The 99,418-nt window shown below is 67.3% G+C and carries 85 protein-coding genes (1 of these 85 cut by a window edge); 46 read left to right on the plus strand and 39 right to left on the minus strand.

Annotated features, from left to right (window positions below):
- The 3 genes from pssA to DB354_RS04690 all read left to right on the plus strand — a co-directional run.
- Positions 1–332, plus strand: partial view of a CDP-diacylglycerol--serine O-phosphatidyltransferase gene (pssA, locus tag DB354_RS04680; RefSeq protein ID WP_107834274.1) — the end only. Its footprint begins 607 nt before the window's first position; 332 of the gene's 939 nt are visible here — the last part of the coding sequence; its start codon lies off the left edge, out of view; its stop codon occupies positions 330–332.
- Between the two features lie 228 nt (positions 333–560).
- Entirely contained in the window at positions 561–1,685 is a 1,125-nt protein-coding gene (dnaN, locus tag DB354_RS04685) for a DNA polymerase III subunit beta (protein WP_107834275.1), read from the plus strand.
- A 210-nt stretch (positions 1,686–1,895) separates the two neighbouring features.
- A complete protein-coding gene (locus tag DB354_RS04690; RefSeq protein ID WP_107834276.1) occupies positions 1,896–2,774 on the plus strand; it encodes a hypothetical protein in 879 nt (292 codons plus the stop codon).
- Positions 2,775–2,982: 208 nt separating this feature from the next.
- Here the strand turns inward: DB354_RS04690 and moaA are convergent, their stop codons facing one another.
- Positions 2,983–3,999 (minus strand): GTP 3',8-cyclase MoaA, encoded by a 1,017-nt coding sequence (gene moaA, locus DB354_RS04695; protein WP_107834277.1) that lies wholly within the window; start codon positions 3,997–3,999, stop codon positions 2,983–2,985.
- A 160-nt stretch (positions 4,000–4,159) separates the two neighbouring features.
- On the opposite strand from moaA, the gene DB354_RS04700 reads away from it, so the two are divergent.
- On the plus strand, positions 4,160–6,181 hold the full coding sequence (locus tag DB354_RS04700; protein ID WP_158277372.1) for a tetratricopeptide repeat protein: 2,022 nt from the start codon (positions 4,160–4,162) through the stop codon (positions 6,179–6,181).
- A 24-nt stretch (positions 6,182–6,205) separates the two neighbouring features.
- On the opposite strand, the gene DB354_RS04705 is transcribed toward DB354_RS04700, so the two are convergent.
- Positions 6,206–6,865 carry a response regulator transcription factor gene (locus DB354_RS04705; RefSeq protein WP_107834279.1) on the minus strand — a complete coding sequence of 220 codons (660 nt, stop codon included), beginning with the start codon at positions 6,863–6,865 and terminating at the stop codon, positions 6,206–6,208.
- A gap of 215 nt (positions 6,866–7,080) precedes the next feature.
- Here DB354_RS04705 and DB354_RS04710 point away from each other — a divergent pair, with 215 nt between their 5' ends.
- From DB354_RS04710 to gndA, 8 genes are all read left to right on the plus strand, one after another.
- Positions 7,081–10,257, plus strand: a complete 3,177-nt coding sequence (locus DB354_RS04710; protein ID WP_107834280.1) for a TonB-dependent receptor — start codon at positions 7,081–7,083, stop codon at positions 10,255–10,257.
- A gap of 69 nt (positions 10,258–10,326) precedes the next feature.
- Entirely contained in the window at positions 10,327–12,210 is a 1,884-nt protein-coding gene (locus DB354_RS04715) for an alpha/beta fold hydrolase (RefSeq protein WP_107834281.1), read from the plus strand.
- A 104-nt stretch (positions 12,211–12,314) separates the two neighbouring features.
- Positions 12,315–13,523, plus strand: a complete 1,209-nt coding sequence (locus DB354_RS04720; protein ID WP_107834282.1) for a molybdopterin molybdotransferase MoeA — start codon at positions 12,315–12,317, stop codon at positions 13,521–13,523.
- Between the two features lie 44 nt (positions 13,524–13,567).
- Positions 13,568–14,041 (plus strand): cyclic pyranopterin monophosphate synthase MoaC, encoded by a 474-nt coding sequence (moaC, locus tag DB354_RS04725; protein WP_107834283.1) that lies wholly within the window; start codon positions 13,568–13,570, stop codon positions 14,039–14,041.
- Positions 14,042–14,052: 11 nt separating this feature from the next.
- Complete coding sequence (locus DB354_RS04730; RefSeq protein ID WP_107834284.1) at positions 14,053–14,295, plus strand: MoaD/ThiS family protein; 243 nt, start codon at positions 14,053–14,055, stop codon at positions 14,293–14,295.
- 82 nt (positions 14,296–14,377) lie between these two features.
- Positions 14,378–14,848 (plus strand): molybdenum cofactor biosynthesis protein MoaE, encoded by a 471-nt coding sequence (locus DB354_RS04735; protein ID WP_107834285.1) that lies wholly within the window; start codon positions 14,378–14,380, stop codon positions 14,846–14,848.
- A gap of 62 nt (positions 14,849–14,910) precedes the next feature.
- Positions 14,911–15,189, plus strand: a complete 279-nt coding sequence (locus tag DB354_RS04740; RefSeq protein WP_107834286.1) for a hypothetical protein — start codon at positions 14,911–14,913, stop codon at positions 15,187–15,189.
- 128 nt (positions 15,190–15,317) lie between these two features.
- Positions 15,318–16,820, plus strand: a complete 1,503-nt coding sequence (gene gndA, locus DB354_RS04745) for an NADP-dependent phosphogluconate dehydrogenase (protein WP_107834287.1) — start codon at positions 15,318–15,320, stop codon at positions 16,818–16,820.
- 177 nt (positions 16,821–16,997) lie between these two features.
- Here gndA and DB354_RS04750 read toward each other — a convergent pair whose 3' ends face one another.
- Positions 16,998–17,747 (minus strand): four helix bundle suffix domain-containing protein, encoded by a 750-nt coding sequence (locus DB354_RS04750; protein ID WP_107834288.1) that lies wholly within the window; start codon positions 17,745–17,747, stop codon positions 16,998–17,000.
- A 303-nt stretch (positions 17,748–18,050) separates the two neighbouring features.
- Between DB354_RS04750 and DB354_RS04755 the strand changes: the two genes are divergently transcribed.
- A complete protein-coding gene (locus DB354_RS04755; protein WP_107834289.1) occupies positions 18,051–21,014 on the plus strand; it encodes a sugar-binding domain-containing protein in 2,964 nt (987 codons plus the stop codon).
- 6 nt (positions 21,015–21,020) lie between these two features.
- On the opposite strand, the gene DB354_RS22600 is transcribed toward DB354_RS04755, so the two are convergent.
- Positions 21,021–22,604, minus strand: a complete 1,584-nt coding sequence (locus tag DB354_RS22600; RefSeq protein WP_146180110.1) for a methyl-accepting chemotaxis protein — start codon at positions 22,602–22,604, stop codon at positions 21,021–21,023.
- 371 nt (positions 22,605–22,975) lie between these two features.
- Between DB354_RS22600 and DB354_RS04765 the strand changes: the two genes are divergently transcribed.
- Both DB354_RS04765 and DB354_RS04770 read left to right on the plus strand, forming a co-directional pair.
- A complete protein-coding gene (locus DB354_RS04765; RefSeq protein ID WP_107834291.1) occupies positions 22,976–24,361 on the plus strand; it encodes a pitrilysin family protein in 1,386 nt (461 codons plus the stop codon).
- Positions 24,358–25,896 (plus strand): pitrilysin family protein, encoded by a 1,539-nt coding sequence (locus DB354_RS04770; protein WP_107834292.1) that lies wholly within the window; start codon positions 24,358–24,360, stop codon positions 25,894–25,896. The genes DB354_RS04765 and DB354_RS04770 overlap by 4 nt, the downstream gene beginning before the upstream one ends.
- 113 nt (positions 25,897–26,009) lie before the next feature.
- On the opposite strand, the gene gap is transcribed toward DB354_RS04770, so the two are convergent.
- Complete coding sequence (gene gap, locus DB354_RS04775; RefSeq protein WP_107834365.1) at positions 26,010–26,996, minus strand: type I glyceraldehyde-3-phosphate dehydrogenase; 987 nt, start codon at positions 26,994–26,996, stop codon at positions 26,010–26,012.
- A 96-nt stretch (positions 26,997–27,092) separates the two neighbouring features.
- Here gap and DB354_RS04780 point away from each other — a divergent pair, with 96 nt between their 5' ends.
- Positions 27,093–28,070 (plus strand): helix-turn-helix domain-containing protein, encoded by a 978-nt coding sequence (locus tag DB354_RS04780; protein ID WP_107834293.1) that lies wholly within the window; start codon positions 27,093–27,095, stop codon positions 28,068–28,070.
- A 158-nt stretch (positions 28,071–28,228) separates the two neighbouring features.
- Here DB354_RS04780 and DB354_RS04785 read toward each other — a convergent pair whose 3' ends face one another.
- Positions 28,229–28,441: a hypothetical protein gene (locus tag DB354_RS04785; protein WP_107834294.1), complete on the minus strand. Its 213-nt coding sequence runs from the start codon at positions 28,439–28,441 to the stop codon at positions 28,229–28,231.
- A 240-nt stretch (positions 28,442–28,681) separates the two neighbouring features.
- Here DB354_RS04785 and DB354_RS04790 point away from each other — a divergent pair, with 240 nt between their 5' ends.
- Entirely contained in the window at positions 28,682–30,214 is a 1,533-nt protein-coding gene (locus DB354_RS04790) for a glycoside hydrolase family 28 protein (protein ID WP_158277373.1), read from the plus strand.
- 95 nt (positions 30,215–30,309) lie between these two features.
- Here the strand turns inward: DB354_RS04790 and DB354_RS04795 are convergent, their stop codons facing one another.
- Positions 30,310–32,730, minus strand: a complete 2,421-nt coding sequence (locus DB354_RS04795; protein ID WP_107834296.1) for a transporter substrate-binding domain-containing protein — start codon at positions 32,728–32,730, stop codon at positions 30,310–30,312.
- A gap of 118 nt (positions 32,731–32,848) precedes the next feature.
- Here DB354_RS04795 and DB354_RS04800 point away from each other — a divergent pair, with 118 nt between their 5' ends.
- From DB354_RS04800 to DB354_RS04820, 5 genes are all read left to right on the plus strand, one after another.
- Positions 32,849–33,448, plus strand: coding sequence for a mechanosensitive ion channel family protein (locus DB354_RS04800; protein ID WP_107834297.1), 600 nt, complete (start codon positions 32,849–32,851; stop codon positions 33,446–33,448).
- A 162-nt stretch (positions 33,449–33,610) separates the two neighbouring features.
- On the plus strand, positions 33,611–34,495 hold the full coding sequence (locus tag DB354_RS04805; RefSeq protein ID WP_158277374.1) for a PfkB family carbohydrate kinase: 885 nt from the start codon (positions 33,611–33,613) through the stop codon (positions 34,493–34,495).
- Positions 34,496–34,543: 48 nt separating this feature from the next.
- Positions 34,544–34,879, plus strand: coding sequence for a DUF883 family protein (locus DB354_RS04810; protein ID WP_107834299.1), 336 nt, complete (start codon positions 34,544–34,546; stop codon positions 34,877–34,879).
- Complete coding sequence (locus DB354_RS04815; RefSeq protein ID WP_107834300.1) at positions 34,876–35,277, plus strand: phage holin family protein; 402 nt, start codon at positions 34,876–34,878, stop codon at positions 35,275–35,277. The genes DB354_RS04810 and DB354_RS04815 overlap by 4 nt, the downstream gene beginning before the upstream one ends.
- On the plus strand, positions 35,256–35,528 hold the full coding sequence (locus DB354_RS04820; protein ID WP_107834301.1) for a hypothetical protein: 273 nt from the start codon (positions 35,256–35,258) through the stop codon (positions 35,526–35,528). Before DB354_RS04815 ends, DB354_RS04820 begins: the two co-directional genes overlap by 22 nt.
- A 111-nt stretch (positions 35,529–35,639) precedes the next feature.
- On the opposite strand, the gene DB354_RS04825 is transcribed toward DB354_RS04820, so the two are convergent.
- On the minus strand, positions 35,640–37,163 hold the full coding sequence (locus DB354_RS04825; protein WP_107834302.1) for a glycosyltransferase family 39 protein: 1,524 nt from the start codon (positions 37,161–37,163) through the stop codon (positions 35,640–35,642).
- Positions 37,164–37,293: 130 nt separating this feature from the next.
- Positions 37,294–38,313, minus strand: coding sequence for an NAD(P)-dependent alcohol dehydrogenase (locus tag DB354_RS04830; protein ID WP_107834303.1), 1,020 nt, complete (start codon positions 38,311–38,313; stop codon positions 37,294–37,296).
- 300 nt (positions 38,314–38,613) lie between these two features.
- Here DB354_RS04830 and nadA point away from each other — a divergent pair, with 300 nt between their 5' ends.
- Positions 38,614–39,657: a quinolinate synthase NadA gene (nadA, locus tag DB354_RS04835; RefSeq protein ID WP_107834304.1), complete on the plus strand. Its 1,044-nt coding sequence runs from the start codon at positions 38,614–38,616 to the stop codon at positions 39,655–39,657.
- Between the two features lie 189 nt (positions 39,658–39,846).
- On the opposite strand, the gene DB354_RS04840 is transcribed toward nadA, so the two are convergent.
- Positions 39,847–40,854: a lytic transglycosylase domain-containing protein gene (locus DB354_RS04840; RefSeq protein WP_107834305.1), complete on the minus strand. Its 1,008-nt coding sequence runs from the start codon at positions 40,852–40,854 to the stop codon at positions 39,847–39,849.
- A gap of 207 nt (positions 40,855–41,061) precedes the next feature.
- Here DB354_RS04840 and DB354_RS04845 point away from each other — a divergent pair, with 207 nt between their 5' ends.
- The 5 genes from DB354_RS04845 (at position 41,062) to DB354_RS04865 (ending at position 45,151) form a co-directional block, all read left to right on the plus strand.
- Positions 41,062–41,847: a hypothetical protein gene (locus DB354_RS04845; protein WP_146180112.1), complete on the plus strand. Its 786-nt coding sequence runs from the start codon at positions 41,062–41,064 to the stop codon at positions 41,845–41,847.
- 177 nt (positions 41,848–42,024) lie between these two features.
- On the plus strand, positions 42,025–43,398 hold the full coding sequence (gene miaB / locus DB354_RS04850) for a tRNA (N6-isopentenyl adenosine(37)-C2)-methylthiotransferase MiaB (protein ID WP_107834307.1): 1,374 nt from the start codon (positions 42,025–42,027) through the stop codon (positions 43,396–43,398).
- Between the two features lie 41 nt (positions 43,399–43,439).
- Entirely contained in the window at positions 43,440–43,883 is a 444-nt protein-coding gene (locus DB354_RS04855) for a four helix bundle protein (RefSeq protein WP_107834308.1), read from the plus strand.
- A 44-nt stretch (positions 43,884–43,927) separates the two neighbouring features.
- On the plus strand, positions 43,928–44,467 hold the full coding sequence (locus tag DB354_RS04860; protein ID WP_107834309.1) for a hypothetical protein: 540 nt from the start codon (positions 43,928–43,930) through the stop codon (positions 44,465–44,467).
- Between the two features lie 96 nt (positions 44,468–44,563).
- Positions 44,564–45,151 (plus strand): AAA family ATPase, encoded by a 588-nt coding sequence (locus DB354_RS04865; RefSeq protein ID WP_233256556.1) that lies wholly within the window; start codon positions 44,564–44,566, stop codon positions 45,149–45,151.
- 26 nt (positions 45,152–45,177) lie between these two features.
- On the opposite strand, the gene nadB is transcribed toward DB354_RS04865, so the two are convergent.
- Together nadB and nadC are read right to left on the minus strand one after the other, a co-directional pair.
- Positions 45,178–46,734, minus strand: a complete 1,557-nt coding sequence (gene nadB, locus DB354_RS04870) for an L-aspartate oxidase (RefSeq protein ID WP_107834311.1) — start codon at positions 46,732–46,734, stop codon at positions 45,178–45,180.
- Positions 46,731–47,624 carry a carboxylating nicotinate-nucleotide diphosphorylase gene (gene nadC, locus DB354_RS04875; protein WP_107834312.1) on the minus strand — a complete coding sequence of 298 codons (894 nt, stop codon included), beginning with the start codon at positions 47,622–47,624 and terminating at the stop codon, positions 46,731–46,733. Before nadC ends, nadB begins: the two co-directional genes overlap by 4 nt.
- 173 nt (positions 47,625–47,797) lie before the next feature.
- Here nadC and rhlP point away from each other — a divergent pair, with 173 nt between their 5' ends.
- The 5 genes from rhlP (at position 47,798) to DB354_RS04900 (ending at position 52,535) form a co-directional block, all read left to right on the plus strand.
- On the plus strand, positions 47,798–48,664 hold the full coding sequence (rhlP, locus tag DB354_RS04880; protein ID WP_107834313.1) for a rhombotarget lipoprotein: 867 nt from the start codon (positions 47,798–47,800) through the stop codon (positions 48,662–48,664).
- A gap of 26 nt (positions 48,665–48,690) precedes the next feature.
- Positions 48,691–49,257: a rhombosortase gene (gene rrtA / locus DB354_RS04885; protein WP_233256557.1), complete on the plus strand. Its 567-nt coding sequence runs from the start codon at positions 48,691–48,693 to the stop codon at positions 49,255–49,257.
- 78 nt (positions 49,258–49,335) lie between these two features.
- On the plus strand, positions 49,336–50,745 hold the full coding sequence (locus tag DB354_RS04890) for a hypothetical protein (protein WP_107834315.1): 1,410 nt from the start codon (positions 49,336–49,338) through the stop codon (positions 50,743–50,745).
- Entirely contained in the window at positions 50,745–51,803 is a 1,059-nt protein-coding gene (locus tag DB354_RS04895; RefSeq protein WP_107834366.1) for a 3-deoxy-7-phosphoheptulonate synthase, read from the plus strand. Before DB354_RS04890 ends, DB354_RS04895 begins: the two co-directional genes overlap by 1 nt.
- Before the next feature lie 33 nt (positions 51,804–51,836).
- Complete coding sequence (locus DB354_RS04900) at positions 51,837–52,535, plus strand: DNA alkylation repair protein (RefSeq protein ID WP_107834316.1); 699 nt, start codon at positions 51,837–51,839, stop codon at positions 52,533–52,535.
- Positions 52,536–52,753: 218 nt separating this feature from the next.
- Here DB354_RS04900 and rlmN read toward each other — a convergent pair whose 3' ends face one another.
- Together rlmN and DB354_RS04910 are read right to left on the minus strand one after the other, a co-directional pair.
- Entirely contained in the window at positions 52,754–53,851 is a 1,098-nt protein-coding gene (rlmN, locus tag DB354_RS04905; RefSeq protein WP_107834367.1) for a 23S rRNA (adenine(2503)-C(2))-methyltransferase RlmN, read from the minus strand.
- 78 nt (positions 53,852–53,929) lie between these two features.
- The gene (locus DB354_RS04910) at positions 53,930–54,199 is read right to left on the minus strand and encodes a hypothetical protein (protein WP_107834317.1); all 270 of its coding nucleotides are present in this window, start codon (positions 54,197–54,199) and stop codon (positions 53,930–53,932) included.
- Between the two features lie 211 nt (positions 54,200–54,410).
- On the opposite strand from DB354_RS04910, the gene DB354_RS04915 reads away from it, so the two are divergent.
- The gene (locus DB354_RS04915) at positions 54,411–54,989 is read left to right on the plus strand and encodes a MarC family protein (RefSeq protein ID WP_158277376.1); all 579 of its coding nucleotides are present in this window, start codon (positions 54,411–54,413) and stop codon (positions 54,987–54,989) included.
- A gap of 92 nt (positions 54,990–55,081) precedes the next feature.
- On the opposite strand, the gene DB354_RS04920 is transcribed toward DB354_RS04915, so the two are convergent.
- Positions 55,082–56,320: an ArgE/DapE family deacylase gene (locus DB354_RS04920; protein ID WP_107834319.1), complete on the minus strand. Its 1,239-nt coding sequence runs from the start codon at positions 56,318–56,320 to the stop codon at positions 55,082–55,084.
- 225 nt (positions 56,321–56,545) lie between these two features.
- Between DB354_RS04920 and pdxH (DB354_RS04925) the strand changes: the two genes are divergently transcribed.
- The 4 genes from pdxH (DB354_RS04925) (at position 56,546) to DB354_RS04940 (ending at position 60,351) form a co-directional block, all read left to right on the plus strand.
- On the plus strand, positions 56,546–57,181 hold the full coding sequence (gene pdxH / locus DB354_RS04925) for a pyridoxamine 5'-phosphate oxidase (RefSeq protein ID WP_107834320.1): 636 nt from the start codon (positions 56,546–56,548) through the stop codon (positions 57,179–57,181).
- Between the two features lie 85 nt (positions 57,182–57,266).
- Entirely contained in the window at positions 57,267–58,841 is a 1,575-nt protein-coding gene (locus DB354_RS04930) for an ATP-binding protein (protein WP_107834321.1), read from the plus strand.
- Positions 58,842–59,110: 269 nt separating this feature from the next.
- Entirely contained in the window at positions 59,111–59,587 is a 477-nt protein-coding gene (locus DB354_RS04935; RefSeq protein WP_107834322.1) for a histidine phosphatase family protein, read from the plus strand.
- A 56-nt stretch (positions 59,588–59,643) separates the two neighbouring features.
- The gene (locus DB354_RS04940; RefSeq protein WP_107834323.1) at positions 59,644–60,351 is read left to right on the plus strand and encodes a lipoate--protein ligase family protein; all 708 of its coding nucleotides are present in this window, start codon (positions 59,644–59,646) and stop codon (positions 60,349–60,351) included.
- Here DB354_RS04940 and DB354_RS04945 read toward each other — a convergent pair.
- The 14 genes from DB354_RS04945 to mnmE form a co-directional block, all read right to left on the minus strand.
- The gene (locus tag DB354_RS04945) at positions 60,308–62,524 is read right to left on the minus strand and encodes a hypothetical protein (RefSeq protein WP_199226795.1); all 2,217 of its coding nucleotides are present in this window, start codon (positions 62,522–62,524) and stop codon (positions 60,308–60,310) included. The genes DB354_RS04940 and DB354_RS04945 overlap by 44 nt on opposite strands.
- 328 nt (positions 62,525–62,852) lie before the next feature.
- The gene (gene atpC, locus DB354_RS04950) at positions 62,853–63,260 is read right to left on the minus strand and encodes an ATP synthase F1 subunit epsilon (protein ID WP_107834324.1); all 408 of its coding nucleotides are present in this window, start codon (positions 63,258–63,260) and stop codon (positions 62,853–62,855) included.
- Positions 63,261–63,264: 4 nt separating this feature from the next.
- A complete protein-coding gene (gene atpD, locus DB354_RS04955; protein ID WP_107834325.1) occupies positions 63,265–64,683 on the minus strand; it encodes a F0F1 ATP synthase subunit beta in 1,419 nt (472 codons plus the stop codon).
- Between the two features lie 57 nt (positions 64,684–64,740).
- The gene (locus DB354_RS04960; RefSeq protein WP_107834326.1) at positions 64,741–65,091 is read right to left on the minus strand and encodes a four helix bundle protein; all 351 of its coding nucleotides are present in this window, start codon (positions 65,089–65,091) and stop codon (positions 64,741–64,743) included.
- Between the two features lie 40 nt (positions 65,092–65,131).
- Positions 65,132–66,022 (minus strand): ATP synthase F1 subunit gamma, encoded by an 891-nt coding sequence (gene atpG, locus DB354_RS04965; protein WP_107834327.1) that lies wholly within the window; start codon positions 66,020–66,022, stop codon positions 65,132–65,134.
- A 49-nt stretch (positions 66,023–66,071) separates the two neighbouring features.
- The gene (locus DB354_RS04970; RefSeq protein ID WP_107834328.1) at positions 66,072–66,428 is read right to left on the minus strand and encodes a four helix bundle protein; all 357 of its coding nucleotides are present in this window, start codon (positions 66,426–66,428) and stop codon (positions 66,072–66,074) included.
- Between the two features lie 34 nt (positions 66,429–66,462).
- Positions 66,463–67,989 (minus strand): F0F1 ATP synthase subunit alpha, encoded by a 1,527-nt coding sequence (gene atpA / locus DB354_RS04975; RefSeq protein WP_107834329.1) that lies wholly within the window; start codon positions 67,987–67,989, stop codon positions 66,463–66,465.
- Between the two features lie 61 nt (positions 67,990–68,050).
- Positions 68,051–68,443, minus strand: coding sequence for a F0F1 ATP synthase subunit delta (locus DB354_RS04980; protein WP_107834330.1), 393 nt, complete (start codon positions 68,441–68,443; stop codon positions 68,051–68,053).
- 44 nt (positions 68,444–68,487) lie between these two features.
- Positions 68,488–69,039: a F0F1 ATP synthase subunit B gene (gene atpF, locus DB354_RS04985; protein WP_107834331.1), complete on the minus strand. Its 552-nt coding sequence runs from the start codon at positions 69,037–69,039 to the stop codon at positions 68,488–68,490.
- A gap of 49 nt (positions 69,040–69,088) precedes the next feature.
- On the minus strand, positions 69,089–69,301 hold the full coding sequence (locus tag DB354_RS04990) for an ATP synthase F0 subunit C (protein WP_107834332.1): 213 nt from the start codon (positions 69,299–69,301) through the stop codon (positions 69,089–69,091).
- Between the two features lie 65 nt (positions 69,302–69,366).
- Positions 69,367–70,245, minus strand: a complete 879-nt coding sequence (locus DB354_RS04995; RefSeq protein ID WP_199226796.1) for a F0F1 ATP synthase subunit A — start codon at positions 70,243–70,245, stop codon at positions 69,367–69,369.
- A 101-nt stretch (positions 70,246–70,346) separates the two neighbouring features.
- The gene (gene trmB / locus DB354_RS05000) at positions 70,347–70,979 is read right to left on the minus strand and encodes a tRNA (guanosine(46)-N7)-methyltransferase TrmB (protein ID WP_158277377.1); all 633 of its coding nucleotides are present in this window, start codon (positions 70,977–70,979) and stop codon (positions 70,347–70,349) included.
- Between the two features lie 266 nt (positions 70,980–71,245).
- Positions 71,246–73,126 (minus strand): tRNA uridine-5-carboxymethylaminomethyl(34) synthesis enzyme MnmG, encoded by a 1,881-nt coding sequence (mnmG, locus tag DB354_RS05005; protein WP_107834334.1) that lies wholly within the window; start codon positions 73,124–73,126, stop codon positions 71,246–71,248.
- Positions 73,127–73,169: 43 nt separating this feature from the next.
- Positions 73,170–74,528 (minus strand): tRNA uridine-5-carboxymethylaminomethyl(34) synthesis GTPase MnmE, encoded by a 1,359-nt coding sequence (gene mnmE, locus DB354_RS05010; protein WP_107834335.1) that lies wholly within the window; start codon positions 74,526–74,528, stop codon positions 73,170–73,172.
- Positions 74,529–74,649: 121 nt separating this feature from the next.
- On the opposite strand from mnmE, the gene pdxH (DB354_RS05015) reads away from it, so the two are divergent.
- A complete protein-coding gene (pdxH, locus tag DB354_RS05015; RefSeq protein ID WP_107834369.1) occupies positions 74,650–75,231 on the plus strand; it encodes a pyridoxamine 5'-phosphate oxidase in 582 nt (193 codons plus the stop codon).
- Positions 75,232–75,477: 246 nt separating this feature from the next.
- Here pdxH (DB354_RS05015) and DB354_RS05020 read toward each other — a convergent pair whose 3' ends face one another.
- From DB354_RS05020 to holA, 3 genes are all read right to left on the minus strand, one after another.
- Positions 75,478–76,734: a 6-phosphofructokinase gene (locus DB354_RS05020; protein ID WP_107834336.1), complete on the minus strand. Its 1,257-nt coding sequence runs from the start codon at positions 76,732–76,734 to the stop codon at positions 75,478–75,480.
- Between the two features lie 169 nt (positions 76,735–76,903).
- Positions 76,904–78,343 (minus strand): adenylosuccinate lyase, encoded by a 1,440-nt coding sequence (gene purB, locus DB354_RS05025; protein WP_107834337.1) that lies wholly within the window; start codon positions 78,341–78,343, stop codon positions 76,904–76,906.
- 135 nt (positions 78,344–78,478) lie between these two features.
- Positions 78,479–79,576 carry a DNA polymerase III subunit delta gene (gene holA / locus DB354_RS05030; protein ID WP_107834338.1) on the minus strand — a complete coding sequence of 366 codons (1,098 nt, stop codon included), beginning with the start codon at positions 79,574–79,576 and terminating at the stop codon, positions 78,479–78,481.
- Positions 79,577–80,119: 543 nt separating this feature from the next.
- Here holA and DB354_RS05035 point away from each other — a divergent pair.
- The 3 genes from DB354_RS05035 to DB354_RS05045 are packed head-to-tail and all read left to right on the plus strand — an operon-like array spanning position 80,120 to position 84,043.
- Positions 80,120–81,853: a glycosyltransferase family 39 protein gene (locus DB354_RS05035; protein ID WP_107834339.1), complete on the plus strand. Its 1,734-nt coding sequence runs from the start codon at positions 80,120–80,122 to the stop codon at positions 81,851–81,853.
- Positions 81,853–83,046 (plus strand): DegT/DnrJ/EryC1/StrS aminotransferase family protein, encoded by a 1,194-nt coding sequence (locus DB354_RS05040; protein ID WP_107834340.1) that lies wholly within the window; start codon positions 81,853–81,855, stop codon positions 83,044–83,046. Before DB354_RS05035 ends, DB354_RS05040 begins: the two co-directional genes overlap by 1 nt.
- A 31-nt stretch (positions 83,047–83,077) precedes the next feature.
- Positions 83,078–84,043 (plus strand): glycosyltransferase, encoded by a 966-nt coding sequence (locus DB354_RS05045; RefSeq protein ID WP_107834341.1) that lies wholly within the window; start codon positions 83,078–83,080, stop codon positions 84,041–84,043.
- Between the two features lie 61 nt (positions 84,044–84,104).
- On the opposite strand, the gene DB354_RS05050 is transcribed toward DB354_RS05045, so the two are convergent.
- On the minus strand, positions 84,105–85,088 hold the full coding sequence (locus DB354_RS05050) for a hypothetical protein (RefSeq protein ID WP_107834342.1): 984 nt from the start codon (positions 85,086–85,088) through the stop codon (positions 84,105–84,107).
- A gap of 144 nt (positions 85,089–85,232) precedes the next feature.
- Here DB354_RS05050 and DB354_RS05055 point away from each other — a divergent pair, with 144 nt between their 5' ends.
- Entirely contained in the window at positions 85,233–85,985 is a 753-nt protein-coding gene (locus DB354_RS05055; RefSeq protein WP_107834343.1) for a hypothetical protein, read from the plus strand.
- A 213-nt stretch (positions 85,986–86,198) separates the two neighbouring features.
- On the opposite strand, the gene DB354_RS05060 is transcribed toward DB354_RS05055, so the two are convergent.
- Positions 86,199–89,159 carry a metallophosphoesterase gene (locus DB354_RS05060; RefSeq protein ID WP_107834344.1) on the minus strand — a complete coding sequence of 987 codons (2,961 nt, stop codon included), beginning with the start codon at positions 89,157–89,159 and terminating at the stop codon, positions 86,199–86,201.
- Between the two features lie 87 nt (positions 89,160–89,246).
- On the opposite strand from DB354_RS05060, the gene DB354_RS05065 reads away from it, so the two are divergent.
- On the plus strand, positions 89,247–89,831 hold the full coding sequence (locus tag DB354_RS05065) for a CAP domain-containing protein (RefSeq protein ID WP_107834345.1): 585 nt from the start codon (positions 89,247–89,249) through the stop codon (positions 89,829–89,831).
- 522 nt (positions 89,832–90,353) lie between these two features.
- On the opposite strand, the gene DB354_RS05075 is transcribed toward DB354_RS05065, so the two are convergent.
- Together DB354_RS05075 and DB354_RS05080 are read right to left on the minus strand one after the other, a co-directional pair.
- Positions 90,354–91,754 carry an arylsulfatase gene (locus DB354_RS05075; RefSeq protein WP_107834347.1) on the minus strand — a complete coding sequence of 467 codons (1,401 nt, stop codon included), beginning with the start codon at positions 91,752–91,754 and terminating at the stop codon, positions 90,354–90,356.
- A 385-nt stretch (positions 91,755–92,139) separates the two neighbouring features.
- The gene (locus tag DB354_RS05080) at positions 92,140–93,702 is read right to left on the minus strand and encodes an FAD-dependent oxidoreductase (RefSeq protein WP_107834348.1); all 1,563 of its coding nucleotides are present in this window, start codon (positions 93,700–93,702) and stop codon (positions 92,140–92,142) included.
- Positions 93,703–94,007: 305 nt separating this feature from the next.
- Between DB354_RS05080 and DB354_RS05085 the strand changes: the two genes are divergently transcribed.
- Both DB354_RS05085 and DB354_RS05090 read left to right on the plus strand, forming a co-directional pair.
- Positions 94,008–95,267, plus strand: coding sequence for a carbohydrate porin (locus DB354_RS05085; RefSeq protein ID WP_107834349.1), 1,260 nt, complete (start codon positions 94,008–94,010; stop codon positions 95,265–95,267).
- A gap of 593 nt (positions 95,268–95,860) precedes the next feature.
- Positions 95,861–96,178, plus strand: a complete 318-nt coding sequence (locus tag DB354_RS05090) for a hypothetical protein (protein ID WP_107834350.1) — start codon at positions 95,861–95,863, stop codon at positions 96,176–96,178.
- Between the two features lie 392 nt (positions 96,179–96,570).
- Here the strand turns inward: DB354_RS05090 and DB354_RS05095 are convergent, their stop codons facing one another.
- The 3 genes from DB354_RS05095 to DB354_RS05105 all read right to left on the minus strand — a co-directional run bounded on the left by DB354_RS05095 (position 96,571) and on the right by DB354_RS05105 (position 99,255).
- Positions 96,571–96,879, minus strand: coding sequence for an iron-sulfur cluster assembly protein (locus DB354_RS05095; protein WP_107834351.1), 309 nt, complete (start codon positions 96,877–96,879; stop codon positions 96,571–96,573).
- Positions 96,880–97,174: 295 nt separating this feature from the next.
- Positions 97,175–98,509, minus strand: coding sequence for a DUF2339 domain-containing protein (locus DB354_RS05100; protein ID WP_146180113.1), 1,335 nt, complete (start codon positions 98,507–98,509; stop codon positions 97,175–97,177).
- 203 nt (positions 98,510–98,712) lie between these two features.
- Entirely contained in the window at positions 98,713–99,255 is a 543-nt protein-coding gene (locus tag DB354_RS05105; RefSeq protein WP_107834370.1) for a DUF2249 domain-containing protein, read from the minus strand.
- Positions 99,256–99,418: the final 163 nt, after the last annotated feature.

A 99,418-nucleotide genomic window follows, 5' to 3' on the forward strand; every position in this document is an offset into this window, starting at 1 on the left:
TCCTCGATCTCGCGCAGAAGGATCGCTCGCTGCAGAGCTGGGCCTACGCCCTGCCCTTCCTGATGTTGCTGGTGGCGGTGCTGATGGTGAGCACGGTGCGGTATCCAAGCGGCAAGAACGTCGATCTGCAGACGCGCACCCGGCCGCAGACCTTCATCATCATGTTGGTGGTGCTCGGGCTGCTGGTTCTTTTCAAGGAAGTGGCGGTATTCGCAGCCTGTCTGGGCTACATCTTCTTCGGCCTGATCCGGCATGTGCGGCGCAGTCGGGTGGCGGCAACGCCTACCAGCCCGGCGAACCCCGGTTCCGACACCCCGTCGAAAACCATGTGAAGAACCTGCGCATGGCTTCTCGGCAATTAGGAGGCGGGGAATAACCGCCCCTTTTCGCGACGCGTTATCGGACGTTTTTCACCGCTTCGCACCGGACGTTTTCCGAGGAGAAATCCCAAGTTGCTGCAGTTGTTCGCAGCCCATAAGAATACTGCTGTAATTCTCTATTGAACCCCTCTTCTTTTAGCCTTTGTTAAGTTCCTCAAAGAACCCAGCGCGCAGCCCCGCATGAAATTCAAAATCAACCGCGATCATTTTGCGAACGGCCTTGCCCAAGTGCTGAACGTGGTCGGCTCCAAAGCCACAATGCCGATCCTGAGCAACGTGCTGATCGAAGCGGAGAAGGACCAGATTTCGCTCACCACCACCAACCTCGACCTCGGGATCCGTTGCCGGATCAAGGCGGAGGTGAAGGAAACGGGCTCGGTGACGCTTCCCGTGAAGCGCCTGGCCGGCATCGTACGCGAGCTGCCCAATGTCGACGTCGGCTTCGACGCGGCGCCCAATCACCAGGTGAAGCTCGCCTCGGGTGGTTCGACGTTCCGCATCATGGGCATCGGCAAGGAAGAGTTTCCGGCGCTGCCCGAATTCGGGGAGGAAAAGGCTTACGCGCTCGAGCAGCAGGAGCTGTCGATGATGCTGAAGAGCGTCTCGTACGCCCAGTCGACCGACGAGACCCGCTACATCCTCAACGGCGTCTATTTCAATTTCCGCGACGACAAGCTTTCGCTTGTGGCCACTGACGGCCGTCGTCTCGCCCTCATTTCCAAGGAGATGGAAGTTCCGGCCGCGAGCGCGGGCGCCATCATTCTGCCGGCCAAGACTGTCGGCGAACTCACGCGGCTCCTCGAGCGCGGCGAGAAGGTGAAGATCAACTTTAGTGAGCGTCGCGCCGCCTTCCAGATCGCGACCGACAAGGACACCAGCGGCCTGATCGACAACATCTACCTGTACTCGAAGGTCGTTGAGGGTAACTATCCTAATTACCAACAGGTTATTCCGAAAGAGACGCATCAGCGCATCAAACTGGAGCGCGAGCTGTTCCAGCAGTGCGTGCACCGCGCCGCCCTCGTCTGCTCCGAGAAGGCGAATTCGGTTAAGATCAAGCTGACCAGCAACTTGCTCGAAATCACGGCCTCCAGTCCCGATTTCGGCGAAGCGCATGAGTCGATGGCGATCAGCTACAGTGGACCCGATCTCCAAGTTGCTTTCAATCCGGCATTTCTGATGGATCCGCTCAAGGCACTGGCGAAGGACGAGGTGTTCTTCGAGGTGAAGGACGAGGTGAGCCCCGGCGTGTTCAAGACGCTGGAGAACTTCGTCTGCGTGATCATGCCGGTGCGGTTGAGCTGACCTGGCGCGCCAACGCGCCGCTGCTTGATCACGCCTGTTCTGCACTCCCCTCGCCTGAGGGTTTGCTGGTTTGTCGCCCGCCGGAGTCACGTCGAGGCGACGCGTCGATCCCGGGCGGTCGCCGAGAATTTTGCGGGGCGCGGCAGTGGTTTGCGCAACAATGTGATAAACTTCCGGCGTCCGTCTTCAGCCGTTCACCCCCTGGCCTGAATGCAGCCGACGTACCTGATTCTCGTCGCGATCCTGTTTTCGCTGGTGCTGATGCAGATCAACCAGCGCATGGCGTCGCCCGTGCTCGCGATCGTCGACCGGTGGCTGCGATGGTTCGTCTTCGCATTCGGCGCGGCGCAGCTTTGTCGGGACTTCGAACTGGTTGACCGGCCCTTCTGGGTGCTGGCGGTCATCTTCTTCATTCTCTGGTTCCTCGGCGAAACGCTCTACAACTGGCTGGCCATCTCGGCGCTGAGCGTGAGCCCGCTGCCGCTGTTTCCCCGCTACGTGGTGAACAGCAGCGGCGAGGAATGGCCCGTCCAGCCGCGACTGCTCAAGATCCGCGACTGGCTGCGGGCGCACGGCTTCAAGCAGGCGCAGGCGCTCAAGGCGGAGATCGGCGGTGGCATCTACCTGCGGGTTTCGATTTACCAGAACGCGGACGCGACCGTGCGGGTGCAGGTGACCTTCATCCCCCAGACCAGCGGGGCGATTTCGGTGTGCTACGCGATCTCGTCGGTGACCATCGATGGCTCCCGGTACCTGACTGACAACCTCTACATCCCGTTTGCCGGGTTCTATCCGGAGAATTGGTTCGTGGAGCGGGCCCCGTGGCGGCGTTCACTGGCGGGGCTCATTGCCCGGCACCGGGCGCGCATGAAGGCTGAGGGCGCGGAGCCCGTTCCCTTCATCAACGATCCCGTCGTCGAGCTGAACGACGCGCAGTACGAACTCGACCGGCTCAACACCGAGCTGGGCTTCCTGCACCCGCAGGCGCAGCGCGAGGACTTTGGCAAGATCACCCACGAAGGTCGGTACCGCGTCTGGAAGGAGATCTGGACGCTCAACTACCTCGGCCGCTCGGCGCGGTATCAGTAGCTCGGCGCGGCGGGGCGCGCCGAAGTGAAAGTGAGAGTGAAAGTGGCCGGAACGAGGAGATGTGAGGGAGCAGCAGCGCCGGGGATGATCGTGGCGAGCGGGGCCGCGTGCTGGACCGGCTAGTAGCGCATTCGATGCATCGTTTCCTTCTCTCTCCGTCCCACTCTCACTTTCACCCTCACTCCGGCGCGGCGCCCCGCTGCGCTGGTCATCCACCGATGTAGCTCATCTCGATCTTGGCGCGGGAGGCGCCGGCGGCGAGGAGCTCGGCGCGTTCGTCACTGTAGCGGTCGAGCCGGCCCTGCCAGATCCGTTGGAGAAAGGCTTCCAGCGCCGCACCGGCGACGCCCGCCCGCACCGCGCCGAGCACGTCCCAACCAAGGGAGGCAAACAGGCAGGTGAAAAGCTGGCCGTCGGCGGAGAGCCGGGCGCGGTGGCAGTCGCGACAGAAAGGTTCGGTGACCGATCCGATCAGCCCGATCTCGCCCCCGCCGTCGCGGTACCGATAGCGCGTGGCCACTTCGCCGCGGTACGCCGGGCCGATGGGCTCGAGCGGCCACTGCGCCCCAATCCGGGCGATGAGTTCGCGCGCGGGAACCACCCGTTCCTGCGTCCAGTGATTCGTATTCCCGACGTCCATGAACTCGATGAACCGCAGCGGGTGACCGTGTTCACGGAAGTACGCGCAAAGGTCGAGCAGGCCGGCGTCGTTTACGCCGCGCTGGACGACGCAGTTGATCTTCACGCGCAGGCCGAGTGCCGCGGCGGCGTCGATGCCGCGGAGAACGCGGCCGACTTTGAACCCGAGTCCGTTCATGCGACCGGCGATGGCATCGTCGATTGCGTCGACGGACACGTTGAGCCGGTCGAGGCCGGCGGCGCGGAGGGCGGGAGCAAGTTTTTCGAGGAGCCAGCCGTTAGTGGTGACGGCGACGTCGGCGATGCGGAGGTCCTGCTTGAGGATCCGGATGAGCTCGGGCAGGTCGGGCCGGAGGAGCGGTTCGCCGCCGGTGAGGCGGACCTTCTCGACGCCGAGGCTGCGGAACGCCGCAACGATCGTGGCGAACTCGCCGGCCTTCATGAGTTGCGGCTCGTGGAGGAAGGGGTGGCCGGGCCCGAAGACATCGGCCGGCATGCAGTAGGGACAGCGAAAGTTGCAGCGGTCGGTGACGGACACGCGCAGGTCGCGCAAGGGGCGGTTGAACTGGTCGGTGGGTTGTCCCATGCGTGGCCGTCGGCGGGAGAAGTCCGCCACTCTGCGCGGGCCGCCGACTCGTGCAAGCACCCCCCCACGTTTGGCGTCCGCCCGGCGCGAGGGTGATTGGGGTAAAAATACGCCATTGCGCCTCCTTGCAGGGCCGGCCGCGCCCGGGTTCAACTGCGGCATGCCCCGCCTGCCCTGGTTGCTCTTCTGTGTGGCGGTGCCGTGTCCCGCGGTCGGAGCCGCTGAGTTGCCGGCGAAGGCTCCGGCTGCGGCGGTGACGACGACGGAGTCCTTGGGCCTGTCCACAGCGGAGGCGGTCGAGCACGAAAATGAGGTCGAGCCGCCCAGCGGAGATGAGGTGTACGCAGCGGCGCAGCAGGCGCTTGCGCAGGCGAAAGGCGCGCGGGAGCGCCTCCGCGCGCTGCATACGGTGGCAAACCTGCAGCGCCGCCGCGGCGATTTCGCGGAAGGTCTCAGCTCAGCGCAGGAGGGTCTCGCGGAGGCGCGCCGCCTGGGCAACCTGCGGCTCGAGGTCGACTTCCTCTACCTGGTTGGCCGGATGCACTGGAACCTGTCGGATTTTCCACGGGCGCTGCAGAGCCATCTCGAGGAGCTGCGCAAAGCCGAGGAACTCGGCGACCTCGCCCGGCTGGCGCGCACCCACGCCGGCCTCGGGCTCACGTATCACCGGTTTGGGCGCAGCGACGACGCGCGGCACCATTTCGAACTCGGGCTGCAACTGGCAGAGAAAGCGGGCGACGATCGGGTGCGTTCCAGCATCCTCTTCAGTCTGGGCAACTACTACCTCGGCGAGGCCAACCTCTCCCAGGCCGTCAATTTGCACGAGCAGGCGCTGGCGCTGCGCCGGAGCCACGGCAACCGCCGTGCAATCGCGGCATCGCTCACGAGCCTTGGCACGATTGCCGAGGAACAGGGCCTGTTGGAACGGGCACGGGAGTATTTCGCGCAGGCGCTGGAGAACTTCGAGGCGCTGAACTACCGGCGCTACATCGCCAACACGCAACGGCGCATGGCCGAGGTGTTGCGCAAGCTGGGCCGGACCGACGAAGGACTGCGGCACCTGCGCGCAGCGCTCGAGGTGGCGGCGACGCTGAACAGCGCCGAGGTGTCGGCGGATCTTTACCGCGAGGCGGCGCTCACCCACGAGGCCCGGGGTGAGTTCGCGCTCGCGCTTGGGTTTGAGCGGCGGCTGGCCGAAGCGCGCGAGCAGATGCGCAACGAGCTCGACCGCCGCACGGTGGCCGAGCTGCACGCCCGTTACCGGGCGGAGCAGCGTGAACTCGAGATCACGCTCCTGAAGCGGGACCAGGAGCTGCAGCAGGCCGAGCTCCGGCGCCGCCGTTTCCAGAATGTCGCGCTCGGCCTCGGCCTCATTGGCGGCGTGAGCCTGCTCGGCGCGGTGGTTTTCGTCCAGCTGCAGCGACTGCGGGCGGAGCGCCGCCTTCGCGCCGCCCACGAACACGCGCGCGCCCAGGCGGAATCGGCGGACCGCCTGAAGACGCGGCTGCTGCAGATGGCGGCGCACGACCTGAAGGTGCCGCTCACTGCGCTGCACGCGGCGGCCGCGCACATCGGCGATGCCCCCGGCGCGGACGCCGAGGTGCGCCAGCTCGCGGCGGGCATCCAATCGGACACTGCCCGCATGCGCGGGCTGGTGCGCGATTTCCTCGACGCGGCGGCGCAGGAGGAGGGCAACCTGCAGCTCCACGTGGCGGAACTCGACCTGCCTGCGCTCGTGCGGAGTGCGGTCGAGCGGCTGCGCCCGGTGGCGGCTGAGAAACGGCAGCAACTGCATTGTCCACCTGCGTCGGCGCTGCCCCTCGTGAGAGCCGACGCGGACCGGTTGCACCAGGTCTTCGACAACCTCATCGGGAACGCCCTGAAGTTCACGCCCATCGACGGCGAGATCTTCATCACCTTCGGCGTGGCCGGCGCCTGGGCGTTTGCCGAGGTGCGGGACACCGGGCCGGGGTTCGGCCCGGAGGACTTCGCACGGATCTTTTCCCCAGGTGAGCCGCTCGCCACGAAACCAACCGGCGAGGAAGACTCTACGGGCATGGGCCTGTTTATCGCCCGCGAGCTGCTCACGCTGCAGGGCGGGCGCCTGGAAGTGCAGTCGAAGCTCGGCGAGGGCGCGGTGTTCCGCGTGCTCCTACCGACGGTACCCGGCGGCCAGGCCTGAAACGGAGCGAGGGCGGGCGACGACTTACCCGAGCCCGTTGCGCAGGCACCATCGCACCAGCGTGGGCACGTCATGCAATCCGAGCTTGGTCATGATCCGGCCGCGGTACTTTTCCACGGTGCGGGTGCTGAGACCGAGGGTATCGGCCACCTGCTTCGAGAGGAGGCCGCGGGCCACGAGACGCACGACGTCACGCTCCCGCTCGGTCAACGCGTCCGACCCCAGGCGCGGCAGCGCGGGCTCGCCGGCGAGCGACGGAACCGGCGGCGGCACGGTCGCGGAAAAGAACAGGCCGCCGTCGAGCACGCATTGCACGGCGCGTTCGATCTGCTCGAGCGGCGAGTTCTTGTCCACGAACCCCGCGACGCCGAGCGCCAGCAGCTCGGCGGGAAGTCCGGCCTCCGGGAAGGCGGTGAGAATCACCACGTGCGTGCGCAGCCCCTGGCACCGGAGCTGGCGCACGATGTCGCGGCCGTCCGAGTTTCCCAGATACAGGTCCGCGATCAGCAGGTCGGGCGGCTGGGCCAGGCATGCGGCCAGCGCTGGACCGCCCGCGGCAAAGTCCGCGACTTCGGCGGCCGGATACAGCTCGCGGAGCTTCTCCTTCACCAACGCGCGGAACGTCGCCGTGTCGTCCACGAGGACGATGCGCGAGATGCGGGGCGTAACGACATTGGCGAGCATGGGCAAAACGGGGCCGAAGCGACGTCGGCATTGAGCACGCCCGCCGCGGAGGTGTCACGCCGCGGCTGTGGGAGTAGAACTACACCCGGGCGTGAACGCGGGCGGCGGACCCGGCGCGGGCGGGCGGGCGCCTTCAATAGTGTAGATCTACGCCATCCGGCTCGCTTGCTGGGGGATCGGGGTGAACCGAAGACTCGTTGCGAACCCCGCCGCTGATGAATCATCCCCTGTCCCTGCTCTCGCGTCTTGCTTTCGGAGCCGCCCTGACCGCCTCCGCCGCTGCGCTCGTCGCGCAATCCGCGCCTCCGCTGCCCTCGGGTCGCGAGGAGGAGGTCGTGAGGCTGGATGCGTTCACTGTCACGGGCTCCAACGTCCGGCGCGTTGAAAGCGAAAAGGCGCTGCCGGTGACGGTGATGCGGTCCGAGGACATGGAGCTGCGCGACGCCTCGCAGCCGGCCGACCTGCTGGCCGCGCTGCCGCAGGTGACCGGGTTGCCCGGCAATGAAGCGGCGACGTTCGGTGCCACGGCGCGCGGCGACAACGCCAACATCTCGCTGCGCGGGCTGCCCTCCAGCAACACGCTCGTCCTGCTCGACGGGCGCCGGCTGGTGCCTCACCCGATCAGCCAGACGGAGGCCGGGGTGCCCACGCTGTCGACGAACGTGAACCAGCTGCCGAATCGCGGCGTGGAGCGGGTCGAGGTGTTGCGTGACGGCGCGTCGTCCATCTACGGCACCGACGCGGTCACCGGCGTGGTCAACTACATCACCCGACGCGACTACGTGGGCACCGAGCTCGTGACCCGCTACGGCCAGACTGAGATCGGCGACGGGCGCGAGTGGCGCGGCACGCTCACGCACGGCCGGGCGTTCGCCAGCGGCAAGGGGCACGTGCAGGTGGTGCTCGATGTCTATGACCGCCAGGCGATCTTCGCGCGCGACCGCGACTTCATGGCGGAGGCCGACATGAGCAGCCGCGCCCCGGCGCCGTGGAACGTATCCACCGAGACAACCTTCAACGCGCGCTCCGCCTCGAGCGCGTACGGCTTCTTCCAGACGGGCAGCGTGGCGGCCGACGGTACCTTTACCGGCAAGCGGCCCAGCGGGGTCTCGAGCACGCTGACCAGCAGCTCCGGCAACTTTTACCTGGTACCGACCACGACTGGCGTCGGTTTCCAGACCTCGTCCCCCAGCCGCACCGGGATCACGAGCACGTACTACTGGAACAACAACACGTACCGGGTGCTGCAGCCGCGGACGACCCGCTACAACGGCTTCGTGAACGCCACCTACGACCTCACGCCGCAGGTGACGCTCTTCGCCGATCTCAACGCGTACCACGCGCGCTCCGTCACCTACCGCGAGCCGGACGCGCTGTCCTCGTCCAGTGACGGCACCTTCGTGGTGCCCGCGACCAATCCCTGGAACCCGTTTGGCACCCGGTACTGGCACGTGACGGGCGCGCCGAATGCCGACGGGACGGCGCGGCTGACGGGCACGCCAAGCGCGGTGCTGATTCGCAACAAGCGGTTCACCGACCTCGACGACCGCATCGCCACGGTGACGAACGACGCGTTCCGCGGCGTCTTCGGCGCGCGGGGCCGGCTCCTCGACACCTGGACCTGGGAAACGGCGGCGCTGCACTCGATCGGGCGCACGCGGGACGATGAGGCGGGCGCCACGCGGAAGAGCCTCCTGCAGGCGGCGCTGAACCAGACGGACCCGACGCTGGCGTTCAATCCGTTCGGCCGGACGTTCGCGGTGCAGGGCGGTACGATCGCGGTCACAGGAGACTACGCCAACCCCGAGAGCGTGCAGCAGACCTTTCGCTCGGCGTTCGTGCGCGAGGGCGAAACCGGGCTCAGCAGCCTCGATGTCCGCGCCTCGGGCGAGGCCCTGCGGCTGTGGGGCGGCAACGCCCTCGGCATGGCGTTCGGCGCCGAGTACCGGTACGAACGCTACAGCGATTACCGCCCGCCCTATGCCGGGTTGAACCCGGCGGACTCGGGCCTCGATCCAACGGACAACGACTTCCTGAGCTTCTCGGCCAACGCCAACACGGACGGCAAGCGGCACGTGGCCGCGGTTTACGTCGAGACGGTGGTGCCGGTGGTGGGCCGCGACTTCCGCCTGCCGCTGGTCGAGGCGCTCGAGTTCAGCGTGTCGGCGCGCCACGAGCGGTACACGGATTTTGGCTCGACCACGAAACCCAAGCTGGGGGTGACGTGGCGGCCGCACCGCCGGCTGCTGGTGCGGGCGTCGTACAACGAGGGCTTTCACGCGCCGAACCTGGCCCAGCTCTTCACCGGCACGTTGAACCGCATCGCGGTGAGCACGACCGACACCTATCGCAGCGCGGTGACCGGTCTCACGACCGATGGCGCATCAAACCGGCGCACGGTCGCGTCGGGCAATCGCGAGCTCCAGCCGGAGGAATCGATCGGCAAGTCCGTCGGCGTGGTGTGGGAGGTGCCCCGGGTGAAGGGCCTGTCCCTTGGCGCCGACTATTGGGAGATCCGGCAGACCGATGTGATCGCCTCCTCGGGCACGGCGGCGGAGAACATCAGCGCGGACAGCGTGTCGCTGCGAGCGGCGACTGCCGCCGCGCTCGCCCAAGGCGCGGGCATCGGATCCATCGACCTCGGCTCGGGGTCGGCCGCCTATCTCGGCGACGCTTCGGTGGTGCGACTCGCGGTGACCGACGCGGACCGCGCGGCGTTTGCCGCCTACAACGCCACGCGATCGCCGGGGAACCAGCGCGCGGCGGTCGGGGCCATCGACTACGTCCGGATCACCTATTTCAACCGGGCGCAGCAGTTCGTGAACGGCTTTGATGTTGATGCGACCTACCGGCTCGGGCGCACGCCGCTGGGCAGCTTCACCCTGGCGACGACGTGGACGTTCCTGAACGATTTTCACGCTTACAACGCGGCCGGCGCGGCCCGCACGGAGCTGCGGGAGACGAACAACTCGGCAGTCGGCGGCGCCTCGCCCAAGTGGCGCGGCACGGCCGCGCTCTCCTGGAAGCGCGGCGCCTGGGGTGCCGGCGTCTCGGCATACTATATCGGCCACTATATCGACAGCGGGGCGGACACGACGGCCGCGACGTACGAGGCGCTCGGGCGTCCCTCGTACATCGTGCCGTTCCTGACGAACGGCGTGACCGAATACCGCTACCAGGTGGACGACTCGATCAGCACGAACGCGTTCGTGACCTACCGGATCACGGCGCGGCAGGCGTGGCTGCGCGACACGACGGTGCGTGTGGGCGTGATCAACGCGTTCAACGCCATCCCGCCGCTTTCAAGCGACTCCCGGGGCTACGACCCGGCGTTGTACAACCAACTGGCGCGGGGCCGCACCTGGTCGGTCCAGCTCACCCGAAAATTCTAGTTTTCCCGGCGGGGGCGGCCGCTCGCCCCGCCCTTTCCTGTCGCCCTCACGCGCCAAACCTCGCTCCGCATGCCTGCTGCCGAAGCCGCCTCCGCGTCTCCCCTTCCGCCCTCGCGCCCCGCCGATCAGCGCCGGCGCACGCGCCGGCAGCTTGCCACCTGCCTCGCCCTGATCGTGGGGTGCGCCTGGCTGGCCTCCTGGATCCAGAGCGATGGCGGACGCGTGCAGGTGATGGATCTCAAGTTGCCGACGCAGAACGGGCAATGGGTGAAGGCGGACCTGTTTCGCCCGCGGAGCGCGACCAAGGAGAACCCGGCGCCCGCGGTGATCGTGGTGCCGGGCTTCCAGCGCTCGAAGGAGGCGTTGTCGAATATCTCGATCGAGCTGGCCCGGCGCGGCGTGGTGGTGATCGCGATCGACCCGTACGCCCAGGGCGGCTCCAGTGCGTCGCGCAGCCCGCGCTCGGCCACCACGGAGGGCTACGGGCTGTATGCGGTCGTCGATTACGTGGCGGACACCAACAACCTGAACTACGTCGACAAGCAGCGCGTGGCCGCGACAGGCCACTCCGCGGGTGGCAACGCCGCCATCCTCGCCGCGAGCTACTTTGGGCGGTTGGCGGAGCAGACCGGCCGGCCGAGCAAGCTGCACGCGGTGTATGTTTCGGGTTATCTGCTCTCGTTCACCGACGGAGTCCTAAGTCGCGTGCGCTCCAACGTCGGTGCGAGCTATGCGCGATATGACGAAGGTGCCTACCGCAACGCGCGCAAGGATGCGGATCTCTGGCAGGCGCCCGAGGCGCTGCGGCTGATCAACGGCGCTTCGGAACTGACGGGCCGGCCGGTGACGGAAGTGGAGCTTGGCCGGTATTACGGCGACGCGGCCCGGCGGGGGCTGCGCGTGCTGCACAACGAGCCCCTGATTCATCCGCTGCAACCGTACAGCATCGCCGCCACGGCCAACCAGCTCGCGTATTTCGAGCGGGTGCTCGATCTGCGCAGCGGCCGTGATCCGCATGACCAGGTCTGGTACTGGAAGGAACTGCTCACGTTCGTGTGCCTGATCGCGGCGTTCGTGGCGCTCGTGCCGGGCGGGCAGTGGCTGCTGGACGAGATCCCGTATTTTGGGCGGTTGGTGCAACCGGCGCCCGCGCCCGGCGAGGCCCGGCGGCACGGGGCGCGGTTCTGGGTGCTGCTGATCGTGGGCGCGGCGATCGCCTGCGGTTCCTACATTCCACTCACGGAGCTGTCGCAGCGGCTGTTCGTCGAGGCGTCGGGACGGGAGCAGACCTGGTTCTTCCCGCAGCGCATGAACAACGGCGTGATGCTGTGGGCGCTGCTGAACGGCCTCGTCGGGTTCGCGCTGTACCGCCTCGGCCGCGGGAGGCGGGGCGCGGCGCCGGATCCGATGCGACCGGCATTTGGGATGGGGTGGCGGACGCTCGGCCGGACGACGCTGCTTGGGGCCACGCTCTTCGCCGGCACCTTCCTGCTGCTGTTCCTCGTCTATTACCTCTTCCACGTTGACTACCGCTTCCTGTTTCTCGGGGCGCGGACCTTTGATCCGCCGGTGCTGGGGCTGCTCCTCATGTACGCGCCGGCGTTCTTCCCGTTTTTCCTGGCGAACTCGGTGCGGGTGAACGGGGCGATCTGCGGGCCGGGCGTGCCGGAATGGCGCGGCATGCTGGTTGGCGGCGTGGCGAACTCGCTCGGCCTGATTCTCATCGTGGTGGTGCAGTACCTCACCTTCGCGATCACCGGAACCGTCTACTGGACCGACGGCTGGCTCTACATCAACCTGCTGTTCGGCGTGGTGCCGATGATGTTCATCCTGCCGTACTTCAACCGGTATTTCTACCGGATGACGGGCGGAATCTACCTCGGTCCCCTGGTCACCTGCCCGGTGTTCATCATGATCCTGGTCTCGAACACCGTGTGCTACCTGCCCTTTTAGAGCGCGGTTGAAACTCGGGGCGGGTTCGCGCATGTAGGGCGGACCCTGGAGCCGGACGTCGCGTTGCGAGACGCCCGTGATCTGCGCCGGGGCTAACCTTCCCCATGCTGACTCCCTCCGAAGCTGACAATGTGATCGCTGAGCGGGTGGTGGCGATGCACCGCCAGGACTGCCCGCTCGCCCAGGCGCATGGACGCGTGCTGCGGGTAGACCTCAAGGCCGACCGGGACCAGCCGCCGTACGACCGCGTAACGCTGGACGGCTACGCGCTGCGGAGCGCGGCGCTGGCGGCGGGCGAGCGCCGTTTCCAAGTGGGAGGAGTGCAGGCTGCGGGCATGCGACCCTTCAAGCTCGGCGCGGCGGCGACGGCGTGTCTCGAAGTGATGACGGGCGCGGCGCTGCCGGAAGGCGCGGATTGCGTGGTGCCGTACGAGGACGTGCAACGCGCGGGCGACACGGTGACGGTCACCGGCGCGGGACCGTATCCAGAAGGGCATGCCATTCACCGGCGGGGCAGCGATCATCGCGCCGAGGAGATCGTGGTGCGGGCGGGCACGCGGCTGACGGGCCGGGAGATCGCGGTGGCGGCGGCCTGCGGGCACGCGACGCTGACGGTGACGCAGCTGCCGAAGATCGCGGTGGTGTCGACGGGCGACGAACTCGTGGAAGTCGACATGCCGGTGGCCGCGCACCAGGTGCGGCGCAGCAATGACTACGCGTTGCGCGCGGCGCTGATCGCGGCGGGTTACCCGGAAGTGTCGCGTTTTCACCTGCGCGATGTGCCGCACGAGATCGAGCACCTGCTGTGGCACATCCTGGCCGAGTACGATGCGGTCGTCCTGGTGGGCGGCGTGTCGAAGGGGAAGTTCGACTTTGTGCCGCAGGAACTCGCGCGGCAGGGCGTGACGCGGCACTTCCATGGCGTGGCGCAGCGGCCGGGCAAACCAATGTGGTTCGGCACGACGGTGCGGCACGCGCTCGTCTTCGCGCTGCCGGGCAACCCGGTGTCATGCTACACCTGCCTGCACCGGTACGTGCTGCCGGCGCTGGCCCGGGCGAGCGGCTGGAACCAGCCGGCGCGACCACAGGCGGTCCTGAGCGAACGGGTGACGTTCACGGCGAATCTGACGTATTTCCTGCCGGTGGTGACGAGTTCGGGGCCGCAGGCGGAGCTGCGGGCGAAACCGTGCCCTACGAACACCTCGGGCGATTTCAGCGGCCTGCTCGGCACGACGGGCTTCGTGGAACTGCCGGCGGGGAGCACGACCTTTCCGGCCGGGACGGTCGCGCCCTTCTGGGCGTGGAGCTGCTGAGTTGCCACTTGTGACTTCGCCCGACCGCGCGATAGTCCGCCCCGATGTTGTCGCATGTGAACGAGCGTAATCAGCCCGCGATGGTGAATGTGGGTGACAAGCCGGTGACGCGGCGGACGGCGCACGCGGTGGCGGTCGTGGCGCTCCCGGCGGCGGTGGCCGCGCTGCTGAAGGACGGCGAGCTGCACAGCCGCAAAGGCCCGGTGTTTCAGACGGCGATCCTGGCGGGCGTGATGGGGGCGAAGCGGACGAGCGACCTGATTCCGCTATGCCACCCGCTGCCGCTGGACGATTGCCAGATCGAGATCGTGCCCGACGCGACACGCGGGGAGCTGGCAATTCACTGCCGCGTGCAGACGCAGGCGAGGACGGGCGTGGAGATGGAAGCGCTGACGGGCGCGACGGTGGCGGCGCTGACGGTGTACGACATGACGAAGGCGCTGTCGCACAACATCGAGATCCGGCAGGTGCGGCTGCTCGAGAAGACGGGCGGCAAGAGCGATTTCAGCGCCGGCTGAGGAGCGGGACCATGGCGCGGGTGCACATCCAGTATTTCGCGCTGCTGCGCGAGCAGCGTGGGCTCCGGGAGGAAACGCTCGAGACGGCGGCGGCGACGGCGGGCGCGTTGTACGCGGAACTGGCGGCGCGGCATCGTTTCACGCTGCCGGCGGAGCGGATCCGGGCGGCGGTGAACGACGAGTTCGTGGCGAACGCGGTGGCGCTGCGCGACGGTGATCGCGTGGTGTTCATCCCGCCGGTGGCGGGTGGCTGAGCGCGTTGCCGACGAGGCTGCGCGTGGCGACCGCTGGGTGCGGCGGCTTGCTCCGGGGCGGGAGGTGGGCTCAATCGCCGGCATGAACCGCCGCGCCTTCGAGTTCCGCATTTCGGCCACCCCGCTCGATCCGGCGGAGCTGAGGCGGACGCTGCTCGATGACCAGGCGGGGGCGTGCGTCACGTTCGAAGGCTGGGTACGCAATCGCAACGAGGGCCAGCCGGTGCTTTCGCTCGAGTACGAGGCGTACGCCACGCTCGCCGAAAAGGAGGGTGCTCGGATCCTGGCCGAAGCGCAGGAGAAGTACGCGCTCACCGGGGCTGCTGCGCTGCACCGGACCGGCCACCTGCAGTTGGGCGAGATCGCGGTCTGGGTGGGGGTGACGGCGCCGCATCGCGGAGCAGCCTTTGACGCCTGCCGGTACATCATCGATGAGGCAAAGGCCCGGCTGCCGGTCTGGAAAAAGGAGCATTATACTTCTGGATCAACGGTTTGGATCAATGGCGCCACCCGCGGCGCTCATGCGCAAGACACTGGCCCGACGGCTATTTAAAAAGGTGTGAGTTTGCCCTGTGCTCTGGACTCGGGGGTCTTGAGGCGCATGCTACCCGACCCATGTTTTCCGCCCTCTTCCTCGCCGCCGCGACCCGCTCCTTGAGCGCGCCCATGAGCATCTGGCTCAAGCTGGGCATCGCGGTGGTGGCGCTGATCATCGTGGTGAGCATCCTTCGGAAGCTCGCGCAGATGAACAAGGTGCTGCTCGCAGTGGTGGTTCTGTTGGTCTGCACCTTCGTCGGGTTCAACTGGATCTACGAACGGAACGAACCCGCTTGGGCGACGCCGGTGGTTTCAAAGCTGGCGAACTTCTTCCCCACGAAGAATTCCATGAAATAGCAGGTCGGTTTTCGGGCGGGGTCGCCCAAGGGCGTTACACCCGGCGATTTTGGGAGGGAGCCGGGGCAAATTCGGATTGGTTTTCCGATGCATTCGGATACGTGTCCTTTCCTTTCCCCCTTCCTGCCATGGCAAAACCTCAATCCGACATCGGACTCATTGGCCTAGCGGTCATGGGTCAGAACCTCGCGCTCAACATCGCCGACCACGGCTTTCAGATTTCGGTCTACAACCGCACCACCGAGAAGACCGACAAGTTCGTCGCCGAAAACCCCAATACCCCCGGCGGAGTCGTCGGCACGAAGACCCTCGAGGAGTTCGTGAAGTCGCTGGCGAAGCCGCGCAAGATCGTGATCCTCGTCCAAGCCGGCAAGGGCACGGACGCGGTCATCGACAGCCTGGTGCCGCTGCTGGACCAGAACGACATTGTGGTTGATGGCGGCAATGCGCTGTGGACGGACACGATCCGCCGCGAGAAGGCGCTCCGCGAAAAGGGCCTGCGCTTCATCGGCTCCGGCGTGTCCGGTGGCGAGGAAGGCGCGCGTTTCGGTCCGGCGCTGATGCCGGGCGGCGATCCGGCGGCGTACAAGGAGCTCGCGCCGGTCTGGAATGCGATTGCGGCCAAGGTCGACGCGAAGACCGGCAAGCAGTTGACGGGCGGCGCGCCGGGCAAGCCGATCCAGGGCGGGGTGCCGTGCGCGGCGTACATTGGCGAGAATGGCGCCGGGCACTACGTGAAGATGTGCCACAACGGAATTGAGTACGGCGACATGCAGATGATCTGTGAGGCGTATGCCCTCATGCAGGGTCTGCTCGGCCTGAAGGCCTCCGAGATGGGCGCCATCTTCTCCGAGTGGAACGAAGGCATGCTCGGCAGCTTCCTGATCGAGATCACCGCCGACATCCTGAAGCAGAAGGACCCGGCCTCGAAGAAGGCGTTCGTTGACGTCGTCCTCGACACGGCCGGCCAGAAGGGCACGGGCAAGTGGACGTCGGTGAGCGCGCTCGACATGGGTGTGCCGGCCCCGACGATCGCGGAATCCGTGTTCGCGCGCTGCCTGAGCGCGATCAAGGACGAGCGCGTCGCGGCGTCGAAGATCCTCAAGGGCCCGGGCAAGAAGTACAAAGGCTCGAAGAAGGCGCTGGTCGCGGCGATCCACGACGCGCTGTACTGCTCGAAGATCTGCTCGTACGCGCAGGGCTTCCAGCTCATGCGCGAGGCGCAGAAGGAGTACAACTGGAAGCTGAACTTCGGCGAGATCGCGCAGATCTGGCGCGGTGGCTGCATCATCCGCGCGGTGTTCCTGCAAAAGATCACCGAGGCGTACACCCGCAAACCGGACCTCGCGAACCTGCTGCTCGACCCGTACTTCAACAAGACGGTGAAGAAGGCGCAGGAGAACTGGCGCAAGGTGGTCGCGCTCGCGGTCGAGTGTGGCGTGCCGGTGCCGACGTTCAGCTCGGCGCTGGCGTACTACGACGGCTATCGCGCCGCCCGCCTCCCGGCCAACCTGCTCCAGGCGCAGCGCGACTATTTCGGCGCGCACACCTACGAGCGCGTGGACAAGCCCCGCGGCAAGTTCTTCCACGTCGACTGGCCCGAAGCCAACCGCCCGCAGCTCGAGATGTGAGCTCGGTTGGTTTTGGCACGGCGCGGCCCTGAGCCCGCCGCAAGACACGCGCAGCCCCCAACGGCTGCGCGTTTTTGTTTCCACGATGTGCGACGGGCGTGCCTTCTGCCGGACCCGGCTGATCCGACGGATCGGACTGATCAGTCTGATCCGTCGGATCTGAGGAATGGTCACACCTCACGCGGGGACGGTGCCCTTGCACTCGGGGTAGCGCGTGCAGCCCCAGAACTGGCCGCCCGGCGCCTTGCCGCTCTTTGCGGTCCGGAGCGCCGTGAGGCTGCCACACGTCGGGCAACGAGGTGCCGTCTCGGCATTGGGCGCGCGTGCGCGCTGCTTGAGCCGCTCGGTCGCGAGGTGCTCGGAGTAGCCGCCATCGGCAATGAAAGCGGCTTCCAGCGCGGCAACTTGCCGATCGAGCAGGAAGTTCGCCTGGTGAATCAGGCAGATGATCGCGTTGGCGCGCACGACTGGATCGGCGGCATCGAGCCATCGGGCGTAAAGCGCGTAGCGTTGGCTGTCGCTCAGGTCGGCGAGCGCGACGGCGCCCTGACCGTTCGATGGCTCAGACGCGCTACGCCCCACGGCGCGTACCGCAGTGGCCTCGAGACTGTCGGATGCCCATTGCGGGACACGCCGGTGGCGAAGGTAGTCTTCGTAATCGAGCAGCAGCTCCTCGAGGCTGGCGCGCGCGACGTTGATCAGGCGCAACTCCGTCTGCGAGGAGGTCGCGGAGGCGCGGCTGCCCTCGGCGATGTTTTGCCGGCCCGAACGCGCGGCCTGCACCATTTGATCGACGGTGCGGGAGCGCCCATCGAGGTACTTTTCGCAGAACCAGACGGTGGCATCGTAAATCAGCGTGGCCGTCTGGAAGCTCGCCGTGGTGCGATAACCTCCGCTTGCGCGCAGCTTGTGGTGGGGACCTTGCATGGGTGGCAGGTTGTGGGGTGAGGCCTACGTGATCCGACTGATCCGACTGATCCGACTGATCCGACTGATCCGACTGATCCGACTGATCCGACTGATTGGCCGGATCTGCCAAAATTTCCCGAGAAGTAAAAACAATTTACCTCCGGGTGCCGGTCTGTCCGATGTCGCGGGGGCAGGTTGGGGTTGATGAGGCGGCGGGGGTGGGCTGCGGTGGCGGCGGGTGAAACGCACCTTTCGGTGCCGGGACTCGTCTCCCCACGCATTCCGCGGCCAACCCGCCCCAGCTCCGCTCGAACTTTCGCCATGATCCGCTCCCTCCTCGCTCGTTCTGCTTTCGGCCTCTGGCTCGCCGGCGCCCCGCTCGCGGCGCACGCCGTCGAACGCACGGCTTACGATTTCAACCCCGACTGGCGGCTGCACGTCGGGGACCCGGAACGCGCGGCGGCCGCCGACTTCGACGATGCCCACTGGCGGCAGGTCACGCTGCCGCGGGCGTGGAACGAGGACGACGCGTTCCGGAAGGACATCGCGGAGCTGCCGACCGGCGTCGCGTGGTATCGCAAGACGTTCGTCCTGCCCGCGGACGCGGCCGACGCGAAGGTGTTCCTCGAGTTCGAGGGCGTGCGGCAGGGCGGAGAGTTCTACGTCAACGGTCAATGGATCGGCCGCCACGAGAACGGCGCGATGGCCGTGGGTTTCGACGTTTCGCGCTTCGTGCGCCCGGCGCCGGCGACGAACGTCGTGGCGGTGCGGACGGACAACGCGTGGGACTATCGCGAGCAGGCGACGAAGCAGCGCTTCCAGTGGTCGGACCGGAACTTCAACGCGAACTATGGCGGCATCCCGAAGAACGTGCGGCTGCACGTGGCGGACCGGCTGTACCAAACGCTGCCGCTCTACTCGCACCTGGGGACGACCGGGGTGTACGTGTACGCCGGTGACATCGACGTCACCGGACGTGCGGCGACGGTCACGGCCGAGTCGCAGGTGCGGAACGAGCGGGCGACGGCGCAGAGCGTGCGGTATGGCGTGACGGTGGCGGAGACCGACGGCCGCGTGGTGCGGACCTTCGCGGCGGCGCCGGTGACGATTGCGCCGGGCGAGACGGTGACGCTGAAGGCGGCCGAACGCGTGGGCGGGCTGAACTTCTGGAGCTGGGGCTATGGCTATCTCTACGACGTGACGACGACCCTCGAAGTGGACGGCCACGTCGTGGACCGCGTCGTGACGCGCACCGGTTTTCGCAAGACCGCGTTTGGCCACGGCATGGTGACGCTGAACGACCGCGTGCTGCAGATGCACGGGTACGCGCAGCGCACCTCGAACGAGTGGCCGGCGGTGGGGCTCTCGGTGCCGCCGTGGCTGAGCGACTTCAGCAACCGGCTGATGGTCGAGAGCGGCGGCAATCTCGTGCGCTGGATGCACATCACCCCGTGGAAGCAGGACGTTGAGTCCTGCGACCGCGTGGGCCTGATCCAGGCGATGCCGGCCGGCGATGCGGAGAAGGACGCGAGCGGCCGCTCCTGGGAGCTGCGCGTGGAGCTGATGCGCGATGCGATCATCTACAACCGGAACAACCCGAGCGTCCTGTTCTACGAGTGCGGCAACAATGAGATCAGCGAGGCGCACATGGCGCAGATGGAGGCGCTGCGGGACACGTTCGACCCGCATGGCGGCCGGGCGATCGGCGCGCGCAACATGCTCGGCAGCCAGGTCGCGGAGTACGGCGGCGAGATGCTCTACATCAATAAGAGCGCGCGGCAGCCGTTCTGGGCGATGGAGTACTCGCGGGACGAAGGCCTGCGGAAGTACTGGGATGAATTCTCGCCGCCGTATCACAAGGACGGCGACGGGCCGCAGCATCGCGGGCAGGACGCCGGCGCGTACAACCGGAACCAGGATTCGCACGCGATCGAGAACGTCACCCGCTGGTACGACTACTGGCGCGAGCGGCCGGGCACCGGGGCGCGCGTGAGCTCGGGCGGCGTGAACATCGTCTTTTCCGACACCAACACGCACCACCGCGGCGCGGAGAACTACCGTCGCAGCGGCGAGGTCGACGCGATGCGGCTGCCGAAGGACGGATTCTACGCGCACCGCGTGATGTGGGACGCGTGGGTCGACGTGGAGCGGCCGGCGGCGCACATCCTCGGGCACTGGAATTACGCACCCGGGGTGCGGAAAAACGTGTATGTGGTGTCGAGCGCCGAGGCGGTGGAGCTGTTCCTGAACGGGCAGTCGCTCGGCCGGGGTCAGCCGCGGGACCGGTTCCTGTTCACCTTCGAAAACGTGGCGTGGGCGCCGGGGAGACTCGTGGCGGTCGGGCTCGATGCCGCGGGCCGGCGCGTGTGCGCGGCCGAAGTGCAGACCGCCGGCGAACCGGCGGCGCTGCGGTTGCAGGCGATCACGAGTCCGCTCGGCCTGCGCGCCGACGGCGCGGACATGGCGCTGGTGGACGTCGAGGTCGTCGACGCGGAGGGGCGGCGCTGCCCGACGGCGTTGAACCTGGTGAGCTTTGAGCTGGAAGGCCCGGTGGAGTGGCGCGGCGGCATCGCGCAAGGACCGGACAACTACATTCTCGCGCGCACCCTGCCGGTGGAGTGCGGGGTGAACCGCGTGCTCGTGCGCTCGACCCCGCACGCCGGCCGGATCGTGGTCCGGGCCTCCGCGGCGGGCCTGAAGCCGGCGGGGGTTGAGTTCGCATCGCATGCGGTGGCGGTCAGTGGCGGGCTGGCGCGGACGCTGCCGGCAGCCGGGCTCCCGGGATACCTCGGCCGCGGGCCGACCCCGGCGGGGGCGTCTTTCGTGCCGTCCCGCATGCCGGTGGCGGTGCAGCGGGTGACGGCGGGGGCCAACGCCGACAAGGCGGCAGCGAGCTGCGACGACAACGAGAATACGGCGTGGGCCAACGGCGACGACCTGGCGACGGCGTGGATCGAGTACGAGTTCGCGCGCGACGTCCGGCTGACGGAGACAACATTGAAGCTCACCGGCTGGCGCCAGCGCAGCTACGCGATCCGGATCACGGTGGACGGCACCGAGGTCTTCCGCGGGGACACGCCGAAGACGCTTGGTTACGTGACGCTGCCCCTCAAGCCCGCGCCTGGCCGACGGCTCAAGCTCGAACTGCTGGCGGCCGGCACGAACAAGGAGGCGTTCGCCCTGAGTGAGATGGCCCGCAAGGAGAACGCCTCGACGGGGGCCGACCGGCTGGGCGCGAACACGCTCAGCATCATCGAGGCTGAGTTCTACGAGGCGGCGCGGTGACGCGGATCAGCGGAAGCTCAGGGAGTCGGCGGCCGAAGCGTCGTTTCGGCTGGCGACGACCGTGAGCGGGCCGCTGCGGGCGCAATGGCGCCGTACCGGATGCGGGCTGACGTGCGGCGGATGATGGGGCACGGCGCCGGAGTGCCTCGGGGCGCCGCTGGGGGCGGCCTGGGCGGCAGTCCGGCCGACGAGCGCGAGCAGGTCGTTCGCGTTCTGGCGCATCACCTCGGCCTGAGCATTGAGCTCCTCCGCGGCGGCGGCGGTCTCCTCGGCATTGCTGGCGCTGGTCTGGGTGACCTTGTCCATCTGGCCGACGGCGCTGTTCACCTGCGCGATGCCCTGGTGCTGCTCGGCGGAGGCGGCGGCGATCTCGTTGACCAGCGTGTCCATCAGCCGGGTCTTTTCGAGGATGCCGGACAGGGATCCCTCGACCTTGGTGGTGATCTCGACGCCGTGTTCACTCCGGGAAAGCGCGACCTCGATCTTGGCAGCGGTTTCCCGCGCGGAGGCGGCGGAGCGCTGGGCGAGCTGGCGCACCTCGTCGGCGACCACGGAAAAACCCATCCCGGCTTCTCCCGCGCGCGCGGCCTCGATCGCGGCGTTCAGCGCGAGGATGTTGGTCTGGAACGCGATCTCGTCGATCGAGCGGATGATTTTGGCGATGTCCTGGGAGGAAGTCCGGATCTCGGCGACTGCCAGGCGCATCTCGGCCATGTCGGTGGCGCCCTGGTTGGCGGCCGCCGTTGCCTCGCCGGAGAGGTTTTTGGCCTTCTGGGCGCCGTCGGCGTTGCTGCGCGCCATGCCGGCCACCTCCTCGAGTGACGCCCCGGTTTCCTCGAGCGACGCCGCCTGCTCGCTCGCGCCCTCGGCGAGGGACTGGCTCGAGGCGGAGACCTGGCCCGAGGCGGCCGCCACCTGGCTGGCACTTTCTGCGATCGAGTCGGCGATGCGGGTAAGGTCGCGGCGGGTCTTGGCCGTGATCAGCCAGGCGATGGCGATGCCAGCGACGAGGGCGATCACGGCGGTGAGATCGACGATCCGGACGGTGCGGACCACCCGCTCCTGGATCATGGGTCCCAGCGCATTCTGCTCCGCAATGATCGCGAGCTTGCACTCTTCCGCGGCGGCGCCGATCTGCGTGCCAATTTTCCGCATGCGGTCGGCGATCGCCGTCACGGTGGCGGGATCAGCGCCGCCCTGGATGGCGGCGACGAGTTCGGAGAAACGTTGCGCATGTTCGGTGACGCCGCGCTCGACGTTGGCGATGATCGCCACGCGTTCGGGCGCAGAGATCTGCTGTTTCGCGTCGCCGAGCAGCGCGTTCACGGTCGCGTGCCGCGATTCATATTCCCGGATCTTTTCGGGGGTGTGCAGCTCCTGGAAATCCTTCACTGCGACGCGCATCTCGAGCACGTTGGCCTGCACGCGGCCGAGGAGCATCGAATCCCGGGCCAATTCACGATAGGCGATGAAACCGTCCTTGCCGGTGTTGAGCCCGTGGCGGGCCACGAGCGCGAGGACACTGGCGACAAGGAGGAGGAGCGCGAACCCGGTGATGACCTGGCGCGCGATGGTGGTGGGCTTCTTCATGGGTGGGAGGGAGAGGACGGTGGTGGCGAACGTGGACCCTTCGGCCGCGGCCGACTTTCCTTCAATCACCGGAGGCCGCTTGCGTGTTTGTACCCAGAAACAGGTTACGTAACGCTGCCGCGCGGCGCGCCGCAATGCACCCCGCTGACAACGGGGGTGGGCAGATATCCTCAGCCGGGCCGCGCCCCATCGTGCAGACTGCACGCTCCGGCCGTGGGTTCTGGCCGCTCAACCTGCGGGCGGACCGGCGGTCGGCATCGGGTTTGACGGGGGCGGGATGACGGAATTGGTTGGCTCCCATTTCACTCCGCCCGCGGCCCCGGCCGCGGCGGGCCCTGCAACGGGCGGTTTTCGCCCTGATCCCGTACACCATGTCTCATCTGTCTGCTGCTGCCGTCCCGGCGCCCCGCCCGCGTGGCGGCGTCTGGCGGCGATTCCTGCCGGCGCTGCTGCTCGCCGCCACCGCGGTCTGCGGAAGCCCCGCTTCCGCCGCGGTGTTTCCCTACGCGTACACCAAGGAAGTGCTGCCCAACGGGCTCACGGTCATCGTGGTCCCGATGGAAAGCCCCGGTGTCGTCGCCTACTACTCCATCGTGCGCACCGGCAGCCGCGACGAGGTGGAGGCCGGCAAGTCCGGCTTCGCCCACTTCTTCGAGCACATGATGTTCCGCGGCACGGCGAAGTATCCGTCGGACGCCTACGAGGCCATCATCACGAGGATGGGCGCGAGCACGAACGCCTTCACGACCGACGACCTCACGGCCTACCACCTACTGTTCGGCAAGGAGGACCTCGCCCAGGTCATGGAGATCGAGAGCGACCGGTTCCAGAACCTCGCCTACTCCGAGCAGGCCTTCCAGACCGAGGCCGGCGCGATCTATGGCGAGTTTCGCAAGAACATCACCAGCCCGTTCAGCCTGCTGAACGAGAAAATGCAGGACCTCGCGTATGACGTGCACACGTACAAGCACACGACCATGGGCTTCGAGGCCGACATCAAGGCCATGCCCCAGGGCTTCGAGTACAGCCGCTCGTTCTTCAACCGCTTCTACCGGCCGGACAACGTCGTGCTGCTGATCGTGGGCGACGTGGAGCCCACCCCCACCCTCGCGCTCGTGCGCCGCTACTATGGCGCCTGGAAACCGGGATACGTGCCTCCGCGGGTGCAGCCGGAGCCGCCGCAGCGCGGCGAGCGGACCGGTGAGGTGACCTATCCCGGCAAGACGCTGCCGATCCTCGACATCGCCTACAAGGGCGAGTCCTTCCAGCCCAACGACCGCGAGTACGTCGCGGCGCTGCTCATCGAGGAACTGGCCTTCGGCGAGACCAGCGAGCTGCACAAGAAGCTCCTGATCCAGGAGCAGAAGGTGCAGATGCTCGGCGCGAGCGTGCCGATGAACCGCGACCAGCCGCTGTTCGAGATCTACGCGATGGTGAAAAAGCCCGAGGACGTCGGCTACGTGCGCGACGAGGTCTACCGCACCCTGGAGACCTTCCAGCGCACGCCGGTGGACACCAAGCGCCTCGAGGACCTGAAGCGCCGCAACAAATACAGCTTCCTCATGAGCCTCGACACGCCTGATGCCGTGGCCCGGGGGCTCGCGCGCCTGCTTGCCCTTACGGGGGATCTTTCGTCGATCGAGATGCTTTACGCCCAGATGGAGAACCTGACGCCGGCCGACATCCAGCGCGCCGCGCAGACCTACTTCACGCCGGAACGCCGCACCGTGGTGGTGCTGAAAGGAGCCAAGTCATGAACGCCCTCATTGCCTCTCTCCGCCGCGCCCTGCCGGCGCTCCTGCTGACCTGCACCCTGCCGGTGCTGGCGCCGCTGCACGCGGCCCCCGCCGCGGCGACGACGACCAAGGACGCGGTGCTGCTGCCGGTGCCGAACGATCCCAGCGTGTCATTCCGGCTCTGGTTCAAGGTCGGCGCGCAGGATGATCCCGCGGGCAAGGAAGGCCTTGCCGCCCTCACCGCGGCGATGCTGACCGATGCCGCCACGCGCCAGAACTCGTACGAGCAGATCCTTGACCGCCTCTTCCCGCTCGCGGCTGGCTACTCCGCCTCGCCGACGATGGAGATGACCGTGATCCACGGTCGCACGCACAAGGACAACCTCGAGGAGTTCTACCCGCTGTTCGTCGACGCCGTGCTCAACCCGGCGTTCAAGCCGGAGGACCTCGACCGCATCAAGAGCCGCACGCTCAACCTGCTCGAGACCACGCTGCGCTTCGCGAGCGATGAGGAACTCGGCAAGGCGGTGCTCTACCAGGAAATCTTTGCCGGCACGCCGTACGGGCATCTTCCGGCCGGCACGGTGGCGGCCCTGAAGAGCATCACCGTCGACGACATCAAGGCCTTCTACACGCAGCACTACACACGGGACAACGTGGTGATCGGCCTCGGTGGCGGCTACGCGCCGGCGCTGGTCGACCGCCTCCGCGCGGACCTGGCCAAGCTTCCGGCCGGCGCGCCCGCCGTGGTGCCGGCCCCGCAGCCGAAACCAATCTCCGGCCTGCGCGTAACCCTGGTCGAGAAAGACGCCACCGCGACCGCGCTGAGCCTCGGGTTCCCGATCGACGTGCTCCGCGGCAGCAAGGACTGGTATGCGCTGGCGATCGCCAACTCGTGGCTGGGCGAGCACCGCAACTCGGGGTCGCACCTCTACCAGGTGATCCGCGAGACGCGCGGCCTGAACTACGGCGACTACTCGTACATCGAGCACTTCCCGAACGGCGGGCAGCGCTTCCTGCCGCCCCAAAACGTGGCGCGCCGGCAGCAGATCTTCGAGATTTGGATCCGCCCGGTGCCCAACGAGGCCCGCCACTTCGCCCTGCGCGCTGCGCTGCGCGAGTTCCGGCAGCTCGTCGACGGCGGCATGAGCGCGGCCGACTTCGAGACCCGGCGCGAGTTCCTGAAGAAGTACGTCGTGCACTACGCCACGAACACGAACGAGCGGCTCGGCTACGCGATCGATGACGCCTTCTACGGCCTCAAGGAAAGCCATCTCGCAACGTTCCGACGCATGATGGACGAGCTCACGGTCGCGGACGTGAACGCGGCGATGAAGCGGCACTGGCGCTACGAAAACATGCAGATCGTCGCGGTGACGCCGAAGGCGGCGGCATTCGCGGACGCCCTCGTGGCGGACGCGCCGAGCCCGATCACCTACAGCTCGCCGAAGCCGGACGCCGTGCTGACCGAGGACAAGGTGATCAGCACGTATCCGCTGAAGATCTCGCGGGAGAATATCCGCATCGTCCCGGTGACGGAGCTCTTCGCCAAATAGAGTCAGGGCGCGCCTGCGACGCGCCGGCACACGTTTCAGGCCGGGTCGGGAGTCTGCTCCCGGCCCGGCCTTTTTGTCGGTTGAGCTGAGGCGTCGGGGCGGCCCGCACCGGCTCAGCGGACTGCGGCCAGGTCGAGCAGCTTGCTCGCGTAGCCCCACTCGTTGTCGTACCAGGCGATCAGCTTCACGAACGTTGGATCGAGCTGGATGCCCGCCTTGGCGTCGAAGATCGCGGTGCAGCCCTCGTCGCGGAGGTCGGTCGAGACGACGTCCTCGTCGGTGTAGCCCAGGATGCCGCGCAACGGACCCTCGGACGCGCGTTTCATGGCCGCGCAAATGTCGGCATAACTCGCCGGCTTCTCCAACTCGCACGTCAGGTCGACGACCGAGACGTCCGGCACGGGCACGCGGAACGACATGCCCGTGAGTTTGCCCTTCAACGCCGGGAGAACCTTGGTGACGGCCTTGGCGGCGCCGGTGGTGGCCGGGATGATGTTGTCGAGGATGCCGCGCCCGAAGCGCCAGTCCTTGCCGGAGACGCCGTCGACGGTCTTTTGCGAGGCGGTGACGGCGTGGACGGTGGTCATGAGGCCGCGTTTCAGGCCGAACTCGGCGTCGACGACCTTGGCGATGAGCGCGAGGCAGTTGGTGGTGCACGAGGCGGCGGAGATGACGGTTTCGCCCTGGTAGCGCTCGTGGTTCACGCCGTAGACGAACACCGGGGTGTCGTCCTTCGCCGGCGCCGAGAGGATCACGCGGCGAGCGCCGGCCTGGAGGTGGCCCTGGGCTTTCTCGGTCGTGAGGAAGATGCCGGTGGACTCGATCACGAGATCGACGCCCGCGTCGCGCCAGGGCGTCTCGGCCGGGACGCGCGCGTTGCTGACGCGGATGAGGCGGTCGCCGACGCGGAGGTGGCCGTTTTCAACAACGACCGGTTGGGCGAGACGGCCGTGGACCGAGTCGTATTTGAGCAGGTACGCGAGTTGTTCGGCGCTGAGCAGGTCGTTGACGGCGACCACCTGGACGTCGCTGCGCGCCAGAGAGGCGCGAAACGCCATCCGCCCGATACGTCCGAAACCGTTAATGCCAATCTTGATCATGGTGTGTATCTCCTTCGTCCCCAGCATACCGCGTTGGCGGCGTGGCCGAAAGGACGATGGGATTGCAAATTCGGACAAGTTGGCCAGCGTGGCCGCATGCGCCGAACTGCCCAACGCGTCTGGTTCCTGATCCCGCCCCGCACTGGCATGCTGAACATCGCGGGCCCGTGGGAGGTGCTGGGCCACGCCAACGAAATCCTCGGCCGCACCGCGTACGAGCTGGAGGCGTTTGGCACGGCGGCGCCGGCGACCCCGACACGGCACGGGCTGATGCTCGCGGGCCTGCAGCCGCTGCCGGAGGAGGTGCCCACGCCACCGGATATGGTGATCCTGGCCGGGGCATCGGCGCAGGAGCCAGTGCCGGAGGATCACGCGCCTTTTGTGACCTGGCTCGAGCGTCACCACGCGGGGATTCGCCGCATCGTGTCCATCTGCACGGGTGCGCTGCTGCTCGCGCGGGCGGGGCTGCTCGATGGCCGGCGCGCGACGACGCACTGGCTGCATTTGCCGCTCTTTCGCTCCCGGTATCCGAAGGTGAAGGTCGTCGACGAAGGCATCTTCGTACAGGACGGCCCGATGTGGACGTCGGCCGGCGTGACGGCGGGAATCGACCTGGCGCTCGCGCTGGTGGAGGAGGATCACGGCCATGCCGTGGCGATGCAGGTGGCGAAGCGGATGGTGCTATTCCTGCGGCGCTCGGGAAATCAGGCGCAGTTCAGCGAGGCGCTGCGGCGGCAGGAGAAGGCACCGCCCCGGTTGCGCGAGGTTGCCGGCTTCATCGTCGAGCACATCCACGAGGCGATGCCGGTGGATCGGATCGCCGCGGAGGTGGGCATGAGTCCGCGCACGCTCAGTCGTTGGTGCCGGGAGCATCTCGACGGCTCACCGGCGGAGGTGGTGCGACGGATCCGGGTCGACGAGGCGCGGCGGCTCCTGACGGAGACGGATCTCCCTCTGAAGGAAGTCACGGTCCGCAGCGGCCTGGGCGACACCAGCACGTTTTGGCGGGTGTTTACGCAAGACCTGGGCGTTACGCCGACGGAGTATCGTCAGCGTTTCGCGAAGCTCAGCTGAGGGCGTCGGGCCGATGATCGGCCAGCAAAGCACAGAGGTGGATGTGGCCCCTCAATCCCTCAATCCCTCAATCCCTCAATCCCTCAATCCCTCAATCCCTCAATCCCTTATGAGAGAATGAGTAAGAGGAAGAGTAAGAGAAAGATGCAGCCCCGAGCCTAGGCGGCAGGGCGGAGAGTCAGGGAGCGCTCGACGGCGAGGCGCTCTGCGTTCGTGGCGAGACGAACGTCCTTGGCGGGAATCCAAAGGCTGCCCGTCGGGAACCGCACGCTGTAGTGCAGCCCGATTTCCGGGTACGTATGCGAGGCGAGGACGCGACCGGTCTGTCCGGTGAATTCACCGGCGGTGGCGACGATGTACTGGTTTTTCATCAAAAGCAGAGCCCGGCTCGGGGCCGGGCTCGGCAGGACGTTAGCAGATCAGCCCCCGCTTTGCTGCGCAGCTTTTGTCCCAGCCAAAGTGCAGCCGGTGCGCAGTTGGCGGCGCCAAAACCGGCCGGCCAAAGGGCCAATCTGTCTGACAAGAACGGGAGTTGAGACCGTGCCGGCGCCGCCCGACGCTGAGGTCCTGTGGTTGCGGCGATGGGCGCCGACCCGATATTTTTCCCCTCCATGCGTGCTTTCCTCGGCCTCGTTTTCACCGTCCTCCTCGCGCTCCCCGGGCTGGCGGCGTCTTCTTCAACCCTGGCTCCCCTGCGGGCTTTTGTGGCGCCGCAGACCCTGCGTTCGGATGAAGTCACCCTCATCTGGGAAAAGGCCCTACCGGGCACCGCGGTGACGTACCAGATCACGCGCGACAGCGTGACCGTGGGGCGGACGACCGCGACGCACTTCACGGCCAAGGGGCTCACGCCGGCGACGGATGTCGCGCTGGTGGTGGCGGCACTCGACGCCTCCGGCCGCGAAGTGGCGCGCAGTGCGCGGCTGGTGCTCAAGACTCCCGCCAAGGAGACGGTGCTCAACGTCGAGAGCTTCGGCGCCAAGGGCGACGGGCAGACCAGCAACACGAAGGCCATCCAGGCCGCGATCGATGCCTGCCCGGTGGGCGGTGTCGTACTGATCCCGCGCGGGGTGTTCGTGAGCGGGGCGCTCTTCCTGAAGAGCGACATGACGCTCGAGGTGGCGGCGGGCGCCACGCTCCAAGGTTCGGCGGTGCTGGCTGACTACGAGCCCTTCATTCGCAATCGCTTCGAAGGCTGGGAACTCGACACCTACGCGAGCCTGCTGAACGCCGGGCGGCTCGATCACCAGGGCCCCGCCAACGTCCGCAACCTCAGCATTCGCGGCGCGGGCCGGATCGCGGGCGGCGGCTGGCCCCTGGGCAAGGCGATGATCGCGGCGCGCGGCATCCGCAGCCGGGCCCGGCTCATCCTCCTGATGAATTGCGAGAACGTGGAAATCCAGGGCGTCACGCTCGAGGAGCCGCCCGCCTGGACGCTTCATTACCTGTATTGCGAGAACGTCACCTGCCACGACCTCACGATCACAACCGCGGTGCGCAACGGCGACGGCATCGACCCCGATTCCTCGCGCCACAGCTACATCTTCAACTGCACCTTCGACACGGGCGACGACTGCATTGCCATCAAGTCGGGCAAGAACCCGGAAGGTAACCGCATCAACCGCCCGACCGAGCGCGTCTGGGTCTTCAACTGCGTGTTCAAGCGCGGCCACGGCATTTCCATCGGCAGCGAAATGTCCGGCGGCGTGCGCGACGTGCTCGTGCAGGACTGCGTCGCGGGCAACCTCATGCACGGGCTCCAGATCAAGGCGACGCCGGAGCGCGGCAACGTCGTCGAGGGCGTGGTGGTGCGCGACTGCGATCTCCAGAAGATCAGCATCCTCACCGCCCTGCCCTACAACAACGACGGCGAGGCCGCCCCGGAGGCTCCGTACTTCCGCAATTTTCGCTTCGAGAACCTCGACCTGACGAAGGCACCGGCGAACACCGCGGTGGTGCTCGTCAACGGCTTCGCCCAGCCGGGCCACCGGACCAAGGGCGTGACCTTCGACCGCGTGCGCCTGCCCGCCGGGGCGGTGGTGCAGGTGAAGCTTGCGGAAGACGTGCGATTCACCGGCGTCACCACCGCCGACGGCAAGCCGCCGACCTACCAGGTGACTGAGTCCGAGCGCGTGGTGTACTGAGGGCGGAAGCCAGAGGCCAGAAGCCGGAAGCCGGAGGCCGGAAATCTGATGTCAGGAATCAGAGGTCAGAAGACCATGGACAAAGGCCGTTCCGGTTAGGACTTCGCGCGCAGGAGGCTGTGGAGCTGCGTCTCGAGCAATGACACCGTAAGGGGTTTGTGGATGCAGCGGGAGACGTGGAGTCGGTGGGCTTCGGCTTCCTCGGCCTCGCTGAAGAAACCGCTCGCGAGCACAATCGGCTTCTCCGGATCCAGCGTGCGGACCGCGCTGACGAACTGCAGCCCGTTCATGCCGGGCATGGCGAGATCGGTGATGATCAGCCGGAACCCGTCCGGGCGGGCGCGGTACGCCGCCAACGCCTCCTCGGCGCGGCTGAAGGCGGTGACACGATAGCCGAGCTGCGTCAGCGCCTGCCGCACGCCGCGCAGGCAGTCGTCGTCGTCGTCCACCAGCAGGATCATCTCTCCCCGCCCGCTGGCGGGCTTGGGTTCGGGCTCGCGGAACAGCGCCGGCGGCGCATCGCTCACCGGGAAGTACAGGTCAAAGCGCGTGCCGTGGCCGAGCTCGCTCGCGACGGTCACCGCGCCGCCGTGCTGGTGCATGATCCCGTGCACGACCGACAGCCCGAGCCCGGTGCCCTCGCCGGCGGGCTTGGTGGAAAAGAACGGCTCGAAGATGCGGGGCAGGACGTTCGGCGGGATGCCCGGTCCGGTGTCCTGCAGGCCGATACGAACATAGCGGCCCGGCGGCAGCCCGGGCGGCGGCATGCGATCCGGCGCGGGGAACTCCACCAGATCCTCGGTCAAGGTGAGGCGGCCGGTTGACCCGCGCAGCGCCTGCACCGCGTTCATGCCGATGTTCATGAGCACCTGGTGCAGCTGACCGGGGTCAGCCATGACGGGCGGTAAGCCCGGGGTGGCCCGGAACTCCAGCGTGACGGTGCTGCGCGCGGCGGAGCGGAGCAGGTCGAGCGTTTCCTGGATCACGGGCCCCGTGTGCAGCGGCTGCTTCACCGTGGCCTGATGACGCGAGAACGTGAGAATCTGACGCACGAGCTGGCGGGCCCGGCCGGCCGCCTGCATGACGCGCTGCAGCAGTTCAACCTCGGGCCGATCGGGCGGCAGCGTGAGCAGGCTGACCTCGGTGTTGCCGAAGATGGCGGTCAGGATGTTGTTGAAATCGTGGGCCACGCCGCCGGCGAGGGTGCCGATGGCCTCGAGTTTCTGGCTCTGCATCAGCCGCTGCTCCTGTTCGCGGAGCTGTTCGCGCGTGCGGACGGCATCGGTGGCGTCGGCCAGCGACAAGAGGGTGTGCTGGCCCAGCGGGCCGACCTTCACGCGCCACCACGCGGCCTTCCCGGCGCGCTGGTATTCGAATTCGGCGGTGCCGCCGCGGGCGATGGCGGGGGTGAGTTGCTCCAGCAACGGAGCCTCGGAGTCGAGGACCTGTCGGAGCGGCGTGCCGGTTGGGAGCGGCGCGGCGCCGAGCAGGGCGAGCGCGGCCGGGTTGATCTGGCGGACGTTCAGTTCGCCGGCGGCGTCGCGTTCCAGCACGACGAGCCCGTCGTGCGCTCCCTCGAAGAGCGTGCGATGCCATTCCTCGCTGGCGCGCAGCGCCTCCTGCTGGCGCAGAATCCGTCGTTGCAGGCGCCGCAGCCGCACGACGGCCCAGAGGGAAACGATGAGCGCGAGGCCCAGCCCAACCGCGACGGCGAGGGAGACCTGCAACGCGGAGTACCCGACGGGTTCGATGTGGCCGAACCACTGCTCGTGAATTTCGTCGAAGCGGCCCGTCCGCACAAGGATCGCAAGGCCCTCGTTGATCCGGGCGAGGAGCTCGGAATTGGAGCGGTGGACGGCAAAGCAATAGCGAACCTCGTAATGCGGCACCTTGGCGGGCAGCGCGCGGATGTTCTTGAGACCGATGTGGTGCGCGAGCGCGAGGCCGCTCAGGCGACCCACCAGCGTGGCGTCGGCCTCGCCGCGGGCGACCTTCTGCAGCGTATCCTCGACCGACCGCGCAGGCACAATGGCGGCTTCGAAGCCCGCGCGCCGCAGGACCGTTTCGCCGAGACTGCCCTGATGCACGGCGACTCGCAGGCGGCGCAGATCCGTGAAGGAGGAAACGCGCCGATCGCCGACCCGGACAAAAATGGCTCCCGCCATCGTGGTGTACGGCACCGAGAAACCGACCTCCTTGGCGCGCTCCGGGGAATCCGCGTAGCTCTGCAGCAGGTCGAGCCGGCCCTCACGAAAGGCCGCGTTGATCTCCTGGGTGGGACCTTCCACCCGCTCGAACCGCAGCGCCATGACGCGTTCGATCTCACGGGCAAGGTCGTAGGCGAAGCCAGCAATGTTCCCCTGCGCGGTGCGGTAGGAAAACGGATAGTTGTCGACCAGCACGCCCACGCGGGCGTCGGGCGTTGTGACTTCATCGGCAGCCCGAAGGGGCACGACGAGCGTGCCGATCAGGCAGAAAAGGCTGGTGGTCCAACGGGGGTAGACGGAGGCCCGCACGCCGGAAGACTACCGGCGGTCTCGCGGCAGACAATCCTGCAGCCAGGACACGTCTCCATGATAGCCGCATGGCGCCATCCGGTGAACCTTGTCGGCGGGGGCTGGTCTCCGGCGGGGCATGACCACGCGGTTTCCCGATCTCACTGACCTCCTCCCCACCCTCGCCGCCGCCGTGCCGACGGCGCTGCTGATCGGCGCCGGGGCCATCTTTCTGCACTTTGCACTTCGGCGCGGACTCCGCGTGCTGACGCGACGGACCAGCTTCACCGAGGCGGACATCGCGCCGGTGCAACGCTTCCTCAAATGGGTCATCGTGATCGCCGCGCTGGTGCTGATCCTCGGCGCCTTCGGGCTGAACGTCGGCGGCTTCTGGGGCGTCATCTCGACCATCCTCGCGATGGTGGCGATCGGGTTCGTCGCGGTGTGGAGCGTGCTCAGCAACACGCTCTGCACGGTCATCATCATGCTGTACCGGCCGTTCTCGGTCGGCGACGAGGTCGAGTTTGTGGGGGAGCAGGTGAAGGGCGTCGTGGCGGACCTGAACTTCGTGTACACGACGCTCGACGCGGGCGACGGCTCGGTGATGCAGGTGCCGAATAACCTGTTTTTCCAGCGCGTCATTCGCCGGCGGCGCGGCGAAGCCACCGCGGCGGCCGTGGTGCCGCTCCGTCCCAAACCGCCGGAGAGTGACGCCCCCGCGCCGGTCCCGGCGACCTGACGGGCCGATGCGGTCGTCGCGATGGCGGCGGGCGGAAACCGGCGACTGACCAAATTGTCAGTGGCGGGGCGTTGTCAGCCGCGAGGCCCGAGACATCCTGCCGGCTGCCAGCAAGATCGGGCGGAACCGCCTGTCCGCCCGCTTCCTTCAAAGCTCCTCCTCATGACGGTCCATCGTTCCTCTCCCCGTGTGGTGTGCTTCGGTGAAGCGCTCTGGGATTTCCTCCCCCGGGGCCTGTTCCTGGGCGGCGCGCCGCTGAACGTGGCGTATCATCTCTCCCGACACGGTCTCGACGCCGTGCCGGTGAGTGCGGTCGGCCGCGACGCGCTTGGCGACGAGGCGCTGCGCCGGGTGACCGGCTGGCGGGTGGAAACGCGGGGGATCGCCCGCGTGGCGCGGCGGCCGACGGGCGTGGTGCGCGTGACGCTCGACGCGCAGGGCCTGCCGCACTTCGACATCGAGCGCGGCGCGGCGTGGGATGCGATTCCGGCGCCGCGCAAGGGACGACGGGAGCTGGGGCCGGCGGCCATCGTGTCCGGTTCGCTGGCGCTGCGCAGCCGGGCCAACCGCGCGGTGCTCGAGGGCCTGTGGCGCCGCTGGCCGGACGCGCTCCGCGTGTGCGACCTGAACCTGCGGCCGCCTTACGACCGCGGGCCCGGCGTGGCGCTGGCGCTGCGGCGGGCGCAGATGCTCAAACTCAATGACGGCGAACTTGCGCGCCTCGTCGACCGCCCCCACCTCCGGCCGAAGGAACTGGCATCAGCCGCGGCCCAGGTCGCGGCGAAGCACGGCATCGAACGCGTCTGCGTGACGGCCGGGGCGTTTGGTGCCGGTCTGTGGTGGGACGGCAAATGGCTCTGGGAGGATGGCCGCCCGGTGCACGTCGAGGATACGGTCGGCGCCGGCGATGCGTTCTTGGGCGCGCTGCTCGGGCGAATTCTAACGGGCGTAAAAGTGTCTGCGGCGCTGGCACAAGCGTGCCGGGTGGCTGAGTTTGTCGCCGGTCAGGACGGCGCGACGCCCGCCTATGCAGCCGACGACTTTTAGGTGCCCGCTCTTCCCTGTTTTCCGCACCCTCACTCAACCCCCACGATCATGGAAACGTACTTCCCGGACATGGATGAAGCCCAGAGCCGGATCGCGCGTGAGCGCGTGATGGACGATTTGCGCACGCTGGCGGCGGACGCCGAGGCCCTGTTGCGTGCGACGGCCGACGACGCGAGCGGGGCGGCCAAGGAGACGCGGGCGCGGCTCGCGGCCGCGGTCGAGAAGGCAAAGGCAACCTGCGAGGACCTGCATGCGCGCGGCCTGGCGTCGGCGCGCGAGGCGGCGAAGAAGGCCGATACGACGATTCGCGCGCACCCGTACGAGTCGATCGCGGTGGCGTTTGGCGTCGGCGTGCTGCTCGGGGTTTTGCTGCGCCGCAAATGAGCGCGTCGGAGGACAACGGTTCGCCTCCGGCCGGTGGCGGCGTGGACGTGGCGCAGCAGATCGGCGCCTCGGCGCTCGGGCTCGTCCGAACCCGGCTCGAGTTGCTGGGCGTGGAATTGCAGGAGGAAAAGCTGCGGCTCGTTTCGCTCCTCGTGTGGCTCGCCGTCGCGGTGACGCTGATCGCGGCCGGGCTGCTGGTGACCATCGGCACGCTCGCGCTGCTGTTGTGGGACGAGGCGGGCTACCTCGGGCTGGCGGGACTCGCCGGGCTCACGCTGGCGGCCGGCGCCGGCCTGCTTTGGTGGTTGCGGCGGCGCGTGCGGCGCGGGCCGGGGCCATTTGCGGCCACGATCGGGGAATTCAAAAAGGACATCCAATGCCTGCGACCCTCGCCATGAACGAACTCGCGGCGCGCAAGCAGCTCCTGATCGCGGAGTCGGACCTGCATCGCCAGATGCTCGCGACCAGCACGGCGCAGCTGCGCCAAGGCTGGAGCTCGGTCAGCGGCCTCGCGGGCGGGTTGGGCGGCGGCAGCCGCTGGCTGCTGCTCGGCGGCCTTGCCCTCGGCGGGTTCCTGGCCGTGCGGCACTGGCGTTCGCTGCTGCGCTGGGCGCCGAGCGTGCTCGGCGCGTGGCGAATGTTCCGGTAGCAGACTGTCGGACTGCGTCCGCCAGTCTGCTAAGCAAAATGGCGGAGCCATTTTGGGAGGAAGAGCGGGCCTATCGGCACGGAGGAAACGAGCTGGTGGCGCTTCGAGGGTCTAGCTGCGGGGGCGGGGACCGGTGACGCGCAGAAACCACACGCGGGACATGTGGTAGGTGAGCAGCGTGCAGGTGGGGAGTTCGGGGAACGTGCCCGGGTGGTTGGCGATTGTTTCCACGACGAATTCGCGGCGGAGGCGGGCGAGGTTCGCGGCGGTGCCTTCGTCCGCATAGTCCGCGATGCGCAGCAGCACGGGCTGGCTGCTGTCCTGAAAATGCGCGGCGAGGCGCCTGAGCGGTTCGTCCACGAGCAGGAGCTCCTCCCATTTCGCGGCGTCCGAATGCTGTTCCGCGGCGACCTGGGCAATGCGGTCGTGCGCGGCGTTTGCCTGGCCGGAATACTCCTGGCCGATCAGGCGGGCGGTGACGCTGGCCGGACGCGCGAGAGCCGCGACCAACAGGACCGCGGCGAGCGGCACCGCCAGGCGGAGAGAGCGGTGGTGCGCCAGCCGGACGAGTTCCACGAGGCCCCAGGCGGCGAGGATCAGGAACAGGGGCAGCACGTGGCTGAGATTGCGTTCGAAGAACACCGAACGGGTGGCGAAGTAGCCGCCAAACAGGAGCACCGGCACCGCCGCCAGCGCGAGCACGACCCACCGGCGCAGCACGGCCAGCCGGACGAGGCCGAAGATGAACAACGCGAAAGTGGTCCAGCCAAGGGTTGAGCCAAAGTAGCGCAGCATCATGTCGCCCGTCCACCCGCCATCGATGTGGCTGTGCGGTGGGTGAACGCCGGCGTACTGCGTCATCAGGTCTCGGATACCGCTGAGGTAGGCGGCGGGGTGAAGCATCGCGCCGGGCGCTCCGACCGCGAAGCCGAGGGCCAGGACGCAGAAGGTGGCCGCGGCGAGGGCGACGCGCCGCCCGAGCGGCAGCGGTTGGCCCAGCAGGGGGACGAGCGGCAGCCACGCGAGGATCAGGAGCGAGACTTTGCAGGCGATGAGCAGGCCCAGCAGGAAGCCGGCGCCCAGTACACGCCAGGAAGAGAACCGCGGAGTGGGCACGCACAGCAGGATGGCGCCGAGTGTGAGCGCGGTCGTGAGCGGCTCGGGGCGGATGTAGTGGGCGTCCTGCACCAGGAGTGGCGCCACCGCCACGAACAAGGTCGCGACGACCGCCGTGGAAAAATCGAGGAGCCGACGCGCCAGGTTGAACGAGAGCAGGACGACGGCGGCGCCGAGCAGCGCGACGAAGAACCGGAAGACGTGAAACCCGGAGTCGCGCGTGCGCCATCCCTCGAGCCCGGGGATGAGCCGGACGCCCTGGTCGAACAGGTACGTGGCGTACAGGTGGGTCGAAAAGTTGTACTGGTTGCGGCGGAGATCCTCCGAGAGGTCGGCCTTGATCCAGTTGTTGTCCCAGTCCGACGTCGTGCGGAGATGCTGCACCACTCCCAGGGTGATCGCTTCGTCGGACTGGCCGTGGACGTTGTCGAAATAGACGAACCGGAGCGTGACGCCAAAGACGAGCACGCTGACCGCGAGAAGCCACGGCAGGACTGAGCGCAAGCGGGGGGAGAGCATGGACCGGATCGGCCGCGAAGGTTGGGGCGACCCGCGGCCGACCGAAACCGATTGGCGCTCTCCTGTCGACGGCGTTGGCGAGGACGAAAATGGGGTAGCCGGGGCCACCCTCGCTCTTTCCCGGCGTGCGTCAGCGGAAGTCGGCTTCGAGCACGACGCGGTAGCGGGCCTTGCCTTCGCGCAGGTGGGTGAGCGCGTCGTTCACGCGCGACATCGGGAAGCGCTCGACCTGCGGGGCAATTTGATGGCGCGCGCAGAAGGCGAGCATCTTGTCGACGGTCGCCGGGCTGCCGGTGGGCGAACCGGAGACCGATTTCTGGCCGGAGATCAGACCGAAGGCGGCGATCGGGATGGGCTCGAGGACGGCCCCGACGAAGTGCATGCGGCCCTTGGGCGCGAGCGTGGCGAGCAGGGCCTTCCAGTCGAGCGGCGCGTTCACCGTCACGAGGAGGAAGTCGAGCGTGCCGGCGATTTGCTTGAGCGCGGCGGCGTCCTTCGAGTTCACCGCGTGGTGCGCGCCGAGCCGGCGGGCCTCGTCACGCTTGCTGTCGCTGGAGGTGAATGCGGTGACCTCGCAGCCCCATTTGTTGAGGAACTGGAGCGCGAGATGGCCGAGTCCGCCAATGCCGACGACGCCCACGCGGTCGGTGGAGCGCACGCGGAACTCGACGATGGGGTTGAAGACCGTGATGCCACCGCAGAGGAGCGGGCCGGCGGAGATGGGATCGACGCCGGCCGGGATCGGCGTGGCCCACACCCAGTGGCAGCGCACGCGCTCGGCGAAGCCGCCGGGGCGGCCGACGATGGTGCCCTCGACGTCGACGCAGAGATTGTGGTCGCCCGCGAGGCACGCGGGGCACGCGAGGCAGCTGCCGGAGTTCCAGCCGAGCCCCACGCGATCGCCCACCTTGACGCGCTTCGCCTGCGGGCCGGTGGCGACGACCGTGCCGGTGACCTCGTGGCCCGGGATGATCGGGTACTTCGTCATCCCCCACTCGTTGTCCAACATCGACAGGTCGGAATGGCAGATGCCGCAGGTCTCGACCTTGATCTCGACCTGTTCGGGTCCGAGCGGGCCGGGTTCGTAGGCGAACGGCTGGAGCGGGGCGCGCGGGCTGAGCGCGGCGTAGGCGTTGATCTTGGTGCTCATGCGGTGGCGAGGGTGGCAGGATAACGGGCGGGTCGGCGGGTGCAAATGGCTCGGCGGGAATGACTCGGCGCGGGAGCAGGACGGTTGGGCGGACGAGTGGCGGGCCCATGGGCCGGACGCAACGCAGGCGGCCGAAAGCCGAGATAACACGCCAAATCTGGCGTATTATCGGCGATAACACGCCAGATTTGGCGCGTTATCTCGGGTCGCCGTGATTTCGGTCAAAGCCCGACGCTGGTTTTTGCCGTCGGGCGGGCTGGGGTTTTGACTGGGGCGGGCGATGGACTTTCATTGCCGGCGATGATCGCCACCGAGGACGCCATTGAAGTCGAAGCCGAGCGGCTGCTGCGCTCGATGATGCACGTGGAGTGCGATCCGCGGGGCCGGAAATGGAACCTGGAAACCTGCCGTGAGATCGCGCCGCTGACCCTCGAGATCAACCGGCTGAAGCAGGAGAAAGGCGCGGTGATCCTGGCGCACTCGTACGTCGAACCGGAGATCATCTACGGCGTGGCGGACTACCGCGGGGACTCGTATTTCCTGAGCCTCAAGGCGCGGGACTCGCAGGCGAAGATGATCGTGTTCGCGGGTGTGGTGTTCATGGCCGAGACTGCGAAGATCCTGTCGCCGGAGGCGATGGTGGTCGTGCCGGACCGCGGCTCTGGCTGCTCGTTGGCGGACTCCATCACCGGCGAGGACGTGCGGAAGCTGAAGGGGCTGTATCCGGACGCGACGGTCGTGTGCTACATCAACAGCACGGCGGAGGTGAAGGCGGAGTCGGACGTGTGTGTCACCTCGGGCAACGTTTACCACATCGTCTCGAACCTGCCGGCGCGGCGGATCCTCTTCGTGCCCGACCGGTTGATGGGGCAGAACCTGCGCGACGAGCTGAAGCGCCGGGGCGTGGACAAGGAGATCATCACGTCTGACGGCACCTGCATGGTGCACGACGAGTTCACGCCGGCGGACATCGCCGAGGCGCGCGTGCGTTTTCCCGGGCTGAAGGTGGTGGCGCACCCGGAGTGCACGCCGGAGGTCGCGCGGGCGGCCGACTTTGTGGGGAGCACGGGCGCGATGATGAAGTACGTGAAGACGACCGGGGCGCCGTATTTCCTGATGCTGACCGAGTGCGGACTGGTGGGGCGGCTGCAGGTGGAGACGCCGGAGAAGACGTTCATCGGCGGCTGCCGGCTCTGTCCCTACATGAAGCTCAACTCGCTGGAGAAGGTGCGGGATGTCCTGCGCGCCCCGCGTCCGGACCAAGTGGTGGTGCTGGACGAGCAGATCCGCCAGCGTGCGGCCCGCTGCATTGATCGGATGTTTGAGCTGTCACCTGCGGAGTGAGAGTGAAAGTGAGAGTGAAAGTGGCAGGCGTTCGGAGCCTGGGAGGGAAATTCAGTCGTTACGTGTTGGTCTGAAGGTATATAAGGTTTTCACCCGCTCCTGCGGGTCGGTCTCGTTCCCACGGCGGCTAAACCTGCAACCTGCCAACCTTTCCACTTGAAACGTGATGCCGACCGGCGTTGCCGGCCGTCACCACAGGTTCGTGCCGGAGCGGACGGCGACGAGGGCGCAGACTTTGGGGACGTACATCCGGGTTTCGGCGGGGAGCGCGTCGGCGATACTGGCGTAGTCGCGGGCCTGGCGTTTCGCGAGAGCGCGGCTGACGCGACCTTCGCCGGCGTTGTACGCGGCGAGCGCGAGAGGCCAGCTACCGAACCTGCCATGCAGACGGCGGAGGTAGCGGGCGGCGGCGCGGGCGGATTTCTCCGGGTGCTCGCGTTCGTCGGGCAGAAACGTGTCGAGGCCGAGCGAGCGGGCGGTCTCGGGCATGAGTTGGAACAACCCGCGCGCGCCGACCGGGCTGCGGGCCTGGGGGTTGAACGAGCTCTCGGCCTCGGCCAGCCATACGAGCGAGGGCGGCGCGCCCTCGGCCACGAACACTTCGCGCAACGTCGGCACCAGTTCGCTGGCGCGGCCGGGAATCGGGCGGTTTTTGACCCGGGAAAACCAGAGATCGTAGTACGGGACCGGTTCGCCGGGCGTGGGCGGCGGCAAACCTGGTTTGCCGGGCTCCGGGCGCGGGGCGGGCTTCGGGCGAGGCGCCGGCAGGGACTTCGCCTGCTGCGCTGCGTCGAGTTCATCGAGCCGCTGGGCAAGCCAGTCGGCCAACTCGCCCTCGGCCCCGGCGAGTCGCAATGCGTTCAGGAGGTTGCGCGCCTCAGGCGCCCGCGCCGCCATCTCGTCGAGCGAGTCGCCCTCGAGGGCGGCCTGAAGGCGTGACACAAGTTGGGCCCACTGTTCCTTCGAAGGAAACATGTACTCCTCCTTCACCTCGGGCGGCGCGTATTCCTCAAAGAGCTGACGGCCAGCTTCATACAACGCGTCCGGGTCAAAGGCGGCGGGGTTCTGCGCGGGGGCCGAGGCTCCCTGCGGTGGGGGCGTGGCGGGGGGCGGGGCTCCGGGCGTGACGGCCCAAGCCGGACTGGCGGCCAACAGGAGGGCCACGGGTACGGGTGAAAGGAGGAGCCGGAGACGCATGCGGGGGGCTGAGACACGAGGATTTCAGTTCGGGCGCAAGTTCGCGCACGTTTCTGCCCCGGCTGTTCCCACAACCGGAACGTCAGTGTCTCGCTTTTGCTACAGTGCCGTAGCCGACGATTTTCTTCCGATTTGTTAATGCCAGAATAATAGGAAGTAATGAAACGCGGCGGTCGTTGGCATCCGAGCTGCAATGGCGCGCCGACCATGTGTTTCCCACGCATCCCACTCGTGGTCGCTGCCTTCTGCGCGGCCGCATCCTGTCTATCTGCCGTCGAGCCGGTCCGGCTGCCCGAGCTGGGCGCGACGCGCTTTGTTGAGCGCGATGGCCATCTCGTTGCTGAACTGGGCCTTTATGGCCCGTTTGGCGGGTTCAAAGTGCGCGAGTCTCATCCCGTGCTGACCACCGTCACGGTTCCGGACGAGGCCAAGAACCAGGTCCTAATCAAGCTGAGGTCCTGGATCGGCTACAAGGAGCTCGGGCCCGAGGCCGTGATCAACTTCTCCATCCCGGAGTACCAGCCGATCTATACCATTGGATACGTTGAGTATGTGCCACTTGCCCTCGCGGCGGACCCGAAACTTGATGCCGGTAAGCTGGTGAATATCTCGGCCCGCGGCCAGGCCTCGCGGGGCAGCAAGCTGATCGCGGGTTTCGTCATCGACGAGCAGAGCCGATTGGTCCTCATCCGGGCCGTCGGCCCCGGACTGGCGGTCCTCAACGTCACCGATCGGATGGCCAATCCGTATGTGACGTTGTACCGCCACTCGATGCCGATCCTCTACAACGACAATTGGGGCGATCGGCTCGAGGCGGACAAGATTCCCGCGGCCGCGGCCAAGGTGGGCGCGTTTCCCCTGAGTGCTGGATCCAAGGACGCCGCGATCCTTACCGAGCTCGAACCTGGTCTGTATACGGCGGTTGCAGAGCCGTCTGACGACAACGGCAGCGGCACCGTGTTGCTCGAGGTGTATTCCATCCCGACGAATTGAGCGGGACGGTAGGAGTTCTGGCGCTGCGAGCCCTCGCGGCGCCGGGACAGATCCCGTTTGACCCTCCCGGGGCGGTGGCTACCTAGAGCCGTTTCGCACGTTGAAACGCACGCCCACCGCTCCCACCCGGACTCCGACCGCGGCTTCGCCGGCGGATCTCCGCCACGCTTCCGCCGCATGAACCGCGTCCACATCAAAACCTACGGGTGTCAGATGAACGAGCGCGACAGCGAGGCGGTGGCGGCGATGCTGCGCAGCCGCGGGTACCGGATCGTGGCCGACGAGGACGAGTGCGACATCCTGCTGCTGAACACCTGCAGCGTGCGCGACGCGGCGGAGCAGAAGGCGATTGGCAAGGCCGGCTACCTGCAGCAGCGCAAAAAGAAGCAGCCGGATTTCGTCCTCGGGATCCTCGGCTGCATGGCGCAGAACCGCGGGGCGTCGCTGCTCGACCAGTTGCCGGACGTCGACCTGATCATCGGGACCCAGAAGTTTCACCAGGTGGCCGGCTATCTCGACAACCTGCGCGCGGCGCGGGAGGCGGGCGTGCCGATTGGCCAGACGATCGTCGACATCGCGGAGGAGCCGGGTTCGCAGAACACGATCAAGGACCACCTCGTGGCCGGGCCCGACGGGGCGGATGCCGCCGTGGCAGACCGGCAGGTGACGGCGTTCGTTTCGATCCAGCAGGGCTGCAACATGGACTGCGCGTTCTGCATCGTGCCGAAGACGCGCGGCGACGAACGCTCGCGGCCGATGGACGACATCGTGGCCGAGTGCCGGGCGCTGGCGGCGCGCGGCGTGCGCGAGATCACGCTGCTCGGGCAGATCGTGACGAGTTACGGCCGGCGCGACTACGTGCACACCGACGGCGTCACGCCCTTCGTGCAGCTGCTCGAGCGCGTGCACGCGGTGGATGGCATCGAGCGGATCCGGTTCACCTCGCCCCACCCTCGCGGGTTCAAGGACGACCTCGTTGCCGCCTACGGCCGGCTGCCGAAGCTTTGCGGCTACGTGCACCTGCCGATGCAGTCGGGCAGCAACCGGATCCTGCGCGCGATGAACCGGCCGTACACGCGGGAGCGCTACCGCGAGATCGTCGAGGCGCTGCGCGCGGTGCAGCCCGGGATGTATTTTTCGACCGACGTGATCGTGGGCTTTCCGGGCGAGACGGAGGACGACTTCCGCGAGACGTGCGAGCTGTTCCGCGCCTGCGATTTCGACATGGCGTACATCTTCAAGTACTCGATCCGGACCGGCACGCCGGCGGCGACGCTGCCGGACCAGGTCGATGAGGAGGTAAAGGAACGCCGCAACCAGGAGCTGCTCGCGATCCTGGAGGAAAATTCGCTGCGCCGCACGGCGGCGCTGGTCGGGACCGTGGAGCAGGTGCTCGTCGATGGCCGCGACAAGACCGGCGCGCGGCTGACCGGCCGGACGCGCGGCAACCGCGTGTGCGTTTTTGACGGACCCGCGGAGTTGATCGGGCAGATGGTGCCGCTGAAAATCACGCGGGCGACGGCGAGTACGTTGTATGGGGATCGGGGGTAAGAAATCCTTCTCCTACTCTTACTCTTTCTCTTACTCTCCCCATGCCTGCCATCTTCGATCACGAGCGCCTGGTGGCCTATCAACGAGCCTTAAAATTCATCGCATGGGTTGCGCCCCTTCTGGACGAGCTACCTGCAAAAATTTCGGTTCGTGACCAACTAGACCGAGCCAGCACCAGCATTCCGCTGAACCTGGCCGAAGGTAACGGGAAGCGTTCATTCGTGGACCGGTCGCGGTACCTGGATTCGGCCCGAGGCTCTGGTCTCGAGTGCGCGGCCTGTCTGGACGTGTTGGTAACGCGCCGCCTCCTTACGGCAGAGCGGGCCGATGAGGGAAAATCGATTCTGCTGGAAGTCGTGTCGACCACGGCCGGCTTGATTGCGCACTTTGCCAAGCAGGTGAGGGAAGAGCAGGCGGAGTATGGAGCTGCCGGCCGGACAGAGGAGAAAGAGGAAGAGGAAGAGGAAGAGGAAGAGAAAGAGTAAGAACTCGCCGGACCTCCGCGTCGCCCTCACCATTGTCCTTCTCCATGTCACTCACCCTCGCCACGATCATCACTGCACTGCTCCTCCTTGCGCTGGGGGTGCCGCTGCTCGTCGGGCATTCGCAGACGATTGCGCTGCTCAAGGCGTTTCCCCGATCGCGCCGGGCGGCGTACGTCCTGTTTTCCGCCGGGGCGGCGTGGTTCCTGTACGAAGTGGCGCATCTTTCGGTCGCGGACTTCGGGGAATACCGGGTTTACCTGTTCATCGCTTTCGCCGCGATTGCGGTGCTGGCGTTCAAGTGCGTGCCGGACTTCCTCGCGGTGCGCGGGTTGAGCGCGGTGATTCTCATGGGCGCGACGCCGCTGTTGCAGGCGGCCTACATGCAGTACGACAAGCCGCTGCGGCTCTTCATGGTGGCCTTCGTTTACGTCGCGCTCACGGTCGCGATCTGGCTCGCGGCGCAGCCGTGGCGGATGCGGGATTTCCTGGGGTGGGTGTTTGCGCAGCCCGCGCGCACGCGGGTGATTGGCGGCTGTCTCGCGGGTTACGGACTGCTGCTGACGGTCATCTCATTCACGTATTGAGGTGACGCACCGATTCCGTTTCGGTGCGGCATGACTTTGTCTGACGCCTCCAGCCCGACGTCTCGTGTGCGAGACGGCTCGTCAGCTGTCCTCCTGGTGATCGCCGGACCGGCGGGTTCGGGGAAGAGCACCCTGTGCGACCGGCTGGTGACCGAGGCGCCGGAGTTCTCGCGCGTCGTGACCACGACGACGCGGCCACCGCGGGAGGGCGAGGTCAACGGCGTGCACTATCACTTTTTCGCACCGGACGAGTTCGAACGCCGCGTCGCGGCCGGGGAGTTCCTCGAGTGGGCGCAGGTCCATGGCAACAACCGCTTCCGGATGTACGGGACGCTGCGCTCGAGCGTGCTGGAACCGCTGGCGCAAGGCCGAAGCCTCGTGATGAGCATCGACGTGCAGGGCGTGGAGAGCATTCGCCGCGCGGCCCGGGCGGACGAGCGCCTGCAGCGGGCATTGACCACGGTGTTCATCCGGGTGGACCGGGACCGGCTCGTGGCGCGCATGCGCGCGCGGGCGACGGAGGGCGAGGAGGAGATCGCGTGCCGGATGAAGACGGCGGAAGCCGAGCTGCGTGAAGCCTCGAAGTTCGATTTCATCATCGAGAGCCGCACACGCGACGAGGATTTCCACGCGCTGGAGCAGATTGTCGCCGAGGCCCGGCGGCGCGCGAGTTGTCCGCAGTGAGGGCGGCGCCGGGTCGGCGCGCCGGATCACTGCTGCTCGACGACGTAGTGGCTGCCGCGGCTGCGCGGATTGAGGCTGGCGGCGTGCACCACCAATAGCGCGGTCTGGATGGCGTTGCGGAGTTCGACGAGCTCCCGGGAGAGCCGGCAGCCGCGATAGAAACTCTGCACCTCCTCGCGCAGTTCCAGCAGGATGCGCCGGGCGCGCGTGAGGCGCTTGGGTGAGCGCACGACGCCGGCGTAGTTCCACATCGTGTGCTGGATCTGGAGCATGTCCTGACGGATGAGCACCGGATCGGCCTCGCCAGTCGGGCTTTCCCACTCGCGCGGGACGGGGAGACGAAACGCCTGCGTGGCGATGTCCTGCGCGTCGGCGAGCGCGGCGAATTTGGCGCTGACCAGGCACTCGAGCAGCGAGGTGCTGGCGAGCCGGTTGGCGCCGTGGAGGCCGGTGCAACCGGTTTCACCGATGGCGTTGAGGTGGCGGATGCTGGTGCGCCCCTGCAGGTCGGCGTGCACCCCCCCGCAGGCGAAGTGCGCCGCGGGCACGACCGGGATCGGCTGCGAGGTGATGTCCACGCCGTGCTCGAGGCACCGGCTGTAGATGCTCGGGAAGCGCTCGCGAATGAAGTCCGGCTTCATCGCCGACAGATCGAGGTAGACGCACTCGTCGCCACTCGTGGTGAGTTCGTGGGTGATCGCGCGGGCCACGATGTCGCGCGGCGCCAGGGAGCCGCGCGGGTTGATCGCGTCCATGAACCGCTCGCCGCGGGTATTGCGCAGGACGGCGCCCTCGCCGCGGATGGCCTCGGTGATGAGGAAGCGCGGGGCGTTCTTCTTCGCGAAGACCGTCGGGTGAAACTGGACGTACTCGAGGTCGATGAGGCGGGCGCCGACGCGAAACGCCATCGCCACGCCGTGGCCGACGCTGCCGGGCTGGTTGGTCGAGTGCAGGAAGATCTGCCCCAGGCCGCCGGTGGCGAGGACCGTCTTCTTCGCGACGATCGCGAGCGTCTCACCGGTCTCGGTGTTGAGCACGTACGCGCCGAAGCACGTGAGCGGCTCGTAGTGGTCGCTGACGTTGTCCGAGCTGTGCGAGAGCGTGAGCAGGTCGATCGCGACCCAGCCGAGGCGGCGGGAGATCAACGGCGTGGCGTCCACGCGCTGGGCGACCGAGGCGAGGATGGCATGCCCGGTGGTGTCCTTGGCGTGGATGATCCGGCGGGCGCTGTGCCCGCCCTCGCGGGTGAAGTCGAGCACGCCGGCGGCATCACGGTCGAAGCCGACGCCCAGTTCCTGGAGGAGGAGTTCCTCGACGGCGCGCGGTCCCTCGTGGACGAGCTGCTGGACGGCGGCCGGGTTGGCCACGCCGTCGCTGGCTTCGATGATGTCCCGCGCGAGCAGGGCGGGATCGTGGCCGACGTCGTAGATGATGCCGCCCTGGGCCCAGTCGCTGTTGGCCTGCAGCGGGCCATTGAGCGAGAGGAGTTCGACCTTGAGGCCCTTGGCGGCGGCGCGGAGCGCGTAGGCGGAGCCGGCGAGGCCGGCGCCGATGACGAGGCAGTCGGTGCGAAGGACGTTCATGGCCGGTTCTCCCGCCGCCGCTTCCGGGCCGCGGGCGGGCCGGCCTTGCTGTCGGTCGCGCCCACCAGCGTGAGGCTCAGGTCGGCCGCGGGGGCCGAGTGCGTGAGCGCGCCGATGCTGATGACATCGACGCCGGGCAGCGCGTAGTCGCGCAGGGTGTCGAAGCGCACGCCGCCGGAGACTTCGACCACCGCGGCGCCAGCAATGAGGGCGACGGCCTCGCGGACCTGCGCGGGTTTCATGTTATCGAGGAGAATGGCATCGGCCTTGGCGCGGAGCGCCTCCTTCACCTCGGGGAGGGACTTGGCTTCAACCTCAATCTTGGCGAGGTGCGGCGCGGCGGCGCGGGTGAGCTGGACGGCGCGCGTGAGGGAGCCGGCGGCGGCGATGTGGTTCTCCTTGATGAGCACGTGCTCGCCCAGGGAGGAGCGGTGATTGAAGCAACCGCCGCAGCGCACGGCGTATTTCTCGAGCGCGCGCCAGCCGGGCGTGGTCTTGCGGGTGTCCACGATGCGGACGCCGGTGCCCGCGATGGCGGCGGCGAATCTGCCCGACTGGGTGGCGACACCGGAGAGCCGTTGCAGAAAATTGAGCGCGGTGCGTTCCGCCGTGAGCAGCGAGGCCGTGGGGCCCGCGACCTGGAGGACGCGGTTGCCGCAGGCCAGCCGGTCGCCATCCCGGGCGAGGAGGGTGACCTTGAGCGCGGGGTCGACGCGCTCGAACACGCGCGCGGCGACGGCGACGCCGCAGAGGACCAGGTCCTGGGCGGCCTCGATGAAGGCACGGCTCCGATGTTGGGCGTTGAAGATCGCCCGGCTGGTCACATCGCCGAGCCCCGCGTCTTCCTCGAGCGCGAGATCGATCAGGTGGTCAGTGCGCGCAGTGATCATGATGGCCCGTCGACTAAGGCGGCGGACGCAGGGTTCCGCAACGGCGAAGCGCGGATTGGCCCGCGGAGCGCGGCGCGAGCCTGGGGAAACTCGATGGGATCATCAGCTTTATCGATGCGGGGGCCGCGGAATCCGCGTTGAATCGCCGCGGCCACCGTGGAGGATGCCGGCGCATGAACACCCCCTTGGTCCGGCTTGGCCTGGTTTCGGCGGCGATGCTCACGGCCGTCGTGGCCTTCAGCGGCTGCGCGAGCTTCTTCCGCTCTTCCCAGCAGGCGCAGCGTTCGAGCAGCGTCGTCACCTATCTGTATCCGAAGCAGGCCAACCCGGTGCCGCCGACCGCCATCCCGGTATTGCGGCTGCCGCTGCGCGTCGGCATCGCGTTTGTGCCGGCGGGCGGGACCACGGGCAGCTACCGCCTCGGGGCGGGCCTGACCGAAATGCAGAAAACGCAGCTCATGCGGCGGGTGGCGGACCAGTTCCGCGGCCTGGATTACATCGAGCGGATCGAGATCATTCCTTCCACGTACCTGCGGCCCGGCGGCGGGTTTGAAAATCTGAACCAGGTGCGCCGGATGCTGAACGTCGATGTGGTGGCGCTGGTCGGCTATGACCAGACGCAGTTCACCGACGAGAACTTCCTCTCCCTCTCTTACTGGACCATCGTCGGCGCCTACATCTTCAAGGGGAACGTCAACGACACCCACACCATCATGGAGGCCGCGGTTTACGACATCGCGTCCGAGCACCTCCTGTTCCGCGCCGGCGGCGCGAGCCAAGTCAAGGGCAGCGCGGCGGCGAAGTACGTCACCGCGAACCTGCAGGAGGATGCGGGGAAGGGCTTTGAGCAGGCGACGACCGACCTGATCCTGAATCTGCAGGCCGAGCTGGGCGCGTTTCGCGAGCGCCTGAAGCAGTCGCCGGGGGAGGTAAAGGTGGAGCGCCGGCCTGGCTACACGGGCAGCGGCGACTTTGGGCCGGGCTTTGTCGGACTGCTTGCCTTGTTGGGCGCGGCTGCCTGGCTTCGCCGGAAACATTGAGCACCGAATCGAAACCTCTTCCGCTGGTGGCGTGGCCCTGGGCCACGGCCGCCGTCATCGTCGCCGCCCTCCTGGTTTACATCATTCCCGGCGCGTCGGAGTTGCTCGTTTACGACCGGGCGCGCGTGACGCAAGGCGAGTGGTGGCGGGTGCTGACGTCGCACTGGGTGCATTTCAGCGTGAGCCACCTCTTCTGGAATGCGCTCGTGGTGGCCGTTGCCGGGAGCTGGGCCGAGCGGCTGCTGCCGTGGCGGGCGCGGATCCTCTATCTCGTGGCGGCTGGGGTGATCGGCGCCGCGCTCCATGCGCTGGAGCCGTCGCTCGCCCGCTACGGCGGTCTGTCCGGCGTGGCGGCGGGGCTCGTGGTGTTCCTCGCGATGGTGCAACTGCGCCGCGGGACCGATAGCCGCTGGTTTTGGTGGACGGTCCTGGGGCTGCTCGTGGTCAAGATCGTGGCCGAGACGCTGCTCGCCAGCCCGTTGCTCGCGCGGTTCCCCGACCCGGCGATGCGCTCCATGGCCATCGCGCACCTCGCGGGTGCCGTGGCGGGGACAATGGCGCTACGCCGCTACAAGCCCGCGACGAAAGCGTGAGGCCCTGCGCCTGAGGGGATAGCCCGGGCGACGGTTTTTTGCGTCGCGCACCCTCCGGGCGCGGCTTTTCCTCGCCGCATGGGCTTCTTTGACCGCTTCACGAGGAAGATGCCGGCGTCACAGCCGGCCAACGGCTCGCCTGTGCCCGCGGCCAACCCGCCGGCGGAGAGCGCGCCGACTCCGGTGACACCCCCGGTCGCAGCTTCGCCGGTGAAGCCACGGCTCGTGGCGGCCCGCGAGCGGCTCGAGGCAAAGGACCTGCCGGGCGCGATGGCGATTTACGAGGAGATCCTGACGATGGCGGGCGACCGCGCCGACGTGTTGGTCACGGTCTCCGGTGATCTCGGCACACACGGTCATGTGGCGCAGATCATCGAACTCGTCGCTCCGCGTTACGACGCGCAGCGGCACGGGCCGGCGACCGGGCTCAATCTCCTGCAGGCGTACCTCGCGGTCCAAAATCCGGACGCGGCGCAGCACGTGCTCGACATCCTTTTCAGCCTGAACCGGCCCGAACTCGAGGAGCGGCTGCACGGCTTCTCCAACGCGATCGCCGAGATGATGACGATGCCGGAGCCGGAAGCGGCCGCGGCTCCGGCAAGTGCGCCGACCGGCGGCACGGCGGGCGCAGCGGCCGCCCCGCAGGCGCCGAAGGTCGGACTGATTACAGTGAGCAAGCCGATCTGGTTCTACGGCCTGGAGCCGATGGCCGACGCGGTGCTGCCGCCCAAGCAGGGCCGGATGCGGCGCGTGGCGTTCACGCAGCTCTCGCTGCCAGGCATCCAGAACCTCGCCGAGGCGCTCAAGGAGCCGGAGAACGAACTCACGCGGCTGTCCCGCGCCGTGCCGGTGTGGCTGGCCGAGACGTTCTATCTGGCGGCGAACTACGCACCGGTGGCCGCGCTCGCGACGGTAACGATGCCCGACGGGGTGACGCGCCCGATGATCTTTGGCGCCGAACTCACCACCGAGCACCTGCGCCAGGTGGTGGAGGCTTCGAAGGAAGGCCTGGACTACATCTTCACGGGCGCGCTGCGCGAGCAGGCCGGGGACTGCGAACTCGTCATGCGCCTATTCGAGGTGCGCGGTTTCCGGGAGCGCAAGAAGCTGGTCCTGCGCTGGACGCCCGCCACCGCCGACGCGGAGCTGGGCCAGCTCCACGCCGAGATCCGGCGGTTCATGGAATGGACGCCGGCCGGGGCGGGCATGACCTACGCTCCGCCCGCGTCGCCGCGCGCGTGGCTGAATCTGCTGGGCGCGTCGGTGGGCTCCTTCCTCGTCGACAAGGGCGTGCTGCCGGCGGACTGCTTCATGCCCGTGGCCGCGGACCTCGAGCAGCTGGCGCCGCAGGCGGCCACCAATGAGGCGGCCTCCCTGGCGTATTTGACCCTGCGGGCCCGCGCGGCCCGACAGGGCGTCACGGCACCGGAACCCGCGCTGGCGGCGACGCCGCTGGTGCAGCAAGCGCGGGAAACCCTGGGACAATGATGCACACGCAGACCTCAGACCTGCGCATTCGCGCGCAGAAACCGCTGATCGCCCCGGCCGTGTTGGAGGAGGAGCTGCCGTTGACCGACGCCAGCGCCGAACTCGTGGCGCGGTCGCGGCGGGATATCGCCTCGATCCTGAACGGGACGGATGACCGCCTGCTCGTGGTGGTCGGGCCCTGCTCGATTCACGATCCGGGGGCGGCGCTGGACTACGCGGCGCGGCTGAAGGAAGCGGCGGCGCTGTATCCGGGCGAGCTGCTGATGGTGATGCGGGTTTATTTTGAGAAGCCGCGCACCGTGGTGGGCTGGAAAGGCCTGATCAACGACCCGTTCCTCGACGGCACGTACCAGATCAACGCCGGCCTGCGCCTCGCGCGGAAGCTGATGCGCGACGTCGTGACGCTGGGGCTGCCGGTCGGCACCGAGTTTCTGGATACGACGCTCGGCCAGTATTACGCGGACCTCGTGTCGTGGGGCGCGATTGGCGCGCGCACGGTGGAAAGCCAGGTGCATCGCGAGCTCGCGTCGGGCCTCTCGATGCCGGTCGGCTTCAAGAACCGCACCGACGGCGACGTGCGCGTGGCGGTGGACGCGATCCGCTCGGCGCGGCATCCGCACTGGTTCCCCTCGCTGACGCGCGAGGGCGCGCCGGCGGTGATGGGCACGGCCGGCAACGAGCACGGGCACCTGGTCCTGCGCGGCGGCACCAAGGGCGCAAACTATGGGACCGCCGAAGTGGCCGCGGCGGTGGCGCTGCTGGCGGAGCACGAGCTCGCACCGCACGTGATGGTCGACTGCAGCCACGCCAACAGCGGCAAGGACCCGGCGGTCGAGCCGCAGGTCGCGGCGGACATTGCGGCGCAGATCGCAGGCGGCAGCCGCGCCGTGGCCGCGGTGATGATCGAGAGCAATCTCCTCGGCGGGGCGCAGGACTTTCGGGCGCGGCCGCTCGTGTACGGGCGCAGCATCACCGACGCGTGTCTCGCGTGGGAGCAGACGCTGCCGATCTTCGCGCGGCTGGCGGAAGCGGTTCAGGCCCGGCGAGTCCGGGCGTAGTGGGATCGCGGCGACGGCGAACCTGCCCAACGCATGAGCGCGACCGCCGTTGCCGCCGAAATTCTCGCCGAGCTGCGGGCCCAGCGCAGTGAGCGCAATATCGCCGGCATGCGCCGCTTCGGTATCGCGCCGGCGGGCGAGCAACTGGGCGTATCCGCGCCGGTGCTGCGGGCGATCGCGCGCCGGCATCGGCGCGACCACGCGCTGGCGCTCGCGCTGTGGGCGACCCGCGTGCATGAGGCGCGCGGGCTGGCGACGCTGGTGGACGATCCGGCGCAGGTCACGCGGTCGCAGGTGCGTGCGTGGGCGCGGGAGCTCGACAACTGGGCGGTAACGGACGCGGCGGCGTTCCTGTTCGACCGGTGCGCGTTCGCGGCCGACGTGGCGCACGCCTACAGCCGGCGGACGCGGGAGTACGAGAAGCGGCTGGCGTTCTCGATCATGGCTGGGATGGCGGTGCACCGGAAAGAGCTGTCGGACGACGTGTTTCTCGCGTTCCTGCCGGTGATCGCGCGGGAGGCGACGGATGAGCGGAATTTCGTGCGCAAGGCGGTGAACTGGGCGCTGCGACAGATCGGCAAGCGGAACCCGCGACTGCGGCGGGCGGCGATCGCGGAGGCGCGGCGCATCCAGAAGCTGGATTCACGCGCGGCGCGCTGGATCGCGAGCGATGCGTTGCGGGAACTCGCGCGACCGCGGGCGCCGCGCCGAAAGCTACAGGTTGGAAAGTGACAAGTTGGAATGTTTTTGGCGGATGGGTCCGGGGGCGCAGGTTGGAAATAGCAGGTCGGGGCCAGAGTTCACCGCGAAGGGCCGCGAACCCAGCCGCGAAAATCTGCGGTGGTCGGCTCCGCTCCTGGGATTCCCTCCCGCCTTTTGCCTGTTTGGTCTGCGCGCAGCTCCTCGATTCCCCTGCCCTACGGCGCGGCGCGCGGGAACGTGGCGTTGGTTCAGACGGGGGAGCCGGCGCTCTTTTCGGTGGCGAGCTGGCCGCAGCCGGCGGCGATGTCGATGCCGCGGCGCTGGCGGACGGTGCTCGGCAGCGAGAACTCCTCGGCGAGGATGGACTGGAATCTCTTCGCGGCCTCGGTGCGACCGGGTGTGCCGGCGAAGCCGGGCGTGGGGTTGAGCGGGATGAGGTTTACCTGGGCGGGGAGCCCCTGGAGGAGCCGGCCGACGGCGCGTGCGTGTTCGGGCGTGTCGTTGGCGCCCTCGATCAAGGTCCACTCGTAGAAGATCCGCCGGCCGGTGCGCTCGCTGTAGGTGCGGCAGGCGGCCATGAGGGCGTCGAGCGGCCACTTCTTCGCCACCGGCACGAGGACGGCGCGTTCCGCCTGGGTGGCGGCGTGGAGGGAGACGGCAAGGCTCAGCGGGCGCTGCTCCTCGGCGAGCCGCAGGATCCCGGGCACGACGCCGACGGTGCTGACGGTGATCCGCTCGGCGGCGAGGGCGAGGCCGTTGGGATCGCGGAGAATGTCGATGGCGTGCATCACCGCGTCGTAGTTGTGCAGCGGTTCGCCCATGCCCATGAGCACGACATTCCGCAGCCGCGGGGCGACGCCGGGCGCGTGGCGGCAGTGCTTGGCGAGCGCGGGTTTGCGCAGGGCGCGGGCGACGTGGACGGCCTGGCCGACGATCTCACCCGGCGTGAGGTGGCGCGTGTAGCCCATCTGGCCGGTGGCGCAGAAGACGCAGCCCATCGCGCAGCCCACCTGACTGGAGATGCAGGCGGTGACGCGACCGTTGAAGCGCATCAGGACCGTCTCGACGGCGGCGCCGCCCTCAAGGCCCAGCAGGTACTTGCGGGTGAAACCGTCGCTCGAGTCACGCTCGGCGGTGGTGGCGAGGAGGCCGAAGCGGGTCTCGCGGGCGAGCCGCTCGCGCACGCGGGCGGGCAGCTCCGGCATGGCGGCGAAGGAGTCCGCGAGTTCGAGGTAGAGGTAGTTCCAGAGCCGGCCGACGTGGACCGGATTCAGCTCCCAGCGGCCGAACGCCGCGATGAGCTGAGGGCGGGTCAGGTCGTAGAGATTGAGCAGCGGAGCCGGCATGTGGGTCGCCACCATAGGGCGGGTGCCGGCTCCCGCAACCCCGCACGCCGATCGTGGCGGCCCGCGCGTGGCGGCAACCTAGACGTAGCGGCTGGGGGCCGGTTCGTCGTCGGGCTTGCCCTCGTAGGCGTGGACCGAGCCGGCGGAGTCGCTCCAGAGCGGCAGGTTGTTACGGCGCCACTCGCGCGTCTCGGCGACATCGCGGTGGATCTCGGCCTTGTCGGCCGCCAGCATCAGGCGGTTGAGGGCGGTGTAGAGGAGGTCCTCGGGGGAGACTCCGGCGGCGGAGGCGAAGCGGCAGACGGCGTCGTACTCCGCGTGTTCGAGATGGAGTTTGATTGCGCTCATGGGGCTCCTAGGGGGGTGAGGGCAGGCTACGCGGGGTGACCGGCGAGACAAGGTGAGGCTCCGGGCAGGCGGCAGACAGCGCTCGTCCTAATACCCGCGCCCAAACGCAAGAATTGCGCAGACACGGTCCGGCGGGAGCGACGCGGGATTACGCCGATTGGGGCAAGGCGCGTCGCTTGCGTTGGCGGGCGGGGGCAACATGCTGCGGCACATGGCCATTGTGGCAGAGAAGTTTCTTCAAGCGTTCATCCAGATGTTCATCGCGATCGACCCGGTGGGGTTGGCAGCGGTGTTTCTGGGGCTGGGCCAGGGCGTGGTGCCGAAGCAGCGGCAGCGGATCGCGCGGCAGGCGACGCTGACCGGTGGCGGCGTGGCGCTGCTCTTCCTTTTCCTGGGCACCAACATCTTCAAGGCCCTCGGCATTGTCGCGGGCGACTTCCAGATCGCGGGCGGCCTGATCCTTTTCATCCTGGCCGCGCGCGACCTGATCCAGTCGGCCACGGAACCCGAGAACGTCCCGATGGACTTCGGCGTGGTGCCGCTCGGCATGCCGCTGATCGCGGGACCGGCGCTGATTGCGACGCTGATCGTATCGGCGGAGACGCTCGGGATGCGCGTCACGCTCGCCGCGTTGGTGACCAACCTGCTGCTGGTGATGCTGGCATTCCGCTTCAGCGATCAGCTCGGCGCGCGCATCGGCGCGACCGGCCTGCGGGCGATCTCGAAGATCATCTCGATGCTGCTCGCCGCGATCGCCGTGAACATGGTGCGCCGCGGCTGGGCCGCCTGAGCGCGGAGTGACGGCGGGTGCGCCGCCTGCGGTGGGAGAACGAGAACGATCTGGCCGTTTGACGCGGGGCAGCGCCGAACGGCGCTGCCGCACTAGACTAGCGTCGTCATCAGCCGGGCGTAGATCTTGGCGCAGGCGATGAGCTCCTTGAGGCGGGCGCGTTCGTTGACGGCGTGGAAGTTCTCGCCGCCGGGACCGTAGCCGAGCGTCGGAATCTTCAGCGCGTGCGAGAAGAAGTGCATGTCGTTGAACCCGGTCGACACGTTGAACGTCGTGGGTTCGCGCCGCACCTGCGTCACGCAGTCGGCCATCGCGGTGAAGAATGGATGCGTCGGCGGCGAGAAGCAGGAGAAGTTCTCCGAGATGCCGCGCACGGTGATGCGACAGTCAGGGATCCGGCGGGCGGCGGCGGCCAGGAAGGCGCGCAGGTCGCGCTCGGCACGGGCGTGGTCCTCCAGGGGCAGCACCCGCCGGTCGATGGTGAAGCTGGCGTGCGCGGGCACGGTGTTGATCTTGGCGCCCTCGCCGCAGTGAAACACGCCGCCGAGGTTGACCGTGGGCGACATGACCTTGCCTTCGGGGGTGCGCCAGGTGGTGCGGGCGAGCTGCGCCTTGTAGTCGTCGAGCGCGAGCACGAGGGCGGACATCTTCTCGAGCGCGTTGATGCCGTGCTGCGGCAAGGAGCCGTGGGCGGCGCGGCCGTGCACGATGACCTCGAGCCAGAGGGTGCCGTTGTGGCCGCAGCAGACGGTGCTGCCTTCCCCACCCTCCATCACGACCGCGTAATCGGGAGCAATCGGGGCGTGGCGGACGAGCCAGCCGGAGCCCAGCTCGGAATCGGTCTCCTCGTCGGCGGTGAACGACACCTCGACGTTGAGCGCGGCCGGCGTGCGTGTGGCGCGCAGGGCCTGCAGCGCGAGCAGGAGGCTGGCGATGGAGCCCTTCATGTCCGATGTGCCGCGGCCGTAGATCCAGCCGCCGTCGACGGCGCCGCTGAACGGATCGCCCTGTTTCCAGGTGCCGGAGACGGGGACCACGTCGTAGTGGGCGTTGAAATGCAGGGTGCGTCGGGCCCCGGGCGCGGCCAGCTTGCCGACGACGTTGTAGCGCGGATACGCGTGCTGCTCGGGCGGCAGGACCTGTTTCAGGAGGCGGGCGGGGATCGGGTGCCGCCGCGCCTTCAGGCCGATCCGCTGGAGCTCCGTCGTCAGCCACGCGGTGATCGGCTCGTAGTTTTGACCCGGCGGATTGACGGTGGGGATTCGGACGAGGTGCTGCAGCCGGGCGACCAGGTCGTCGGCGTGTTGGTCGATGTACTCGGAAACAGTCATGGCAGGACGCGTGGGAGGACGCCGGCAAGGCGGCGCGGGCCAAGGCTGCGCCGAGGCGTCACCCGGTGGCAAACCGCGAATCTGACCCCGCGGGCGGCGGGATGAGCCGGGAAATACCGCTGCCGGCCGGGTGTCCGGCGGGCGCGGTTAGGCAACCTGAATCGGAGGCGCGGGGCGGCGTCGCGCCAATTGACAGGGTGCGCCGGGCGCGCCAGCGTCCGAAAAATGATTCTGGCCGATCTGAGGAAAGACTACTCGCTCTCGGGCCTGGCCGAAAAGGACCTGGCCCGGGATCCCTTCCGGCAGTTCGAGAAGTGGTTCGCGGAGGCGCAGGCCGCCAAGATCGTGGAGCCGAACGCGATGGTGCTGACCACGGCGACGCGCGAGGGGAAACCCTCGATCCGCACGGTGTTGCTCAAGGCGGTGGATGGCCGCGGCTTCGTGTTTTATTCGAATTACGAGAGCCGGAAAGGCCGCGAACTCGAGGGCAACCCCCGGGCGTCGCTCCTGTTCCCGTGGTACGCGTTGGAACGCCAGGTGATCGTGGAAGGCAGCACGACGAAAGTCGCGCGGGAGGAGAGCGAAGCGTATTTCCACTCCCGGCCCCGCGCCAGCCAGCTGGCAGCCTGGGGTTCGGCCCAGAGCAGCATCCTGCCGAACCGACGCGTGCTGGACGACAATCTCAAGGCCCTGGACCAGAAGTACGCCGGCCAGGAGGTGCCCCTCCCGCCCAACTGGGGTGGCTGGCGCCTGGCGCCGGAGACGGTGGAGTTCTGGCAGGGACGTCGCAGCCGGCTGCACGACCGCCTGCGCTTCCGGCGGGAGAAGGACGGCTGGACGGTGGAGCGCCTGGCTCCTTGACGGGCCTTGGATCTGACGCGGCGGGTGCTTGCGCCACCGCGTCCGATCGGGTTTTCTCGCGCTCCCCGGCGGAGTCTCGCCTCCCATGCCTTCTTCCCGCACCTCCTCTAGTCGGCGTCCCGCGGCGGTTGCCACAACCCTGCTGGCTGCGGCGCTGCGCGCCCAGAGTGCGGGCGTGTTCATCGGCGAGCGGCAGAAGGGCACGTCGAGCCTGCGGATCGTCTTCGCCAACGAGAGCTTTTGCGCGCTGACGGGCCACGCGGCGCGCGAGCTGGTGGGCCGGGATTACGAATTGCTGCAGGTGGAAGCGGCGGACCTCGAGCGGGTGCGCGAGTGGATGCCCCGGGCGAAACCCGGTGAGCCGATCGCCGGCGAAGGCGTGATCCGCCGGGCGGACGGCGCCCCGGTGTCGGTCTCCTGGAGTTTCGACCCGCTCTTCGAGGCCGGCGAGATGACGCACGTCGTGGCGACGTATCGCGACCAGACGGAGAAGCGGCGGCTGCAGGAGGCGCTGGTGCATGCGCAGCGGCTGGACGCGGTGGGCCGGCTGGCGGGCGGAGTGGCGCACGACTTCAACAACCTGATTTCGGTCATCAACGGCTACTGCGAGATTCTCGCGGCGCATGTGGCGGGCAATCCGCAGGCGATGCGCGAGGTGGCGGAGATTCACGGCGCGGGTCGCAAGGCGGCGGTGCTGACGCAGCAGTTGCTGGCCTTTAGCCGCCGCCAGCCGCTGGACATGCGGGTGCTCAATCTCAACACGCTGATCCGCGACAACGAGGCGATCCTTACGCGGCTCATCGGCGACGCCGGCAAGCTCGAGCTCGAACTCGCGCCGGACCTGGCGAACGTCCGCACCGATGCCGCGCAGTTTCAGCAGGTGGTGTTTAACCTGGTGCTCAATGCACGCGACGCGCTGCGGGGCAACGGCCGCATCGTGATCACGACGGCGAACCGGACGATCGGGCCGACGCTCAGTCATCGGGGGGAACTCGCACCCGGCCGTTACGTGGTGATGGCGGTGAAGGATAACGGCACCGGCATGGATGCCGACACGATGAAGCATCTCTTCGAGCCGTTCTTCACGACCAAGCCGGAAGGCAAGGGGACAGGCCTGGGGCTGGCGCTGGTCTACGGCGTGGTGCAGCAGAGCGGTGGCACGGTGGGCGTGAGCAGCGAGGTGCTCGCCGGCTCGCGGTTTGAAGTGTTGCTGCCGGCGGTGAAGGCGCCGGTGGAGCTGAAGCCCGGCCCGGCGATGGCGCTGCCCTCGTTGCGCGGCCACGAAACGGTGTGGATCGTCGAGCCCGACGATGTGGTGCGGAAGATGGTGGCCGGCATGCTGACGACCGACGGCTATCGCGTCACGGCGCTGAGCAATGCGGCCGACGCGCCGCGCGACCAAAGCCTGCTGCACAATGTGGAGCTGCTGATCACGAGCTTCCGGGGTGAAGGGGAAAAACTGGCGCGCCGGATCCTGAGCCGCCGCTCCGACCTGCGGGTGCTGGTGATCGGTGAAGGCGCCACGGAGGAAGGGCCGATCAAGTGGCTGGCGCCCGCGCGGCAGAAACGGCTGAACAAACCTTATGTGTTGAGCGAACTCCTGCGCGAAGTGCGGCGGTTGTTGGATACGAACGTGCAGCAGGAAGGGAAAAGGGAATGAGCGAGTAAGGGAGTGAGAAGGAAGTGAAAGTGAGAATGAGGGTGAAAGTGGAGGGACGGAGTGGCAGTCGGTGGGCCTGAGAGCTGAAAGGGCGGTCGGAAAGTGTCACGTATTGCGTGACACTGCTCAGGGATAGAATTGTCGCCGGACCGTTGATACAGGCGTCTAGTGCGCGGTGATTTTCCGCGCGGGCCGACGGGGTCAGAACCAGGCGGCGGGTTGCGGGCACCGGGTTTTGGGCTGACGGTCCAAGCTCCACTCCCCCACCCATGCCGGACATCGTCTATCTCGTACGTCACGCCGATGCGCTCGATCCGTTGGAAGACGGCGACGACGCGTCGCGTCGACTCAGCCGCACCGGCCATCTCCAGGTGAGGAAGCTGGCGGAGTTGCTGCGCGGCGGGGCTTTTCGGCCGACCGCGTTCTGGCATTCGCCGCTGGTGCGGGCGCGCGAGACGGCGGAGGCGCTGGCCCGACACCTGCGTCTCACGCCCACGTGGCTGGAGTGGCCGGAACTCGCGCCCGACGTGGATCCGCAGGCGATGGTCGGGGCGCTGCGGGACGCGCGGGGCAGCATCGCGGTGGTGGGGCACGAGCCGCACCTGAGTTGCCTGGCGACGCTGCTGGTCACGGACGCGCCGCGCCCGACGGTGTTCCTTATCCCGAAGGCGACGGTGCTGGCGCTGGAGCCGGGCGGCTCACGCTGGGCGGTGCGCTGGCAGGTGACGCCGGAGCTGTTTCACTGACGCGGCGCGCGGTTTTTTGGGTGCCATCGCCTCGTCGGCGTGGCTAGAGCTCTGGCATGGATCTACACGTTTTGCCGGAGCGGGTGGCGGGAGCGGCCGAGAACATGGCGACGGATTTTCTGCTCCTGCAACGGTACCCGGCGACGGGCGAAGTGCGGTTTCGGCACTACGGGTGGCGGGCCCCCGCGTTCACGTTTGGGTACGCGCAGAAACTGGCGTTCGTGCAGGCGCAGCTGCCCCCGGGCGAAACCTTCGACCTGTGTCGCCGGCCAACGGGCGGCGGTGTGGTGGATCACCGGGACGACTGGACGTACGCGCTGGTGGTTCCGCGCGGCCACCCGCTCGAGGAAGTGCGGGCGACGAACAGCTATCGCGCGGTGCATGAGGCGCTGGCGGCGGCGCTGCGGGCGCAGGGCGTGCCAGCGGTGACGAAGACGGCGGCGCCAGATCCCGACGAAGAGCCGATGGGCGTGTGTTTCCAGCGCGCTGAGATCTACGACGTGGTGCATGAGGGCACCGGCACGAAGATCGCCGGCGCCGCGCAGAAGCGGAACAAGCACGGGTTGCTGTTCCAGGGCTCGATCTGGCGGCCGGCGGTGGGCGCGACGATCGACTGGGACGCGTTTCACGACGCGTTTGTCGCCGCGCTGGCGGCGGAGCTGAAGGTGCCGGCGACGCCCGTGCCGTGGCCGGAGTTCAATGAGGATGAAGTGAGCGGCCTTACCGAACAGTATTCTGCGTCGGAGTGGCTGGGCTATCGATGAACGACTTGAGCTGCGTCCAATAGCCCTTGCCGCGGAGGCTCCACGCGAGCGCGGCGAGGGCCAGGAGGATGACGGCCACGATGATGAGACGGCGGCGGCGGGCGGCCTCCTTGTCCTCGTAGGGATCCTTGAGGACGCGGCGGGCGTTGGGCGGGAGCTTGGCGCGTTCGGTGAGCGCGCTGCCGAACGGCACGTTGATTTTGACGCGGCCGTTGATGGCCCAGCCGTTGGCTTCGAGGATGGGGCCGAGGTTGCGCTGACGGAGCTTCATCCAGGCGATGAGCACGGCGGGGGTGGAGATGACCAGCATGATCGCGAGGATCACGAAGGGCACGTGCCACCACGGCAGGTCGACGAACCGGCTGAAGATGGCGGCAAGGAACGTGCCGATCGAACCGAGCGCGACGCTCAAGCCGATGATCGCGGAGAGGTCGAGCTTGCGCGCGGGGGCCGCGGCGGCGACGGCCGGGGCTGCGGGCGGCGGAGACTTGGGTGCACCCGGTGGCAGTGAACCGGTGGAGAGGTTGGAAACGGCGGCGGTGTCGGCGGCGGCGGCGCGCTTGGCGACCTGTTCCTCGATGAAGCGGATGACCTTCTTGTAGGGAGACCAGAACGCCTGCCCGAGGCTGATCGGGCTATCAATGATCTTGGTGATGGTCGCCTCCCAGTCGCGGTCGGCGCGATCGTAGAACACGCCGTTGCGGCCAACAAAGAGGTAGTCACTGTCGCCCTGGGTGAAGCACGCGGCGATCCTCATCGTGTCGGCTCCGCGGCGACAGTCGACGTAGGCGATGTACGACTTGCTCATCGTGGCGAGCGCGGCGTGCGCGCCGGGATCGTCGACGCGGATGCACAGCTCGCACGTGCGGGCGTCGAGGTAGAGCTTGCCGGCCTGGAAGACGGCCCAGCGGTCCTGCGAGTAGAAGTCGGCGAAGTTGACGAAATTGTGGAGGAGCGGGCGCAGGTCGCGGTGGTAACGGACGAGGCGCTCAATGGCGGCGATGGCTTCGAACTGCGGCCGCAGCTGACGGTCGGTCGCGAAGAGCTGGTCGAGCTTGGCGCGGACGTCGCTCGCGAGAATGGCGCGGAGGCGATCGACGCCGAGGCGCTCCACGGCGGCGCCGGCCTTCTTCTGGTTCCAGGTTTCGTAGGGCGCGAGCTGGGTGTTGAGGCGAGACCACTCCTCGGCGGTGAGCGTGCGCTTTTCCGCGCCGAAGACGGGCGCGACGGCGTCGCGCTGCACCCGGGCGAGCGCGGTTGCCCAGGCCGGGTTGCAGCCGTCGAGCAGCGGGAGCACGCCCTCGGCGGAGACGCGCGCCAGCGGGAAGCCGGCGATTTCCTCACTGGAGAGCTTCAGGTCCTTGGCGGCGAGCGCGAGAAACTCGGACTCCTGGCGGTTCAACGCGGCGACGGCGCGGCCGTCGAAGGCGGCGAGGCGGCACCGGGCAAAGTAGTCTTCGACCTTGGCGCGAACGGCGGCGAGCGCGGCGCAGGCGGCGGCGGTGCGATCGCCGAGAACCGCGATCTCCTGGTCGGCACTGCGCGCGAGCCAGCCGAGATAGGCGTTGGTTTCATCGTAGAAGGCCTGGACCTTCTCGGGGCTGACGCCCTCGCTGCCGTTGCGGTCGCGGGCGCCGCCAAGGCAGGCGACGATGTCCTTGATGAGTGACTGCACCTCGGGGTCCTCGGACTCGGAGGCGGAGAGCACGCCATCACCGTTGAGCGCGGTGTGCGGGAAGATCTTGTCGGGGTCCTTGAAGTCGTCGGGCGCGAGCGCGTCGGCGGCGGATTTGCCCAGGCGTTTGGCAATTTCGCGCGCGGACGCCACGAGCAACTGGTCCTCGGGCGAGGCATCCTGCATCGCGGAGAGCGGCAGCGCGGGCTCGCCCTTGAGCAGATCGGCGGGGCGCTTGAGCCGGGCGGACGCCCAGGCGACGGCCTGGAGCACCTCGGGCACGCGGATGTGACCGTCGCGGTCGGTGTCGATCAGCGTGAGCGTGCGCTCGTCGAGCTGCAGCCCCTTGGTGGGGCAACTGAGCGCGACCCAGAGCTTCTGGTCGAGCGTCGGCAGCGCGAGGAGGTCCTCGGTGGTTTCGAGGGCGACCTGGTCGAGGCCGCCCGTGCGGAAAAACTTCCAGTTGTGGCGTCCGGAAGACGCGTGGTGGCGCAGCATGGAGTGAGGGGATGCCGCACGTTTATGGCGCGTCGGCTGTCGGGGCAAGGCTGGGGGCCGTCGCGGACGGGCACAAAACAAGGCAGGGTGAACAGGAGGTAGCAGAGTGCGCAGAGGTCGAACCGGAGAAGACGTCCAGACTCCGGACCTTTGTAATATCCTGCAGTGGTCCGAGTAATCTGAGGTGAAACAACAGACTCTGTATTTAACCTCAGATTACTCGGATGAATGCAGGATATTCATATCGAGGACGGATGTTGGGGTTGGCCACGAAGAGGCGCCAAAGCAAAAAAGCCCGGCGTGGGCCGGGCTTCGAGACAGGCGGTGGTCAGCGCCGCTTGCGCTTGAGGGCGAGCTGGGTGCCGGAGAACCGGACCATCTGCTGCAGGTGCTCGTACTCGTGCGGGTCGAGATTGGCGGCGTCGCGGAGCTGCTGCTCCGCGCGCTTCATCGCCTCCTCGACGGCCTTTTCGTCGATCTTCTCCTCGGTGATCGCCTGTTCGGCGAGGACGTGGACGCGGTCCGCCTCGACCTCGACGAAGCCGCCGCCGACGGCGAGGAGATGCGTTTCGCCGTTCTTGGTGACGCGCAGCTCGCCGCTCTCGATCTGGGTCAGCAGCGGAATGTGGCCAGGGAGGATGCCGATCTCACCCGTCACCGTCGGCAGCACGACGCTGTCGATGGTGTCGGTGTAGACCCGGGCTTCGGGCGTGACGATTTCGAGGGTGAGCGGCATGGCGTCAGGCCTTCTTGGCGGCGGCGACGACCTCGTCGATGGCGCCCTTCATGTAGAAGTCGCCCTCGGGCACGTCGTCGAGCTGGCCATCGAGGATCATCTTGAAGCCGCGGACGGTCTCCTTGACCGGAACGTACTTGCCCGGGGTGCCGGTGAAGACTTCGGCGACCGAGAACGGCTGGGAGAGGAAGCGCTGGATCTTGCGGGCGCGGTAGACGGTGAGCTTGTCCTCGGGGGAGAGCTCATCGAGGCCGAGAATGGCGATGATGTCCTGGAGATCCTTGTACCGCTGGAGGACGCGCTGGACCTCGCGGGCGACGAAGTAGTGCTCGTCGCCGACGACGTCGGGGGCGAGGGCCTTCGAGGTGGAGGCGAGCGGATCGACGGCCGGGTAGATGCCGAGCTCGGCGATGGAGCGCTCGAGCACGATGGTCGAGTCGAGGTGGGCGAAGGTGTTGGCCGGGGCCGGGTCGGTGAGATCGTCGGCGGGCACGTACACGGCCTGCACGGAGGTGATCGAGCCCTTCTTCGTCGAGGTGATGCGTTCCTGGAGGATGCCCATCTCGTTGGCGAGGGTCGGCTGGTAACCGACGGCCGACGGGGAGCGGCCGAGGAGGGCGGACACCTCGGAGCCGGCCTGCGAGAACCGGAAGATGTTATCGATGAAGAGGAGCACGTCCTGGTTTTTCTCGTCGCGGAAGTACTCGGTCATGGCGAGGGCCGAGAGGGCGACGCGCATGCGGGCGCCCGGCGGCTCGTTCATCTGGCCGTACACGAGCGCGACCTTGGACTTGCTGAGGTCCTTCTGGTCGATGACGCCCGCGTCGGACATTTCATGATACAGGTCGTTGCCCTCGCGGGAGCGCTCCCCCACCCCGGCGAACACGGAGTAACCACCGTGGGCCTTGGCGATGTTGTTGATGAGCTCGAGAATGACGACGGTCTTGCCGACGCCCGCACCACCGAAGGCGCCGGCCTTGCCGCCCTTGATGAACGGGCAGATCAGGTCGATGACCTTGATGCCGGTTTCGAGAATTTCGGCCTGGGTGTTCTGCTCGGCGAGCGCGGGCGCCGGGCGGTGAATCGGATACTTCTTCTCGAACTTGACCGGGCCGCGACCGTCGACCGGCTCGCCCGTCACGTCGAAGATGCGCCCGAGCACGCCGTCGCCCACGGGGACGGAGATCGGCGCCCCGGTATCGACCACGGTCATGCCGCGCTGCAGACCCTCGGAGGAGGACATCGCAATCGTGCGCGCGACGCCGTCGCCCAGGTGCTGCTGGATCTCGAGGGTGAGCTTCTCCTTCTTCCCGCCCACGGTGAACTCGACCGTGAGAGCCTGGTAGATCTGGGGAATGGCGTTTTCCGGGAACTGGACGTCAACGACAGGGCCGATGACTTGGACGATTTTGCCGGTGTTCATTATGAAAGGACGAAAGGACGAAAGGACTAAAGGGCTGAAGGGCTAAAAAGAGGCGGATCAGGGTTTGCGAAGGAGAGTGGTGAGGATCGCGATGAGTTCGGATGCTTCTGTTTTCAGCGGACGAATGGCGGAGGGTTTGAAGAACTGCTCCGACTCGAGGTTCTCCATCCAATACAAGGCTTCGTCGGCTTCGCGCAGGCAGTCGCCGAGCTTGGAGCGGTATTCGGCCACCGACCGGGCGTGCTGCGCCTCGCGGTAGTTCGCGCCGACCGAACCCGCGGCCCGGAGCAATTGCTCGCCCCAGATCTGCGCGACGCGGTCGCGGGCGGGCAATGATCTGAAGGCACGCGAAACACGGAGGGCAAACTGCTGCGTTCTCCCCCGGAGGTCTCCGTGCTCGTGAAACATTTCAGCCCTTCAGTCATTTAGCCTTTTAGCCCTTTTGAGTTCAGCTCGCCGCAAATTGGGCGGCGGCGATTTCGAGGATCTCCTGCGTGATGCCGGCCTGACGGGCCTTGTTGTATTCGAGGGTGAGGTCGTCGAGGAGCTTGGTGGCGTTGTCCTTGGCGGTCTTCATCGCGACCATGCGGGCGCTGTGTTCGGACGCCTTGGCGGAGAGGACGAGCTGGTAGACGTGGCGGTTGACGTAGAACGGCAGCAGCGCCTCGAGAACCTCGGTGGCGCTCGGTTCGAAAAGGATCTCGCGGGTTTCCTCGGCCGAGGCGGGTGTCGGGCTGGTTTTCGCCGCGGTTGGGACGCCGGCGTGGGTGAGAAAATCGTGGACGCTCGCGAGCGGGAGCACGGGGCGGACGCTCGGCTCCTGCACGAGGGTGTTCTTGAAGCGCGGGTAGATGACCTCGACGGTGTCGATCACGCCCTCGAGGTAGTGCTTCATCATCAGCTCGGTGATGACCTTGACCTCGTTGAAAGGGACGCGGTCCTGGACGGAGAAGTCGGCGACCATTTCGCGGCGCGTGCGGGCGATGAACTGGGAGCCCTTGCGGCCGACGACGTAGAACTTGGCCGGGGTCGTGATATCGGTGACGAGCTTGAACAGATTCGCGTTGAGCGGACCGGCGAGACCCTTGTCGGTCGTGATGAGCAGGATGCCGCGGGTGCGGACGGGACGCTGGACGAGGAACGGATGCTGCGACTCCTCCACCCGACCGGCGAGAACGCCGAGCATGCTGGTCATGACCTCGGTGTAGGGCCGGCCGGCCAGTGCCATCTGCTGGGCCTTCTTCATCTTCGAAGCGGCGACCAGCTCCATCGCCTTGGTGATCTGGCGGGTGTTCTTAACGGACTTAATCCGTCTCCTGATATCTCTAGTCGAGGCCATGTTGGGCGGAGGTCCTAATGCAGAATGGAGAATGCAGAATTTAGAATGATCATTCGCTGCGGGCGTGCTTGATGATCGTTACGAAGATGCGGATGAGCTCGTCGGTTTCCTTGCGCAAAGGATGAAGACGCTCTGGCGCGACGAGCTGCGAGTCGTGGATGTGACGGAGCCAAAGCGAAGATTCGTCGAGCTCCTTGAGGGAGTCGCCCATCTTGGAAATGAACTCTGCTTTGGATCGGGCACGGTCTGCTTCGCGGTAATTGGCGCCGACCGAAGTGCCGGCGCGGAGAAGTTGAAGTCCGAGGGTTTGAGCGAGCTTGGTTTGAGGAAGTGCTTCGAAGAGATGAATGACCCGGCGTCCGTACTGATAGGTGCGTTCCGGCAGGTCTTTCCCCTCATTCTGCATTCTACATTCTTAATTCTACATTAGCGGCGTGTCGTCACGCCGTGTACCCGGCTTTCCACTCTTCGCAGGCGGACTGGAGTTTGGCCTCGAGGTCCTTGTCGAGGGCGGCCTTGGTGCGAACCTCGGCGAGGAGGGCGTCCTTACGGGTGATGAAGAATTCCTTCAGCGCGGCGGCGGCGGCGACGACCTTCTTGATGTCGATGGTCTCGAAGAAGCCGCGCTGCATCGCGAAGAGAACCGCGACCTGGACCTCGATCGGAATCGGGTTGAAGGCAGGCTGCTTGAAGAGCTCGACGATGCGGGCGCCGCGTTCGAGCTGGGCCTTGGTCTTGGCGTCGAGGTCGGAGCCGAACTGGGCGAAGGCGGCGAGTTCGCGGAACTGGGCGAGCTCGCCCTTCAGCTTACCGCCGACCTGCTTGGTCGCCTTGATCTGCGCGGCGGAACCGACGCGGGAGACGGAGAGGCCGACCGACACGGCGGGGCGGATGCCCTGGTTGAAGAGATCGGTCTCGAGGAAGATCTGGCCGTCGGTGATCGAGATGACGTTGGTCGGGATGTAGGCCGAGACGTCGCCCGCCTGGGTTTCGATGATCGGCAGGCCCGTGAGCGAGCCCTTGCCGTTGAGGCGCGCGGAACGTTCGAGCAGGCGGGAGTGGAGGTAGAAGACGTCGCCGGGGTAGGCTTCGCGGCCGGACGGGCGTTTCAGGATGAGCGAAATCTGGCGATAGGCGGCGGCGTGCTTGGACAGATCGTCGTACACGATCAGCGCGTCCATATCGTTTTCCATGAACCACTCGCCCATGGCCGCACCGGCGAAGGGGGCGAGGTACTGGTTGGCGGGGTTGTCCGCGGCGGGGGCGGCGACGATGATGGTGTACTCGAGGGCGCCGGCGGCCTCGAGGGCGCCGATGGTGCGGACGATGTTGGACTGCTTCTGGCCGACCGCGACGTAGATGGAATACATCGGGCGGAACTTCGGATCACCGCTGGCCAGGCCGACCTTGTTGATCTTGGCCTGGTTGATGATCGTATCGATCGCGATGGTGGTCTTGCCGGTGCCGCGGTCGCCGATGATGAGCTCACGCTGGCCGCGGCCGATCGGGATCATGGAGTCGATGGCCATGATGCCGGTGAACAGCGGCTGGGTGACGGATTTGCGGGCGACGATGCCGGGGGCGATCTTCTCGACGGGATAGAATTCGGTGGCGGCGATCGGGCCCTTGCCGTCGACGGGGTTGCCGAGGGTGTCGACCGTGCGGCCGAGGAGGGCCTTGCCGACGGGGACGGAGAGCAGGCGGCCGGTGGTCTGCACCTCGTCGCCCTCGCGCAGCTTGGAGATGTCACCGAGGACGACGCAGCCGACCTCGTCCTCTTCGAGATTGAGCGCGAACCCGATCGTGCCGCCGGGGAACTGGACCATCTCGTTGTACATCACGTCGGAGAGGCCGTCGATTTTCGCGACGCCGTCGGCGACCGTGCGGATATGGCCGGTGTTCTTCTTGACCGCCTTGGTCGAGAGCTTGGCGATTTGTTGTTCGATTTGTTCGAGGACGGTGCTCATCGCGGGAAAAGGACTGGTGACGGAAAGACGGGTTGAAAAAGGAGGAGGAAAGCGGAGGGGATCAGCGGGCGGGGGCGAGCGCGGTCAGGTGGCCGGCGACGGAGGATTCATACAGATCGTCGGCGACGCGGACGCGGATGCCGGCCAGCAACTGGTCGTTGCGGCGGGCGACCGGAGTGATGCGGCGGCCGTACTTCTGCGTAAGCGTGGCGGCGATCGCAGCGAGGGAGGCCGGGGTGATCGGACCGGCGTGTTCCACGGACGCCTGGCCGCGGGCGATCTCGGCGGCGACGAGCCGCTGGTACGCGGTGAGGACCGCGTGGGTATGAGCCGGGCGGTGTTTCTCGACGTACTCCAGGACGCCGGTGACGCGTTCGGCGGAGAGCTCGCCGTTGACGAGGCTCATCCGGAACAACTGCCGGGCGAGTTGCTGGACTTGTTTCTGCGCGGACATGGAAAGGGCGGTGACGAGGACGGGCGCGGGAGGCGGCTGGGCGCTTAGAGCGTGGTGAGCTCGCGGGTGGCGGCGTCGTTGTAGGCCGAGCGATCGGCGTCGGTGAGTTTCTTGGCGAGGACGCGCTCGGTGGTGACGACGACGAGGCGCGCGATCTCGGTGCGGGCGTCGGCGAGCATCTTCTTGTGCTCGAGCTCGATCGCCTGCTGGGCCTTGGCCATGGAGTCGGCGGCGCGGGCGGTGGCGTCCTGCATCTGGCGATCGAGGAACTCCTTCGCGGTCTTGCGGGCGTCGTCGACGATCTTGGACGCCTCGACCTGCGCCTGCTTCACGATGGCGGCGCTCTCCTGCTGGGCGGCGGCGAGCTTGGCCTGCATTTCCTCGGCGTGCTTGAGGCCCGCCTCGATCTTGCGGTTGCGCTCCTCCATGGTCGCCGTGGTCGGCTTGATGCCGAACTTGTACAGCACCGCGAGGACGATGAGGAAGCTGAACGCCTGGATGGCGACGTACTTCCAATCGAGACCGAATTTTTCGACGATCCCGGGTTCGGTGGCGTGAGCTTCAACCGCAGCGGCGAGGAAGAGAGGCAGCGTCATGACGGAAAGGGATTGGTCGCGCCGCGGAACGCGGCGCGACCGGCTGAGATTAGGCGCGCGCGAGGAAGAGCGCGAGGATGCCGAGACCTTCGGCCAGGGCCATGCCGATGATGGCCTGGACGAGGATCTTGCCGGAGGCGCCGGGATTGCGACCGACGGCTTCGGCGGCCTTGAGGCCGATGAGACCGACGCCGATGGCGGCGCCGAGCAGACCGAACGCGCTGGCGATGTTGCCAGAGAGCTCTGCGATGGTGGTGATCATGGTTGGAGGTATCTTTGTTGGGTGGCCGCCGTGCGCACTCGAGGCACGCTCCCGGCGGGAAAGGTTCAGTGGTGCGCTTCGCCGGCGGGGGCGCCTTCGGCGTGGTCGTCGCCGTGATTGCAGATCAGCCCGATGTACACGGCGGAGAGGAGCGTGAAGACCAGGGCCTGGATGAGGCCGACGAGCAGCTCCATGAAATAGAAGACAAAGAAGAAGCCAGTGCCGTGGAGGAGGTTCTCACCGCCGAAGATATTGCCGAAGAGTCGGACCGAGAGGGTGAACGGCCGGATCGCGATCGAGAACACCTCGATGAAGCCGACGATGAGGAACACGAGCGAGAGGACCGGGTAGAGCCAGCCGGGCGTCTCGGCCTTGTCGGCCTTGTTGCCGAAGAGGTCGTGGACGAGGAACTTCAGGCCGGCATAGCGGAGGACGACGATCACCCACGCGCCGAAGGAAATCAGGGCGAGGGCGATGGTGCCGTTGAAGTCGGAGTTGTACGGCCGGATAAAGGGTTTATCGACGATAAACCGGCCGGCGGACAAGTGCCCCTCCCCGATCGTGCCGACGCCGGGGAACAGGCCCATCCAGTTGTGAAACAGGATGAAGATGAAGAACGTGATGAGAAGCGGGAAGACGGCGGGGAACGCGCGCTTGCCCACGATCGGCTCGAACAGGCCGCGGAGCCCCTCGATGAGCGACTCGACGACCGCCTGACCCTTGGTCGGCATGATGGACGGTTTACCCACCAGCCAAAGAACCAGCGTGATGAGGAGGGCGGATACGACCCACCCGGTGACCATGCTGTTCGTGATCGCCCAGCCGTGGCCGAGATCGATCAATTTTGTGGCGCTCGACGAGACCGCCTCATGTTCGCTGGCGGCGAACGCGGGGGTACACGCCAAGGCTGCGCCTGCAGCGGCAAGCTTTAGGACTCGGAGCATGCGATCGGGTGGGTGGAAACAGTGGGAGGAGTTACACAAGCTGTGGCTCCTGCGCGCCGTCAACCTCTGAAATGTTGGACAGATAATGTGCGTGGCTGGAATTAGGGGGCGTTACTCAGCGAAGGTGCAGATTTAGCCGGGCCGGCCGTGGCGCGGCAGTGCGCGACCAGCGAGTGATACGATGAGGCGCGCTGCTGGAACACGGTGGCGTATTCAAACGGCCAGGGCGTGTCTTCGATCTGCCAGTTCGGATCGGCGGCGAAGACCTCCCGCGCGGCGGCGAAGTACTCGGCGTGGTCGGTGCGAAAATAGATGCGGCAGTCGGGCGTGGCGTGAGCGGCGATCGCGGCCAGGACGCCCGGCTGGATGATGCGGTGCTTGTTATGCCGGGCTTTGGGCCAGGGGTCGGGAAACAGGACGAACACCCGGCTGAAGCGGGTGGTGTCGTCGAGCGTATCAAGAAAGAGGCGGGCCTCGGCCTGGAGAAAGTGCAGGTTGGCGAGCTTGGCGCGGTCGCGCTTGCGCTGGGCCCGCTCCACGCGGTCCGAGGCGATGTCGATGCCCAGGCAGACCTCGTCGGGGTGGGCGGTGGCGTACGCCACGAGGAAGTGGCCGTGGCCGCTGCCAATTTCCCAGACAAAGGGCGCCGACTTGGGAAGATAGGCGTCGAGCTGCGCTTTCAGCGTCGAGCGACGTTCTTCGAGGAGGGCGGCGAATGCGGGGGTGTAGACCACGATGGTAGGTCCGGAGGGGCGTAACCCTGGCCGGCGGGCAGACAGACCATGGTTATCGGATCAGGACTGACGCGAAGTAGCGGGGTTGGTTGCTGATTAGGTAATCTAACTTGCTGATATGTTGTAACTTATTGCGGTGATCGTGCGAGCGACTCGCAAAGTGCGGCCACTCTTGCCGGAAATTCCGATCGCGCAAGCTGAATAACTAGTTAACTAACAAATGGTAACGAGGCGAATTATCATGCGCCTCTCCTCCCGCGGACGGGCTATTCGGAGGGCGCTGCTCCCCTGCCCTGCCGCGCGGCGATCCAGACCATGAGTACCCCAATGTCGGCCGGGTTGACACCACTGACCCGGCTGGCTTGCCCCAGCGTCATGGGACGTAACTGACCGAGCTTCAACGTGCTTTCCTTCCGCAGTCCCCTCACCTGCGCATAGTCGATGTCCGGGGGAATCCGCACGGCCTCGATCGAGGCGAGCTTCTCGATCTGGCGATGCTCTCGCGCGAGGTAGCCCTGGTAGCGAACGCGGTAAAGGACCTCCTCCTTTACCCCAACGGATTCCTTCAAAAACTCAGCGGGCAACTCGCTGGGAGCACCATTGCGCCGCAGCCCCTCTGCGTAGGTCCCGGCGTGCGTGCGCCCGACCTCGAGGCGACTCACCCACCGTTCGATCCGGCGGCGCTTGTCCTCGATGCGCGCCAGTCGAGTCGCGGAAATCAATCCGTGGACCTTGGCATGGTGCGCCAGGCGGAGCTCGGCGCTGCCATGATTGAAGAGCAGGCGGTGTTCAGCCCGGCTGGTAAACATGCGGTAGGGCTCCTGGGTGCCCTTGGTGACCAGATCATCGATCAGCACGCCAATGTAGCCCTCGTGCCGCCCGATTAGCAGCGGCGGCAGTCCCCTCACCTTGTTCACCGCATTCACTCCCGCGACCAGACCCTGGCACGCGGCCTCCTCGTACCCCGAGGTGCCGTTGATCTGGCCGGCGAAGAACAGATTCTCCACCTTGCGCGATTCGAGGGTTGGAAAGAGCTGGGTTGGCGGAGCGAAGTCGTACTCCACCGCGTAGGCGGGCCGCAGCAGGACCGCGTTTTCCAGGCCGGGAACGCTGTGGATCATGCGGACCTGAACCTCGAACGGCAGACTTGTTGACAAGCCATTCACATAGAATTCGTCCGTGGTTCGGCCCTCTGGCTCGAGGAAAAGCAGGTGCCTGGGCTTGTCGGCAAACCGGACAAATTTGTCCTCAATACTTGGGCAATACCTTGGTCCTACGCCTTCTATCTCGCCGCTGTACATGGCGGACAGGTGCAGGTTGTCACGGACGAGCTGCGCCGTCTCGGCCGTGGTGTACGTCATCCAGCACGAAACTTGTTCACAACCGGGGCGCCATCCCAGCCGGCGCTCGCCGGTTTGTTCCACGTGGAACAATTCCCCGTCGTCCCGGGTGTCATGAAACGCGAAGAACGTCGGCTCGGCATCGCCGCGTTGTTCCTGCATCCGGCTGAAGTCGAGGCTCCGGCCAAGCAGGCGTGGCGGAGTCCCGGTCTTGAGCCGCTGAAGTTCGATGCCGGCGTCGAGGAAGCTCTGGGAAAGCGTCTTGGCGCTGAAGTCGCCGAGCCGGCCGCCTTCGTTCTTGTTCTTTCCAATGTGCATCAGTCCGCGAAGGAAGGTGCCGGTGGTCACGACCACACTTCGGCCCCGAAACTCCACATCCAGGTTGGTGCGACAGCCAACGACCTTGCCATAGTCGTAGATCAGCCCCGTGACGGTGGCCTGGAAGAGCTGCAGGCGAGGGTGGAGCTCCAGCGTATGCTTGAGGCGGAACTGGTACGCCTTCTTGTCGCACTGGGCGCGAGGGGACTGCACGGCCGGTCCCTTCGATTCATTAAGGAGGCGGAACTGAATGCCGGTGACGTCGGTGTTGATGGCCATCTCACCGCCGAGGGCGTCGATCTCCCGCACAATCTGACCCTTGGCCTGACCGCCAATGGCGGGGTTGCAGCTCATCTGGGCAATCGTGTCGATGTTGCCCGTGACGAGCAGGGTGGAGGCGTCCATCCGCGCCGCCGCCAACGCAGCTTCCACGCCGGCATGACCGGCCCCGCAGACAATCACGTCAAAACAAGTATCGCTCGTATTCAAAGTCGCTGAAGAGGGTGTCGTCCGGTCGGCTCGCGCCCAACCGTCATTTGCCGATGCAGAACGTCGCGAAGAGCTGATCCAGCATCCGCTCGTTGTCCACCTTGCCAATGATCTCCCCGTAGCTTGCGAGGACGGTCCTCAGGTCGCTGGCCAGCAACTCCACCGGGCCTTGCTGCTCCAGCTTCTCCCGCGCAGCAGCCAGGCTGGATTTCGCCTCCTGGAGCGCCTTCGCATGGCGCGCGCTGATGGCAATGCCGTCCTCCCCGACAAGCGAACTAAATGTATCACATTTATCAACAACGGCTTGGGCTAACCGAGGGAGGCCACTGCCGGTCAGCGCGGAGACGATGCACACGGTGAACCTGCCCTCGCGAGCCCAGACCGGCGGGGTGGGATCGGGCAACAGATCGGCCTTGTTCATCACGACGACGCAGTTCGCCGCGCTGACCCTAGCCGCAACTTCGGCGGGCAGGCTGGGGGAGTGCGCGGTCGCATCGAGCATCACGAGAAACAGGTCGGCAAGGTCCGCCCGTTCCAGCGTCTTAGCCATACCGAGCCGCTCAAGCGGGGCAGGCGAGGGGTTCAGCCCGGCGGTGTCCACCACCCGGAGGCAGTGCGGACCGAGGATGAGCCTCTCCTCAATGAAGTCGCGCGTGGTGCCCGGCTCCGGGCTGACGAGTGCCCGCTCGTGCCCCACCAACCGGTTCAAAAGGCTGCTCTTTCCGACATTCGGCGCGCCAATGATGACGGTCTTGATGCCATCGCGGAGCAACTCGCCGTAGTGACTGGTGGCCAGCAACTGCTCCGTCTCGGTTGCGAGCTCGTTCAACCCTTTCAATATCAGCGCCTTGTCCTCTATTGGCAGATCCTCGTCCGGGAAATCGATGTAGGCTTCGACTCTCGCCAGCACGACGAGGAGCCGGTCGACCAACCCCTGCATCCGCCGTCCCAGATCGCCGCGCAACTGACGGTGAGCGGCCGCCAGCGCCCGTTCGCTGCGTGCGTGGATGACATCCATCACCGCCTCCGCCTGACTCAGATCCATCCGGCCGTTCAGGAACGCCCGCTGCGTGAACTCGCCGGGAGTGGCCGCGCGGCAACCGCGGGCGAACAGGTCCTCGAGGAGACGTTGCGCGAGGTAGGGGTTGCCGTGGCACGAGATCTCCGCCGCATCCTCGCCCGTGTAGGAGTGGGGCCCGGCGAAAAACGTGAGGAGCACGTCGTCCAGCACCGAGCCGTCGAGGGTACGGTAGTCGAGATAACGGGCCCGCCGCGCCGGCGGCAGCGCGCCGACGAGCGCCGTGACGATGTCCCGTGTATCGGGACCGCTCATACGCAGCAACGCGACGGCCGCGGTGCCGGCGGGCGTGGCGAGGGCGGCGATGGTGTCGTCGTGGCGCATGGCGTGAGCGGCAGAGTGAAAACGAGGGCGGGGGAGAGGGAAACTCCGAATCGTGCGCCCCGCCAACCGCGCGCCACTTTCCCCTTCACTCGCCGGCCGGCGCCCGCGCATGATCCCGCGCATGGCTGATCCTGCTCCGCTGACGCTGTTTCAGGAATGGTTTGCCGAGGCGAAGGCCAACGAGCCCTTCGATCCCACGGCGATGGCTGTCGCCACGGCGGACGCCGCGGGCCGTCCCTCGGTCCGCATGGTACTGCTCAAGCACGCCGACGAGCGCGGCTTCGTGTTCTACACCAACCTGGAGAGCCCGAAATCCAACGCCCTGCGCGCCAATCCCCAGGCGGAACTCTGCTTTCACTGGCCGAAACTCGAGCGGCAGGTGCGCATTCATGGTCGCGTGGAGGCAGTGAGCGACGCGGAGGCGGATGCCTATTACGCCACCCGCCCGCGGTTGAGCCAGCTGGGCGCCTGGGCCTCGCGGCAGACGCAGCCGATCGCGGGACGCTTCGTCCTCGAGCAGGCGGTCGCGGCCGTCGGTTTGCGATTCCCACTCGGGACGGTGCCGCGTCCACCATACTGGTCCGGCTGGCGGGTGGTGCCGGAGAGCATCGAATTCTGGCAGTCGCGCGCGTTCCGCCATCACGACCGCCGGGTGTTCACCCGCGACGCCGACGGTTGGAAGCAGCAGTGGCTGTTTCCGTGACGGGAAGAGAAGGCTGAAAGAACGAATGCTGAAGTTCTGTAATGTGATTCGTTCACGTGCAGAACGTGACCGAAGAATCCCAGTTCCCCTGGCCTGTTCTCGAGCGGCTGCCTTCTGATTCAGCCTTCAGCGTTCGTTTCTTCAGCCTTCGCTGCGTCAGCCTTCGAAAATAAAAAAGGCTGAACCTCGGTGAGGTTCAGCCCGGGAAATTCAGCCTTCGGCTTTCGTTTCTTCAGCTTTGGCTTCTTACAGCTCGTAAGCGGGGAGCTGCTTGTCGATCCGCACCTTGTCGAGGCGGGCAAACGTCGGCGTGCCGTTCTCGTAGGGCACCGGAACTTCACCCTGGATGAGGGGCTGCGCATAACGCAGGAAGTGGAAGTTCATCGAGATGTTGTCCTCGTTGATCCACTCGCGGGGCAGCTTCTTCACCGAGTTCGCGACGTCGGCCAGCGGCGCCAGGCCCGTCTCGCAGGTGTAGTGGTCGGTGTCGCCGCGGACCAGCGTGACCATCTTGTCGGTTTCGCCGTTGATGGCGGCCTCGACGGCGGCCTCGCCGGCGAGGAACGCCTCGTCGGAGTCGGTCTTCGAGGCGGCGTGTGCGGCACAGCGCTGCAGGAGGCCGGGCTTCGCGACGCGCACCTTGGTGCCGGGAATGTTGGTGCCGATGATCTCGGCCAGCGCGTCACCCGCGCCGCCCAGCTGGGCGTGACCGAAAGCATCCTTCGCGCCCTCGGCGGCGAGGTAGTTGCCATCGGAATCGACGAGGCCTTCGGCGACGACGATCAGGCAGTACTTCTCGCGCTTGAGCACGCGGCGGACGTCCTCGAGAACCTTCTCCTGGGCGAAGGGGATCTCGGGGAGGAGAATCAGGTGCGGCGGATCGTGCGGGTGATCGCGGCGCTTGGCGAGGGCGGCGCCGGCGGCAATCCAGCCCGCGCTGCGGCCCATGACCTCGATGATGGAGACGAGATCGCCCTGGCCCATGGCCTCGTTATCGCAGGCGACTTCGCGCACGGCCGTGGTCACGTACTTCACCGCGCTGGCGTAGCCGGGGGTGTGGTCGGTGATGGGCAGGTCGTTATCGATCGTCTTCGGCACGCCGATGACGCGGAGCTCGTAATTCTGCTCCTGGGCGAGCTTCGAGATCTTGTCGGCGGTGTCCTGCGAGTCGTTGCCGCCGATGTAGAAGAAATAGCGGATGTTGTGCGCCTTGAAGACCTCGAGCACGCGCTCGAAATCCTGCTGCTTCTTGAGCTTGTAGCGGCACGTGCCGAGGGCGGCGCCGGGGGTATGCCGGAGGGCGCGGATCTGCTGCTGCGACTCCGCCGCGAGATCGATGAAGTCCTCCTGGAGGATCCCGAGCACGCCGTTCATGGCGCCGTAGATTTCCTCGATGCACTCATGGTTGAGCGCCTCCGCGACGATGCCCGCAACGCTGGCGTTGATGACGGAGGTCGGGCCACCGGATTGACCCACCAAAACATTTCCTACGAGTTCAGCCATGGCAGAGGAAGGGATTAGGTTTAGCGAAAGTGAACGGGCAAAGAAGCGCGCCGTGGAGAGCGGTGGCAAACTCAAATTTCCCCGAAGGAAAGATCAGGGTGTCGGGCGGAGCAAACGCCCCGGCGGTTTTGGTGCCGCGCGAAACGTAAAAACGCGCGGCGCGCGCCGGTCAGAGCAACCGGGCCGGCTGGTAATCCGCCGCGCCGCGATGCTTGCGGGCGAGGGGATGCACCTCGGCGAGAAACGCGTCCACCTGGTGTGGCGCCGCGCCGACGAAACGGACGTTTTCCGAAAGGATCGCCTGCAGCGTCTTCTTGCCGAGGCCGATCCGGCGATCGCCCGCGAGCCGGGCGAGCAGGTCGGCGTCGCCGCTGCCGGAACGGAGCGCCTTCGCGGCGGCGAGGGCGTGTTCCTTGATGGCTTCGTGCGCGGTTTCGCGACCCGCGCCGCGCTTCACGGCCTCCATGAGGATGGTCGTGGTGGCGAGGAAGGGGAGGTTGCGCTCGTTCTCCGCCGCGATCGCGGCCGAGAACACCTCCATCTGCCGCATCACGGTGATGAAAGTCTCGAGCGCGCCATCGATGGCGAAGAAGGAATCCGGCAGCGCCACACGGCGCACCACCGAGCAGGACACGTCGCCTTCGTTCCACTGGTGGCCGGAGAGCCCCGTGGTCATGGCGACAAACCCGCCGAGGATGGTGCCGAAGCCGCAGATGCGTTCGCAGTTTCGCGCGTTCACCTTGTGCGGCATCGCCGAGGAGCCGACCTGGCCCTCCTGGAAACCCTCGGTGAGCAGGCCCGCGCCCGCCATGAGGCGCAGCGTGGTCGCGCAGCTCGCCATCGCGGCGCCGAGCTGGTGCAACACGGTGACGACTTCGAAATCGAGGCTTCGCGGGTAAACCTGGCCGACGGCGGACAGCGAGGCGCGGAAACCGAGATGCTTCAGCACGCGCGACTCGAGCTGGTCGACCTTGCCGTTGTCGCCGCCGAGCAACGTGAGCTGGTCGAGCTGGGTGCCGACCGCGCCCTTGAGCCCGCGCACCGGGTACCGGTTGAGCAGCTCCTCGAGGCGGGTGAAGGCACTGAGCAGTTCCTCGCCAAACATCGCGAGGCGCTTGCCCAGGGTCGTGGGCTGCGCGGGCACGTTGTGCGTGCGGCCCGTGATCATCAGGTCGCGGTTCAACTCGGCCTGCTTTGCCAGCGCCAGCAGCGCGGCGGCCGCCTTGAAATGCACCAGCTTCAGCGAGCGGAGGATCTGCAGCTGCTCGACGTTCTCCGTGAGGTCGCGGCTCGTGAGCCCGAGGTGGATAAACTGGCGCTTGGCGAGGTCGGAGAACTCCTCGATGCGGGCCTTTACGTCGTGCAGCGTCACGCGCTCGCGTTTCGCGATCGAGGCGAGGTCGATCTGGCCCTTCACCCGTTCGTAGTCCTTCACCGCCTCGGCGGGAATCGGCACGCCCAGATCGCGCTGGGCCTTCATCACGGCGATCCAGAAGTCGCGCTCGAGGGCGATGCGGCCCTGTTGCGACCAGATGTCCTTCATCGCGGCCGACGCGTAGCGCTCGGCGAGAACGTTCGGAATGGAAGGGGTAGAAGTCGGCTCGTTCACGGGAAGCTGGCTGAATAAGAAGGCCCCTCCGGCGATGGCGAACGGAAAAACACACGGTGACGCAGCGGGCGCGTCAGAGTGGGCGCGAACGGGCCCGGGGTGGGGCGGCCGCGACGTTGCCCGCCCTGCGCTGGCTCAGGCGCTGAGGCAGCGGACCGACATCTCGCGCAGCACTTCCTCCTGCTCGTCGGAGCGGCTGATGATCTCCTCGAAGGCGCGGATGAACTCCTGCTGGTTGTCGATGAGGCGGCGCAGGCTCGGGAGCTTCGCGCTGCCGGCGAGTTTGCCGAGGTACCAGGGGTTCTGGGTGAAGACGTTGTACGAGCTCTTCTCGGTCGAGCCGACGAACCGGCTGGCGTACGTGCTCGCGGCGCGCTGCAGGCCGTCGATGCCGCGCTGGCCGACCCGCACGTCGCCGGCGTCTACGAGCGCGCGGACCTGCAGGAGAATCCGGTTGCGGTTCTGGAGGGCGCTGATGATCGGGCGGGCGTCGCCGCCGCTGAAGAAGTGCCGGTTGAGTGCGGCGAGGGTCCACTTGAGGTCGCCGCTGAAAAACGCCTCGGCGGCCTCGAAGAAATCGCCCTCGGCGACGTTGGGCGTGAGGTCGGCGACGAACGCCTCCTCGATCGGGCCGTCGCCGGCGTAGGTGGCGAGTTTCTGTGTTTCCTCGACGATCAGCCGGGTGTTGGCGCCGACCTTGGCGAGCATCAGCTCGAGCGCGCCCGGCCCGAAACTGGTGCCGAGCGCTTTCGCCTCGTTGCGGGCCACCTCGGCCAGCGCCTCGCTGGCGTTGTCGGTATCGCCACCGACCAGCGTGAAGTCGGCGTTCTTTTCGACCCACTTGGGAAACGAGCGCCGCCGGTCGACGGGCGCGGCGGTGACGAGGACCGCGGTTTCGGCGGGGTTCACCCCCTGGAGGATCGCCTGCAGGTCATCGACCAGCTTCAGCGTGCTCTCGGCGCGACCGGTGACGGAGTCGGCGAGGAAGTTCACGTCCTTCAGCCAGACGATGCGTTTGGTGCCGAACATCGAGACCGTCTGGACCGAGTTGCGGAACTGGTTCACGGCAGTCTCCACCTCGCCGACGTTGGCGGCGAAGCCGTTGATGATCTCACGGGAGAACTCATCCGCGCCCTCGCTAGCGACGAGCGCCTCGAAGCGCTCCTTCCCCTGGCGACCCACGAGATAGTCGTCCTGGCCGCAGATGAACGTGAAGTTTTTGCCGCTCGCCATACCGGGCGCCAATCTGGCCGCGATCCTCCGCCGGGCGCACGCCCAATCTTCAGTTTTCAGTTTTCGCGGCAGCGAAAACTGAAAACTGAAGGGGGGGGCGGATCCCTCGTCGTCGACGATGGGGCGGGGAGGAGCACGGGACGAGTACGCCTGCAGGAACGGAAATCGAGGCTTGGAGGTAGAGTAGGAGACGCCAGGACGGCAGGGGCAGGAGTGGGAGGGAACGAGGACTGCAATTATAAAGGACTGATAGGGAGTAGGAAGTGGGATAATGTCCAGATACTCGGGGATAATGTCCGGATACTCGCGGGAGGGTTTTCCGATCTTTCTCTTGCTCTTCCTCTTTCTCTTACTCTCCCGGGCGGCGGCAGCCGGCCGAGAACGGAAGCAAACGCCGGGGAGAAAGAGGAAGAGTAAGAGGAAGAGAAAGACCATCGGGAGGGACCCGGGGCAGGGACAGACTTGGGAGAACGAGAACGATTTTGCGGGGGGCAAAGGAGGGTTGATGCCGGGGCGGGGGGCGGCACGCTCTTCGGGCTACTCATGGCTGCTCCTGCCCCAACTCCGGTGGCGCCCGGTTACTGGCGCCGCGACCTGCTGTGTCTCACGGTGGCGTTCGCGATCCTGTTCTTTTTCCGGCTGGGAACCTCGCCCCTGGCGAATCCCGACGAGGGGCGCTATGCCGAAATCGCGCGCGAAATGGTGGTTAGCGGCGATTGGGTCACCCCGCGCCTGAATGGCGTGAACTACTTCGAAAAGCCGCCGCTGGTGTACTGGGTCACGGCGGTCGGGCTGAGCCTCTTTGGCGATGGCGAGTGGGTGGCGCGCGTCGCGCCGGCGTTGTTCGCGCTCGGCGGCGTGCTGCTGACCTATGCCGCCACCCGCCGGCTGTACGGACGCTGGCCGGGGATCGCGGCGGCGGTCGTCCTGGGGACATCGCTCTTCTACTACATCATGGGGCGCTCGCTCTTCCTGGACATGAGCGTGTCGGTCCTGATGAGCGCCACGTTGTTCTGCTTCATCCTGGCGGTCCGCACGCCGGTGTCGGCGGGCTGGGGTGGGGGCGCGCGCCGTTGGTTCTTCTACGGACTCTATATCAGTGCGGCGCTGGCGACGCTGACCAAGGGCATGATCGGCTTCATGGTCACGGGGGCGGTGATGTTCTGCTGGCTGCTGATCTTCAATCAGTGGCGCTACCTGCGTCCGCTGTACCTGCCGAGCGGCGTCGCGCTGTTCCTGGCGGTGGCGCTGCCGTGGCACATCCTCGCGGCGCTGCGCAACGAGACCTGGGTGCAGCGCTACATCGTGTACGAGCACTTCGAGCGCTTCCTGACCCCGGCCGCGAGCCGCGAGGGGCCGCCGTGGTACTTCATTCCGATCATCCTCGTGGGCCTGTTCCCGTGGGTCGGCTTTCTTTGGCCGGCGGTGCGCGCGTGGTTCGCCGGCGGGTGGAAACGGCGCGCCGAGCACGCCGACCGCTGGTTCTTCGTCACCTGGTTCGGCTTCATCTTCCTCTTCTTCTCGGTCTCCAGCTCCAAGCTGCCGCCCTACATCCTCCCCGTGTTTCCGGCTCTGGCGGTGATCTTCGGGCGCTGGATCGGCTCCCGTTTCGAGCGCGCCGACGACGCTCCGGTTCGCGGCGGTACCTGGCTGTTTGCCGCGGTGGCCGCGACGCTCGCCGTGCTGGTGATCCTGGCGGTGACGCAGCCCAAGGTGGCAGACCTCGCCGAGGAACTCGCCCGCGGCTTGCGCCCGACGGCGTTCGCCGCCGCCGCCACGCTCCTCCTCGGGGCCGGCGCCTGCGTCTGGCTCGGGCTCCGGCGCGGCGCGCGCGCAGCGTTTGGCGTCGTCGCCGCCACGATGCTGGCATTCTACCTGGTGCTGTCGTTCGGCAATCTGCCCGATTCCATCAAGCCCGGCACCAAGGCGCTCGCGCTGATCGTGAAGGCGCGAGCCCAGCCCGGGGACCGCGTCGTCCACTACCACGAGTTCTTCCACGACTTCACCTTCTACGCCGATCGGGTGGTCGACGTCGTCGCGTTCCAGGGCGAACTCCAGCTCAACGAGGATGCGGGGGCGCAAGCGAGTGGCCGGTTCATGGACGAGGCGACGTTCCGCCGGCTGTGGGACGGCCCGCAGCGGGTGTTTGCGGTGGCGCGCCGCCGTGATCTCGATCGCCGGGCCGACGGCCAGGTCACGCTCTTCACCGATCCGACGTTCCGTTATCATTTGCTCGGCGAAACGCGGCGCCATTACCTCTTCAGCAACCATCCCTGATGTCCGCCAGCTCCCAGTCTCCCTCCGGCCAGCCCGCAGCCGCCACGGCCGCGCAGCCCTACCTGCCGATGACCCGGCCCACGATCGACGATGCCACCATTGCGGGCGTCGCCGAGGTCCTGCGTTCCGGCTGGATCACCTCCGGGCCGAACGTGAAGGCGCTGGAGGCGAAGCTGTCCGAGCACTGCGGCGGCCGGCCGGTGCGGGCGTTCAACTCCGGCACCTGCACGATGGAGATCGCGCTGCGCATCGCCGGTGTCGGCCCGGGCCATGAGGTCATCACCACGCCGCTCTCCTGGGTGGCGACGAGCAATGTCATTCTCGAGGTCGGCGCGCGCCCCGTGTTTGTCGATATCGACCCGGTCACGCGCAACATCGACCTCGAGCGGATCGAGGCTGCGATCACGCCGGCGACGCGCGCGATCATCCCGGTCGACCTGGCCGGGTTGCCGGTGGACCGCGACCGGCTGTACGCGATCGTCCGTAAGCACGGGCTGCGCGTTGTCGAGGACGCGGCGCAGTCCTTTGGCGCGAACTGGCGTGGGCGGCCGATTGGCGCCGCCGGCGACTTCGTCTCGTTCAGTTTTCATCCCAACAAGAACGTCACCACGATCGAGGGCGGCGCGCTGGTCCTGAACAACGACCAGGAGGCGAAACTCGCCGAGCAGTACCGGCTGCAGGGCGTGGTGCGCTCGGGCTTCGACGGCATGGAGGTCGATGTCGTGGGCGGGAAATTCAACCTGACCGATGTCGCGGCGCGCGTCGGGCTCGGCCAGCTCCCGCACCTGGTGGAGTTCAACACCCGCCGGACCGAGCTGGCGCGTGCGTACTTCGCGGCGTTGGACGCCGCCGGCGCCGCCGAGCTGGGCCTCGGGCTGCCGCCGCGCGACTTCAGCCAGACCAACTGGCATATGTTCCAGGTGACGCTGCCCGACGGTTCCGGCGCGCTCCGCCGCGCCGAGGTGATGAGCCGGATGCACGAGGCGGGGATCGGCACCGGGGTGCACTACCCGGCGATCCACCTCTTTGCCGTGTACCGCCGGCTCGGCTGGAAGGAAGGCGACCTGCCGCTCGCCGAGCGCGTCTGCCGCACCATTCTCACGCTTCCGCTTTTCCCGGCGATGACGCCGGCCGATGTGACGCGCGTCGTGCAGACGCTCATGCGCGTTCTCCGCCCGGGCCGCCCCGCGTGACGCGCCCCGGCAACTCCAGCTCCTGCCGCCGATGAGTGACTCCCCGCAGCTCGACCTCTCGATCGTCATCCCCGTTTACAACGAGGAACTGAACCTGCCGACGCTCTTCACCCGCCTGTATCCGGTGCTCGATGCGCTCGGCCGCCGCTACGAGGTGATCTTCACCAACGACGGCAGCGCCGACCGCTCGCTCGCGCTCCTGCGCGAACAGCATGCGCGCCGGCCCGACGTGACGCGCGTGATCGATTTCAACGCCAACTACGGCCAGCACATGGCCATCATGGCGGCATTCGAGCGCGTGCGCGGCGCGGTGATCGTGACCCTCGACGCCGACTTGCAGAATCCGCCCGAGGAGATTCCGAAGCTCCTCGAAAAAATCGACGCCGGACACGACTACGTCGGCGGTTTCCGTCTCCACCGGCAGGACTCTTTCTTCCGCAAGTACGCGTCGCGGCTGATCAACTACGTGCGCGAGAAGACGACGAGCATCGAGATGACCGACCAGGGCTGCATGCTGCGCGCCTACAGCCGGCAGATCATCGACGCGATCGTGCGCAGCGGGGCGATCAACACCTTCATTCCGGCCCTGGCGTACAGCTTCTCGGGCAACCCGGCCGAGGTGGGCGTGAAGCATGAGGAGCGGCACGCGGGCGTATCCAACTATTCGTTCTACGGGCTGGTCCGGTTGAACTTCGACCTGATCACGGGCTTCTCCCTGGCGCCGCTGCAATACTTCACGATGTTCGCGGGCCTCAGTTCGCTGGGCAGCCTGGCGCTCGTGGTCCTGCTGTTGATCCGCCGCTTCGCATTCAACCTCGATCGCGAGACCTTCGGCGTATTCACCCTGTTCGCGATCCTCTTCTTCCTGCTCAGCGTGGCGATGATTGGCATCGGCCTGATCGGCGAGTACGTCGGCCGCACCTACCAGGTCGTCCGCGCGCGCCAGCGGTACTTTGTGCGCGAGATGCTCGAAACCTCGGGAAAAGTTGAAGGTTGAAGGTTAACAGGTTGGCAGGTTCCAACCTGCAACCTTCTAACCTGCAACCTTCCAACCAGGATTAGTCCTTCAACCCTTTGATCTCCTGGAGGACGGCCTCGCTCTGTTCGTACGGCGTGCGGCGCTTCTCGCGCAGCTCGGCTCTCCAGGCGGGCAGGGCCCGCGTGATGCGGTCCGACGGCTGGTACGCGAACCGGTAGCCCTCGGGCGTCACGTAGATCAACGCCACGGACGTGACGCTCGGTGTGGGCTGACGCGTGAGCGTGAGGCGCAGCGCGTAATGCCCCTTGGGATCGTTGGGCGAGGTGAGCTCGGCCTGCTGGACGTCCTCATCGGCGGTGGGGCCGACCGGTTTGCGCGTTCCTGGCGGCAGCCCGAGCAGGCCGTCGATCTCGGCGAGCGGCGCCGGGAGTTCGACCAAGAGGGTGGCGAGGCACAGCCGGTCGATGTCACGCGGCGTCGCCCAGCCCTCGCGGGGCGGCAGCGCGGGTCGGGCCTCGATGATGGCGCCCGTGGTGACGTCGAACCGGTAGAAAGTGCCGTCGATCGTGGTGACGTGAAACTCGCGTTCGAGGTGGAGCGCGGGCGCGGGCGCGCGCACCGGCCCGCTGCGGTCGCGATCGGCACGCCAGCCGTCGGCCGAGCTGAGCGCGGCGACGTTCTTGGGGTCCCGCACCAGATCCTCGACAGTGTACTGTTTGAGCAGCCGCCCACGCCGATAGAAGGCGACCGCGAGAGGCGCGGCGCCCTGAGTGGTGTGGTCCGGCGAGCCGCCCAGCCGCACCAGGAACTCGCCGTCATTGGTGAGGAACACCTCCGCGGCGTACCAGCCGTGCGTGCGCCAAAGCTGCGAGATGTCGCCGTTGCGCGCCACGAGGTAAACGGTGCCGGTGCCCACGGGGAACGTGTCCGTGGGCGGCGCCATGGTGAAGATCGCGCGGCCGTCGACCGAGGTTGTCGCCTTGCCGACCAGCGCGGGACCGGAGGCCGCCTGCAGCCCGAGCGCGGGCAGCAGCAGGACCGGAACGCAGCGCAGCAGTTTCATCACGGCCGAACACTAGCCCAGCGGACGCCGGGCGGCTAGTCACTTTCCCACTGTGCCGTGTCAGGAACCGGTGAAAGTCGGGCTCCGGTGACGCCCGCGCTTCCGGATTTGCCATTGCGCAACGCTCTTGCAGGCTCGGCGCCCATGAAATCCGCGCTCCGCTTTCTGGCGCTGATCCCCTGCGTGCTGGCGCTACTGGCATGCACCACGACGAGCCCGCGCAAGCAGGACGGCGACGACATCATCGGAGCCAATGCCGTCTATCGCGCCCGCGTCGAGAATGACCATGGACGCGTGCGCTACGTGATCACCGAGGTCTGGCGTCATGACCCCGTGCTCGGCGCCATGCCGCAGCCGGGGGAGGTTTTCCGCCTGACGGGCGAGTGGTATCCCGGCCGAGGCGAAATCAGCCTGATCGTCATCGGGCCGCATGAGCGCCTGGGCCGCGTCACGCGGACCCTCCCAATCATCAACAGCCGGGTGGGCCCGAAACAACTGCCGGAAAAGTGGCTGCACGACAAGGTGCTTGCCGGCACCGCCGCCGCGCCGCTGCCGGAGAAGAACGCGATGATGATGACGCTCGAGGAGTGCGCGCTCAGGGCGAGCGGCGTGTACCTGACGCGCGTGGACACCAGCGGCTCGCAGACGCGGTTTATCGTCACTGAAGTCTGGCGTCACGTTGGGCCGGACCTGCCGCCCGAGGTCGGCACGGATGTGGTGAGCCCACACCCGCGCGACGCGAAAAATGCGGCGATGAGAATCAGCGACCTGGCGGTGGTGTTCATCCTGCCGAACACGGCCGGCCTCGCCGGAGCCAAGCACTCGGCCTTCTTCGTGAATCACGGCATGGTCGGCGGGATGCCGATGCAGGACCTCAAGGACCTCGTCAGCCTGTAACGGTGGCTCGGTGGCGACACCGCCGCCACCGAGTGAGAGTGAAAGTGAGAGTGAAAGTGGACTGACCAGATGCGTGACCGCTGGCGGCGCAGAACCGCAACGGCGAAGGAGCGGCCCGAAGGTCAGGTGTTTTGAGAGCAGGCCGGAGATCACTGCGATCGGCGCGACGATGCCGATGTTGTGCGAGTCCCGGCTGGATGCAGTGGCGGCGAGCTACCGCGTCCACGCGACAGGCAGGCCGCCGGTGGTGAGCCACGGGCCGTCGAGAGTCGCCTGGTACGTGTAGTACTCGAGGGTGGCGGCGCCGTGGGAGAGGAGGGCGAGGGCGTTGTCGCTGAGCACGGCGCCGCAGACGGAGCCGATTTCGAAGCGGTCCCTGACGCCGAGCTCCTGCCACGCGCCGAATTCACCGGGCGTCGCCGACTCCAGGCTGTGCGCGGCAACGCCGTGCTCCCGCGTGGCGAAGAGGGCGATGCGTCCATCCGGCCGCAGCACGGGATTCACCCGCGCGAAGCCGGTCATCGACGCGGCGATGCTCGCAAAGGTGCTCCAAACCTGGCCGCCTGCGGCGAGCGTGCTGACGTAAACCGCCTGGCTCGGCGCCTCGACGCGCGTGGCGAAAACGGTGAGCGAACTATCCGCGCGCGCGACCAGCGAAACCTGGGAGAACAGCCGGGTGCCGGCCGGGAGCGTAGCCCATCCCGACCAGGTGCCGTCGGAGGCCTGCTGCGCGATCTTCACCGCGCCGCCGTCGTCGACCGCGACCACCGCCAGCCCGCCGTCGGGCCGGCGCACGACGTCGCCCTGGCGGAAACCCGTCCCGCCGAGGGCGGTCCACGCGCCGAAGTTGCCGCCGACTCCCACCTGCAAGGCGTAGTACACCCCGCCGCCGTCGGTCCAGCCGACCGCGGCGAGCCGGCCGTCGGTCAGCCGGACGCCCTTCACGTAGCTGAGCGCTTTCGAGCCGTCGGTCTGTCGCGGCGTGCCGGGAATCGACTGCCAGCCAGCCCACGTGCCTTCCGCGCCGGCGCTTTCCTGCCAGCGTACCCAGGCATCGTCCGCCTGCCCGATGGCGAACACGGCCACGCGATCCTCGCCGAGGTTTACGGCGTGCACGTGGTGCAGCCCGGTTGGGCCAGGCAGCGCGATCCAGTCCGTCCACTGGTTGCTGCGCGCCGTGGTCTGGAACGCCACCGCGACCGTGGCGCGGCCCGGCGTATCCCGCGCGCTGATGCGCGAGAGCACGGCCGCGACCACGAGCCGGTCGTCGGACCGCACCACGACCGACTCCTCGGCGGGCCCGCGCGGCGCGAGCGATTGCGTGAACGCGTTCAAGTAGTCGGTTTTGTCCTCGTCGAGATAGGGCGAATACGTGCGGCAGGTGAGGCTGCCGTAGTCGGGCGCGAGCGTGTACAGCCGCATGAAGCCGGCGCCGCCGAGCGGATCGAACTGGTAGTTGGCCACGAAGCTCGTCAGCCGGTTGCGCCCGTAGGGGCCGCTCGGGTCGCGGCGGAAGGTCGGGGCGCCGTCGACGTGGCCGCCGAAGGCGAGGAACACGTTGTCGTGCGCGCCGAGCGCCTGGTACAGCCGTTTGCCCTGCGCGCCGAACCCGCGGTAGTCGCCGCCGGCCGACGCGAGGTAGTGCGTCACCAGGATCGCGCGGCGGTTCGGATACGCGGCGAGCACCTCGCTGGCCCACGTGATCACCTCGGGGTGCGCGTTGGCGGCGTCGTATTCGAAGTACAGCGCCAGGTAGTCCTGCCCGGCGGCCGAGAAGAGGTCGTAGTGGTTCTCATTGTTGTCGCCGTAGTGCCCACCGTAATACGGGCGACCCTCGAAATGGCTCACGCCGAAGTGGCGGTTGAAGAGCGTCGAGGTGCCGTCGGGGTCGCCATTGGGCTCCTGGTCGTGGTTGCCGACGGCGAGGCCGAACGGGAGGCTCACGGGGGTCTCGAGCCGGGAGAGGGCGTTGACGGCGTTGGCCCACTGGGTCGCGGCGGGGACGGCCCCGCCAACATCACCGTCGTCGACGATGTCGCCGACGTGGGCGATGTACGCGAGGTTGTGGCTGACGTGGTGCCGCTGGAGCCAGTCGGTCTGGTCGGTGAACATCACGACCTCACCGTTCCGGGTGGAGGAGGGCTCGCTGTAGTACTGGGTGTCGGGCAGCACGGCGATGGTGAACGGCTTGGCGTCGGGGCTGGCGGTGAGGTCGTCGGGGAGTTCGTACACCTCGACGAGCACGAGCCCGGCGGTGTCGCGGGAGACATCCTGCACGACCGCGGAGTAGTTGCCGGGCTCGAGGCGGGCGATCAGCGCGGCGTCACGGGAGCGGGCGGGCAGCCCGTAGGCGCCGGTGCGGGCGAAGGCCTCGGTGAGCTGGGCGGTGTCGCCCCAGTCGTCATTGGCGTCGATGAAGGTCGGGCCGGCGCCGTAGAGCGTGAGCCGAGGGTTGGGGAGAGTGTCGCCGAGGTTGAAGGGGGCGACCGCGAGCGTGGGGCCGATGGCGCGGATGAGCACGCGCTTGGGGGCGTTGCCGCCGATGACGAAGCCGAGGGTGAGGTCGGTCGTGATGCGCTTCAGGACCGACACGTTGACCAGCCGCGAGGTCGCAGGGGTGAAGGCGTCGGGTGGCGTGGTGTCGTACACCTCGCCGAGCGCGGGCCCGGTGCCGGCGTCGGCGGCGCTGATGCGGGCGGAGTTGAGCCCGCCGGAGGTGCGGACGAGGAGCGCGGCATCGCGGGCGTCGGCGCTCAGGAAGGGAAACGCGCCGAGCGAGTTGCCGGCCTTGGTGATGGCCTCGGCGCCGGCCCAGTTGTCGTTGGCGGCGACGAGGGTGCTGCTGGCGTAGAACTCGAGTTGGGGGTCGGCGAGCGGCGCGGGAACGTTGAAACGGGCGAGGGCGGGACCGACGCCGCGCACGAGGAGCTGTTTCTCGCCGGCGCCGCCGCCGACCACGAAGCCGAGGGTGAAGCTATCGCCGGGGGAGGTGAGCGGAGTGAGGACGGACGCGTTGGCGATCCAGCTGTGGGCGACGGGCACATCGGCCGCGCGGACGCAGGGGCTGGCGAGCGCAAGCAGGAGGGCGACGGGGAGAAGGCGGGAGCGGTTCAGACCCATGCCCAGTTTGTACCGGAGCTCGTCGGCGTGAGCGAGGATGGCGGTTATGCGCATAGCTAGTCACCGCGCATAGAAACTTTGTCGCCGAACAACCCGGCGCGCCGCTTGCCGGCGGAGTGGGGATTCGTTTTCTTGCGCCCCATGGTCCCGCTGCTCCGCACCCTGGCGCTCGTGTTGTTCGTGCTTGTGCTCGGCAGCGGAGTGGGGCGGGCGGGGGCAAACCCGGAGTCGGAGTCAACGCCCGCGTCGCCTCCGGTGCAGCCCGGGACGACGGCGGCGGATTTCGCGGCGGCGCTGCTGACCGAGACGAACCGCGTGCGCCGGGAGCACGGACTGCAGACGCTCCGGCCGCACCCGCGGCTCGATGCGGCAGCCGATGACCAGGCCTCGCTGATTTCGTTGCGGCTCGTAGTCGGGCATGAATCGCAGCTCTCGGATCAGGCAAACCCGCTGGCCCGCGTGCGGCGCCGTGGGGTTTACCCGCAGGATTGCAGTGAGAACGCGGCGGCGTTGCCCGCGAGTCCCGACGGCCAGCCGGTCCGGGCGGGGGAACTAGCGGCGCGGCTGGTGGCGGCGTGGATGACCTCACCGCCGCACCGGGCCGCTCTGCTCGCGCCGAACATGACGCACCTCGGCGGCGCGGTGCGCTTCTCCCGCCGCCCGAGCCGGCAGTGGTCCGCCTTCGGCGTTCAGGTTTTCGCGCAGTTTTCGCCACGCGAAAACTGAGGTGGGGGCGATCCCCGCGCCCTCGGGCGCCGGCTTGGAGCAGGCGCGCCTTCAATTCCGCCGAGCAGGACACGGAGGTCACAGAGATCGGAGGAGGGGCACGGAGGGAAGATTCGCATAGGGCCGGTTTTCCTCCGTGTCCTCCTCCGGCCTCCGTGAGCTCCGTGACGAGAACGCCTTCGGAGTGAAAGTGAGAGTGAGAGTGAGAGTGAATGTGAGCCGCTAAGTGGGACGGGCTTCAATCCCTCCAGGCGGAACACGGAGGTCACCGAGATCGGATGAGGGCACGGAGCAAAACCTCGGCTGGTTTTCCTCTGTGTCCTCCTTCGGCCTCCGTGAGCTCCGTGACGAGACAGAACGAGAACGAGAACGAGAACGAGAACGAGAACGAGAACGAGAACGAGAACGAGAACGGGGAGGCGGCTATGAAAGGGGCGGCGTGCCCTCAATCCCTCAATCCCTCAATCCCTCAATCCCTCAATCCCTCGAGAGAAAGAGGAAGAGTATGAGGAAGAGAAAGATTCACTTCCTCACCCCCCGCGGCCACTCGGGACTAGGGGTGTGGGCCGCTTTGAACAGGCGCTCGGCCTGGGCGACGACGCCGGGGTTGTCCGCGGCGAGGTCGTGCTGTTCGGCGGGATCGCGGGTGAGGTCGTAGAGTTCGATCGGGCCGGTGTGGATCGGACGGCGGATCGCCTTCCAGTTGCCGAAGCGGAGTGCCTGTGAGGTGCGGGCATTCTCGTAGAATTCCCAGTAGAGGTAATCGTGCTGCGTCTGCCGGGCCGGCTGGCCGAGGAGCGTCGGCAGGATGCTCAGGCCGTCACGGCGGGGCGCGCCGCCGAGCCCGGCCAGCTCGCTGGCCGTGGGCAGAAAGTCCGGAAAGTAGCCGACGTGGTCCGAGGTGACTCCGGCTGGCACGCGACCCGGCCAGCGCGCGATCAGTGGTACGCGGATACCGCCTTCGTACATGTCGCGCTTCTTGCCGCGGAAGCCTCCGCCCGAATTGAAGAACGCCGGATCCTGGCCGCCCTCGTCGTGCGGGCCGTTGTCGGAGGAGAAGAACACGATCGTGTTTTGATCGAGGTTGAGCCGCTGCAGTTCGGCGAGGATTCGGCCGACCTGATCGTCGAGGCGCGTGACCATGGCGGCGAAGCCCTTTTGAGGATTCGGCCAGGGTTTCGTCGCGTAGGGACCGTAGTCGGGCACCTCCATGCCGTCGGGCTTGGCCTCGTTGTTGGCGTGGGGGAGCGTGGGCGCGAAATAGAGGAAGAAGGGGCGATCGCGGTGCGCCCGGATGAACGCCAGGGCCTCGTTGCCGATCAGATCCGCGCTGTAATCGACCTTCTTGGTGGCAACGCCCACGTCGTAGGGACCGGGGTTGGGCACGACATTGCGTAGCGGGATGCGCGCGTCGTTTCGATAGAGGTACGTGGGGTAGTAGTTGTGCGCGGCCGACTGGTCGATGTAGCCGAAGAAGGCATCGAAACCGCGGCGATTGGGCGTGGCGTCGGAGCCGGCGTTCCCGAGTCCCCATTTGCCCATAAGCCCAGTGGCATAGCCTGCTCCCTTGAGCAGTTCGGCGACCGTGGTGTCGGCGGCGGGAAGGTTGATCTTCGCGTTGCCGCGAAACGGGGTGTGGCCGGTGTGCTGGCCGGTCATGAGCGTGTTGCGCGCAGGGGCGCAGACCGGCGCGCCGCTATAGAACTGCGTGAACCGCATGCCCTCGCGCGCCAGGCGATCGATGTGCGGGGTTTGGATCTGCTTTTGGCCGTGTACCCCGATGTCCCCGTAGCCGAGATCATCGGCGAGGATGAAGACGATGTTCGGCTTGCCGGTAGCCGCGGGGGTGGAGGAGGGGGCGTCCGCCGCCTGGAGTGAGAACGGAAGGAGCGCGGCGAGAAGAAGAAGGAGGAGGGGGCGCATGCGCGGGAGAAAGGGCCGAGAAACTAAAGGGCTGAAGAACTGAAGGGCGGAAGAACTGAAAAGCTGAAGGTCGGAAATGAGCGAGAGATCCGAGGTACTCTGGAAGACGGTTGGCGGAGCGATTCGGGTACTGCGGCAGTTTTCGCGGCGCGAAAACTGAGGTGGGGGCGATCCCCGGCGCCCTCGGGCGCCGGCTTGGAGCAGGCGCGCCTTCAATTCCGCCGAGCAGGACACAGAGGTCACAGAGATCGGAGGAGGGGCAAAGAGCCAGGATCCGTATCGGCTGGTTTTCCTCAGTGTGCTCCTCCGTCCTCCGTGAGCTCTGTGGCTAAAACAAGAAAGCCTTGGGAGTGGGAGCGAATGTGGGGAGTCACCCCTCGATCTCTCATTCTCTCGCCCGCTCGTGGTTCAGGGCGAGCGGGCGGAGATCCTCGTTGGCGGGGCCGTTGAGGACGTGGCCGAGGGCGTCGAAGCGCGAGCCGTGGGCGGGACAATCCCAGGTCTTTTCGACGTCGTTCCAGTCGACGATCGCGCGCAGGTGGGGACAGACCGCGGAGCATTCGTGGTACGTCCCGTCGGGGTCGCGGTACACCGCCACCTTGGTCAGGCCGTGCCGCACGATGGCGCCTTTGCCCGGCGGGATGAGGAGGTTCCTCTCCGCTTCGCCGGCGGTGAGCCAGTCGAGGTATTGCGCGGCGACGTTGGCGTTCTCGCGCAAAAACTCCCGGGTGGCGCCGGTCGGGACGCGGGAAGGGCTGTAGAGATCGGCCCAGCGGTTCTCGCGGCCGAGGATGAGGTCGGAGATGAGCCGGCCGGCGATGGTGCCGTGCGTCATGCCGTGCCCCGAGTCGCCCGTCGCGATGTACACGTTGTCGGCGTCCATCGGGTTGCGGCCGATGAAGGCAAGGCCGTCCAACGGCTCCATCACCTGGCCGGACCAGCGGTGGCGGACCTCCTGCACCATCGGAAAACGGTGGCGGGTCCACTCCTCGAGCCGGGCGAACCGCTGCGCGGGATCCTCGGCCTGGCCGGTTTTATGATCCTCGCCGCCGACGACGAGGATGTCGCGCGCGGGATAAGGATCCCCGGGCGCCGCGGGCTGGAGGCGCACGTAGTGGTACGGGTCACCGGTATCCCAATACAGGACTTGCGGGACGGTGCCGACGGGGACGGTGAAGCCGACGACGTAGGTGCGGTAGGGCGCCTGCTTGGTGTGGATCGCGAAGCGGTCGTTCACCGGACTGTTGGTCGCCACGACGACGCTGCCGCAGGCGATGCGATGGCCGTCGGCGGTGCGGACGTGGGCGTCCTTGCCGCCCTCGATTTCGGCCGCGTGGGTGTGGGCGTAGATCTGACCGCCCTCGCGCACGATCGCACGGGCCATGGCGCCGAGGTATTTAAGCGGATGGAATTGTCCCTGGTGCGGAAACAGCAGCGCGGGCCCGGTGTTGAAGGACACGAGCGGGGCGCGTTCCACGAGTTCGACTTCGGACAACCCGGCGCGGTGGGCGGCCTCGAGTTCCTGGTCGAGCAGGTCGGCCGGCATGTCGGGCGCATTGAAGAGGTAGCCGTCGAGGCGGGTAAAATCGCAGTCGATCGCCTCCTCGCGGATGATCCGCTCGATGAAGCCGATGGCGTTGAGGTGACTCTCGGCGGCGAGGCGGGCGTTCGCGGCGCCGTGGATGCGTTCGAGCTCGGTGTAGCGGTCGTCGAGGGCGAAGGAGAGGTGGGCGGTGGTGCGTTCGGTCTCGCCGGAAACAATCGGGCCGTCGTCGAGCACGATCACGGAGCGCCCGGCGCGCGTGAGGAAGTAGGCGGTGGTGAGTCCGGAAATCCCGGCGCCGACGATGCAGACGTCGGCGGCGGCAGGGGCGGACAACTCCGTGAACTCCGGGCGGCTGGCGGTTTGCATCCAGAGGGAGGTGGTCTGTCCGGCATGTTCGCTCATGCGGCGGATGGACCCCGGCTGTCGCGGGGCGTTCGCGCGCCCCAGGGGGGGCACACCCCCTGCCACTCTTTCTCGTTCTCTTTCTCTTACTCGTTCTCTCCGACTGTGGTCCGGGTTGGGCCGCATCGGCTGGCGGGGGGACAGAGGGTTCGAGAACGAGAACGAGAAAGAGCCCCGGGGGGAGCCCCCGGGCGGGCTACGCCGGTTCGTAGAACCCGAGCTTGAAAGACGTTAAGACGTGCGGACGGTGCGCCGTTCACGCGGGTAAGCACCCGTTATTTCCCTCTCGCTATCCCTGCATTCGCATGACCCTGCGCTGTCGCTCGATCATCGTTGCCCCGCTGCTCGCGCTCGGGGTGCCGCTGGCGTTTGGGCAACTGACGGCGGAGCTGGCGGGACCGTTATTGGCGTCACCGGACAAGGCGGCGCGGACGTCGCTCTGCGTGGCCGCAGAAGGCTGGCAGGTCGTCCGCGGCGGTCAGGCGACAGGCGGGGCGTGGAACGCGTTTCTGGGGTTGGCGGTGGAACTCGACGGGCCGGCGTGGGGCGGACCTGCGGGCGGGACGCTTGTCGCGGAGGTCAACGGAGTAGCGAACCAGCACGGTGAGAACACGTTCGCCGCCCGCACGGGCGCTTTTCATCCGGTGAGCAACTACCACGCGGCGGATCACGTGCGCGTGTACAACCTGCACTACCGGCACACCGGGCCGGGTGGGCATTGGGCGTTGAAGGTCGGACAGCTCGCGCTGGACGACGATTTCATGGCGTCGGACTACACCGGGCTTTTCACCAACGCGGCCTTCGGTCCGCTGGCGACGCAGACCGGCACGCCGCTCGGCGCACGGTCGCGACATGGCGTGGCGTGGGCAATCTATCCGGCGGCGGCGCCCGGGGTGTGGTTCGAGTACCATCCGAGTCCGACCGTCGCGTGGCAGACCGGGGTGTACCACGGCGGACCGGGACCGGACGATGCCGACAACATCGGGTTCACCTACGACGCGCTCAGCGAGGCGGGGGTGGCGTTGTATTCGGAATTGCGCTGGGCGTACCGGTTGGCGGGGCGAGGCTGGACGACTCGCGTGGGCGTGGCGGCGCACACCGGGCAGTTCGACGACTTTGAGGCGGGGGTGGCGGGACGCGACGACACGGAGGTGCGCGGGCTCCACAGCGTGTACCTCGTGCAGGACGTGGTGCTGGTTGCGGCCGGGGACGGCGCGCCGAAGCTGGGGGCGTTTGGACGCTTCGGCGTGAGCCCGCAATGCGACCGGAGCGCGGTGACGACCTACGGCGACGCGGGGTTCAACTGGTTTGGTCCGCTGCCCGGGCGCGCCGACGATGTGGCGGGCATCGCGGTGGCGGTGACGCGCTTTGGCCGGAGTTTTCAGGCGCTGAACGGCCTCGCGCGCACGGAGACGGCGCTCGAGCTGACCTACTGCGCGCACCTGACGTCCCGGCTGGCGTTGCAAGCCGACGCACAGTGGCTCTTTGCGCCGGCGGTGAACCCGGGCTCCGGCCGGCGAGAGACCGCGTTCGTGGCGGGGCTCCGGACGAGTTGGAACTTCTAGCGGCCGGCGGCGGGGGGCTTGAATCGGCGGCGGCCCAACCGACCCTCGTTTTCATTTTTGTCACAGAGCTTACGGAGGCCGGAGGAGGACACGGAGGAAGACCGGCCGGGTCGTCGCTCCGTGCCCTTCCTCCGGCGACTCCGTGTCCTGCCCGGAGGGATCAAGGGCGCGCCGGCCTCTTCATAGCCCGAGCCCCCGTTCTCGTTCTGGCCGAGGCCGGTAGTCAGAAGTCCGTGAATCAGCCCAGCCGGGAATCACCGGCTGTGGGTGTTTGCCAGGAAATCAAGGCGCTGGAAAAGAGCTACTTGCGCCGCATGGCGGAAGAATGGCCAACCGAGGAACCGAGCCTCCCGTTCCTTCGGCGGGCCGCGGCCCAATCGGGAGATAACACGCCAAATCTGGCGTGTTATCGCACGTAATACGCCAGATTTGGCGTGTTATCTCGGGGGGGCGGGGTGTTTGGAGCCTGGGAGCCGCAGTGGGCAGCGGGGGCGCGGTGCGACGTCAACCGGTGCACAAATCCTCTCAACGGATGCACAGCCGCGCAGGCGTGCCGAATGATAGGCTTTAACCTTTCCGCTTCCGTCCGGCCCATGGCTACGATCCTCCACAGTCCGTTTTTCCTCCTGTTCTGCACGACCAGTGCTGCTGCCGCGTATTTGGCGCACCGTCGCTACGTGGTCCGGGCGAAGCCGACGTGGGGGGACCAGGTGCTGAACCTGATCGCGGCGTTCGAGACGCTGGCGCTGCTGTACACGACCTACCAGATCCGCAACGGCAACCTGGTGCAGGCGGTGATCGACCCGGGCGCGGCGACGATCGTGGCCGGCGTGACGGCGCTGGGTGTGGCGATGGTTACCTTCGAAGGCGTCCTGGCCAGCAACGAGGCTAGCGAAGAAGCGGGCGACTGAGGTTACGGAGGCGGGGCCGCCGCCAAATCGGGCGCCGCCGCCGTTGGGCGACAGATCGGTCACGGACCGCGACGACGCACGACGGAGCGCGGACTTCCAAGGCAGGGATTGGGCCGCAAAAAGGAGCAAGAGGCGCAAAACGAGCCACAGATCTTTGAGGCCGGGCGCGTGGGAGACGGAGGTTTTTAATCTCAGATAACTCGGATGGAGACAGGATAGGACGGAGTTCGAACAAGCCAGGGTTGGCCACGAAGAGGCGCCAAGAGGCACCAAAAAAAGGCAGGGGTGAACAGGAGGGCGCGGAGAGCGCAGAGGATTCGATCAGGAGACGAACGTCATTCAAAGGAGTGGCCGTCACGCCGTCACAGAACGGCCCGTTTCGATTAGGCGCCTCACTCGCGCGGGGTGCCGAGTTGTTGGCGGGCGGCGTCGCTGAGCATGTCGGTGGTCCAGCGGGGCTCGAAGACGAGGTCGACTTTCACCGCGCCGACGCCGGGGAGCTGCTCCACCGCGGTCTTCACGCCTTCGTACATCCAGGAGCCCGAGGGACACGTGGGCGTGGTGAGCGTCATCACGACGGCCACATCGCCGTTGTCCGCGCACTCGACGCTGTAGATCAGACCGAGGTCGACGAGGTTCACCCCGAACTCGGGGTCGGGGATCTGAGCGAGGGCGTTCCAGACGGTTTTGGAGTCAGGCATCGGTTAAGGGAGTGAGGGAATGAGGGAGTAAGGGAGTGAGGGGACGGAGTGCGAGGGAGCGGAGGAGTGAGGGAGGAAAAGTGAAAGAGGGCTTCGCAGTGAAAGTGAGAGTGGCCAGCCGGAGTGAAAGTGAGAGTGGCTGCGCAGTGAAAGTGAGGGTGAGAGTGAAAGTGGGTCGGACGGGTGAAAGGGCGGGACTGCGGGCGTGGGGTGGTTCTTTCGGCTGAATGAGCGTCCTTGCGGACCTGTTTTCGCGGGTGTTCGCGACTTTCGCGGTTGAATCGGCCTTGGCGGACTACGGCTTAGGTGGGCTCTTGGGCTTCGCAGGCGTGGGCGGTTGTGGGCGGAAGAGGTGTTTTAGGACGAGGAGTTGGTTCGCGAGGAAGAGCGCCGTGCCGAGGGCGAGGAGGAGCGTGCCGAGGCGGAGCCAGAGCGGTTCAACGAGCCAGGTACCGACGAGGAGCGGGAGGAGCGCGAGGCCCTGGAGGCCGAGGCCCCAGGCCTCCAACCGGGAGTTGGCCAGCGCGCTCGCGGGGGGCGTCGGCATCCGGCCGACTTTCGGTCCGTACGCGCGCATCCACGTCAGGAAGGGCACGATCTTGTTCATCATGCCCGCGATCGCCGGGAGGAGTCCGCCGAGCAGCACGAGCACGCCATACACGTTGGCGCTGAAACCGCCGGGCGCCGATCCGGCGGCGGTGGTCGGCCACACGAGCCAGATGCCGGCGACGCTCGCGAGGCCGAGCCCGATCATGCCGCGCACGAGGGCCTGCAGGCCGACGTCGAGGTGGCGCTTCTTGCGCGTGGCGAACGTCTGCCGCAGCGCGATGCCGGAGAACACGAGCCCCGCGACGATCGCCATGCCGAACACGGCCGACGCGTAGCCGACATGCCAGGCAAGGGCGGGCGCGAGTCCGAGGAGGCCGAGCTGGGAGAGCCAGAGTCCGATGCGCACCGGACGCCAGTGGGGGACGTCACCGAGCGTGAACATCGGCACGAGGCGGAAGGTGACGCCCTGGAGGAGCGTGAGGAAGAAACCGGCGAGCCCGAGGTGGGCGTGCGCGCGCAGGAGCGGCAGCGGGTCGGTGGGCCAGAGGTGCCAGAGCCGGTTGGCGACGAGCGCGAGGCCGGCGGTCACGGTGAGGACGAGCCAGAGCGTCGCGAGGATGAGCGACCAGGCGACGGCGTCGCGTTTCCCGGAGCGCACGATGGTGACGAGCGTGTTGCCGGCGAAGAGCAGCACGCCGGCGACGACGAAGCTGCCGGCGGCGCCGAGCAGGGGCAGGTTCCAGTGCCAGAAGGCGTACACCATCACCGGCACGGCGGCGGCGTGGAGCGCGAAGTGCCACCAGCCGCCGCGTTCGCTCCAGAGCGTGGTGCTGAGCGCGACCGGCGCGAGTTGGTAGATCGCGCCCACGGCGATAGTGACGAAGAACCCGAGCACCCAGGCGTGCGTGAGCGCGATCACGCTCGGCGCGATGTGCGGCGTGATCAGCTGCTGGGGAGCCCACGCGGTCGCGAGGACGGCCGCGGCGAACCACGCCAGGCCGAGGCCCATGAAGGCGAGCGGCAGCCGGCCTTGGGAGGCCAGCCAGGAACCGCCGGGACGAGGAGGAGGAGAAACCGTCAAAGTGGCCTTCGGAGTGAGAGTGAAAGTGGGGCCGAACGGAGGGACGCAAAGCGGTCGATCGGGGAGGCGGTCGGTGGTGCGGCCTAGCTCCAGTCAGCGCTGACGTGGCTCACTCACAGGCGAGGGAGAAAGTGAGCCCGGGAGGACCGGCGGTGTGGGCCGGTGCGACTCCCGGGCTGGGTATGCGGGAAGGGCGGGCGGTGTTAGGCGCGTTCGAGCACCGTGACCCAACTGCCGTTGGGCTGGGCGCTGCTCTCGTGGCGGAAGCCGCGCTGCTTCGCCTCGCCGAAAAGGTGACACGGCTCGCGATCGGTGATGGCGCGGAGCTTGCGACCGGCGGTGAGCGTTTCCATCGCGGCGAGGATGCGCATCAGCGGCTCCGGTGGCTCGAGTCCGCGGGCGTCGACCTCGACGACGTCACCGGCAGCGGCCGTCTCGTGCTCGTCGTCATGCGAGCCGGGGCAGGCCGGGGTGGGCTCGTCGGGCCGGTTGACCGGCGCGAGCTTGGTGATGCGGACCTGGAACTCTTCAGGTCCGCGGAGCTGGTACTCCCAGTTGAACGCGCCGGGGAACTGGGCGGCGAACTGGTAGTACAGCGGCACCGGATCGTGATCGTTCACGAGGACAAAGTGGCCGCCGACCGGAAGGTCGAACCAGCGCTGAAAGATCTGGCCGTGCTTGATGCGGCAGGGGATCTCGCGGACGTCGAACCGGGTGCTGTCGGTAGTAGGAACAGAGGAACTCATGGGTTTGATTACGCCGACAGCGTAGCCGGAGCCCGGGACCTGCGCCTTGACCGCGATCAACTGCGGACGTGGGTGGGGCCGCGTCCGCAGAATCGGAAGAGAACCGCGAAAGGCGGGCATGTGGTTTCAAGTTCGTTGTAGCAGATAGCCTGTCTTTTCTTCC

Origin of the sequence: Opitutus sp. ER46, assembly GCF_003054705.1 — a bacterium.
GTDB lineage: Bacteria > Verrucomicrobiota > Verrucomicrobiia > Opitutales > Opitutaceae > ER46.

Coding starts and splice junctions, on each gene's coding strand:
- gap (WP_107834365.1), bottom strand. CDS start 26,996: ATGATCAAGATTGGCATTAACGGTTTCGGACGTATCGGGCGGATGGCG.
- atpA (WP_107834329.1), bottom strand. CDS start 67,989: ATGAGCACCGTCCTCGAACAAATCGAACAACAAATCGCCAAGCTCTCG.
- holA (WP_107834338.1), bottom strand. CDS start 79,576: ATGGCGAGCGGCAAAAACTTCACGTTCATCTGCGGCCAGGACGACTAT.
- DB354_RS04735 (WP_107834285.1), top strand. CDS start 14,378: ATGAACCGCCGCGCCTTCGAGTTCCGCATTTCGGCCACCCCGCTCGAT.
- atpD (WP_107834325.1), bottom strand. CDS start 64,683: ATGAACACCGGCAAAATCGTCCAAGTCATCGGCCCTGTCGTTGACGTC.
- DB354_RS04910 (WP_107834317.1), bottom strand. CDS start 54,199: ATGAGCGCAATCAAACTCCATCTCGAACACGCGGAGTACGACGCCGTC.
- DB354_RS04730 (WP_107834284.1), top strand. CDS start 14,053: ATGGCGCGGGTGCACATCCAGTATTTCGCGCTGCTGCGCGAGCAGCGT.
- rhlP (WP_107834313.1), top strand. CDS start 47,798: ATGAACACCCCCTTGGTCCGGCTTGGCCTGGTTTCGGCGGCGATGCTC.
- DB354_RS04995 (WP_199226796.1), bottom strand. CDS start 70,245: ATGCTCCGAGTCCTAAAGCTTGCCGCTGCAGGCGCAGCCTTGGCGTGT.
- DB354_RS04710 (WP_107834280.1), top strand. CDS start 7,081: ATGAATCATCCCCTGTCCCTGCTCTCGCGTCTTGCTTTCGGAGCCGCC.
- DB354_RS04765 (WP_107834291.1), top strand. CDS start 22,976: ATGTCTCATCTGTCTGCTGCTGCCGTCCCGGCGCCCCGCCCGCGTGGC.
- gndA (WP_107834287.1), top strand. CDS start 15,318: ATGGCAAAACCTCAATCCGACATCGGACTCATTGGCCTAGCGGTCATG.
- atpF (WP_107834331.1), bottom strand. CDS start 69,039: ATGACGCTGCCTCTCTTCCTCGCCGCTGCGGTTGAAGCTCACGCCACC.
- DB354_RS04935 (WP_107834322.1), top strand. CDS start 59,111: ATGCCGGACATCGTCTATCTCGTACGTCACGCCGATGCGCTCGATCCG.
- atpC (WP_107834324.1), bottom strand. CDS start 63,260: ATGCCGCTCACCCTCGAAATCGTCACGCCCGAAGCCCGGGTCTACACC.
- DB354_RS04785 (WP_107834294.1), bottom strand. CDS start 28,441: ATGAAAAACCAGTACATCGTCGCCACCGCCGGTGAATTCACCGGACAG.
- pdxH (WP_107834369.1), top strand. CDS start 74,650: ATGGCTGATCCTGCTCCGCTGACGCTGTTTCAGGAATGGTTTGCCGAG.
- DB354_RS04900 (WP_107834316.1), top strand. CDS start 51,837: ATGAGCGCGACCGCCGTTGCCGCCGAAATTCTCGCCGAGCTGCGGGCC.
- DB354_RS04815 (WP_107834300.1), top strand. CDS start 34,876: ATGAGCGCGTCGGAGGACAACGGTTCGCCTCCGGCCGGTGGCGGCGTG.
- rlmN (WP_107834367.1), bottom strand. CDS start 53,851: ATGCCGGCTCCGCTGCTCAATCTCTACGACCTGACCCGCCCTCAGCTC.
- DB354_RS04700 (WP_158277372.1), top strand. CDS start 4,160: ATGCCCCGCCTGCCCTGGTTGCTCTTCTGTGTGGCGGTGCCGTGTCCC.
- DB354_RS05045 (WP_107834341.1), top strand. CDS start 83,078: ATGAGTGACTCCCCGCAGCTCGACCTCTCGATCGTCATCCCCGTTTAC.
- DB354_RS05080 (WP_107834348.1), bottom strand. CDS start 93,702: ATGAGCGAACATGCCGGACAGACCACCTCCCTCTGGATGCAAACCGCC.
- DB354_RS05090 (WP_107834350.1), top strand. CDS start 95,861: ATGGCTACGATCCTCCACAGTCCGTTTTTCCTCCTGTTCTGCACGACC.
- DB354_RS04895 (WP_107834366.1), top strand. CDS start 50,745: ATGCACACGCAGACCTCAGACCTGCGCATTCGCGCGCAGAAACCGCTG.
- DB354_RS04845 (WP_146180112.1), top strand. CDS start 41,062: ATGTGTTTCCCACGCATCCCACTCGTGGTCGCTGCCTTCTGCGCGGCC.
- DB354_RS04940 (WP_107834323.1), top strand. CDS start 59,644: ATGGATCTACACGTTTTGCCGGAGCGGGTGGCGGGAGCGGCCGAGAAC.
- DB354_RS04705 (WP_107834279.1), bottom strand. CDS start 6,865: ATGCTCGCCAATGTCGTTACGCCCCGCATCTCGCGCATCGTCCTCGTG.
- miaB (WP_107834307.1), top strand. CDS start 42,025: ATGAACCGCGTCCACATCAAAACCTACGGGTGTCAGATGAACGAGCGC.
- moaA (WP_107834277.1), bottom strand. CDS start 3,999: ATGGGACAACCCACCGACCAGTTCAACCGCCCCTTGCGCGACCTGCGC.
- DB354_RS04770 (WP_107834292.1), top strand. CDS start 24,358: ATGAACGCCCTCATTGCCTCTCTCCGCCGCGCCCTGCCGGCGCTCCTG.
- DB354_RS04810 (WP_107834299.1), top strand. CDS start 34,544: ATGGAAACGTACTTCCCGGACATGGATGAAGCCCAGAGCCGGATCGCG.
- DB354_RS04840 (WP_107834305.1), bottom strand. CDS start 40,854: ATGCGTCTCCGGCTCCTCCTTTCACCCGTACCCGTGGCCCTCCTGTTG.
- DB354_RS05065 (WP_107834345.1), top strand. CDS start 89,247: ATGGTCCCGCTGCTCCGCACCCTGGCGCTCGTGTTGTTCGTGCTTGTG.
- DB354_RS04830 (WP_107834303.1), bottom strand. CDS start 38,313: ATGAGCACCAAGATCAACGCCTACGCCGCGCTCAGCCCGCGCGCCCCG.
- DB354_RS05075 (WP_107834347.1), bottom strand. CDS start 91,754: ATGCGCCCCCTCCTCCTTCTTCTTCTCGCCGCGCTCCTTCCGTTCTCA.
- DB354_RS04690 (WP_107834276.1), top strand. CDS start 1,896: ATGCAGCCGACGTACCTGATTCTCGTCGCGATCCTGTTTTCGCTGGTG.
- mnmE (WP_107834335.1), bottom strand. CDS start 74,528: ATGCGCCACGACGACACCATCGCCGCCCTCGCCACGCCCGCCGGCACC.
- nadA (WP_107834304.1), top strand. CDS start 38,614: ATGATCGCCACCGAGGACGCCATTGAAGTCGAAGCCGAGCGGCTGCTG.
- DB354_RS04855 (WP_107834308.1), top strand. CDS start 43,440: ATGCCTGCCATCTTCGATCACGAGCGCCTGGTGGCCTATCAACGAGCC.
- DB354_RS04860 (WP_107834309.1), top strand. CDS start 43,928: ATGTCACTCACCCTCGCCACGATCATCACTGCACTGCTCCTCCTTGCG.
- DB354_RS04780 (WP_107834293.1), top strand. CDS start 27,093: ATGCGCCGAACTGCCCAACGCGTCTGGTTCCTGATCCCGCCCCGCACT.
- DB354_RS05020 (WP_107834336.1), bottom strand. CDS start 76,734: ATGGCTGAACTCGTAGGAAATGTTTTGGTGGGTCAATCCGGTGGCCCG.
- dnaN (WP_107834275.1), top strand. CDS start 561: ATGAAATTCAAAATCAACCGCGATCATTTTGCGAACGGCCTTGCCCAA.
- DB354_RS04920 (WP_107834319.1), bottom strand. CDS start 56,320: ATGACTGTTTCCGAGTACATCGACCAACACGCCGACGACCTGGTCGCC.
- nadC (WP_107834312.1), bottom strand. CDS start 47,624: ATGATCACTGCGCGCACTGACCACCTGATCGATCTCGCGCTCGAGGAA.
- DB354_RS05055 (WP_107834343.1), top strand. CDS start 85,233: ATGAAATCCGCGCTCCGCTTTCTGGCGCTGATCCCCTGCGTGCTGGCG.
- DB354_RS22600 (WP_146180110.1), bottom strand. CDS start 22,604: ATGAAGAAGCCCACCACCATCGCGCGCCAGGTCATCACCGGGTTCGCG.
- DB354_RS04930 (WP_107834321.1), top strand. CDS start 57,267: ATGCCTTCTTCCCGCACCTCCTCTAGTCGGCGTCCCGCGGCGGTTGCC.
- DB354_RS04990 (WP_107834332.1), bottom strand. CDS start 69,301: ATGATCACCACCATCGCAGAGCTCTCTGGCAACATCGCCAGCGCGTTC.
- DB354_RS05035 (WP_107834339.1), top strand. CDS start 80,120: ATGGCTGCTCCTGCCCCAACTCCGGTGGCGCCCGGTTACTGGCGCCGC.
- DB354_RS04755 (WP_107834289.1), top strand. CDS start 18,051: ATGATCCGCTCCCTCCTCGCTCGTTCTGCTTTCGGCCTCTGGCTCGCC.
- DB354_RS04960 (WP_107834326.1), bottom strand. CDS start 65,091: ATGTTTCACGAGCACGGAGACCTCCGGGGGAGAACGCAGCAGTTTGCC.
- DB354_RS04805 (WP_158277374.1), top strand. CDS start 33,611: ATGACGGTCCATCGTTCCTCTCCCCGTGTGGTGTGCTTCGGTGAAGCG.
- DB354_RS05050 (WP_107834342.1), bottom strand. CDS start 85,088: ATGAAACTGCTGCGCTGCGTTCCGGTCCTGCTGCTGCCCGCGCTCGGG.
- moaC (WP_107834283.1), top strand. CDS start 13,568: ATGTTGTCGCATGTGAACGAGCGTAATCAGCCCGCGATGGTGAATGTG.
- DB354_RS04820 (WP_107834301.1), top strand. CDS start 35,256: ATGCCTGCGACCCTCGCCATGAACGAACTCGCGGCGCGCAAGCAGCTC.
- DB354_RS04790 (WP_158277373.1), top strand. CDS start 28,682: ATGCGTGCTTTCCTCGGCCTCGTTTTCACCGTCCTCCTCGCGCTCCCC.
- DB354_RS04720 (WP_107834282.1), top strand. CDS start 12,315: ATGCTGACTCCCTCCGAAGCTGACAATGTGATCGCTGAGCGGGTGGTG.
- DB354_RS04890 (WP_107834315.1), top strand. CDS start 49,336: ATGGGCTTCTTTGACCGCTTCACGAGGAAGATGCCGGCGTCACAGCCG.
- DB354_RS05095 (WP_107834351.1), bottom strand. CDS start 96,879: ATGCCTGACTCCAAAACCGTCTGGAACGCCCTCGCTCAGATCCCCGAC.
- DB354_RS04980 (WP_107834330.1), bottom strand. CDS start 68,443: ATGTCCGCGCAGAAACAAGTCCAGCAACTCGCCCGGCAGTTGTTCCGG.
- DB354_RS04945 (WP_199226795.1), bottom strand. CDS start 62,524: ATGCTGCGCCACCACGCGTCTTCCGGACGCCACAACTGGAAGTTTTTC.
- DB354_RS05060 (WP_107834344.1), bottom strand. CDS start 89,159: ATGCGCATAACCGCCATCCTCGCTCACGCCGACGAGCTCCGGTACAAA.
- atpG (WP_107834327.1), bottom strand. CDS start 66,022: ATGGCCTCGACTAGAGATATCAGGAGACGGATTAAGTCCGTTAAGAAC.
- pdxH (WP_107834320.1), top strand. CDS start 56,546: ATGATTCTGGCCGATCTGAGGAAAGACTACTCGCTCTCGGGCCTGGCC.
- DB354_RS04715 (WP_107834281.1), top strand. CDS start 10,327: ATGCCTGCTGCCGAAGCCGCCTCCGCGTCTCCCCTTCCGCCCTCGCGC.
- DB354_RS04740 (WP_107834286.1), top strand. CDS start 14,911: ATGTTTTCCGCCCTCTTCCTCGCCGCCGCGACCCGCTCCTTGAGCGCG.
- DB354_RS05105 (WP_107834370.1), bottom strand. CDS start 99,255: ATGAGTTCCTCTGTTCCTACTACCGACAGCACCCGGTTCGACGTCCGC.
- DB354_RS05085 (WP_107834349.1), top strand. CDS start 94,008: ATGACCCTGCGCTGTCGCTCGATCATCGTTGCCCCGCTGCTCGCGCTC.
- DB354_RS04750 (WP_107834288.1), bottom strand. CDS start 17,747: ATGCAAGGTCCCCACCACAAGCTGCGCGCAAGCGGAGGTTATCGCACC.
- DB354_RS04825 (WP_107834302.1), bottom strand. CDS start 37,163: ATGCTCTCCCCCCGCTTGCGCTCAGTCCTGCCGTGGCTTCTCGCGGTC.
- DB354_RS04800 (WP_107834297.1), top strand. CDS start 32,849: ATGACCACGCGGTTTCCCGATCTCACTGACCTCCTCCCCACCCTCGCC.
- DB354_RS04970 (WP_107834328.1), bottom strand. CDS start 66,428: ATGCAGAATGAGGGGAAAGACCTGCCGGAACGCACCTATCAGTACGGA.
- DB354_RS04915 (WP_158277376.1), top strand. CDS start 54,411: ATGGCCATTGTGGCAGAGAAGTTTCTTCAAGCGTTCATCCAGATGTTC.
- DB354_RS05040 (WP_107834340.1), top strand. CDS start 81,853: ATGTCCGCCAGCTCCCAGTCTCCCTCCGGCCAGCCCGCAGCCGCCACG.
- nadB (WP_107834311.1), bottom strand. CDS start 46,734: ATGAACGTCCTTCGCACCGACTGCCTCGTCATCGGCGCCGGCCTCGCC.